Below are 115,343 nucleotides of genomic sequence, written 5' to 3'. Positions count from 1 at the left end.
CTGCCGGCTTATTCCCAGAAACAGGCAAGCCCTGACAATGGTCAGTCTCTCGACCTGCCGCTGCGAGAGGACTTATCGGGTCGCTTTTTTACGATGGAAACGCCTAGTCGTTCTTCAGCACATCGACGACTTGGGCCTTCAGGCTTATCAGCGCCAGCTGCTCGAGCTCTTTGATACATTGTTGGTGCGTCTGTTTGTCGGGGTCAGGCATGGTGATGCTATTGCCGGCGGGTACAGATACCTCAGGCTCCAATCTTGCCAACCATGTTTACGCAAACCACACCAGAATGGTCGAATTGCCCTGAATGCCATATCGGGCTTGTGCTTGCAGGCAGCTGAGCTCGCCTTTTTCAATCTGTTCGACCAACGCCAGTTTAAACGTCAGCGAGTCATCGCGCGGTGTCCGTTTCACACCTTATCCCATAGGACTGTTCATTTATTGGGGGGAAAGGTGTAAACCATATTCAGGAGAGGACAGGAAACACAAAAAAGGGCCCGCAGGCCCTTTATCGAATATGGTATTGGCATTTAGCCAAACAGATGGTGGCTGACGATGAACAGGCCACCGGAGAGCAACATGGTCAGCGGCAGGGTCAGCACCCAGGCCATCAGAATGGTCTTGATGGTCTGGCTCTGCAGGCCGGATTTGTTGGCTACCATGGTACCCGCCACCGCAGAAGAGAGGATGTGGGTGGTGGACACCGGCATACCGGTCAGACTGGCAACCCCGATGGAGGTAGCAGCAGTGATCTGGGCCGCAATGCCTTGGCTGTAGGTCATGCCGGTGGTGCCGATCTTCTCGCCCACGGTATGGACGATACGACGCCAGCCCACCATGGTGCCGCAACCCAGCGCCAGCGCGATGGAGACGATCACCCAGGTCGGTGCGTATTCAGCGGTCGCGGTCAGATCCTTGCGCCATTTGGCCAGATCGGTCAGCTCCTTGGCTGGCAGCGGCAGCTTGGCAGCCTTGCGGGCGGTGTCATCAATACAGAGCAGCAGACGACGCACTTCGCGGCGGTCAGTCAGGCTCATCTGATCATAAGTACGCACGGCACCCAGACGGGCATCCAGGGTGGCCATCGCCTGCAGCACGCCATCGGCGGAGCAGTGGGTCATCAGCTCTTCCTGAGCCGTTGCCGGTGCAGAGAAGTTGATGACACCAGAGAGGGCGGACTGGTTGCGCTGGTAGATCTCCATGATGCGCTGGTTGGCATCCTGGGTCCGATCCAGGTCATAAGAGCGGCTGTTCATGTCCAGCGCGAAATAGGCGGGCGCCATACAGATCAGCACCAGCATCACCAGACCGATGCCCTTCTGGCCATCGTTGGAGCCGTGAACGAAGCTGACGCCCATGGCCGAGGCCACCAGGGTCAGACGCGCCCAAAACGGCGGGTGCTTCTTGCCATCGACCAGCTGGCGCTCTTCCGGCGTTTTGTGGATCTTGTTGCTGGTCCAGATGCGCTTCATCGCCAGCAGCAGCAGTGCCGCGATGATGAAGCCGATGGTGGGAGAAATGATGAGGGAAAGCATGATGTCGATCGCTTTGCCCACGTTGATCCCTTCTGTCACCGGTTTATGGGTGATCCAGGCATAGGCGCCGCCTACCCCCAGAATGGAACCGATCAAGGTATGTGAACTGGAGGCCGGGATCCCGAAGAACCAGGTGCCCAGGTTCCACACGATGGCGGAAAACAGCAAGGAGAAGACCATGATCAACCCTTGGGTGGAGTCCATCCCAAGCAGCAAGTCGATGGGCAGCAGATGGACAATGGCATAGGCCACACCCAGACCGCCGAACATGACGCCAAAAAAGTTGAAGATCCCCGATGCAACGACCGCCAGGTGAGCTGGCATCGCCTTGGTATAGATAACCGTTGCTACCGCGTTGGCGGTATCGTGAAAGCCGTTGATAAATTCATAGGCAAGCACAAAAAAAACGGCCAATACCAAACCGATTGACCACCACAAACCCAAACCACTAAACATTTCAAACATAAAAAAAAGCCTGTTTATGAGTTGCGGCGGATTATGCCAGATGGCGGCCAACACCATAGCCACCATTGAAATATTTCAGCCATAAAAAAAAAGAGCTTTTTGGAAAAAAATATCCTAGAGCCAGTCATCATGCGGCTTGCCATCGATTAATTAAAGCCACCAATGATTGCGGGAAAGGGCAAAAATAGCTGACAATTAAGCCAATAATTTCATTTTTATGACGTTTTTATGACAGAAAAACGAGCGAAAGTGGTGATAAAACGTCCCTGCCCCACTAATCTCATCCGACCAGCACCATCAACCCCATATCCGTTTGATTCCAGATGCAAAAAGGGAGCACCTTGTGCTCCCTTGAATCGTTGCTATGCGGCCTGTCATCAGTCCTGATTGATACGGCTGGCAACAGCGCCCTGCTGGCTCTTGTACTTGGCATTTTCCCGCTTGTTGTAGGGACGGGCCGCGACACCGGAGAGCATCTCGAAGTTTAAGGCGCCGATCTTCATCTTCGGGCGCAGCGCCAGCGGCAGTTTGCCGCCGTTGTAGAACTCCAGCACGATGCGACCGGACCAACCCGGATCGATGCGGTGCGCGGTCACGTGCACCATCAGACCCAGGCGCGCCAATGAAGAACGGCCATCCAGCCAGCCGACGATATCGGCAGGCAAGGTGACGGATTCGTAGGTCACCGCCAGCGCCAGCTGACCCGGGTGAAGGTAGAAGGCTTCACCATCGGGGATGTGGATCTCGTCACTCATCACCCGATCGATGGCATCGGCCATCTCGCTGCTCGGGCCGCTCAGGTCGATATAGGGCGCGGTATGATCGCGAAACACCCGAAACTCGTTACCCAGCAGCACATCGACACTGACACCACTGATCCGCTCTACCCCGGGCCGTGGCTCAATGACGATCTTGCCTTCATCCAGATGGCGTTCAATATCGGTATCACACAGACGCATTGGGCGACTCTCCTGACAAATTGTGCTTTTAAAAAAGCCGGGCATCACCCGGCTTGTTTCATCTTAACCAATCAACATGTGGCGAATACGCGCCTTGAGCATGTCGATGGCGATGCGGTTCTTGCCACCACGGGGCACGATCACATCGGCATACTGTTTGGACGGCTCGATAAACTGCAGGAACATCGGACGCACCGTCTTCTGATACTGCTTGAGCACGGAGTCCATGGTACGGCCACGTTCCTGCACATCACGCACCAGACGGCGCAGCAGGCAGATGTCGAGCGGGGTGTCCATGAAGATGGAGGCATCCATCAGATCCCGCAGACGGCTGTCGGTCAGCAGCAGGATCCCTTCCAGAATGATCACCCGGCGCGGCGCAAACGGGGTCACTTCGCTCATCCGGGTGTGTTCGGTGTAGGAGTACTGGGGAATGGCTACCGCGTCACCTTTGACCAGCTGGCTCAGGTGCTGTACCAGCAAGTCGTGATCCAAGGCATTGGGGTGGTCATAGTTGGTCTTGACCCGCTCTTCCATGGTCAGGTGGGTCTGATCACGGTAGTAGCAATCTTCGGTGATCACACCAATCTGACCTGCGCCCAGTTCGGCCACCAGCTCTTCATAAATGGTCTGGGCTATAAGACTTTTGCCAGACGCAGATGCGCCCGCAATACCGATGATCACACACGAATGTTGAGTATCAGACATGACAAATACCTAAAAGAGAAGAGCAGTGGGGATGGTTTAAACCGATCCATTATATAAAAAAGGGTGGGTCATGCCCACCCTCAATTCCCTTTCAAGTGACCGACCGCCGATTATTCATCCAGCGCCATGGCATAGAGGGGGGTCGCAATCGGTTTTGCGCTGAAAAAGAGTTCAGCCCCTACCCTGCGCGCCAGCTTCAAATAGGCCTGAGCCAGGCTTCCTTCCGGTGCGCCGAACACCGTCGGACAGCCATCATCCATGTGTTGGCGGATATCGATGTGCAGCGGTAATTGACCAAGCAGTGCCACTTGATACTGCTCTGCCATCTTCTGGCCGCCACCGGTACCAAACAGCGGCTCATGATGACCACAGGCGCTGCAGACGTGGTAGCTCATGTTCTCGATAATACCGAGCACTGGCACATTGACCTTGTTGAACATGGCGATCCCCTTGCGGGCATCGGCCAGCGCCACATCCTGCGGGGTGGTGACGATCACTGCCGCCGAGGTAGGCACCTGCTGAGCCATAGTGAGCTGGATATCGCCAGTGCCCGGCGGCATGTCTACCACCAGATAATCCACCTCGCCCCAGCGGGTCTCATGGAGGATCTGCGCCAGCGCCTTGCTCGCCATCGGGCCACGCCAGATGGTGGCATCCTGCTCGGAGACCAGATAGCCGATGCTGTTGCTCTTGAGGCCGCAGGCCATCACCGGCTCCATCAGCTTGCCGTCATGGCTGACCGGGCGCTCCTTGAGGGTGCCCATCATTGTGGGAATGGAAGGGCCATAGATATCGGCATCGAGAATAGCGACCCGCGCCCCCTCTTTTTGCAGCGCCAGCGCCAGATTGACTGCGGTGGTGGACTTGCCTACCCCGCCCTTGCCGGAAGCAACCACGATGATGTTGCGAATGCCCTGCACGGCATTGAGGCCCTGCGCCCGCGGCATGCTGGCGACGTCAATCTCCAATGCCCAGTCGATACGGGCAGCGCCGGTGGCACTACGCAGCCTGGCATCGTAGTTCTCTTTGAGCTGATCGAGCAGCGAGAGACCGGCAAACGGCAAGACCAGCCGGATAGTAAGCCCCTGACCCTGATTGATGATCTCGCGAACGAATCCGGCATCCACCAGATCCTTGTGCCAGCCTGCTGGCTTAAATTCGGCGAGGATCTGTTTTACTGAATCAATCACCATTAACTCCTCATTATCTTGTCATTATCTTGAGGTGAACGGTTACCGCACACAAATCAGTGGCTTGCCTGCCATCATAACGGCAGGTGCTGCCAAGGTTGGCATAGCCACAACCCTAGGCAGGCTACCCCCAATTCGGGTAACATGCACGGCACTCTATCATCCCAACAAGCACATCAAGAACGTAATATGGCAACTGATCCTCGTAAAATGCTGGTAACCTGCGCCCTCCCCTATGCCAATGGCTCCATCCATCTTGGCCACATGCTGGAACATATCCAGGCCGATATCTGGGTTCGTTATCAGCGAATGCGCGGCCATCAGGTGCACTTCATCTGTGCCGATGATGCCCACGGCACCCCGATCATGCTCAAGGCACAGCAGATGGGGATCACCCCGGAAGAGATGATTGCCGCGGTCTCCAAGGAGCACCAGGCCGATTTCGCCGGGTTCAACATCAGCTTTGACAACTATCACTCTACCCACAGCGACGAGAACCGTGAGCTGGCGGAGCTGATCTATGGCCGCCTGAAAAATGGTGGTTTTATCAAGAGCCGCACCATCTCCCAGCTGTTCGATCCGGAAAAATCCATGTTCCTGCCGGATCGTTTCGTCAAGGGGACCTGCCCCAAGTGCAAATCTCCGGAGCAGTATGGCGACAACTGCGACAGCTGCGGCGCCACCTACAGCCCAACCGAGCTGATCGATCCGAAATCTGCCGTCTCCGGCGCGACTCCGGTAATGAAGGACTCCGAGCACTTCTTCTTCGACCTGCCACAGTTTGAAAAATGGCTCTCTGAGTGGGTGCGCGGCTCCGGCGCCATTCAGGAAGAGATGGCCAACAAGATGCAGGAGTGGTTCGAGAGCGGCCTGCAGCAGTGGGACATCACCCGCGACGCCCCCTACTTCGGTTTCGAAATTCCCGGCGCCCCGGGCAAGTACTTCTACGTCTGGCTGGATGCCCCCATCGGTTACATGGCTTCCTTCAAGAACCTGTGCAACAAGCGTGGCGACATCGACTTTGACAGCTACTGGAAAGCGGACTCCGACGCCGAGCTCTACCACTTCATCGGTAAAGATATCGCCTACTTCCACTGCCTGTTCTGGCCGTCCATGCTGGAAGGTGCCAACTTCCGCAAGCCGACCAAGGTCAACGTACACGGCTATGTGACCGTCAACGGCGCCAAGATGTCCAAGTCCAAGGGCACCTTTATCAAGGCATCCACCTACCTGAACCACCTGGATCCGGAGTGCCTGCGTTACTACTACGCCGCCAAGCTCAACAGCCGCATCGACGATCTGGACCTGAACCTCGAAGATTTCGTGCAGCGGGTCAACGCTGACGTGGTCAACAAGCTGGTTAACCTCGCCTCCCGCAACGCCGGCTTTATCGCCAAGCGTTTTGGCGGCAAGCTGGCGGCAACCTGCGCCGAACCCGAGCTCTACGCCGAGTTTGCCAATGCCCGCACCGCCATTGCCGAGGCTTATGAAAGCCGCGAGTTCAGCCGTGCCATCCGCGAAATCATGGCGCTGGCCGACAAGGCCAACCGCTATGTGGATGACAAGGCTCCTTGGGTCATCGCCAAGCAGGAAGGGGCTGACGCCGAGCTGCAAGCTGTTTGCTCCGTCGGTATCAACCTGTTCCGCGTACTGATGGCCTACCTCAAGCCCGTCATGCCGCTGCTGGCCGAGCGTGCCGAAGCCTTCCTGGCCGAAACCCTCAGCTGGGATGGCATCGAGATGCCGCTGGTCGATCACACCGTGGCACCGTTCAAAGCCCTCTTCTCACGCATCGAGCCGGCGAAGATTGAAGCCATGATCGAGGCCTCCAAGGAAGACCTGGCCAAAGAGCAGGCACCGAAAGTGACCGGCCCGCTGGCTGATGACCCCATCAGCGAAACCATCACCTATGACGATTTTGCCAAGATTGACCTGCGCGTCGCGCTGATCAAGAAGGCCGAAGCGGTACCGGAAGCCGAGAAGCTGCTCAAGCTGCAACTGGATATCGGCGGCGAAACCCGTCAGGTGTTTGCCGGTATCAAGTCCGCTTACAACCCGGAAGATCTGGAAGGCAAGCTGACCGTGATGGTGGCCAACCTGGCGCCGCGCAAGATGCGTTTCGGCATGTCCGAAGGCATGGTGCTGGCTGCAGGCCCGGGCGGCAAGGATCTCTGGATCCTGGAGCCGCAGGAAGGCGCCCAGCCGGGCATGCGCGTCAAGTAAGCGTATCGCTGACTGCGACCACAGCCAGATAGAGAAGAGAGGCCAAACGGCCTCTCTTTTTTTGTCTCACATATTTGGCTTGGATAGTTTCTGTAGATGCTGGTCGCGGATGACTTCCGCAGATTGCGGTCTCGGGGCTATCCACAACCGGGATTCGCGGTCGATACATTTTGTTCTGAATACCTGACCAGCCGACTTGGCATGTCATTCATGTTGTGGCCTGCCTGCATCGCCAGTTTGAGCGCCACCAGCTCCGCCTGCTGGCAGTCCAATTGACGCAAACGGGCAGTGATCTTTTGCTTCAACTGCTGCCGCAGTTTCGTCTGCTTGCGGGTGTTCCCCTGCTCTGCTCGCAACCTCCGCCGCCATTGACGCCAATCCTGCAACTGGCCGAGTCGTTCCTGCCAGTGAGTCAGGGTGCTCAACCAGCCGGGATCTCCACTCCCCAGATCCAGCAACAGTTCCACGCCATAACGGGCCTGCTTGATCTCGAGGCGCAGCCGATGCCAGCGGCGCAACTGTTGCTGACGGGAGCTGGCAGATTTCCCAACACAGGGAATAGGTTCATCGAGAGCGCTCTGTGCCTCATCAAGGCGCAGGGCCAGATGCTGCTGATAGAGGAACGCCAATGCCCGCGCATCCGGCACCTGCGCCACCACCGCGAGCCAGCGGGCCAGTCGCCTCGACAACAGGGGCACGCGACAGGCCGATTTGTGAGTATTGCCAGTGCTGGCAGGCGGCTTGCCAAAACGCTCGGCGTAGACCTGAGCATCCCGCAGCGCCGAGAGCCGCCCGACCGAGCGCAACAGACGCCGCTCCAGCTCGGGATGATAGGTGAGTGGCCGCCACAGGGCGAGCAGCGCCAGCAAGCGGCGCGCCGCGATACGGTAGCCATGCACGGCCGGTTCGCTGGCCTCTTCGCGCACCGCTCGCGCCGCCTCCTGATAACGGGCGACCCAGCTTGTTGCCTGAGTCAGCAACAGACCTTCCTTGTCAGCGTCCATCTCGTCTCCGCCCCTTCAGTTGGTATGAAAGCCCTGGCCGGTGGGCGGCAGCGCCTCCTCATACTCCATCCGGGTCACTCTGGCGGTGCGCGGGCCATGCTCCAGCCAACCCAGCATCATCTGCACCTCCTGCGCGGGGCCGCTGATGAGGATCTCCACCGAACCATCCTCCAGGTTGTAGGCATGGCCCCGCAAACCCAGTTGCAGCGCCCGCTCACGGGTGAAATAGCGAAATCCCACCCCCTGCACCTGCCCCCACACCCGAATGACAAACGATTGCTCTCCCATTTCTCACACCTTCCGCTTAAGAAAAAAATTCCCGAGACGATAATGTGCCCGACACTCTATCTCTGCAGGATGCAGCTCCATTATGAAAGAAGTTAAATTCCGGTGGGTTGACCGCTATCTCATTCACCTCACCATCAGTGAAAAATTCCATATCGCGTTCTGGTTACCTCTCTTCATCATCGCCTTTCTCAGCTGGTATATGCTGGCGGCCAGCCATCAGCAGGAGATCTCCCTGCGGGTAGCGCAGTTGCAGCAACGGGTCGAGACCACGGCGCAGCTGGTCAGCCAGCAACCCACTCTGGTGTTGCCTGCTGATCTGCGTCTGACCCGGCAAGGCAGCAGCGGGTTGCAGCAGCAAGGAGATCACTACCTCTTTACCGCGCCAGCGGGTCAGGCAGGCTACGTCACCGGTGATCTCAACACCGGCAACCTCTCCATGTGGGAAGGTCAGGGCTCGACCCTGCTTCTGATCGGCGCGCTGGCCGCCCTGATGGCGCTGGTGATCCACTACATGATGACCTTTGTCTCCGGAGCGCTTTACTCCACCAACAAGGCGCTGCAAACCGTGGCGGACGGCGATCTCACCTTCCGTCTCAACTTCTTCCCGGTACGCGACGAGTTCTCCACCCTGGCGGGCAGCATCGACCGCTTTACCGACCGCCAGCACCAGATCGTCAAACTGGTGGAAGAGTCTGCCGAAGCGTTGACCATGGCCGCCGACGAGTTTCGTGACCATGCCCGTGAAGGCGAGACCATGGCGCGTTCCCAGCGCCAGCATATGGATTCACTGGCCACCGCCATGGAGCAGATGTCGGCAGCGATCCGTGAAGTAGCGCGCAATGCCAACGACACCCTGCAGCAGACCCGTCAATCGAGCGAAGAGGCAGCCAATGGCGCCAACCGGGTGGCCCGCACCATCGAAGCGATCCGTACTCTGGCCGACGAGATTGGCAACGCCTCCGGTGCGGTCGAGCGGCTCACCCACAATGCCAACCGCATCAACGAGGTGGTCAACGTCATCAACGCCATCTCCCAGCAGACCAACTTGTTGGCCCTCAACGCCGCCATCGAGGCGGCCCGTGCCGGTGAGCAGGGTCGCGGCTTTGCGGTGGTGGCAGATGAAGTGCGTACCCTCGCCAGCCGTACCCAGCAGGCGACGGTGGAGATCCAGCAGATGATCGAAGAGCTGCAGACCGGTACTGGCGCGCTGAACGAGATCATGGAAAAGACTGTAGGGCGCGCCGCCAGCAGCCAGCAGCTCATCAGCGAAGTGGGGCTCGATATCGAAAAACTGAGCAACCACAGCGATGCGGTGCTGGAGATGAGCACCCAGATCGCTACCTCGAGCGAAGAGCAAAGCTCGGTCGCCGCCGAGATCACCCACAATCTGGATCAGGTGCGCCATGAAGCGGCGCAGGTGGAAGAATCCGCCAGCGCCTCGGTAGCTGGCACGCAGGGGCTGAAAGCCACCGCCAGCGAACTGACCCAGGCACTCAAGGGGATTAAGCTCTGACCATATGAGGTGTCAGATCAGGGCAACCCCATCCATTACACAGGGTTGTTTGAGTTTTACCTGCGGGCCACATAGAATGTGGCCCCTTTTCTTTCTACCATCGGCAAACATCCATGAGCGCTTCCATCTATCTCGTCAAAGGCCGCGAAAAATCCCTGCTGCGTCGCCACCCCTGGATCTTCTCCAAGGGGATTGAGCGGGTTCAGGGCAACCCCATTGACGGCGATACCGTCGAGATCTATGCCAACGATGGCAAGTGGCTCGCCCGTGGCGCCTGGTCAGGCAGTTCCCAAATCCGTGCCCGGGTCTGGACCTTCGACAAGGATGAGACCGTCGATCTCGACTTCTTTATCCGTCGTCTCAAATATGCGCAGGAGTCTCGCGATCCGCTGATCAAGCGTCAGGGTCTCACCGGTTATCGCCTCTGCGCCGCCGAATCCGACGGCCTGCCGGGTCTGACCATCGACCGTTATGCCGATTTTCTGGTGTGCCAGATCCTCTCTGCCGGTGCCGAGTTCCAGCGTGAGCTGATAACGCAAGCACTGCGTACCCTCTACCCAGAGTGCAGCATTTATGAGCGCTCCGACGTGGCGGTACGCAAGAAGGAAGGACTGAAAGAGCGCACCGGCGTTATCTATGGCGAGACCCCGAACGAGCCGGTGGTCATCGAAGAGAACGGTGGCGTCAAGATCCTGGTGGATATTCGCAACGGCCACAAAACCGGTTTCTATCTGGATCAGCGTGACAACCGTCAGGCTGCCGCCAAGTACACCGAAGGCAAGCGGGTGCTCAACTGCTTCTGCTACACCGGCGGTTTTGGCGTTTATGCCCTCAAGGGTGGCGCCAAGGAAGTGGTCAACGTCGATCTCTCCCAAAATGCGCTGGATATTGCCCGCCAGAATGCCGAGCTGAACGGGCTGGATACCAGCAACACCCAGTTTGTCCGTCACGACGTGTTCAAGCTGCTGCGTGAATACCGCGAGAAGGGCGAGAAGTTCGATGTCATCGTGCTGGATCCGCCCAAGTTTGCCGAGAGCAAGGCCCAGCTGCTGGGTGCCTGCCGCGGCTACAAGGACATCAACATGCTGGCGTTCCAGCTGCTGGCACCGGGTGGCGTGCTCTTGACCTACTCCTGCTCCGGCCTGATGGAGCAGAGTCTGTTCCAGAAGATCGTTGCCGATGCGGCGCTCGATGCCGGTCGCGATGCCCAGATCCTGGAGCTGCTCTCCCAGGCCTCCGATCACCCCATCGGTACCGCCTATCCGGAAGGCTTCTACCTCAAGGGTCTGGTGGTGCGCGCCCGCTGATCGGCCGTCATCTTCCCTTGTAATCAATCAGGCCCATTGCGGGCCTGATTGTTTTGCATCGCGCCGTATGGGCCTGAGCCTGACGCTCGCCCAGATGACAACCCTCTTTGCTTTATGGGTGTTCTCTCTCCTCCTCTTTTGCTGCCAGCGCCCCACGGCTTCTCTGTTTAAATTTTCTTGCACAATAACTGCACATTTATGATTTAAATCACATCCGTATGACTCTCTTTTCCGTAGTGTGATCCCGCCTGCGGCAGCCGAGCCGGGGCAACCGTCCCGTCAGGATTGATGGGCGGCACAACAACAAAATAGATGTCAGGCCAAGCTGAACATCACAAGGGATCCCGATATGAATCAATCATTGCCGCTGTTAACGCCGCTGCGGGGCATCGCTGCCCTGATGGTGGTGCTGTTCCATGCCCGATTATTGCTCTTTCCCCAGTGGATGGAGCCGATCGCAGGCCACACCCAACTCATCGAGAACGGCTACCTCTGGGTCGATCTGTTCTTTATTTTGAGCGGCGTGGTGCTGGCACATGTCTATGGCGAGGCCTTCACCCGCACGCCCCGCACCGTGGGCTATGGCCGCTTTCTCTGGCTGCGGCTGACCCGCGTCTACCCCCTCTACTTGGTAACCCTGCTGTTGCTGGTCGGCTGGGAACTTTACAAGGCGCAGCACGGAGTAGGCTTCTATGCCGGCCCCTTGTTCAAGATGTGGGAGTGGGAAGGGATGCCGCCTTTCGGTTCGCCCTTCACCCCGGCCGAGGCGCTGCCAAGCGCCTTCCTGCTGCTGCAGGTGGTAACCGATCACGGGCTGACCTGGAACTTCGCCGCCTGGTCGCTCAGCGTGGAGTGGATTAGCTACCTGCTGTTCCCGCTCCTTATTCCGCTGGCAGTGACCCGCAGTCGCTGGAGCCATCTCGCCCCCCTGCTGGCGCTGACGGTGCTGGCCTGTATCGTGCACAGTCGCGGCACCCTGGATGTCACCAGCGGGGCGCTGGCAGTGGGGCGCGGGGTAAGTGAATTTGTGCTCGGCCTCTGGCTGCTGCCAAGGGTCAAGGCCGCGAAAGGCTCGCCCATGATGAAGCATGATCTGCCGCTCTTGATCGCCTTTGTGCTGCCCTTCGCGCTGATGCAGTTCGCCATGACGCCGCAGCTGACCCTGCTGCTGATCAGCTCCTACGTGCTGCTGATCTGGATTGCCGCCGCCCAGGGGGAGCGCCAAAGCCCGCTGCTGCGCCTTTTGGATAGCCGCTTCACCAACTGGCTGGGGGATCTCTCCTACTCCATCTACCTGGTCCATGCGCTGGTACTGCTCACTGGCTGCGCGCTCATCCACTATCTGGCGCCGGGGCTCACCGAGTGGTGGTATGGCCAGACCAACCCGCTGTTGGGGGTAGTGGCAACCTTGCTGATGCTGGCAGTGCTGATCGGGCTCTCGGCGCTGAGCTACAACCTGCTGGAGCGGCCACTGCAACGGCGCCTGCGCCGGCTCGGCAAGGCTCGCCAGCCGGTGCTGGAGCAAGCCGGCTAATCTGCTTTCGCCAGCTGATTGCCCCGCAGAGGTTAAGCCAACCTCTGCGGGGCAAGTCCACGATTTCTCTTCACCCCTGCCGATAACTGAGCGGCTCATGCCAGCGCCCTCCTCCCTTACCTTTCACCCGCCAATCCCCTTCGCTTTGTGTGAATTCCTGTTCGAACCGGAGGGGGCATTTATGGCATAATGCCCTGTCCTGTGGCCCTTGGCGGGGCTGTGTTGGCGCATCTGTCGCCTCTTCTTCCCCGTCCTACCCGGCAGCCCTGCGTGACTGCCTGACATCACTGCTTCCAGAAGCAGCCAAGGCCACCTATTTTTGCGGCTCTTTACATGACGGTAGATGGCCGCGCATTGACCAAGATGGCTCCCGCAGAGCCTCTGCACACGGTGCACAAACAAGGGGTAAGTATGTCTTCCATTCGTCTGACCCAATACAGCCACGGCGCTGGCTGCGGCTGCAAAATCTCTCCCAAGGTACTCGACACCATCCTCAAGAGCCAGATCCCGGGCTTCAACGACCCGACCCTGATCGTTGGCAACAGCAGCAAGGATGACGCGGCCGTGGTCGATATCGGCAACGGTCAGGGCATTGTCTCCACCACCGACTTCTTCATGCCCATCGTCGATGACCCCTTCACCTTTGGCCGCATCGCCGCCACCAATGCCATCAGCGATATCTACGCCATGGGCGGCAAGCCTATCGTTGCCATCGCCATCCTCGGCTGGCCCATCAATACCCTGGCGCCGGAAGTGGCCCAGCAGGTGATCGACGGCGGCCGTCAGGTGTGCCACGAAGCGGGCATTTCGCTGGCCGGTGGCCACAGTATCGATGCCCCCGAGCCCATCTTCGGCCTCGCGGTAACCGGTATCGTGCCCCTTGATGCCATCAAGCAGAACGACACCGCCAAGGTAGGTGACACCCTCTATCTGACCAAGCCCCTCGGTATCGGTATCCTCACCACCGCCCAGAAGAAGGGCAAGCTCAAGCCTGAACACGAGCAACTGGCCCCCAACGCCATGTGCACTCTCAACAAGATTGGCCAGCGTTTTGCCGAGCTGCCGGGTGTGCACGCCATGACCGACGTCACCGGTTTTGGTCTGGCGGGCCATCTGCTGGAGATGTGTGAAGGATCTGGCGTCAGTGCCCGTCTCGACTTCAAGGCGCTGCCGCTGCTGGATGAGGTGGATTACTACCTCGCCGAGGGCTGCGTACCGGGCGGTACCCTGCGCAACCACGACTCCTACGGCCACAAGCTGGATGCCATGGACGATCGCACCCGCAACATCATGTGCGACCCGCAAACCAGCGGCGGCCTGCTGGTCGCAGTGGGTAAAGAGAGCGAAGCCGAGCTGCTCGCCATCGCGCGCGAAGCTGGGCTAGAACTCTCGCCCATCGGCCAGATCAAGCCCCTTGAGGGCTCCCGCTTTATCGAGATTGTCCAATGAATGAATTGCCACTGGCCACGGACTACGCCCAGATTTTTTTAGGCGATGTGCCGTTGATTGATGTGCGCGCCCCCATCGAGTTCAAGGAGGGGGCCTTCCCCTGCTCGACCAGCCTGCCCTTGATGACAGACGATGAGCGCGCCCAGGTGGGGACCTGCTTCAAGAAGCAGGGTCAGGCCGCCGCCATTGAGCTTGGACACAAGCTGGTGGGGGGAGCAGTGCGTGCCGAACGTATCGAAGGCTGGCTGGCGCAGTTGCGCAAGCAGCCCGATGCCCTGCTCTACTGCTTTCGCGGCGGCCTGCGCTCGCAAACCGTACAACAGTGGCTGGCTGATGCGGGGGTCACTAGCCCCCGCGTCGCCGGTGGCTACAAGGAGCTGCGCCGCTTCCTGATCGACACCCAGGACAAGGCCTCTGCCGAGTGCCACTGGACTGTGCTGACCGGCATGACCGGCTCCGGCAAGACCCATATGCTTGACCACGTGGCCCAGGCGCTCGATCTGGAAGGACACGCCCATCACAGGGGCTCGTCGTTTGGTCAGCTGCCCGGCGGCCAGCCCAGCAACATCAATTTTGAAAACAACCTCGCCATCGAGCTGCTCAAACGCCGCCATCAGGGCGAGCATGCCTTCGTGGTGGAAGATGAGAGTCGCCTGATCGGCCGCTGCTGCCTGCCCCTCTCCCTCCATGAGGCCATGAGTCAGGCACCGCTGGTGGTGGTAGATGTACCGCAGATCGATCGCGCCGAGCAGATCCGCGAAGATTACGTGCACGATCTCTGGCTGCGCTATCAAGCCATGTATGGCCAAGAAGAGGGATGGCCGCTGTTTGCCGCCTACCTCACCGATGCGTTGGCCCGCCTCAAGCGCCGCCTCGGCGATCAGGCCCACCGCGAGCTGGATGCCCTGATGCAGACCGCTCTCACCGAGCAGGAAAAGAGCGGTGATACCGAGCTGCATCTGGCCTGGATCACCTTGCTGCTGACCCGCTACTACGACCCCATGTATCTCTATCAGCTTGGCAACAAGCAGGAGCGCATCGTATTCCGCGGTGACAAACAGGCCTGTCTCGACTATTTCGCCGAGCAGCATGCCAGCGCGCTGCGCGGCTGACCCATCCCAAGAGAGGAACTCTATGTTGAAATTCGAGGTGATCCCGGTCACCCAGTTCGCCCAGAACTGCTCCCTCATCTGGTGTGACGAGACCCATCAGGCCGCCCTGATCGATCCGGGCGGCGAAGCGGACAAACTGCTGGCTGCTATCGCCAAGCGCGGCCTGACCCTGACTCATATCCTGCTGACCCACGGTCATCTGGATCACGTAGGTGCAGCCGCCGAGCTGCGGGAAAAGACCGGCGTCGCCATTACCGGCCCCCACAAGGAGGACGCCTTCTGGCTCGACATGCTGCCCCAGCAGAGCCAGATGTTCGGCTTCGCCCATACCCCCGCGTTCACGCCGGATCGCTGGCTGGAGCAGGGTGACAAGGTGCAGGTTGGCCAGTGCGAGCTGGATGTCTACTTCTGCCCCGGCCACACCCCGGGCCATATCGTGCTGCTGAACCAAGCCGAAAAACTCGCCTGGGTTGGCGATGTGCTCTTTGCCGGCAGCATCGGCCGCACCGACTTCCCCCGTGGCGATCACGGTGCGCTGATCAAGTCGATCACCGAGACCCTGCTGCCGCTGGGGGACGAGATCATCTTTATCCCAGGCCACGGCCCCAGCTCCACCTTCGGTCGCGAGAAGGCGAGCAACCCCTACCTGACCCAGCCTATCTGGTGATCAAAAAAGGCAGCGGTATTAGCCGCTGCCTTTTCAATTCGTTACGCTGCAATCCCCCGGTGCGTATCACTCACAATGTCTTTATCCGGACGACACCGAGAAGCCTCTGGTAATCACGATTTTCCTCAAGAAGCGGATCGCTTTGCACAATCGCTGTCAGACATAAACCCAACTCGTCTGATACCCACTGCGGCTCAGCGATAATAGCGTTCAGCAAAGACAATGCATGTGTAGGGAATTGTTTGCATAAGCCTGATTGATGCAAAAGGTGTATAACGTAATGAGTGTTTTGAATCGGCTGTAATCCAGCATGAACTGTCGCTAATGCATCCGGAAACTCACCGCGAGCGGCAATGACCAATCTGGCCAAAGTTTCAGCGATTGTACTCGTGAAGAATGCGTTAGATTTAGGCCAGATATTTTGCCAAAAAGGCTTGGCTCGGTTTATCCAGTACTCCTCACGCTGCTCACCCGCGCCATCAAGCGCTTGAACCAGTGCATGAAAAACACTTTGGAATCCCTCAGGTGGCATCACTTCAATCGCTGCACGGAACTCTTCTGGTTTATAACCATCAGCTTGTGCCAAGGCGACATACGTCATAAATGTTGCGAATTGCTGACTGTGTTCGCCCAGTTGATTGTAATGGCCAGCACAGGCGAGCAAATGAGGTTTAAAGGCCATTAATAAAGGAAGGTAACGACGGGGTGACCAGAGAAAACCCTGCCAATATGCATTGGCATCAGCTTGATTCTCCCAATCAAGCAGAGGCAACAGGATTTGAGTCGTCCATTCTTGATCCACACGGAAAAATGTAATCAATCGAGAACAGAGTACTATGCGACCATGACGAAATACCGCAACAGTGGTATCACATAACTCTGTAAATATTGGAGCCAAATCGGCAGGCAGTCCGTCATTATCGTTCAGCTGCTGTTTAAACCACTCGTTCAATAATGCTTGAGTAATATGCCCAACGGGATGGTTAATGGCAGAACCAAGTGGATCATCAACCTCAATTCCATTACGAATGGTACGACTCCCAGCATCGACCTCCATTGGAAGCACCAATATACGACGACAAATGGCAATGATGGATTTGTCGTTATGCTCTTGGGTGCTTGCCCTCTCTATCCACCAAGTTACTGCATGGATTATTTGTAGCAACACAGGCTCGGGCATTGTTAGCACTAATGGAGCAACGAATCGCCATGAACGAAGCAGCATTTTTTCATCAGACCAACATTGCAGAGCGACTCGCCATCGGTCGACAGGCCACTCCCCCTCTTGCGAAAGGTCATACAGGGCTAGCAGGGTGTGAAAGAAACGGGTACGGCACACATCACGCCATCCATCTCGATAAGAATCCATCCTTCCAGATGATTGTTGCTTCATCCAGTCGACCAATAACTTACGCTTTCGGGGAACAATATCATCATCTCCGCGATCACTAGCGAAGCCGTTACTTTCCTCTGCCCCCCATTCGGGATGAAGGTTGGATAGTATGGCGAAGTGTTCTGCTGCCTCTTTTCCCAACACAAGCCCTGAATCATTCAACTTTGCCAATAGCTGCCAAATGGAGTGTTCTATATATATTCGTGTTGATTCCAACTCAGATGGTGGCCCAGCCAAAATAGCCGCTTCCAGCTGTGCTTGAGCATTTCCTGTCAGTAACAGTCCTTGCGTTTCAAATAGGTTGAAGAGCTCGGGTTCAGTATCTCTGGCCCAAAGCCACCGTCCATTATCAGAGCGTAGCCATTCCGACCACAGTTCAGATGAGATGCAGTCATCCTGGCTGGCTGCAAATAAGGCAAAACGTTTAAAGAGGGGATAAGGTAAAGAGAACCAAGATTGCGCAATATTGATTGCTTGTACTCGATCACTTTTCAGTACCATTAACCAAGCTTCGCGCAGTAATTCAACAAGAACAAGCCAGTCATAATGACCACTATGGGAGTCATATAGAGCAATGGAAGGCAGTGCCAAATAAGAAAAGTCTCGATACTCGCTGGCATCATTCAGTTCACGCTGCAGATCCAGTGCATCGCAGAGCAGTTGTTGGAGTTCGTCCAGAAAATAAGGTAAGGCTGTTTTCCATTGTTGATTATTTACATCATGTGAAATCGCATACCTCACATTATCTGCGGCAAGCACGAGTTCCCAATCTACCCGCTCCCGAACATTTATTGGTTCTTGGTCCGTTTTGTTACTACTTAAATTATATGGTTTTCTCAACGCTATTTTAGGCGCAAGTAACTCCCGCAATTCCAAACGTAACATCACATTTGATGGTTCTCTTCCCAAGCGCGACATCCACTGAAAAATATTTCTATCACAATCTGAACACTTTATCCGACCAAGCAGCAACAGACGCCACAAGGTGCGCATCATAGGGTCTGGAATTGCATACTGTGACTGATCCTTGACTTCGTCAATTTCGATAAACTGACCGTCACACATCATTGAATCAAAGCGGGATAAGGCATTTTCCACTAACCTCCGCCATCGTCTATGCAATTGACCTCCATTTGAGACAACCCAAAGTAGTAATTTTGGGTTCCCCAAGTGGCGAGTAAGCCAATATGCCAAAGGTGGCATCACTTCATCCCAATCGCCTGACAAGCCATTTGTAACCACACTCATGGCTGGCGCAGACATATAGGAAGCAGGATGTTGTAGCAAGCTAAAGCTCAAGCTTTCATTTATTTTACCCTGCGGTTGCACACCAAAACATGTTAAATCATTGTGACCAAAACATTTGCTGGTAAATACATCAAGCCAGTCCAGTGATGGAGTCGGATTAAGCTGGGCAAAGCATTTGGCGGGCAAGCCTGATGGATCGGCTAAAGCCCATCGCATTCGACTAACAAAGTCGTTTTGTGACGAACTCTGATTGGGTTGCTTATATGCATACCGAGCAACTAATCGCTCCTTGCCCCTTACACCATCACGATATATAGATGCCCATACATGCAAAGTCTGATGTAACATGCGATGATAATTTACATCGTCATACATAATGGGGATGACATGTTTGTCTTGCCATTTCTGCTTCGTGATATCCAATTCATCACGTTTATAGGATGCAAAAGCAAAAATCTTCCGTGAACCATCCAATGCATGGGCGGCGGTCATATATCGCAATACAGGATCATCAATGCTGTAACCGACAAAACAGAGTGTGTAATCTCTGAATAGGCCAGCGACAAACCGAGCTGCCCAACCTTCAGTAAGATATGCCTGTCCAAAATCGCCATCAGACAAGATCAGCTGATCAAGGTCTTCTTCTGAGGCTGAATCTGGCATACGTCCGTGCAAATGCACCACTCCATTCCAACGGGATCGGGAGGGTGGGGCCTGATGAATGGTTATCGGTGATTTCCCCGCCTTTTCAAACAAGGTATCGAAGTTAGTGGTAACGAGTTTCAGGTTATCTTTTTTATCCTTGCCAAGAGTCAGCAAAGCAAGATGAGTAGTGAGAGCTCGTGGCTTTGATAAATCAGCAGTCAGGCAGGATGGTAAACCACGACGTACCGCAGCTCTCCCGCCTTGAATGCGCTTCTCATAATGTCCGATTGCGCGATCAAGTCCACCCTGTGTGACCATGTCTTGCTCAGACCTATCTAATAGCTCGCCTGCATGCTTTGACATCCTAATAACGAGCTCACCGAATCCAGGCAAACCCGCTGGATAGGAAATGCCCGCCCCACAAAAAAACAACACACGTCCCTCTTCATGGGCATGCAGCAGCTCATTGGGAATATCGGGGCCATTGGGGATAAATTGCATTTTCCTGTTTCCTATCCAGTAGATACGGTGGCTTGACTGGAATATGGTACCGCAATACCCCCCTCGATCGGCGAACCCATTTCTAGCTTTCGTCCAATAAAAAATCCCCACCCGAGGGTGAGGATTGATTTATAAGTGCAACCGTAAGGTGGCTTATTGTGCCAGCAGGTGACCGACCAGCTCATGACGCCACCCTTGCAGCAGCATCGGCTTGTCGCTGCGGGCCCGCTCTTCGTCGTTCATCCGCCAGCTCCAGGTGAAGTACTGGTGAATGATCTTCTTGCTGGCAATCAGCTCGGGCGGAATATTGCTCGCCTTGGCCTTCTCCTCCACCAGCGCCTTGATCCGCTTGAGCTCGCCCTTGTACTGGGGATAGTCCACCAGTCGGCGAATGGGCTCGGGCCAGCTGTCAGGATCGCTCTGCTGCGCCTTGGCGACAATATCGAGCATCCGCTTGCCGTGGATCTTGATCTCGATGGGCGAGAGGCCGAGCTCGTTGAGATCCCGCAGGGAGGCAGGACGACGCTCTGCCACCTTGAACAGGTGCAGCTCTTTGACCACGAAGTTCAGAGCCAAATCGCGGCGCACCGCCTCTTGCTGGCGCCAGGCGGCCAGCTCGCGCAGAATGGCGAGCTCGCGGCGACCCAGCTGCCAGGCGTTGACGATTTCAAGATAAGCCTGACGGGGATCACTACCCTGGGTCTTGCGGGCGGAGTGGTTCTGGCACTCCTGCTCGAACCAGGCAAACTTGCCGCTTTCCCGCAGTTTGGCCATCACCTTCTCGTAGAGAGGCATCAGGTAGAAGACATCCGCCGCAGCGTATTCGAGTTGACGCGGCGTAAGCGGGCGTGCCAGCCAGTCGGTGCGCGCCTGATCTTTTTCCAGCTCGACCCCAAGGAATTCATTCACCAGCGCACCAAAGCCGACCGAGACACCGTAACCGAGAAAGGCGGTTGCCAGCTGGGTGTCGTGCATCTGGTTGGGCAGGTGGCCCGCCTGATGCTGGATAAGCTCCAGATCTTCACCAGAGGCGTGCAGGATGGCGATCTGCCCTTCCCGGCCCAGTCGCTGCCAGAGGGCGGAGAGCTCCAGCGTTAGCGGATCCAGCAGCGCCAGATGCTCGCCGTCATAGATCTGGAACAGGCCAAGCTGGGGGTAGTAGGTACGGGTGCGAACGAATTCAGTATCGATAGCCAGGGGAACGTCGGCCAGAGAAGCGAGATACTGCTCAAGTTCGTCTTGCTGAGTGATAAGTTGATAGTGCATCTGTGCCTGCGCGGTTGATCAGGGCCAAAAAGAAAAAACCGTGGGATGACCCACGGTTTTGCATAACGACGGTGCTGGTTTGCAGAGGCTTCTGCAGCCACAGTCCGGTTATTGCTTGGCAATCTCCTCGTCGCGCAGTACGCGGCGCAGGATCTTGCCCACATTGGTCTTGGGAAGTTCGTCACGAAATTCTACCAGTTTCGGCACCTTATAGGCAGTCAGATGTTTGCGGCAGTGGGCAATAATCTCGTCATCCTGCAATTTTGCATCTTTCTTGACCACAAAGATCTTCACCAGCTCGCCGGAGACCTTGTGCGGCACGCCGACAGCGGCCACTTCCAGCACTTTCGGGTGCAGGGCGACGACATCTTCGATCTCGTTCGGATAGACGTTGAAACCTGAGACCAGGATCATGTCCTTCTTGCGGTCAACGATCTTGAAGAAGCCCTGCTCGTCGCACACGGCGATATCACCGGTACAGAGCCAGCCATCCTGCATCACTTCGGCAGTCGCCTCGGGGCGCTGCCAGTAGCCAACCATCACCTGCGGGCCGCGCACCTGCATTTCGCCCGGGGTGCCGAGGTCGTGGATCACCTGACCGTTGTCATCTACCAGACGGATCTCGGTAGAGCAGACCGGCAAACCGATAGAGCCATTGTAATCAGTGAGGTCGTAGGGACAGACGCTCACCAGTGGTGAGCACTCGGTCAGACCATAGCCTTCCAGCAGCGGGGTGCCGGTCAGTGTCTTCCACTTCTCCGCGACCGCGCGCTGCACCGCCATGCCGCCGCCGATGGTCAGCTTTAGCTTGTCAAAGGCGATCCCCTGAAACTCTTCATTGTTGACCAGCGCATTGAACAGGGTGTTGACCCCGGTAATGCAGGTGAAGGGGTACTTCTTGATCTCTTTGACAAAGCCTGGGATGTCGCGCGGGTTGCTGATCAGCAGGTTGTAACCGCCGATACGCATAAAGAGCAGGCAGTTCACGGTCAGGGCAAAGACGTGATAGAGGGGCAATGCGGTGACCACGAACTCCTTGCCGCGCTCCAGCATGGGGCCGTAGACGCCGAGACACTGCTCGACGTTGGCAATCATGTTGCGATGGGTCAGCATGGCCCCTTTGGAGAGGCCGGTGGTGCCACCGGTGTACTGCAGGAAGGCGAGATCGTCGTTGGTGATCTCCGGTTTGATGTACTGCAGGAAACGCCCCTTGGAGAGGGCCTGACGCATGGTGGTGGCGTGGGGCAGATTGTATTTCGGCACCAACTTCTTGACGTACTTGACCACGAAGTTGACCAGAGTGCCCTTGGCCAGCCCCAGATTGTCCCCCATCCGGGTCAGAATAACGTGCTTGATCGGGGTGTCGTAGACCACCTTTTCCAGGGTATGGGCGAAGTTGGAGACGATGACGATGGCCTTGGCACCCGAATCTTTGAGCTGATGCTCCAGCTCGCGCGGGGTATAGAGCGGGTTGACGTTGACCACGATCATGCCGGCGCGCAGGATGCCGAACACGGCGATGGGGTATTGCAGCAGGTTAGGCATCATCACCGCAACCCGATCCCCTTTCTCCAGCTTCAGCTCGTTTTGCAGGTAGGCAGCAAAGGCGCGGGACTGCTCTTCCAGCCGGCGGTAGGTGATGGTTTGGCCCATGTTGACGAAGGCGGGCTGATCGGCAAACTGGGTTACCGAGGATTCGAACATCTCGACCAGGGAGCTGTATTGGTCTGGATTGATCTCGGCGGGGACCCCTTCCGGATAACGTTTCAGCCAGACTTTTTCCACAAACTTCTCCTGCATAACTAGCACCTGTGCGCTCACTGTGTTGCCTCCGTCCCGGTTCACATCCATTTTAATCGGTTGTTTTAAGCTGATGCTCTAATGCCGCACATATTTACACAGCGCAACATCAATTAACAGCAAATTAACAACAGAAAAATGTGAGGGAGAAAACAAACCTGGAATTATTGAAAGCTGGCGATTCTACCGAACTTGACAAAACTTTACGATACAAACGGCCGTATCAACCGAATTTTCCATATGAAAATGGTGGTTTCCACCCAATATGACCCGCTCGATCTGCTGGAAGGCATCCTGACGGGCCTGCCATTGGGCTTCAAGCGCAGCAAAGCCCTGTTCCCCCTGAATCAACAGCACCGGACAACGGATAGCCGCCATCAGTGCACGAGCTTGTCCTTCGCTCATTCTCAGGGGCGACAGATCCCGCAAGCGGGGGTCGCTGCGCCAGTGCCAGCGGCCTGCCCTCATCTCAAGCTGCCGTTCACAGATAAGACGCGCCGCCTGCGGCGTGATATCCGCCACTTTGCAACGGGCGGCGACAGCCTCATCGATGGAGGCAAAGCCGTTGGCACTGCGCTCCCGGGTGCGGCTGCGGTTTAAAATTGCACGTCGCAGCTGGGCAGGTACCTCCTCATCGGGCTGGCTCAGCGGCCCCAGCCCCTCCAGCATGACCAACCGCTCCACCTGTTCGGGGAACACCCCGGCATAGGCGGAGGCGATCAGCGCCCCGAGGGAGTGACCGAGCAGAGTGAAGCGCGACCAGCCTGCCGCCTGCACGATCTGGTAGAGATCGTCCAGCCAGTCAACAAAGACATAAGGGGTGGTTTTGTGATCGGAGTGACCATGTCCCGGCAGATCGACACAGATGAGGTGAAAATCCCCCAGATGGGGCGCCAGCGGCAAGAAGCTGGCACTGTTGTCGAGCCAGCCATGCAAGGCGATCAACAGGGGTTTGCCCTGCTGATCATGCTCAGCGGATTGATTCTCCAGCAAGGCCACCTGCCGACCATCCGCCAGCGTAAGCAGCCGCTCGTGCATGGTGCTCATCATAGCGTTAATCATGGCAAGCCTTAGCGACGCAGCGGCCGTCTCGGCCAGAAGGGAGCATAGAAGGGGTCATAGAAGTAGGGGTCCATATAGCGCACCTCCACCTCCTTGACTGGCGGCCACAGCTTGCTGCCCGTCACATTGAGCACCGAGAAGCGGTACTTGTGCTCGCCAATCTGGCTATCAACCGGTTGGCCTATGGTGCCAAGCACCGTCAGGCTGCGCCCCTTGGCGTAGAGGGTCGGATCGACAAAACCCTTCATGATGGCCAGAAAACGCCCCGGGCTCTGCTCGGTCTGCTCCGGCACACCGTTGGATTTAAGCGGCAGATAGACCACTTCAATAACGCTCTGATCCGCCTTGTTGTGCACCGCCGAGATAACGCCGCTCCAGCGGGCCGGTTTGCCCTCCATTCCGCCAAGGGCGGGCTGATAGGCCACCAGCTGGTTTTCTGGTTCATAGGCCAGCTCCTTGGGAACCGAGCTACAGGCCCCGAGCAGCAGAGCCAGCGACCCGACCACCATAGTGCGTTTCATCATATCGCTTCTGGTATTACGCATCATGTCACTCTCCTGTTGCCAGCGTGGCCTGTCGGGGCCATCCGCTTTTGTTGCAGCTGATGAGCGGCAAGAGCGACATGCTATCAGTGCTCCTGCCCTTATTCGCGACCCGGCAGTTTTTTCCAGGTCACCTTGTCACGCAAATAAACCGGCGTCGCCTGCTCCACAGGCACCGCCTCCCCCGCCAGCCAGGCGGCGCGGGCCAGCGGCAGCATGTCCTCTGCCGCCGGGAAGCGCACCTGACTCTCCGCCAGCTCATCGGCCAGACCACTCAGGGTCTCGCCATAGGTTTCAAAACCGGTGCCGACGCAGGTCACAGGGCCCGCCAGCTTGCCACCGGCGTCAACCAACGCCACGGGATCGCTCACCACCTCGTCACCCACCAGCTGCATGCGGCCATCAATCAGCTCATAGCGGCCGAAATAGACCTCGTTCATCCGCGCATCGATGGCGGTCAGCACCTGCTGGGCGCCATCCAGTCGATAGGCTCCTTGCGCCATGGCAGCCAGGGTCGAGATGCCAATCAGCGGCACACCCGCACCAAACGCCAGACCTTGCGCCACACTGATGCCGATCCGCACGCCGGTAAAGGAGCCCGGGCCGCGACCAAACGCGATGGCATCAAGGTCACTCAAACTTATCCCGGCATCCTCTAACACAGCCTGAACCATGGGCAGGATTTTTCGGGTGTGATCCCGTGGCGCCTCCTCCCAGCGGGAGAACAGCTTGTCACCCACCAGCAAGGCGGCGGAGCAGGCTTCGGTGGCGGTATCAACGGCCAGGATCTTCAACTCGTTCATGCTTTCCAATCTCTATAAAATCAGTCAATTACATAACAGGCAAGCGAGATATGCTCACCCGTTGTTCAAATCTGTTAGCTGGCGGCACACTTATTCACCGCGTTCAGTGCGATCGAAAAAACTCCCCAACGTTCCCAACTCCCGGGTACGGGGGATGGCGGGCAGACTCTTGATAAAGGTGGCGCCATAAGGCTTGTTGACCATGCGTGGATCACAGATCACCAGTACCCCGTGATCACTGCGATCACGAATAAGCCGCCCCACCCCCTGCTTGAGGGCAATCACCGCCTTGGGCAACTGCAGCTCGGCGAAGGGATCACCCCCCTTGAGCTTGCAATCATCCACCCGCGCCTTGAGCAGCGGATCATCGGGGCTGGCAAACGGCAGCTTGTCGATGATAACACACGACAACGCCGCCCCTCGCACGTCGATCCCCTCCCAGAAACTGCTGGTCGCCACCAGCACGGCACGGCCATTCTCGACAAACTCCTTGAGCAGCCGCTGCTTGTTGTCCTCCCCCTGCAACAAGACGGTGCGGCCAATCTCCCGGCGCAGCACCTCGGCTACCTGACGCATCACCTGATGGCTGGTGCAGAGGAAGAAACAGCCCCCTGGCGTCTTGTTGATGAGGGGGATCATCAGATTGGCCAGCTGCTCTCCACGGCCAAAGGCGTTGGGCTCCGGTAGATAACGGGGCACACAGAGACGCGCCTGCTCGCCATAGTCGAACGGGCTGTCGAGAATAAGCTCGGCGCTATCCGCCAGCCCCAGCTCGGCCTTGAAGTGATCAAAACGCATATCCACCGTCAGGGTGGCGGAGGTGAAGACCCAGGCTACTTCCGGTCTTTGCACCTCGGCACTGAATCGCTCGGCCACCGACAGCGGCGTCAGATTGAGGGTGAAATGAAGCCGTGAGCAATCGTACCAGTAGGAGAAACCGGTCTGGTTAACCGCCAGCACCTCGCCAAGACGGGTGCGCAGTTCACTGATGCGCTCGAAGGCGTGATCCAGCTGCTCACCCCGGCCGAGAGCCAGTTTGAGCACTTCGTAGCAAAGCCCGATGGCGTCGTTGAGACGAGCCAAAGCCTGCCCCCAAAGCGGCTGGCGCAGCATGTCGCGGGTATTGCCGCGACCGCCATCCACTCCGAAGGCAAGACGCAAATCCTGACTGGCGATAGCGAGCCGGTCCGCCGCCTTGCCGAGCTGGGCCATGTCGTGCGCCTCTGCCCGATAGGCCAGCTGGATATCCTGCGCCAGATCCTGAATTGTTCGGCTGCCTACCGACTTGCCGAAGTAGTTGGTAGCGATCTCCGGCAACTGATGGGCTTCATCAAACACATAGACTTGCGCCTCCGGCACCAACTCACCAAATCCCGTGTCTTTCACCGCCATATCGGCGAAGAAGAGGTGATGGTTGATCACCACCACCTGGGCATCCATGGCGCGGCGTCGAGCCACCACCAGATGGCAGTCGTCGTAATAGGGGCAGTCGCGACCGAGACAATTGTCGTTGGTGCTGGTGACGTGGGCGAGGATCTCGGCGTTCTCCTGCAATCCCGGAATATCCCCCACATCGCCGTTATCGGTGGCGGTAGACCAGGATTTGACCTTCACCAGATCGTTCAGGATCTCAGGCTTTTGCAGATGGGATTCGCTCAAGAGCCGGTTCATCCGCTCGATGCAGAGATAGTTGCTGCGCCCCTTGAGCAAGGCCACCGGCGGGGTGTAGGAGAGCGCTCCTGTGATGGTCGGGAGATCCCGATAGAAGAGCTGCTCCTGCAGGTTCTTGGAGCCGGTGCTGATCACCACCCGTTTGCCGGATTCCAGCGCTGGCACCAGATAGGCGTAAGTCTTGCCGGTACCAGTCCCCGCCTCCACCAGCAGACGGCCACCACTTTTGATGGCGCGCGCGACCGCTTCGGCCATCTCCAGTTGGGGAGCGCGGGCTTTGAAACCGTCGATATGGCTGGCCAGAGGGCCATCTGGCTTGAACAGGGTCTGGATGGTCAAAAGGGCGTCCCGCAGCAAAAGCGGCCATTATGCCAAAAGCGCGGCAAAAGCGGGACAGATAATCTGCCTAGACGAACAGATCGATCTGATGCTCGGGATCCGGCTTGTGATCACCTTCCTCCGCCTTGGGCTGATCACGTTTGGCGGGCGTGTTATACGCCTGCTGGCGCTGCTGAGAATCACTGTTGTCAGTGCTGGTCTTGCGCAGCTGATGCTTCTTGCTGATCTGATTCACTTCCCGCTTGATCTCTTCGCTGCCGGGCGCGGCAGGTGCCCGGGGCAAAATGGGGAACAACAGGTCCTGGCTGGGCATGATGGCGACTCCTGCAGGGGTTATTGTCTAGTTATCGACCAGAAAACCGTTTTCGCCACTTTAATCGATCAAATCACAATTTCGGGTTGCATTTTCTGTCAAGGCAGGTAGTTTAAATCAGGCGTCAATTACGACATCTTATTTTGTAAAGGATTGATTACATGAAGTTCACCACCCTGAAGACTCATCACCACCATCATCATCCCGACTAGTCTTTCAGGAGGTTGACTGCTGGAAGACACTTAACTGGTGACTTCCAAAAGGACCGCAAGATTCATAAACCCTCGGAAGCACCCACTTCCGAGGGTTTTTTCGTTTTTGACTAGAAGGAAATCGAGCAATGGAAACACAACGTCTGCGTATCGCCATGCAAAAGTCCGGTCGTCTGAGCCAGGACTCCCAAGCCCTGTTCAAGAGCTGCGGCCTGAAAATCAACCTGCGCGAGCAGCGCCTTATCGCCCATGTCGAGAACATGCCCATCGATATCTTGCGGGTGCGCGATGACGACATCCCGGGTCTGGTGATGGAAGGGGTGGTTGACCTTGGCATCATCGGCGAGAACGTGCTGGAAGAGGTGCAGCTTATTCGCGCTTCACAGGGACTGCCCTTCGAGGTCAAAACCCTCAAGCAGCTGGACTTCGGTGGCTGCCGCCTCTCGCTGGCGGTGCCGGAAGATGTGACCTACACAGGGCCAGAGAGCCTTGCCGGCAAGCGCATCGCGACCTCCTACCCCGGGCTGCTCAAGCGCTTCTTTGATGAAAAGGGCCTTGGCTTCAAGAGCGTGATGCTGGGCGGCTCGGTGGAAGTGGCGCCCCGCGCGGGCCTGGCCGATGCCATCTGCGATCTGGTCTCCACCGGCGCGACCCTGGAAGCCAATGGCCTGAAAGAGGTGGAGGTGATCTACCGCTCCAAAGCGGTGCTGGTACAGGCCCCCAACCCCTTGTCCGATGCCAAGCAGAAGCTCATCGACAAACTGCTGCCCCGCATTCAGGGGATGCAGCAGGCCCGCGAGAGCAAGTACATCATGCTGCACGCCCCCAAAGACAAGCTCGATGCCATCACCGATCTGCTACCGGGTGCCGAGCGCCCCACCATCATGCAACTGGCCGGTGACACCAATCAGGTGGCGCTGCACGTCGTCTCCAGCGAGACCCTGTTCTGGGAGACCATGGAGCAGCTCAAGGCTCTGGGTGCCAGCTCCATTCTGGTGCTGCCCATCGAAAAAATGATGGAATAAGGAAGGGGTATCATGCAGACCCTGATCTGGAAAACCCTCTCCCCCGCCCAGCAGGCCGACGTGCTGACCCGACCGGCCTTGAGTGACGAGGCGGATATCGGCGCCGTGGTGCGAGATATCATCGCCGCTGTGCGCAGCCGTGGCGATGAGGCCCTGCGCGAGCTGAGCCAGCGCTTCGAGCGCGCCCCCCGTGAACAGCTGCGCGTTAGCGAGGCCGAGATTGAAGCCGCCTGCGCGCGGCTGGATGACGAGATAAAAAGCGCCATCGAAGCGGCCATTGCCAATATTCGCACCTTCCACGCCGCGCAAGTGCCGCCAGTGGTACGGGTAGAAACCCAGCCCGGGGTGGTGTGCGAGCTGCGCACCCAGCCCATCAACCGGGTCGGCCTCTATGTGCCTGGCGGCAGCGCGCCGCTCCCCTCCACCGTGATGATGCTGGCTATTCCGGCGGCTATCGCCGGTTGCCGTGAAGTGGTGCTCTGCACCCCGTCCCCCGCCAGCGACGAGATCCTGTTTGCCGCCCGCGCCTGCGGGGTCGAGAAGGTGTTCGCCATCGGCGGCGCCCAGGCCATCGCGGCGATGGCATACGGCACCGAGAGCATTCCCAAGGTGGACAAGATCTTCGGCCCGGGCAACGCCTATGTGACCGAAGCCAAGGGGCAGGTTTCCCGCGACTGGCGCGGCGCTGCCATCGACATGCCAGCTGGCCCCTCCGAGGTGCTGGTGATTGCCGACGAGAGCGCCAACCCCGCCTTCGTGGCGGCGGATCTGCTCTCCCAGGCCGAGCATGGCCCCGACAGCCAGGTGGTGCTGGTGACCACCTCACCGCTGCTGGCCGATGCCATCGCAGGGGAGATCAAGAGCCAGCTGGCCAAACTGAGCCGCCGCGATATCGCCGCGCAGGCGCTCGGCAGCAGTCTGGTGATCCTCTGTGACGATCTGGCCGAGGCGTGTGCCATCTCCAACGCCTACGCGCCGGAGCACCTGATTGTGCAGACCCGCGCACCCCGCGAGCTGCTGGACCAGCTTGAGAATGCCGGTTCCATCTTTCTGGGAGCATGGACACCAGAATCAGTCGGCGATTACGCCAGCGGCACCAACCACACTCTGCCTACCTATGGCTATGCCCGCACCTGCTCCAGCCTTGGCCTTGCCGATTATCAGCGCCGCTACACGGTGCAGGAGCTGAGCACCGAAGGTATTCGCGGCCTTGGCCCTATAGTCGAGCGCATCGCCCAGGCCGAGGGGCTCGATGGCCACAAGAATGCCGTCACCCTCAGGTTGAACGCCCTGGCCGCCGCGCCCCAACAAACAGCACAGCAGAAGGATTTGTTATGAGTATTGCCAATCTGGCGCGCCGCGTGGTGCGGGCCCTCACCCCTTATCAATCTGCCCGCCGCATCGGCGGCAAGGGCCACGTCTGGCTCAATGCCAACGAAGCACCGCTGGCCTATCCCTTCACCATCGAGGGGAGCCGCCTCAACCGCTACCCCGAGTGCCAACCGGCCGAGGTGGTGAACGGCTATGCCGCCTATGCCGGGGTCAATCCGGATCAGGTGCTGGTGAGCCGCGGCGCCGACGAGGCCATCGAGCTGCTTATTCGCACCTTCTGCGAAGCGGGTGAAGATCAGATCCTCATCTGCCCGCCCACCTACGGCATGTACGCCATCAGCGCCGAGACCTGTGGCGTGGGCATCGTCGAGCAGCCGCTGACCGCCAGCCGCCAGCCTGACTGGCCCGCCATCGCCGATCGCCTCAGTGACGTGAAACTGGTGTTCCTCTGCTCCCCCAACAACCCCACCGGGGATCTGGTGGGGCGCGACGGCCTTATCGCCCTGCTGGAAAAAGCGCGGGATCGCGCCATCGTGGTGGTAGACGAGGCCTATATCGAGTTCTGCCCCGAGGCATCCGTGGTGGATCTGCTTGCTCGCTTCCCCAATCTGGTGGTGACCCGCACCCTCTCCAAAGCCTTTGCTCTGGCGGGGATCCGCTGCGGCTTTACGCTGGCGAGCCCCGAGGTGATCGCCATGCTGGCCAAGGTGATCGCCCCCTATCCCATCCCCGAGCCCATCGCCCAGATCGCGGCGCAGGCCCTCTCCCCCATGGGGCTGGAGCTGATGCGCGAGCGAGTGGTGGAGCTCAACAAGCAAAAAGCCGCCTTCAAGGCAGAGCTGGCAACGCTTGCCTGCGTGAAGGAAGTGTTCGAAGACAAGGGCAACTTCGTGCTGGTGCGCTTTGTGGATGGCGCCACCGTCTTTGCCGCCATGAAGGCCGCCGGCATCATACTGCGGGATTTCTCCAGCAAGCCGGGTCTGGACAACAGCATTCGCGTCACCATCGGCTATCAGGGCGAGATGGATGCCGTACTGGCGGTACTGCGTGATCTGCCCTCTCCCTCTCTTTAAAACAAGGATGTAGCGATGAAGACCCCGTTTTTGTTTATCGACCGCGACGGCACCCTGATTGAAGAGCCGGTGACCGACAAGCAGGTGGATAGCCTCGCCAAGCTGCGCTTCGAGCCCATGGTCATTCCGGTGCTGCGCGAGTTGCAGGCCGCCGGTTACGTGCTGGTGATGGTGACCAATCAGGATGGACTGGGCACCGCCAGCCTGCCGCTGGAGAACTTCCAGCCACCCCACGACCTGATGATGCACCTGTTTGAATCGCAAGGGGTGAAGTGGGAACAGGTGCTGATCTGCCCGCACTTCCCCACCGACGGTTGCAGCTGTCGCAAGCCCCACCTCGGGTTGGTGAAGGAGTACCTCGCCTCGGGCCGCATCGACTTTGCCAACTCCTTCGTGATTGGTGACAGACAGACCGATCTGCAGCTGGCAGAGAACATGGGCATTAGCGGGATTCGCTACCACCCGCAGGATCACGACTGGCTCGCCATCCGTGATCAGCTGTTATCCAAGGGGCGCGTAGCCTCGGTGGAGCGCTACACCAAGGAGACGCGAATTCAAGTGGCGCTAGATTTGGACAAGAGTAGCGGCAACCAGATCGCCACCGGCATCGGCTTCTTTGATCACATGCTGGATCAAATTGCCACCCACGCCGGTTTCCAGCTCAAGCTGAACGTCAGCGGCGATCTGCATATCGACGATCACCACACGGTGGAAGACGTCGGGCTGGCGCTGGGTCAGGCACTGCGTCAGGCCCTTGGCAACAAGCGCGGGATCGGCCGTTTCGGCTTCGTGCTGGCAATGGACGAGGTGCAGGCGGTGATCGATGCACGCCCACTGACCGAGCAGGAGGTGAGCACCGCGCTGGACTTGAGCGGTCGCCCCTACTTCGTGTTTGACTGCCCGAGCGGTTTTGGCAGCGACAAGGTGGGTGAGATGGCCACCGAGATGGTGCCCCACTTCTTCCGCTCCCTCTCCGATGCCATGGCCATCACATTGCAGATGAAGGTGGGCAGCGGCAATACCCACCATCAGGTAGAGGCGCTGTTCAAAGGCTTTGGCCGCGCCCTGCGTCAGGCCATTCGGGTGGAAGGGAGCGAACTTCCCTCCAGCAAGGGAGTGCTGTGATGGATGTGAGCAAGCAGAAGCTGGTCATTATCGATACCGGCTGCGCCAATCTGGCCTCGGTCAGAATGGCGTTCGAGCGCCTCGGCGTGCAGCCGCTGGTCTCAAGCCAGGCCGCCGATATCGAGGAGGCGGACAAGCTGATCCTGCCCGGTGTCGGCACTGCGGTGGCCGCCATGAAGAACCTCAATGAACGGGGGCTGGTGCCCCTTATTCGCGCCGCCAAGCAGCCGCTGCTGGGCTTTTGCCTCGGCATGCAGATGCTGGCAGAGGCCTCCGAAGAGAGCATGGGTACGGATGACTCGTCAGAGCGGCTTATCGACTGCCTTGGCATAGTGCCGGGCAGGATCAAGCTGATGGAGGTGGGCACCTTACACCAGTCAAGCATGCGCCTGCCCCATATGGGCTGGAATCAGATTGAGCATGATGAGAGCCATCCTCTGCTCAAGGGGATCCCGAGCGGCAGCTACTTCTACTTCGTGCACTCCTATGCGCTGGAGGTGACAGAAGCAACGCTGGCGACCTGTGACTACGGCAACCCTTTTACCGCGATTGTGGCCCGTGACAACTTCTTTGGCGCCCAATTCCACCCGGAGCGCTCTGGCGCAGCCGGTGCCCGTTTGCTGCAAAATTTTCTGGAGCTATGAATGATCATTCCCGCAATTGACCTTATCAACGGTCAGGTAGTTCGCCTCTATCAGGGGGACTACGAGCAGAAGACCGAATACAGCAGCAGCCCGCAGGCCCGCTTCGATGAATATGTCTCCCAGGGGGCGGTGCAGCTCCATCTGGTGGATCTGGACGGTGCCAAGGATGCCAAGGCGCGCCAATTGCCCCTGCTGACCCAACTGCTGTCGGCCACCGAAGCGCCGGTGCAGGTCGGCGGCGGCGTGCGCACCGAACAGGATGTGGCGGATCTGCTGGCCGCCGGCGCCAGCCGGGTGGTGATTGGCTCCACCGCCGTCAAATCCCCGGATCTGGTTGCGAGCTGGATGGAGAAATATGGCCCCGAGCAAATCGTGCTGGCGCTGGACGTCAATATCGATGAGCAGGGCAATCGCCATATCGCGGTAGCAGGCTGGCAGGAGAACAGCGGTGTGACCATCGAGGCGCTGATCGAGCGCTTCCTCCCCGCCGGGCTCAAGCATGTGCTCTGCACCGATATCAGCCGTGACGGCACCCTGGCTGGCACCAACGTCGAGCTCTATCGGGATCTCTGCGCCCGCTACCCGATCGTCGCCTTTCAGGCCTCCGGCGGTATTGGCCGCATCGCGGATATCGAGGCGCTCAAGGGCTCCGGCGTCAAAGGGATCATCCTTGGCCGCGCCCTGCTGGAGGGCAAGTTCTCGGTGGGTGACGCCATCGCCTGCTGGCAAGCCCCCGCAGCCGATACCACAGGAGGCAACTGATGCTGGCAAGACGCATTATCCCCTGCCTCGACGTGAAAGATGGCGTGGTGGTCAAGGGGGTACAATTTCGCAACCACGAGGTGATGGGCGGCATTGTCGAACTCGCCCGCCGCTACGCCGAGGAGGGCGCTGACGAGCTGGTGTTCTATGACATCACCGCCTCCAGCGACGAGCGGGTGGTGGACAAGAGCTGGGTGAGCCGAGTGGCGGAGGTGATCGATATTCCCTTCTGCGTCGCCGGTGGCATCAAAAGCGTGGAGGATGCCCGCCAGATCCTCGAATTTGGTGCCGACAAGGTCTCCATCAACTCCCCGGCGCTGGCCGATCCGACCCTCATCAGCCGGTTGGCCGAGCGCTTTGGCGTACAGTGCGTGGTGGTGGGGATCGACTCCTACTTCGACGCCGAAACGGGCCACTATCAGGTCAAACAGTTTACCGGTGACGAGAGCCGCACCCGCACCACCGCCTGGCACACCCTCGACTGGGTGCAGGAGGTGCAAAAACGCGGCGCGGGCGAAATCGTGCTGAACGTGATGAATCAGGACGGCATGCGCCAAGGTTATGACCTTGAACAGCTCAAGCTGGTACGCAGCGTCTGCAAGGTACCGTTAATTGCCTCCGGCGGCGCCGGTGCCATGGAACACTTTCGCGATGCCTTTACCCTCGCCGATGTGGACGGAGCGCTGGCCGCCTCGGTGTTCCACAAGGGCCTTATTCCCATTCCCGAATTGAAACGCTGGCTGAAAAATGAAGGAGTCGCCATCCGTGAATAATCAAGAGATTGCAAACCCGATCCCGCTCGTGGAGCGGCTCGATTGGGAAAAGTGCAAATGCGCCATGATCCCCCGCCCTGAGTGCCGGTCTGATAATAGAGGAGCCGATTCCCGTGCATAATTCCAGCTTATTAATTGAACAGCTCGACTGGGCTAAGTGCGACGGCATGATCCCCGCCATCGTCCAGCACGCCGCCAGTGGCGAGGTGCTGATGCAGGGCTTTATGACCCGCGAGGCGCTGGAAAAGACCCAGACCACCGGTCAGGTCACCTTCTTTAGCCGCAGCAAACAGCGGCTCTGGACCAAGGGTGAAAGCTCGGGCAATGTGCTCCAACTCGTGGCCATCAGCACCGACTGCGATCAGGATTCCCTGCTGATTGCCGCCAACCCCGTCGGCCCCACCTGCCACAAAGGGACAACCTCCTGCTTTAACGGCCACCCGCTGCCGCCACTCGGTTTTCTGGCTGAGCTGGAACAGATCCTGGCGGCCCGCAAAGGGGCCGATCCGGCCACCAGCTACACCGCCAGCCTCTACGGCAAAGGCACCAAGCGGATCGCCCAGAAGGTCGGTGAAGAGGGTGTGGAAGTGGCGCTGGCCGCCATGGCCAAGGATCGGGAGGAGCTCATTAACGAATCCGCCGATCTGCTCTACCACCTCACCGTGCTGCTGCAAAACGAAGGGCTGGGATTACAGGATGTGGTGCAGCGGCTTTATGAGCGGCATAATAAATAAACTGATAATAAAGCCGGGATTTCTCGGCTTTATTTAGTCAAGATGCACGGCCAGCTCAACCAAATTTTTATATAGAGAAAGATCACACTCTAATGAAGATAGTTCCTTCTTGGCCAAGATAGAATTTTCTTGCACATTTAGACCGCTATTATTATCAAATTTTTCAGCAATAATTTTTAATTCATGATCATCTCTATGCCTATACGAATTATTCAACATGAACTGATACGAGTAACACATTATTTCACCAAGAGACACATTGTAAATTGTGTCATCAAATGGATTTTCTATATCACCCTTTCCGTATGTACCAGAGATAACACCGCCAAGTTCAGTGTTAGCTCTGATAAAAATCGCCATAGTTACATCTTTTTTAAGACTGATTTTATGTGCGAAAGCTTTCTCACGGGATTTATCTTGTGTGTATAACAGAGTTCCATCAGCAACACCTGAGTATAATTGATAGTCTTTTTCATGTAGTGCAAAAAGATACATAAGAAAAATCAGGTTAACCTTTTTCCTCCTAGGTTTGGATATAACAAAAAGCAAACGGTCTATTATTTGTTCTGTTTGCCTTAAACTTAACTCTAAGCTATCACTGACCGCAGTAACTACCTCCAGTAAGGCTCGCGGATTATTCAATTCAGGCCACATCATGGCTGAACCGTCTGGTAGTGACCTAACTTCTAATATATTCGAGATAAATTCACGCCTAGACTTTCTATTTAATGTGAATCTTCTCTGAAAAAAACGCCCAAGATAATTCTGGGCATCAAACCCTTCGCCATATATTACCTTTATGGCATGCTGCAACTGCTCGGTATCCGTTGCCAAGACAAAGACCACGCCGGGTATATCGAAAATATGCTTGATGGTTTCCAGCATTTCTACCGCATAGGAGGGGCGGCAGCGATCCAGCTCATCAATCAGGATAAATGCGGGTGCCTGTTTCTTTTTCTTGCCAATAATCGCCTCTACCCACTGCTTTATTTCATGCTTGAGCAACTGTACTGCTTCTGTCTTTTTACGAGTATCTTGAAAAAGTGATTCAACCAGTTTGCCCGCGTCATCCGCCGTAATAATATCCTGGACTTCATCGACATTGATGCCAGAAACTTTTTTAAACAATGCTTTGGTCACTATCGGCGCAGTTGCTTTTAACAATGATGCCAATTTGGTCGACAGATAGGGGGAAAGCTGAGGGCTACCCGCTTCTTCTTTCAGTTGTTCAATGATCGATGAAATAACCGTCAATAAGGGATCATCGGAAAAGTCCTGCTGCCAGGCATCGATATAGACGGTGGGATAGTGCGCTTTCAACTCCATATACCAGCGCTTGATAAACCAGGTTTTCCCCGCCCCCCACTCGGCATTGATGTTGAGCACATAGTTGCGCTGCTTGCCTTCGGCGGCGAGATAGTTGGTGAGAAATTCGGCATAGCGGACGCGATCCAGCCGATCACCGGCCAACTTTTCCACCACTCCGTCAATGGCTCCCGGCCCATCCCATGTAATCGGTTCCTGCCAGTCAAATACTGTTCGCTCTGCCACCCTGTCACTCCCCAAGCCAGATAGTGCGGCAATGATATCAGGGACACAGTGAAAACAGTTTGATTAAAGACCTGTTTGTTGCCCTTTGTACCGCTCGGACTGGTGCATTTGAGTGCCGGTCAACTTCTCTGCTGATGGCCCACGATGCCGGGCCGATATAGGGGGAACGGTGATCTAGTTAGCCACGGACTCAGCTGATTTCTTTTAACCTCGCCAGCGATAACAACCGTGTGACATGGCGCAGAAGCTGCGGAAATAATCGCGAAATATGTGAGGATCAGTGCTTAATTTAAAGCAGTTGATACAGATTGGCCCCGTATACAACCGACCCGGAACAATGACCAAGGATGGCCAGCCCCATGAAGGATGAACCCTTCTCTACCCGATTGCAGCATGAGCTGGATCACCTCAGGTCCGTCTTTAACGAGATGGGCGCTTACCTCTTTACCAAGGATCTGGATGGCCGTTACACCTATGCCAATCAGGCTGTGCTGGATCTCTTTGGCTGTACTCTCGATGAGCTGCAAGGCCAGGATGACACGTCTTTTTTTTCCTTTGAGGAATCCAACGCCATTCAGCAAAACGATCGACAGGTGCTGGATCAGCAGATCGCCATCGCCCGGGAAGAGGTCAACTATCTCAAACCCACAGGTGAGAAACGAGTCTACTGGACCGTAAAGAAGCCCATGTATGACAGGGATGGCACGCTGATCGGTCTGTGCGGCATCTCCACCGATATCACGGAACACAAGCTGATTGAGGCCCGTATGGCCGAGCAGCATCAGTTGCTGGAGATCATCCTGGCCAACGTGGATGCCCATATCTATATGAAGGACAGCCAGCACCGCTTTCTCTACGTCAATCAGAAGGTGTGTGCCCTGCTCGGTTTACCCGCCGAACAGATCATCAACCGCAGCGATAATGAGCTGTTCTCCCCACACGGAGCCAACCAGCTGTGGCAGCTGGACAACCGGGTGTTCGAAACGGGTGAGCTGCAAGCCGGTGAAGAGTCACTGACCGATACCGAAGGCAAGCAACATTACTACTGGTCTGTCAAAGTCCCCTTCAAGCTGGCTGATGGTACCCCCACCCTGATCGGTATCTCCTCCGATATCACCGAGCTGCACCAGCTCAAGGAACAACTGCAATATCAATCGGTTCGTGACAGCCTCTCCGGACTTTATAACCGCCGTTTCTTCTTCGAGGTGTGCGAAAAGAACCTGAGTATGAACATGCGCCACCAGCTCACCTCGGTGCTGATAGTGCTGGATGTGGATCAGTTCAAATGCATCAACGATCGCTACGGTCACCCGCTGGGCGATCAGGCGCTGATCCATCTGGGCAGGGTGATGCAATCGGTGCTGCGCAGCGAAGATGTGCTGGCCCGCATCGGCGGTGACGAGTTTGCCATCTTGCTGCCCAACACCACCCTCTCGGCCGCCGCATCACTGGCCGAACGGCTGCGCAAGCAGGTGATGCAAAGCCCGTTACCCCTTGCCGATGGGGATGAGCTGGTTATCACCATCAGCGCCGGGCTGGTGGAAAATAGCAAGGGGGAGCAGATGGAGAGCCTCTACGCGCGCGCCGATCAGATGCTCTATCAGGCCAAACAGAGCGGCCGCAACTGCGTCGCGTGCAAGGCACGATAGCTGGCTGGCCAGTCAGGCACTCCCACTTCCCTTGCTGCATTTATCCCGACAGCTTAGTCATCCTATTGCACGCTGCTTTCACTCACGCTCGATTAGCACCTAACCCAGTTGTTTGCGCAGCACAAATTTTTGCACCTTGCCGGTGGAGGTCTTCGGCAGCGGGGTGAAGATGATGCGTTTGGGGGCCTTGAAGTGGGCCATCTGCTCGCGGCAAAAGGCGATCAGCTCCGCCTGGGTAGTCTCTCGCCCCTCTTTCAGTTTCACGAAGGCGCAGGGCACCTCCCCCCACTTCTCGTCCGGCATGGCGATCACCGCCGCTTCGTCCACATCCGGATGGCGATAGAGCACATCTTCCACCTCCAGACTGGAGATGTTCTCCCCGCCCGAGATGATGATGTCCTTGGATCTGTCCTTGATCTCCACATAACCGTCCGGGTGCCACACCGCCAGATCCCCACTGCGAAACCAGCCGTCCGCCATCGCCTCGGCGCTGGCCGCCGGGTTCTTGAGATAGCCTTTCATCACCACATTGCCCCGCAGCACTATCTCCCCCATGGTTTTGCCATCTTTGGCCACCGGCTCGCCACTGACCGGATTGATGACCCGCATCTCCCCCTGCAGAGGCGACGCAACCCCCTGCCGCGCCTTGAGGCGGGAGAGCGCAGTGGCATCCTGACCTTGCCAGCTTCTTTGCGGCTCGCACAACACGCAGGGGCCATAGGTTTCGGTGAGGCCATAGACGTGGGTCACGGCGATCCCCATCGCCTCCATCCCAGCAATCACGGTGGCGGGGGGCGCAGCGCCAGCGGTCATCACCTTGATGGGGTGATCCAGCCCCCGCTTGAGCGCCTGATCGGCATTGTTGAGCATATTGAGCACGATGGGCGCCGCGCAGAAGTGGCTCACCTTGTGCTCGTGCAGCGCCTCATAAATGGCGGCGGCCTGCACATGGCGCAAGCAGACGCTCACCCCGGCGGTCGCAGCCAGCGTCCAGGGGAAGCACCAGCCGTTACAGTGAAACATCGGCAAGGTCCAGAGGTAGACGGGATGTTTGGGTAGCTCCCAAGAGAGCACGTTGTTGATGGCGTTGAGGTGGGCGCCGCGATGGTGATAGACCACCCCCTTGGGGTTGCCGGTAGTGCCGGAGGTGTAGTTAAGGGAGATGGCCTGCCACTCATCCTCTGGCAACCAGCCTGGCTCATCGCCGTTACCAGTGGCAATAAAAGCCTCATAGGTCAGTTCACTTACAAGCGCCCCCTCCCGGTAGAGGGGATCGTCGATGGCGATGACCAGCGGTTGGCTCTTCAGCAGATCCAGCGCCTTGCGCACCGCAGGGCCAAACTCCCTGTCCACCAGCACCACCTTGCTCTGGGCATGCTGGAAGATAAAGGCCATCGACTCGGCATCGAGCCGGGTATTGATGGTGTTGAGCACAGCACCGCTCATGGGCACGCCGAAGTGCGCTTCAAACATCGCCGGGATATTGGGCGCAACGATGGAGACGGTATCCCCCTCCCCGATGCCGCGAAGCCGCAGGGCCGAGGCAAGCTGGCGGCAACGGCGGGCGGTCTCGCCCCAGCTCTGGCGCAGCGAGCCGTGGATCAGCGCCGGATAGTCGGGATAGACCCGCTCCGCCCGCCCCAGAAAGCTGATGGGGGTCAGGGCCTCGAAATTGGCGGCGGTTTTGGCAAGGTCGCGCTCATAGATGTTCTGCACTGTCATCGGATTCCTTCCTCACAGGTGGCACAAAACGGGCTATTTCGGGATCAATCAGAGATCAGCAAGCGACATGGGCATCCTGCCCGTAACTGGTCTCTTATGGGGATGACAGCCTAACAGTGAGCCTGCGGCGGCAGGTATTAGCAAAACGTCTTAGACAGGGGCAGCCTGCTACCAACAGGGGTTCCCTGTTTTCGTTGCAAAAAATATTTCATTACGGGAAAGCGTGCTATTTTTTCACAGGCTGTTTTTGGCGAATAACGAAAAATGACGATAGTGGAATATTATTCCGCCAAAGCTGCTTTATATGTCATTCCATTCATCTCGGCGCACACTATTTTCATGGCATTTATTTAAGACAAGCCACGTTAAACGAAAGCTGAAATAGTTATTGCATAATGACTTTTATTTCATATCAGCTATTAGATCCATGACAAATAAATTCTGTGAGCCATCCCATAAAGCGAGCATGGCGCGATGTTCATCCAGCCGCGCACGGGTTACGGTTACAACGTGAAACAATCTACCGGATGTTCAATATCAGGCCAGATTTCTCGCCAATCACTACGCAATCCACAGTGAGTTTGCGTACCTTGGATGTATGACGCAGAAACCCTATCGACCCGATATTCCGCCGAGCCCAAACCTGCTTTATCAAGGAGCATTTTATGTGTGCCGTGCCGAATACCACACCACGCAGACAATTCCCTACTGCATTTACCATTCTGTTTCTTATTATGTTACTGGCCATTGCACTGACCTGGATAATTCCGGCGGGCGCCTATGCCAAGCTCTCTTATAATCCAGCCAGTGAAAGCCTGATGGTCAATAGCCCACAGGGGGAAATAAGCCGACTTCCCGCAACCCAGGATGCCCTGGCAAAACTTAATATCAATATTGCGGTGGAGCAATTTACCAACGGCACCATCCGCAAGCCCATTGCCATTCCCGGCACCTATGCCCGATTGGAGCAAGCGCCCAAGGGGTTCGGTGACGTGGCGGTCAGCATGGTCAAGGGCACCATAGAGGGGGCGGATATCATCGTCTTTATTCTGGTGCTCGGGGGGCTGATCGGCGTCATCAACAAGACAGGTGCCTTCAGTGCAGGGCTGGTGGCGTTGTCGCGCAAGACCCGGGGCAACGAGTTCCTGTTTGTGGCGCTGGTCTGCTTCGTAATGGCGCTGGGAGGCACCACCTGCGGACTGGAGGAAGAGGCGGTCGCCTTCTATCCCATACTGGTGCCCATCTTTCTGGCGCTCGGCTATGACTCCATCGTCTGCGTGGGAGCCATCTTCCTCGCCGCCTCCATGGGCACCACCTTCTCCACCATCAATCCCTTCTCGGTGGTGATCGCCTCCAATGCCGCCGGCATTCCCTTTACCGAGGGGCTGATCTTTCGCGCCATTGGCTGTCTGGTGGGCACCATGGTGGTGATCAGTTATCTCTACTGGTACTGCAAGAAGATCAAGGCCAACCCGGCCTTCTCCTACACCTATGAGGACAGAGAGAGTTTTCGCGCCCGTTTTCTCAAAGAGGGCTCTATGGACGAAGGGGTGCCCTTCACCCTGCGCCGCAAGATCATTCTGACCCTGTTTATCCTCGCCTTCCCGCTGATGGTGTGGGGCGTCTCCATGGCCGGTTGGTGGTTTCCGCAGATGGCAGCCTCCTTCCTGACCATCGCCATCATCATCATTTTTATCTCGGGTCTCAAAGAGAAAGAGGCAGTCGAGGCCTTCACTCAGGGGGCGTCGGAGCTGGTGGCGGTCTCCCTCATCATCGGGCTGGCACGGGGGGTCAATCTGGTGCTGGATCAGGGGATGATCTCGGACACCATCCTGGCCTACGCCTCCGATCTGGTCTCCGGCATGCACGGAGCCGTGTTCGCGGTGGCGCAGATGCTGGTGTTCACCCTGCTGGGGCTGGTGGTGCCCTCCTCCTCGGGGCTCGCAGTGCTCTCCATGCCCATCATGGCGCCGCTGGCAGATACCGTGATGATCCCCCGCTATATCGTGGTGTCGGCCTACAACTGGGGCCAATACGCCATGCTGTTCCTGGCCCCCACCGGACTGGTGCTGGTCACCCTGCAGATGCTCGGCATCCAGTTCAACAAGTGGGTCAAGTTCGTGCTGCCCATGGTGGGCTTTGTGCTGGGATTTGGCGCCCTGATGCTGGTGGCGCAAGTGATGTTGGCCTGATGGGCCTGTGATACATGAGTGACAACACCCCGAGCCTGGCGCGGGGTGTTCTTTTGTCAGCCTTAGTGGCGCACCCGCCCCTGCTGGCGGAAGCAGTAGAGTTTAAGGCTGATGTCGGCGATATCCGCGGGAAGCTCCTCTCCCTGCTCGGCCAAGGGTCGGTAGAGGGATGAGAGCAGGCGTTCGGCCTGCTGCACCGTGATGATGTTGGCCTGGATGGCCGGGGTGATCCAGCTGGGTAACATTGACATATCTCCCCCTCGTTGATCCGGTGATCTCGGGTGAACTTCTTCATATCAGGTCTTACGTGGTTGTCTGCCGACCCGTTCACCCTCTGCTTCACCCAATCAAAGCAAAATGCTTGCCGTGATCTCTTATCGGCTAACATCCGATGGGGCTGGAGCCATTTATCAACCACTTGCGTGGCCTATCCAACGGTAGAGGGCACTGGCACACGCTTACCCTTGACCTCCATTCGTCAACCCTTTGCCGCTTTTGCGTTCTGCTCACCGCCCGCCTTGCAAATTGCGACTCGAATTGCTCCTTATCACACTGACAGAGTCCACCATACGCCGGAAACTGGTCACTTTTAGTCCGTTGTCGCCAAAGTCAGACAGTTTTTCATAGTGGCTATTTTTTGACCTTGCCAGCGCCTGTCGCAGACCCATCCCCCTCGCCTTGTCCGGCCAACCGGTTATGACAAGATGGCGCCAGATTGGAACAGCCCGTATGGGTATGCAGGAGAACCATAAGATGAACAGATCCATGATGGCAGGTATCGGTATTGGCATCGCCTCGGCCCTGGCACTCTCGGCGGCGGCTAGCGGCTCCCTCTTTACACCACAACCCACCTTTGCCGAGGTGATCGCCAGCAAGCCGATCACCGAGACCATCAAGACTCCCCGACAGGAGTGTCGCAACGTCACCGTGACCCATCGCAAGCCGGTACAGGATGAGCACAAGATCCTCGGCACCGTGGTTGGCGCGGCGCTGGGGGGCGTGGTCGGCCACCAGTTTGGCGGTGGCAGCGGCAAGAAGGTGGCCACCGCAGCCGGGGCGGTCGCGGGTGGCTATGCCGGTAATCAGGTGCAGGGCAATATGCAGGCGGGCGATACCTACACCACCACCGAGCAGCGCTGCAAGACCGTGCAGGATGCGAGCGTCAACACCATAGGTTATGACGTGACCTATCGCCTCGCAGGTCAGGAGGGGGTGATCCGCATGAAGCAAGCCCCGGGCGCCACCATTCCGGTCAAGGAGGGCAAATTGGTGATCGACCAGCCAAAAGTGTGATGTCTCCTGACCCCACTCAGCAGCAGGCCCGCCTCTTTCGAGGCGGGCCTGTGTTTTTGGGAAGGCTTGTTTCCTTTTTCAAACAACAGCACTCAGGCTCATTGCGCCCAGTCAGTTACCCCTTGCAACACTTCTTGACCGCCCGCACCACGTTCTGATACCCGGTGCAGCGGCACAGATTCCCCGATAGCCCGCGGCGGATCTCCGCATCGGTCAGCGGACGGCGTTCGGTCTTGTCGAGCAGGGCGGCGCTCGCCATCACCAGACCAGGCGTGCAAAAACCGCACTGCACCGCCCCCTCGTCGATAAAGGCCTGCTGCACATCGGATAGCTCATTCCCTTTGCGCTCCCCCTCCACGGTACGAATGGATTTGCCATCGGCCCAGACCGCCAGATAGAGGCAGCTGTCGATGGCAGTGCCATCCACCCGCACGGTACAGGCGCCGCACTCACCGACACTGCACCCCTCTTTTACACTGATCAGCCCCTGCCCGCGCAGGAAGTGGAGCAGCGACATGGTGGGCGGCACTGCATAGGAGTAAGGCTTGCCGTTGATCTCGCACTGGATCTCCACGGCGGGACAGCTTTGCGGTTGCATCATAGGATCTTGCCTCCGGCACGTTCGACTGCGCAGGCGACCACCCGCTGCGCCAGGGTTTTGATAAGGTGCAGACGAAACTCCTTTTCCGCCCGCCAGGAGGATCGCGGCGCCACATCGGCCACTACCGCCTCGGCAATCGCTGCCAGTGTGGCGCGAGTCAGGGGTTGCCCTTCGGCCGCCGCTTCCGCGTGAGGCGTGCGCACCGGGGTCGGGGCCGCCACCCCATAGGCCAGCCGCAGGCGCTTGAAGTGGCCATCCTCAATCTGGCAGTAGGCGGCGCAGCCGATGGTGGCGATATCCATGGCATCGCGCATGGCGTATTTGAAGTAGTGGGAGCCCACCTGGGGGTGCGAGTCCGGGGCAAAGTGGAATGCCACCAGAATTTCCGCCGGTTGCAGCGCAACCTTGCCTGGGCCGGTATGAAAACCGGCGATGGGGATGCGGCGTGTGCCGTTAGGACCAGCAATCTCAAGCTCGGCCTCCAGCGCGACGGTAGGCGCCGCCGAGTCAGCACTGGTGGCGCCGTTGCAAATATTGCCGCCATAGGTGGCGACGTTGCGGATCTGCGGGCCGGCGATGGTAGCGGCCGCCTCGGCCAACATTGGCAGGCGGCGCTGCACCAGTTCGTTTTCAATCAGCTCGGTAAAGGTGGTGCCGGAGCCGATACGGATCGATCCGTCCGGCAACTCGCTCACCCCTTTGAGTTCGGGCAAGTCGTGAATATCGACGATATGGCGATAGACGGCGTTGAGGTGATGAAGCTGGATCATCACATCGGTGCCACCGGCCAAGAGGCGCGCCTCGGGGTCGGCCTGGCGCAGGGCGACGGCCTCGGCCACGCTGTGCGCCTTGTAGTAACGGGCAATATCAAACATGGTGTTGCTTCTCCCCTGATCCCTCGCCAATCAAACCCGCCGCGACAAACTCCCGGAACAGGGTTTTGGGGGTGATGGGCAACTCGTTGATGGCGACCCCGGTCGCCATTCGAATGGCGTTACGGATTGCGGGGCCCGGCGAGATGATGGGCGGTTCCCCCAGTGATTTGTGGCCATAGACCGACTGGGGCTCATAGGTCTGCACGAAGTCACATTCAAGCTCCGGCAAATCCAGCATGGTGGGGAACTTGTAGTCGAGCAGGTTGGGATTGCGCACCACGCCGCTCTTGGCATCGATGATCATCTCCTCGAACAGCGACCAGCCGATCCCCATCCCCATGCCGCCATGCACCTGTCCCTCCGCCAGTTGCGGGTTAAGGATCTTGCCCGCATCGTGCAGGTTAATGATGCGATTGATAGTCACCTTGCAGAGATCGATATCGACGCTGAGATCGACAAAGGTGCAGCCGAAACTGGGCGGGTTAGTGGTGGTCTTGTGGGAGACCTCGGAGGTGATCTGACCGCCGATAGTGAGGTGGTAGTAGGCGTTGACCGACACTTCGGCGACGCTGATCAGTACCTTGTCCGGTGCGCCAGCCAGCACCACGTAACCATCGATCAGGGTGAGCGATCCCACATCCTGATGGCAGAGTTGGGCCGCCAGCGACAAAATGCGGGCCCGCAGCTGCAGCGCCGCCTGATGGATGGCGGGCGCCGCCACATAGCTCTGGCGCGAAGCGAACGAGCCAGGATCATAGGCGGTGATGTCGGTATCCTGAGTCGAGATGACCCGGATCTGCTCAAACGGAATGCCCAACGTCTGGGCCGCCATCTGGGCAAAGACGGTATCCGACCCCTGCCCTATCTCGGTGGCACCGATCTGCAGATTGACGGTGCCATCCTGATTGAGCAGCATGCGGGCGCCAGCAATTTCGACCCCCACCGGATAGGTGTTGGAGCCGTAGCTAAAGCACGCTACCCCGATGCCGCGCCGCACCCGGCTGGCAGGATCCTGCCCCAGACACTCGGCCTTGAGCCGACCCCACTCGAACATCTCGCGACCACGCAGCAGGCAGTCCGGCAACCCGGCGCTGTAGATGGTCTTCTGGTTGACCTGATTGACATCCCCTTCCCGCGCCACGTTGGCGATCCGCACATCGAGCGGGTCTAACCCGAGTTCAGCGCAGGCATCGTCCAGCATGCACTCGAGGGCAAAAATCGCCTGCGGCGCGCCGTAACCGCGCATGGCACCGGCGGTGGGCAGGTTGCTGTAGAAGGTTTTGGCGTCATAGCCAAAGGCGCTGCGCGGATAGAGGTAGCTGATCTTGTTGCCACCGGCGCTGGCGATGGAGTGGCCGTGAGAGGCATAGCCACCGGTGTTGGAGAGCACGTCGAGCTGATAGCCCTTGAGGGTGCCGTCGCGATTGAGGCCCATCTTGCCGTCGATGGCAAAGCCGTGGCGGGTGCGGGAGGCAAAAAAGCACTCCTCCCGGCTCAAGGTCACCTTGACCGGCACGCCGCCGAGCTTGTAGCTCAGAAACGCCGCCATTGGCTCTTCCAGCACATCCTGCTTGTTGCCAAAACCGCCGCCCATATAGGGTTTGATCACCCGCACGCTGGACCAGGGCAGGCCGAGGGACTTGGCCACCCGACTGCGCACTATCTGGGGGATCTGGGTGCTGCTGACGACGATGATGTGGTCCGGTTGATCCATGTAGGCGTAGCAGGTCACCGTCTCCAGATGGCAGTGCTGCACCACAGGGGTCCGGTAGTGCCCCTGAAACTGCAGATCTGCCGCCGTAATGGCCTGCTCCGGGTCATTGGCGCGAAGCTGGCTTTGGCGCAGCAGATTGCCGCTCGGGTGAATGGGATAGGCATCGTCGGCCAGCGCGCTTTGGGCATCCGTCATCACCGGCAGCGGTTCGTAGGTCACCTTGACCAGCGCAGCCGCTTTTTCGGCGACCAGCGGATCGCGCGCCACAACTATGGCGACCCCATCACCAAAGTGGCGTACATGGTCGGTGAGCAGGCGGCGGTCTTTCACATCCCGTTTCGCCTCATCGAGAGACCAGGCGTGACCGGCGGTGCGAAAACAGGTGGTGGGGACATCTTCATGGGTAAACACGGCTTCGACCCCGTGCAGGGCCAGCGCTTCGGTCGCATCGATGGCGAGCACCTTGCCGTGGGCAATATTGCTACGCACGTACTTGGCGTGGCGCATCCCGAGCATGATGTTGTCATCGGTATAGCGGGCGCTGCCGGTCACCTTGGCCTCGGCATCCACCCGCTTGAGCGGTAATCCTATGGACATATGCAAGTCCTTTTTCGAATGGAAAAATCTGGAACCGGCATAAAAAACAGCAAGATATGCGCCTGTTTCAAGCCATCGTCAGGAGAATGGGGAGAAGTGTGAAGGGGATCCCATCTAGCCCGCTTTTGTTGGCCCGAAGCGACAAGCCAAGGGCAACCCCTGAGCAAACGGGGCACATCAGCGGTGAAAAAGCGGCAGAGCGAGGAGAGCAAGGGTGGAAGCCTATCAATCTGGTAGGGGGATTTATCAAAATGGTATCGCGATGGCACTAGCGGCTAAGGCATGGTAACCAGCGTTGACGGTCAGAGCGCCGCAGATATAAAAATGGGGCCGCCAGAGCGACCCCAAACGGGCGGGTTATCCCTAAATAGCCCACCCCCCAGCATAAAAGAGCACCAGCGCCAGGGCGATGACCACGGTGCCGACGTTGAGCTTGTGCCACTCCTTCGAGCAGATACGGCCGATCACCAGCGAGCTGAAGCCAAGCATGATGCCGGTCACGATATTGCAGGTGAGTACGATAAAGACGGCGCATACCAGCCCGGACATGGCCCCGACAAAGTCATCGAAATCGAGCTTGGTGACGTTGCTCAGCATCAAGAGCCCCACATACATCAGGGCCGGTGCCGTGGCATAGGCGGGCACCAGATAGGAGAGCGGCGAGAGGAACAGCATCAGCAGGAACAGGCCGCCAACCACAGTCGCGGTGAGGCCGGTTTTGCCTCCCGCCGCCGTGCCCGCCGCCGATTCGATATAGACGGCAGCGGGGGCCGCCCCCACCAGACTGGAGAAGATGCTGCTGACCGAGTCGGCACTGAGCGCCTTGCCGCTGTTGATGATGTGACCATCCTTATCGAGCAGGTTGGCCTGCCCCGCCACGGCGCGGATGGTACCGGTGGCATCGAATACCGCCGTCATTACCAGCGCCAGTACGCTGGGCAACACCAGCGGCGAGAGGGCCCCCATGATATCCAGACTGAAGATGAGGGACTTGCCTTGATCGTCCGAGAGGCTCGGTAGGGCGAACAGCCCCTGATACTTCACCGCCGGATCGAAAATCAGGCCGAAGATGGAGATGGCGATGATCACCAGCAGGATCCCCCCCGGTACTCTCAGCTTCTCCAGCCCGAAGATCACCGCAAGGCCGATCAGGGACATGATGACCGGCATGGAGGTGAAGGCCCCCAGCGCCACCGGCAGCCCCTCCAGCGGGTTCTTGATCACCAGCCCCACCCCGTTGGCGGCGATAAGCAGCAGGAAGAGACCGATCCCGATGCCGGTGCCGTGGGCAATCCCCATCGGCAGGTTGTCGAGGATCCAGCTACGCACCCCGGTCACCGAGATGGCGGTAAACAGCACCCCCATCAGGAAGACGGCCCCCAGCGCCACCGGAATGGGGATCTGCTGCCCCAGCACCAGACTGAAGGCAGTAAACGCCGTGAGGGAAATAGCGCAGCCGATGGCCATCGGCAACTTGGCCCAGAGCCCCATCAAGAGCGAACCGAACCCCGCCACCAGACAGGTGGCGACAAACACGGCGCCGGGAGGAAAGCCCGCCTTGCCGAGCATGCTTGGCACCACGATCACCGAGTAGACCATGGCAAGGAAGGTGGTGAGGCCCGCCAGCACCTCCTGTCTGACATTGCTGCCCCGCTCGCTGATCATAAAGTAGCGATCAAGAGCCGTGAGCGGCTGTTGCTTTGCTGCGCTCTGGCTGGCGTCATCATTGGCCAGCTGTTCCACGCTGTTTGTCCTGCTGTTTGCTTGGGTCATACCCAACTCCTTCACACGCGCCTGAATGTTCCATGACGAAATGGCGACAGGATCTGCGGGTCTGCCGAGCGCCAGTCTGATGAGAAACAGGCGATGGTGGCAGAAGATGCGACAGACAGACCAGGGCAGGCAGCCTTGACTCAAACGTTTGCCTTGCTGGTCAAAAAAACCGGGCCATTTCACGTTCTATGCGGGGAGATCCCCTGTGGTGCGGCAAGACTGGCCTCCTGTTGGGTACGCCAGCCGCCGTATTCGTTGGGGCTGCGCCGCGGCAGCCCACTCCAGCCCCTACCCCCGTTCATGCACCAGTTGGCCATCCACATAGGTGCGGTAGATGGATCTGTCATCCCCCAGGGTCAGCAACACAAAGAGCTTGTCCCGCAGGGTGGTGGAGTTGTCATAACGCAGCTGCTGCAGCGGGGTGGCGACCGGGTCGAGCACCACGAAGTCCGCCTCCTTGCCCACCGCAAAGCTGCCGATCTTCTCGTCCAGCCCCAGCGAATGGGCGCCGCCCAGGGTGGCCAGATAAAAGGCCTGATAGGCCGAGAGCCGCTCGCCCTGCAACTGCATCACCTTGTAAGCCTCGTTGAGGGTCTGCAGCATATTGAAGGTGGTACCCGCGCCGATGTCGGTGCCCATCCCCACCTTCACCTGCTTGCGCCACGCCTTGTGCAGCTTGAAGAGACCGCTGCCGAGATAAAGATTCGAGGTGGGACAAAACGCGATGGTGGAGCCGGTCTCCTTCAGGCAATCCCACTCCTGCTCTTCCAGATGGACGCAGTGGGCAAACACGCAGTTGTGGCCGGTGAGCCCATGCTGGTGATAGACATCGAGATAGCCCTTGTGCGCCGGGAAAAGAGATTTGACCCAAGCGATCTCGTCCTTGTTCTCGCACAGATGGGTGTGCAGATAGGTGGTGGGAAACTCTTCGCGCAGTCGCCGCGCCATCGCCAGCTGCTCGGGTGTCGACGTGGGTGCAAATCGTGGTGTGATGGCATAGAGCAGTCGACCGTTGCCGTGCCAGCGCTCGATAAGCTGCTTGCTCTGCACATAGCTGCTCTCGGCGGTATCGAGCAGATAATCGGGCGCATTGCGATCCATCATCACCTTGCCCGCGATCATCCGCATATTGATACGGCTGGCCGCCTCGAACAGGGCGTCTACCGACTCGGGGTGCACTGTGCCGAACACCAGCGCCGTGGTGGTGCCGTTGCGCAGCAGCTGCTTGATAAAGAAGGTGGACATCTCGCGGGCATACTCGAGATCGTTGTAACGCCGCTCGGCGGGGAAGGTGTGGCGGTTGAGCCACTCCAGCAGCTGCTCGCCATAGGCTCCCACCATTTCACTTTGGGGATAGTGAATGTGGGTATCGACAAAACCCGGCACTATCATCTTGCCGCGATAATCCCGCACCCGCACCTCGGTCGGAATGCGATCCTTCCCCTCCTCCCACTCACCGAACCAGTCGATGCAGCCGTTGCGAATGATCAGCAGACCATCCTCGATAAGACGGGCGTTGGACTCAATCTCCTCGGGCTGATCCACCACCCGGGTGATATCGAAGAAGCTGCCGCGTACCGCTTTGACAGAGTTGTCATTTTTCATAACCGTTTCCCTGTTTTTCTTGTTCTGTTGACGTTTTTTGCCGGTTTAACCGTCAGATCCGTTCCACTTGTGGCGCCACCGCCTGCCCGGGCACTGGTGACCCCTCACCCTTGCTGGCCGATGGCTGGCCCGCACTGCGGGCGGTAAAGATCACATCCGGCTTGTCGCTCAGCTGGATCACTTCAACCGCCTCTGCATCCCTGACGGCCGCCTTGCGCTTGCGGCTTTGCGGCAACACCAGATTCATGATGATGGCGGTGATGCCGCCGGCGCAGATGGGGTTCTCCACCAGCATGTAGATACCCGCCGGCAGCACCTTGAAGACGTTCGGGTCATAGGAGACGCCGAGCCCAAGACCCAGCGAGGTGGCGACAATCAGGGTCTCCCGCCGCTCGAAACCGTGGCTGATGATGATGCGACCACCGGCGATGGCGATCATCGAGAACATGATGACCATGGCGCCCCCCATCACAGGTGACGGTATGGTGGTAAAGAAGCGCCCCACCACCGGGAAGAGCCCCAGCAGCACCAGAATGACGGCGATAAACTTGCCCACATGGCGTGAGGCCACCCCGGTCATCTGGATGACGCCGTTGTTCTGGGCAAAGGTGGTGAGTGGCAAAGAGCCGAGGGCAGAGGCGATCACCGAGACCAACCCGTCCGCCAGCACGCCGCCGGAGAGCCGTTTTTGAAACTCGGGGCCCTGAATATCCCGGTGGGAGACCATGGCGGTGGCGGTGATGTCCCCCACCGCCTCCAGCACGCTCAACAGATAGATGGTGCCCGCCAACATAAAGGCGTGAAAGTCGAAGGAGAAACCGTACTTGAACGGGATCGGCACCGTAATAAGCGGCAGGTTCTCAAGGGCGGAGAAATCCACCATGCCAAGCATCAGGGCCACCGCATAGCCCACCATCAGGCCGATGGCGATCCCGCTCATCCGCAGCAGCGGGCTTCGGCTGCAGTTGAAAGCGACGATGACGCAGAGCACCAAGAGCCCCAGCCCGATGTTCTCATATTTGCCAAAGGTGCCGCTGCTCATGGCGGAGAAACCGCCGCCAAAGTCGATGATCCCCACCTTGATAAGGCTCAGGCCAATCATCAGCACCACCACACCGCTCACGGTCGGGGTGATCACCCGCTTGAGGTAGGGCAGCACGAAGGAGGAGCCCATCACCAGAAAGGCGCCGACGAAGGAGACCCCGAGCAGGGTCGAGACGATCAGCTCCTCGTGGATGCCATCTTTTTTCATGGCGCCGCCGAGGGCGATCATCACGGTGACGAAGGAGAAGTTGACCGACTGAATGGAGAGCAGCCCCGAACCGATGGGGCCATAACGGTTCACCTGCAGCCAGGTGCCGATACCGGAGGCGATCATCGCCATGGAGACCAGATAGGCGGTGGTCTCGGTGGAGAGGCCCAGGGCGCCGCCGACGATCAGCGCCGGGGTCACCATGGGAACAAAAATAGCCAGCAGATGGGTCACTGCGCCCATCAGGGTTTGATAAAACGGGGGTTTGTCTTCCAGCTCGTAAATGAGATCCGAGTGCTTGCGTGTTGTTTTAGACATCGTGTTTGTCCCATCACACAGAATGTAGGCGGAGTACTCATTCCGCCGTCAGGCGCTGGGGGCGAGCTGGCGCCCGCCCCTCACCTTTTCTTTTGTTATGCCGACACTTTTTGCTCCAGCTTGCCCAGTTCGCGCAGGATCTGCTCCGGCGTGAAGTGCCACTTGCGCAGCCAGACACCGCAGGCGTCGTGGATGGCGGTAGCGATGGCGGGCGCCGCGCCGTTCACCCCGATCTCCGAGATGGACTTGGCGCCGTAAGGGCCGACCTTGTCGTCACTCGGTACCAGGAAGGCCCGGAAGTCGCGGGGAATGTCGCCAATCTTGGGCGCGCCATAGCTCTTGAGATCCCGGGTGAGCGGGATACCCTTGCTGTCGTAGCAGATCTCCTCGGTCATGGTGTGGCCGATGGCCCGCATGGTCGCCCCGTAGATCTGGCCGAGGGCCAGTTCCGGGTTGATGGGGGTGCCGCAGTCGAGCAGGGCGTAGAACTTGTCGAGACGGATCTCGCCGGTTCTGAGGTTGACCGCCACCTCGGCGAAGTTGGCACCATACGGGAAGGCAAGCTCCGAAGTGATGTAGCTGGCAGTGCCCACCAGAATACCGAAGCCGGTGCCTGTCTCGGCCTTGTGGGCCAGCTTGGCGAGGCTCACCTCCCCCTGCTTGCCGCGCACTATACCCGGGTGAACCAGCTCCACATCCTCCACCGGCTCGCCCAGCATGGCGGCGCCGTGGAACAGGATCTTCGCCTTGAGGTTCTCGGCCGCCATCTTGGCCGCGTTGCCGGAGAAGCAGGTGCCTGACGAGGCGTAGGCTCCCTTGTCGAATAGCGCATGGTCGGTGTCGCCAGAGATCACATGCACATCGCTGAGCGGGCAACCGAGCACTTCGGCGGTCAACTTGGCCACCACGGTATCGAGGCCGGTGCCGATATCGGCGCCACCGGAGTGGACGATAAAGGTACCGTCAGACTCCAGCTTGACCATGCAGTTGGCCTGATCGATATCGGGGATCCCCGATTTTTGCATGATGATGGCGACGCCACGACCGATGCGCCAATCCCCGTCGGCGGGTTTCGGGCTATCCCAGGCAATCAGTTCGCGACCCTGTTTGAGGATGGGCTCGAGGGCACAGCTGGCAGCGTGGGGCACCGAAGTCGGCATCTTGCCCTCGCCAATGGCACCCAGCACCTTGAGGATGTCCCCTTCGTGCACCCGGTTGTGCTCCACCATGTCGAGCTGATCGATGCCCAGTTTCTCGGCAAGTTCCGCAATGGCCATGGTCAGCGCGAAGTTGCCCTTGGGCGCGCCATAACCCTGATAGGCGCCGGTCGGGCAGATGTTGCTGTAGTAGGTGTTGACGGTAAAGCGCACGTTGTCGCACGGATAGAGCGGCAGGGAGAGCGCCGGGCCGTTGCTCGGCACCGTCAGAGAGTGGTTGCCATAAGGGCCGGTGTTGGCACGAAAATCCATCTCGATAGCGGTAATGGTGCCATCTTTTTTGGCCCCCACTTTCACCTTCACCTTGGCCACGTGGCGGGAGGTGTTGCTGATGAACTCCTCTTCACGGGTGTAGCGGAAGGTGACCGGACGACCGGTGACCCTGGTCGCCCAGGCGCACACATCTTCCAGCAGGATATCCTGCTTGGAGCCAAAGCCGCCCCCTACCCGCTCCTTGATCACATGCACCTGATGCTGCTTCATGCCGACGATGCGCGCCACCTGGCGGCGCACGTGCCAGGGCACCTGGGTGGAGGCGTGAATAACCAGACGCTCCCCATCCATGTAGGTGAAACAGATGTGCGGCTCGGTCGGGCACTGCTGGGCCTGGGTCGATTCGTAGGTGCGCTCGACAATCTCGTCCGCCTCGGCAAAGCCTTTGGCCACATCGCCGATCTGGCCATGGACGCTGGCAGCCAGGTTCTCGTGCGGGCGGGAACCGATGGGGAAGTTGATGATCATGTGCTCGTCACCGCGACGCACCGAGCAAGCGTTCTGCTGCTCGAGATCCGCCGGTGCCCCAGCCATGTAGACGATGGGCTCGTCGTGGACCAGCGGTGCATTGGGGGCCATCGCCTCGTCAATGCTCATGACCGCCGGCAGCACCTGATACTCGACCTCGATGAGTTTGAGCGCGGCCAATGCGATGGCTTCGCTCTCGGCCACCACGGCGGCCACCCGGTCACCGACGTGACGCAGCTTGCGGCCAAACATGCGGCGATCGAGCGGTGACGGCTCGGGCGCGCTCTGGCCACCCGGGGTGTAGTAGATATCCGGGCAGTTGAGGTGGGTGATGACATGCACAACGCCCGGCATGGCTTCGGCGCGGCTCACGTCGAGTTTGGTGATCACCGCATGGGGATGGGGGCTGCGCAGCATCTTGATGACCAGCGCATCCTCGGTGACCCGATCCTCCACGTAGCAGGGCTTGGCCTGCACCATCTTGGCGGCGTCCACTTTCGGACAGCTCTTGCCGATATGGCGCAGATCGTCGCGAAATTCCGGGGCGATCTGGCACAGATAATCCGGGTCCTTCATCCGTGAGCAGGCGAGCTCGATGGCCTGATAGAACTGCTGATAACCGCCATCGCGGTGAAACAGGCCCGAGAGGGCATCGTCGATTTGATCACGGGTGGGCTCGGGGTGGCGATCAAGCAGGTCGGTGACAATCAGCGCGGCGGCCGGATCGTTGTAGCCGGACTGCACCACACCCACATCCACCATTGCCTGCTGCACCAGACTGAGCTGGTTCCAGCTGCCCAGCGACTCGGCGGTGCGCACGTCGGCTCCATCCAGCTGGGCGGCGATCAGCAGGGAGGCGTTGATCACCTTGCCGTTGAAGAGAATGGCGTCGGAGCCGGCAAAGCCAAAACCGTCGTCGCTGTTGCGCACCGAGTGCATCCGGCACTGGTTGAACAGCACCCGCTGGGCATTCTCGCCAGCCGGGGTGATGACGGTGCGCAGGGCACCGTTCAGTGTGAAGTTGAGTTCCATCATGCCTGTACCTCCTGCTGCTGGCACTCGACCAGCAGATCCGCCACCACTACCCCGCTGATATAGCGCTTGTAGGTCACGCTGCCGCCGAGATCCTCGCGCGGTGCAACCAGCTCGCTCACGGCCGCCTCCAGCGCGGCATCGTGCAGATCGCGGCGCTCCACATCACGCAGGCGCATCGGCTGCGGCGTAACGCCAGCAACGGCGACCCGCATCTCGCCAAGGGCATCGAGGGCGACGGCGGCAGTCATCACCGCCAAGCCATCGGCGTTGCGGCTGATGCGGCGAGTGGCGCAGCGCAGTTCAGGCTCCGGCAGCACAACCCCCAGCACCAGGGCATTGCGCTGACCCGCCAGATAGGCGTCGATGGGTTGCAGCAGGTTGTTCTCCAGCACCACCACCGCTTCGAGCACCAGCAGCACCGGCAGCAAGGGGGAGTCCTGCTGCTGGCAGGCAATTTCGCCGCCAATGGTGGCCTGATTGCGCAGATGGCGGGAGTAGACAAACCCCAGCGCCTCGCACAGGGCGGCCGGGGTACGGGGGTCATCTTTGAGGGCTTGCAGGGTGACGGTGGCGCCGATGTGGAGTTGACCGTGCTGTTGCTCAATCTGGCCAAGTCCGAGCTTGTCCAGCGAGATGGCGACCTTCTTGTCGGTGCGGGTCGGGGCTGCGTTGAGCTTGCTGCCGCCCCCCATGTAGACGGCGTCGTTGCCAAAGCGGGCCTTGAGTTCCAAAGCCTGACCCAGTTGTTCGGGTCGGAAGAATTGCTCAATCATGTGTCGTCCTTACTCTTGCAGCCCGCCGCCGGGGAGATCCACAGGGCGGGCAATCCGGTCCAAAACTGTGGAGGGTGGCCCTAGGCCAGCTGATCCATCCGTTGCCACAGGCGGCTCGCCACCTTGCTGGCCTGCTGATAAATGGGCTCGACGTCAAAGGCGAACTCGCGATCCTGATAGACCATGCGTCCCTCGACCATCACGCTGTTGACCGAGGATGAGCCCATACCGAAGGCGAGATGGCCGCCGAGGTTGCGCGGCGCCAGCGGGGTCGGTGCGGCGTAGTCGCAGATGGTGAGGTCGGCCTTGTAACCCGGCTCCAGGCGGCCAAATTTGGCGCCGAAGTTGCGCTCCAGCAGGGTATTGCCGTTCCAGAGGAACCGGGCAAAGCTGTCGGGCCAGAGCGCTCCGCCGGCATCCTTGTGTTTGAAGTAGGCGAACTTGAGCTCTTCGAGCATGTCGGAGCCGATACCATCGGTGCCAAGCGCCAGATTGCGATACTCCGGCAGGTGCATGTTGTAGCCCACATGGTTGTTCATGTTGGAGCGGGCGTTGTGCACCAGGAAGGCATCGCGGCTGTTGAGCAGCTCGATGTCAGCCGGGCTCAGGTAGATGCCGTGGGCGATCAGGGTCTTGCTGTCGACAAGGCCAAACTCGTCCAGCCGGGCGATGGGCTCCTTGCCATAGTGGTGGTGACCGTGGGCCATATCGTAGCGGTCTTCCGCCACATGGATATGCAGACCACGACCGGTGACCTGTACCGCTTCGCGCAGCATGGCCAGCCCCTCGTCGGGTACGGTGAAGGGGGCGTGAGCGCCGATATGGGCCTCCACCAGATAGGGTTCGCTCCCCTTGGCCTTGGCGGCATCAATGGCCTGCGCAAATAGGATGTTCTCCTCCACCCCAGCCTGCAGCTCGGCGAGGCCGCCGTTGCGATCCGTGGTCTCGAAGCAGGTCATGCCGCGCAGGCCCGCCTCCATAAACCCTTTGCGCAGCACATTCAGGGAGCCCTTGATGAAGTTGGGCGAAGCGTGGTGGTCGATCACCGCGCTGCAACCGCTCTTGATCGCCTCCAGCGAGCAGATGAGACCGCTGTAGTAGAGGGACTCCTCATCGAGCGCCCGATCGAGCCGCCACCAGAGGTTTTTCAGGGTGGAGATAAAGTCCGGGCAGGGGGCAATGTTGGCCATGATCCCCCGCGACAGGCCTGAGTAGAAGTGGTTGTGGGCACAGACGATGCCCGGCATCACCAGCTTGCCGCCCATCTCCCGATAGTTGGCCTCCGGGTAGAGGGCCCGCAGATTGGGCCCCACCGCTTTGATAAGGGTGCCTTCGATGGCGATATCCACCCCTTCCAGCACCCGGGTCGGCTCCAGCTGGACAGCGGTGACGTTTTTCAGAATAAACATGGTGTGCTCCTTCGCTTATTCGTGGTTCGCTCAGGCCTCGACGGCCCCCAGCAGGTAGTGGTGATGAGCATGGACATGGCTGATGATCCGGCACATATCGCCAAGGGCCGCTGGCGCATCCTTGATCCGGCTCTGGGCGTCTATGGTCAGGCGATAGGTCTCGCCACCCTGACGCACCCGCAGTTCGCCACCATCCGCCAGATAGAAACCGGGGTTGCGGCTGTTGTCGAAGTCCTCGGGCAGGCTGAAGATGGTGACCTTGTCCTGATAGGGCTTGCCCTGCCACGGGCAGAACTGGGCGCAGTTGCCACATTCGTTGCAGTAGGCATCCAGGTGCAGGGTCTGGAACTGATCCTTGAAGCCCGGCACCGCAATGGCGACGTTGGCCCGGTTGGGGCAGACATCCACGCACTTGCTGCAGAGGTAGTTGCACTCGAGGCAACGGTGCGCCTCTTGCGCCACGAAGGCATCCCGCTCATTCTTGTCGACCATAGTGACGGCGATGCTCCCCTTGCGACGGTAGATCTCATCCTTGCCCGACGGCTGGATGGTCACTTCACTCTGCTGGCTGGCGATATGCTCGCGAGAGAGCACCAGATCCGCGGCGCGGCGGGCACCACCGATGGCACCGACGATGGAGGACGGGCCGCTCTGCACGTCACCGATAAGGAAGACGTTGCGACGGCTGGTTTCGCCGGTCTGGCTGTCCACCTCGGGCCAGCCATCGCTGCCCAAGGGAATGCCCATCGCTTTGAGCACCTCGCAGTCAGGCTGCTCGCCGATGGCGGTGATCAGCGCATCCATCTGCATCACTTCGGTCTGCTCGGTGGGCACCGGACGGCGGCGGCCCTGCTCGTCAGGTTCCCCCAACGCCATCATCCGCACGGTGAGCTTGCCATCTTTGTCAAAGCGCTCCGGATTGGTGAGGAAGCAGAAACGCACCCCATCCTCCACCGCTTCCAGATACTCCTCGCGATAGGCGGGCATCTCTTTCTCGCTGCGACGGTAGATAACGGTCACATCGCTGACACCCGGCACCTTGAGGGCAGCGCGGGCGCAGTCCATGGCGGTGTTACCGGCGCCGATCACCGCCACATGGCGGCCGAGCGGCAGCGGTTTGCCCTGATTGAAGCTGCGCAGGAAGTGGAAGGATTTGTAAATCCGCTCGTGTCCCCCTTCGAGACGCATGCCGCCATTCTTGTCGGCGCCGATGCCGACGAAGACATAGGTAAAGCCCTGGGCGTGCAGCTTGTCGACGGTGAGTGCCGGATCGCAGCCAAACTCGAACTTGACCCCGTGGGCGGCGACAAAGTCGATGTCATGCTGGATAAGCTCGGCCGGAATGCGGAACTCGGGGATGATGTGCTTGACCACGCCACCGGCATCGGCTTCACGCTCGAACACGGTGACCGGGTGACCGGCGCGGGCCAGGAAGTAACCAGCGGAGAGACCGGCGGGGCCGGCGCCAATGACCGCTACCGGGTGCTTGTCACCACTGCCTGCCGGTTTGTGCCAGCGAGCCTTGTACCCTTCCCAGCCGCGCTCCAGCGCCACCTTTTTCAGCTCGCGGATGTTGAGCGCGCTGTCGTAGTCGAGACGGGTGCAGTTGTACTGGCACTGGTGATCGCAGATATGGCCGGTGATGGCGGGCAAGGCGTTGCGCTGATAAATCAGCTCAAGGGCTGCCACATACTGCCCCTCGCCCATCAGGCGAATGTACTCGGGGATATCCTGATGCACGGCGCAGGCGGTGACGCAGGGCGCTACGTAGCAGTCGGTCAGCGGCAGGCCGCCACCCACTTCGATGCGATCGTCGGACTTCCACTCCTTCTGGGTGTAATCCATGGTGAGGGCCTTAGCGGCAAGCGCTTCCAGCTTGGCCACATCCACCTGACTCATGCCCCAGCTGTCGGAGGCGTCGATCTCTTTGAGACACTCGATCTGGCGCAGGTAACCACCCGGTTTCAGCAGATCAGTGGCCATGGTGATGGGACGAATACCGGTCTCGAAGATCTCGGCGATATTGAACTTGCTGGCACCACCGGAGTAGGAGATGGGCAGCTTGCCATCGAAGGCGCGGGACAGCACAGCGGCCACGTTGATGGAGAGGGGGAACAACGCACGGCCGGACATATACATCTCATCCCCCGGCAGCGCCCCTTTGCGGTTGATGGTGCCGAGGGTGTTGGTCAGCTTGACCCCGAAGGTGAGCCCCTTCTCGGCCCCCAGCGCCATCAATCGGGTCAGCATTGCCTTGGCCTGATCCAGCTTGAGGTCGTGATCGAACGACGCTTCGCTCAGACCAATGTAATCAAAGCCGCAGGTATCGAGGATCTCGCGCACCCGCGGGTAGCCTAGCAGGGTCGGGTTCAGTTTGACGAAGGTGTTGAGCCCCTTCTCTTCCAGCATGTAGCGGCAGATGGCCTCAATTTCGTTGGGCGGGCAGCCGTGCATGGTAGAGAGGGTAACGCCGTGCACCAGATTGGCCGGGATACGATCTACCAGCTGTTGCAGGCGATCGCGGCGCGCCCCCAGTCCCAGCTCGGCGATAAACTGCTCATCGGCCACCAGCTCACGTACCACCTGCTGGTATTCGGCAAATTTCGGATTGCTGCTGGCATCCATCAGGCTGTGGATGAACTGCTGCATCGGTGGCTGTTTGATGCCATCGAGGTTGTAACCCACGCTCATGTTGAAAATGAAAGACTTGGCCTCCCCCTCAAGACGCGGATCGAACACCTCCTCCAGCAGATAGAGGGCAAACCAGGCCTTCAGATACTCGTCAAACGCCTTGGGCAAGGTGAACTCGGTAGACCACTCGGTGTTGAAGCACTCGTCTTCGGCATCGATGCAGGGCTTTTCCAGTTCGAGACGGTCCAGGATCTGCACCGTCTTGAGCTCGATAAAGCGCCCGCCGGTCAGCCAGGAGGTGACGATGTTCTGGGCCAACTGGGTATGGGGGCCGGCTGCCGGGCCAATGGGGGTCTCGCAGGTTTCACCGAACACCTTGATCTTGCGCTCGTCCTGCTTGCGATAGAATTGCGCGGCGGGAATACCGAAAATGCTCTGACTCTCTTTATATTCCGCAAAAATACGGGTCAGAAGGTTCTTGAAGGGAACGGGTCGCATAATATCGCCCATGGCTATCTCCTTGCAGCTGTTCTGCCCATTGGCAGCATGAATAAATGGGGTATCCCGCACGGGTGTTCCCCCTTGGCAAGGAGAGGAGCAACTATCAGGCCACTACAGTTATAAAACGAGCTACAAAACTATTTTTTAGGGTGAAAGCGTGAGGCAGCTCCAATTAATGATGAGAAATTACGATATCACCATTATGGGTATTGCGAGTAGTTATCAATCACTCTGAAATTTACTTGATGAGCAGTTCAAAAAGAACTCGCCCTATCAGATCAAGTGCGAGAAATATCACTTTGATACGCCATTTATCTCCCCGTTATCTTTTTAAACTGGGTTATTTCGTGGGCTCGCTCTCATTTTCAAGAATGCCACCCAGCAGCGCCTGATAGCGCTCCGGGGTATCCACATCAAACAGGATAGCGGGGCTGTCAACTGGCACCATACGGTGTGGATGCCCTTGCAACCAGCGCCGTACCGACGACTGCACCGGGGCCGCAGCCAACTCGCGGGCAAGGGATTTTGGCAGCAACACCGGATGGCCAGCCTCCCCCTGCCAGGTGGGAAAGAGTGTCTCACAGCCCTGTGCCTGCCAGAGCTGTTGATAGACCTCGCGCGGGATACAGGGGAGATCCCCGTGGCTGATAAAGAGGTAGTCAGCGTCACTGGCCGCCAGGGCGCAGCGGATGGAGCTGCCCAGCCCCTGCCGATAGTCGGGATTGTGGACGACAACAATATCTGGCCGTGATCCGTAGCGGGCTTGAAGCTCCTCGCCACGATGGCCCACCACCAGAATAACCCGCTGACAAAAAGCCAGGGCATTTTTGAGACTTGCATCAAGCATTGTCCCCTGGCAATAAGGTAGCATCATTTTCCAGGTACCCATTCGGGAAGATAAACCCGCCGCCGTTATTATACAGTCACACTGCACTTGTTCCTGGCAACGTTGTTTTCCACTCCCTTCGATATTTATTTTGGTCGTCATTATGTCGCTACCACACGTTGTTGCTGTCGCATTTCCAGATATAGATCCGCTATTAAACCCGCTCACCAAAAATATTGATAGCCATACCACCTTAATTAGCCTCTGCGGGGCCGGTGGAAAAACCAGCACCCTGTTCTGGCTGGCGGAATATTTTTATCAACAGGGTAAAAGGGTGCTAATTACCACCACCACCAGGATGTTTCTGCCTGCCCCGTCACACTATCGGGAATTGATCCTGGAAGCCGATCCCGTCCGCCAACTGACCCGCTGTCAGCAACTGCCCGATGAGCCGACTCTGGTCGCCCTGTTCAGCCATATCGATCAGGCCAGCGGCAAGGTGGCGGGCCCCACACCCCAGCAGATTGATCTCATCAAGGGGCAGCAGCGCTTCGATCTGATCCTGGTCGAAGCGGATGGCGCCAATCACAAGTTATTGAAAGTGCCCGCTTTGCACGAACCTTGCATTCCACACCAGAGTGACTGGGTGATCGCCCTGCTGGGCGGCGCCATGGTGGGAGCCAATGCCGACCCGCAGCAGATCCACCGCTGGGCAGAGCTTCAGGCCCTGTGCGGGATAGAGGACGGTGACCCCCTCGACTGGGCCCTGTTTCACCAGCTGCTCTCCCACCCCGAGGGACTGTTCAAGGGCACCCCGGCCAGGGCGCGCCGGATCTGGTTTATCAATGGGGATTATCAAAATGAGGCGTCGTGGCTCGATGAATTGATAAAGCTGCATAGCCGCCACCCCGAGATCTATGCCGTCTGGCAGGGGGCGGTTCGCGAGCCACAGCCCATTCGCCACGCACTCGGTTACTTCGCTCAGGATGAGGCTCAGCCGCCTCGCCCATGATGGTTTAAGGATAAGAAGAGGTACCTTATGAATCTGTTTGCACACGCAGCCCGACTGGAACAGGAGAACATTCCCTTTGCCATTGCCCAGATCATCGAGAGCCGGGGCTCCACCCCCCGCCATCAGGCCCAGATGCTGGTGATGGCCGATGGCCAGATCCTCGGCACCATCGGCGGCGGCATGATCGAGCGGCTGGTGATCGAGGAAGCGATGGCCGCCATTGCCGAGCGCAAGCCGCGCATCTTCCACGGCCGGATGGCCCGCAACGGCGAACATGCGGTCGGGTCGGACTGTGGTGGCGCCATGTCGGTCTATATCGATGTCTATGGCCTGCGGCCACGGCTGGTGCTCATTGGTGCCGGTCACGTCAACCGGGCGCTGGCCCATGCTGCGGCGCCACTGGGTTTTGATATCCATGTGGGCGACTGTTTTGAAGGGAGCCTCAACCCCGATCACTTCCCCGTCGGCACTCACCTCAAACAGGCTGATACCATCAGCGCGGTGATCGAAGCACTGGCCATCGAGCCCGCCAACTTCGTTATCATCGCCACCAACCATCAGGACAAGGAGGCGCTGGAGCGGCTCATCAATCGCCCCCTCGCCTATCTGGGACTGCTCGCCAGCAAGCGTAAGGTGCAGACCTTCACCCAGGCGCTGCGCCAGCAAGGGATCAACCAGACCCAACTGCAGCAGCTGCACGCCCCCATCGGTTACAACATAGGTGCCGAAACCCCCGAGGAGATCGCCATCAGCATCCTCGCAGAGCTGCTGCAGGTGAAAAACGGCAAAGCGGGTGGGCTAATGCAGGATGATGTGCGGCTCAAGCGGGATAAGCTGGTGGTGATGCGTGGCTCCGGCGATATCGCCACCGGGGTGGCGCTGCGCCTGCACAATGCAGGCTTCAAGGTGGTGATGCTGGATCTCGACAAACCCACGGTGATCCGCCGCACTGTCGCCTTCGCTCAGGGGATGTTCGACGGTGAAACCAGTGTCGAGGGTGTGCGCGCCAAGCGGGTCGAGAGCGTTGATCAGGCGTTCGAGCAGCTGGATCGGGGCGTCATTCCGCTGCTGGTTGACCCCGACTGTGCCACCCTAGCCGAGCTCAAACCCCGCTATCTGGTGGATGCCATCCTCGCCAAGCAGAACCTCGGCACCCACAGGGAGATGGCCCCCATTACGGTGGCCCTTGGCCCAGGCTTTGAGGCGGGACGCGACTGCGATGCGGTGATCGAGACCAACCGCGGTCATCATCTGGGGCGGGTCATCTATCAGGGCCCTGCCCAACCCAATACCGGCATTCCCGGGGTGATCGAGGGGCACTCCGCCCGCCGGGTGGTGCGCGCCCCTGTCGCCGGGGTGATGAAGAGCATTATCAAGCTCGGTGATCTGGTGCAGGAGGGGGATGTGATCGCCCATGTGGGGGACGCCCCCATTATCGCGCCGCTCTCCGGCATGGTGCGGGGGCTGCTCAGCGATGGCATCGAGGTGACCGTCGGCTTCAAGATCGGTGACATCGACCCCAGAGGCGAGCGGGCCGACGCCACTACGGTATCGGACAAGGCTCGCGCCATCGGCGGCGCCGTGCTGGAGGCCATGATGCATCTGGCCCAGCGCCGATAACGGCTCTTCGCGTCCCTCTTCAGCACCAAGTTCAGCACCAAGCAAAAGCCCCACCATGATGGTGGGGCTTTTTTCGGCCTGTCTGTTGATGCAGCTCCTTTACATCAGGAGAACCTGCATCACGACCGGGTTCGTTGCAACCGCCAGGCTCGCACCGCCAGCACAACCAGAGTGATGGCGGTGAGCGGCAACACAAAACCGGTTAGCGCTGCACTGAACTGACCTTGCAGCGGACTGGATGTGGCGTGGAGGATCAGCCAGCAGGTGTAGCCGATGTAGTAGGCCAGAAACAGGGCCCCTTCCCAGCGGGCGATGGTGTAACCGGTAAAGAAGATGGGCAGGCAGGCAAGCGCCACCGCAATCATTACCGGAATATCGAACTGAAGGGCGGTGGCCGACACTTCAAGCCCACCGGGAGTGACAATGGAGGTGAGCCCCAGCACGCAGAGGATATTGAAGATATTGCTGCCCACCACGTTCCCCACAGCGATATCCCGCTCCCCGCGCAGGGCTGCGACGATGGAGGTCACCACTTCGGGCAAGGAGGTACCGGCCGCCACTATGGTCAAGCCGATGATCAGATCGCTCACCCCGAAGTAGTGGGCAATCTCAACCGCACTGCCAACCAGCAGACGGGAGCCGAGGATCAGCAGACCCAGACCTGCGGCAATAAAGAGTAGATTGCGCAACCAGTTGCCCGCCGTACTCGCTTCACGGGTCCCAAACTCCTGCTCGTACTCCGCCTGCACCGCTTTGTTTTCCCGTCGACTCTGGACAAAGAGAAACACGGTGTAGGCGATGATGCCGGCAAACAGCAGCGCCCCTTCCAGTGGGGCAATACGGCCATCGTAGCCCAGCAACAACACCAGAAAAGAGACCACTATCATCAAGGGAACGTCGAGACGTACCAGTTGCTGTGAGACGGTCAACGGTACGATCAGTGCCGAAATACCTAAAATAAACAGCACGTTGAAGATATTGCTGCCGACCACGTTCCCCACCGCTATCCCTGCCTGCCCCTCGAGGCCAGACTGGATGCTCACCGCCAGCTCGGGAGCACTGGTCCCAAAGGCCACTATGGTCAATCCCACCACCAGTGGCGATATCCCCATCATGGTGGCGAGGCGAGATGCGCCCCGCACCAGAGATTCGGCCCCCACCACCAGACACACCAGGCCTACAGCCAACCACACCAGCGTCATCATACGGTCTCATCCTTGCCGTTAGGTTCGTTGAAATAATCACAATAAATCAGATACCTGTGCTCCAGCACAGTCAAACCACGCCATTGTAACGAGGGGTTGGTCCCCTGTCGCGGGCTCTTTTGAGTGCCGTTTATCGTGCCACTGGCAGCCCAGTCACCACTCAACCATGCTTGATGCGAGTCTCCCCCGCCACCGACACCACAGAGCGCTTGCCCTTGCGGCTGATGACGAGAAGCGCCAGCACGATAAGGGCGATACCGCTCCCCTCCACCGGCCCCGGATTTTCACCAAGCAGCCACCATGAGAGCAGCACGCCGCTCACCGGCACCGCCAGGGTGCTGAGGCTGGCGATCCCTGCCGGCAGCTTTTTCAGTACGAACAGCCAGAGGCTCCAGGCCAGCGCCGTGGCGAAGATGGCGCTGTAGGCGAGCGCGCCAAACACATAGGGCTGCCAGTCGATGGGTCGCTCCGGCACCAGCGCCGCCACCACGGCCATCACCATGGTGGCGTAGATCATCTGCCAGGTGGTGAGGGACATCAGATCCACCGCGGGATGGCGGGCATACATCCGCTTGGCGATGATGGCGCTAATCCCCCAGCAAATGCCGGAAGCAATCCCCAGCAGCGCACTCTTCATGGAATCCAGATGCAATTGCCAGGGCTCGATCACCAGCAGCAGCCCGCAGGCAGCCACCCCGACTGCCAGATAGTGGAGCTTGCGCATCCGCTCGCCGAGAAAGAGCGCCGCGAAGATCACCACCCAGAACGGCATGGTGTAGCTCAGAATGGCCACCTTGCCCGCACCGCCGCTGATCAGCGCCCACTGGGCCAACCCCACCATGCCGCAGGTCTGGAACAGGGCGATGGCGAAGGTATAGCGAAACGGGGTGGGTTTGAGATAACGGCGACCGCGCAGGGCCAACACCAGCAGCAGAACCAGAGATCCGCACAGGCAGCGCAGGGCGGTGAACTCGAAGGCCCCCGCGTAGAGCATCACCTGCTTCATCACGATCCAGCTGTAACTCCAGATGGCGGTGAGCAGGATCAATCCCACCAGCGCCGCCATATTGATCTTTCCGCTCATTTGCTTGCTACTCACCTCTTGTCACTCATTGCGCCGGGTCTGCTCTCGGCGTCTTGCCCGCGCTTGAAGGCGGCCATCTTACGCCGCTCATCCTCCGCTGACCATGGTCGCCCCCGAAATGAACAAGGGGGCCGACGGCCCCCGCAATCACACTCAACCCGAGCTGGAACGTCTAGCGGCTGATAAGGGTTCCCGTCTTGCCGGCAATGCCGTCGGCTGCCTTCTCCAGCAAGGTGATCAGGGATTTACGCCCCGGCATGGAGGTCGCGAACGAGAGCGCCGCCTCTACCTTGGGCAGCATGGAACCCTTGGCAAACTGCCCCTGGGCGATAAAGCTGTTGGCATCGGCCACGCTCAGCTGATCGAGCCACTGCACATCGGGTTTGCCGAAGTTGATGGCCACTTTCTCTACCGCGGTAAGGATGATCAGCATGTCGGCGTCAATCAGTTCCGCCAGCTTGGCACTGGCCCAATCCTTGTCGATCACCGCACTGGCACCGCGCAGGTGATTGCCCTCGCGCAGCACCGGAATGCCGCCGCCACCGACGGTGATCACCACCTGACTGGCGGCCAGCATGGCAGAGACGGTCTCTTTCTCGATGATATCGACGGGTTTGGGGGATGCCACTACCCGGCGATAGCCGCGACCGGCATCCTCTTTGAGCCGCTCCCCCTTGGCCATCAATGCTTCGGCCTCCTCCTTGCTGAAGAAACCGCCGATGGGTTTGCTAGGGTCGAGGAAGGCGGGATCGTTTTTATCCACCTCCACCTGGGTCACCAGAGTGGCGACCGGCTTGTGGATGCCGCGTTCCAGCAGGGCTTCACGCAGGGCATTTTGCAGGTCATAGCCGATATAACCCTGACTCAGGGCCACGCAGACCGACATGGGCAGATGGGGGGATTTTGGCTCGTGGCGGGCCGCCACTTCGAACGCCTGCTGGATCATCCCCACCTGCGGCCCGTTGCCGTGGGTCACCACCACTTCATGCCCCTGAGCGATCAGGTCGGCAATGGTGCCCGCCGTGCTCTGCACCGCCTTCATCTGCTCGGGCAGGTTGTTGCCCAGCGCATTGCCACCAAGGGCCAGTACGATTCTCTGTTTCATCTTGTTATCTCCAGTGATGGGACAAGCCGGCGCAATACCGGCCCACCTTTCGTTGTTCACATAAGCTTGCTGATTTGCGTGTTTCGAACGAATTGTCAGCCTGCCACCAAGGGGCAAGGCGAGCGCAGATCCGGCGCCAAGGCCGGATCAAAGGGCGATCTGGCCAAAAACCGGCCATGACCACGCCGCCCGAGGAACTCGCCATCGCGAGCGACTATCTCGCCACGACTGAGGGTCATCCTGATCCGGCCCGGGCAGTGCATCCCCTCGTAGGGGCTGTAGTCGCCGTTGTCATGCAGCAGTGGGTGAGAAATCAGGGTGTCACCGTGGGGATCCATCAGCACCAGATCAGCGTCAGACCCCGGTTGCAGGTTGCCCTTGCGCGGCCAGAGGCCAAACAGGCGCGCCGGGTTGGCGCTGGTGAGGGCCACGAAGCGGGACGGCGAGATGCGCCCCCCCAGCACCCCGTGGGAAAACAGCAGCAGCATCCGGTTCTCGACCCCGGGCAAGCCGTTGGGGCAGCGGCTGAAATCGCCCCCCGAGAGGGTCATGCGCTGGGCATGGGAGAAGTTGCAGTGATCGGTCGCCACCGTGTCGATGTCACCCGCAGCGATGCCGACCCACAGCTTGTCCTGCTCGCGGCGCGAGCGCAGCGGCGGGCTCAGCAGATAGTCGACCCCGTTCTCCTTGTAATAACACTGCTCATCGAGCAGCAGATATTGCGGGCAGGTCTCCACCCAGACCGGCTGCCCCTGACGGCGCGCCAGTTTCAGATACTCCAGCCCCAACCCGTTTGAAAGGTGGACGATATAGAGCGGCGCATTGCCCGCGAGCCCCGCCAGATTGATCATCCGGGCGATAGCCTCCGCCTCGCACTCCAGCGGGCGGCTTTGCGGGTGATACCAGGGCTCGCAGTGGCCGGCGGCCAATAGGGCCTCACGGCGCGCCGCGATGGCGGCATCGTTTTCGGGATGGACGGTGGCGAGCGCCCCCACCTCTTTGAGGCGGGCCAGGGCACGCAGCACGTCATGATCCCCCAGCTTGTACTGGTAGGTAAGATAGAGCTTGAAGCTGCTGATCCCCTCCTCCTGCACCATGGCGGCCATCTCGTGGAGGATGGCGTCATCCACATGCTGGACAACGCCGTGAAAGCTGTAATCGACCACCGCCTGATCGGTGGCATAGTCGTGATAGCGGGCCAGCTGGTGATGCAGATTGCACCCCGCCGGGCCAAATCCCATGTGATCGATGATGGTGGTGGTGCCACCACAGGCGGCGGCACGGGTACCACTGAAAAAATCATCGCAACTGCGGGCAATGCCCACGTCGATGTTGAAGTGGGTGTGGACATCGATGCCACCCGGCATCACATAACAGCCGCAGGCATCGATCACCTCGGTTTCGCCATCGGGCTGGATAGCGGCGGCTCGCGCGCGGATCACCCCGTTTTCGATCAGCAGATCCTGACGATATTCACCCTGCGCATCGACCAGCACACCGTTTTTGATCAGCCGTTTCATCCCTACCACCTCGAACATCACTTCAAACAGCAAAGCCCCGCCTCAATGGAGACGGGGCACTTGCAACAGCCGGACAGCGATGGCAGCCACCACCCGGCAGACCCCTTACTTGTCCAGCTCGGCCAGATAGAGCATGGGGATCACGGCGTACATGGCGGCGCACTTGACCAGATGCTCTTTCCAGGTCTTCTCGTTCGGGGCGTGGGCCTCCGGCTCTTTACCCGGGCCAAAACCGATCACCGGAATACCGTGGCGACCCATGATGGAGACCCCGTTGGTCGAGAAGGTCCACTTGTCCACCACCGGCTCCTTGTTGAACAGCTCGCGATAAGCCTTGGAGAGGGTTTTGACGGTGATGTGATCCTCTTCCACCTTCCAGGTCGGGAAGTAGCACTCGGTCGGGTAGACCAGACCGGTATAGGCCGGACGGTCGTACTGGTACATGGAGACCTCGGCACCGGCGGCTTGCACCGCAGGCAGGGCACGGATCTCGTCGAGCGCACCTTGCCAGGTCTCGCCCCAGGTGAGGCGGCGGTCGATGGAGACGGCGCAGCTGTCCGCCACGGCGCAGCGGCTCGGTGAGGTGAAGAAGATCTCGGAGACGGTCAGGGTGCCCTTGCCGAGGAAGTCGTCGTTGCCGAGGTTGTGGCTCAGCTCCTGCAGCTCACCAAGGATGGGGCCCATCTTGAAGATGGCGTTGTCACCGCGCTCCGGTGCGGAGCCGTGGCAGCTGACCCCCTGCACATCGATGCGGATCTCCATGCGGCCACGCTGGCCACGGTAGATCTGGCAGTCGGTGGGTTCGGTACTGACCACGAACTCGGGTCGGATCTTGCTCTGTTCGATGATGTACTGCCAGCAGAGGCCGTCGCAATCCTCCTCCTGTACGGTACCGGTCACCAGCAGGGTGTACTGATCTTCCAGCCCGAGATCCTTGATGATCTTGCCCGCATAGACCATGGATGCCATGCCACCTTCTTGGTCAGATGCGCCACGGCCGCCGATGATCTCGTGATCTTCCATCCCCTCATAGGGATCGAACTTCCAGTTGGCCATGTTGCCGACGCCCACGGTATCGATATGGGCATCCATGGCGATCAGGTGCGGGCCGTGACCGATATAGCCCAGCACGTTACCCATGGGGTCGATCTCGACCTTGTCAAAACCAACCTTCTCCATCTCCTGCTTGATGCGCAGCACCACCCGCTCTTCATCGCAGCTCTCGCTCGGGATGGCGATCATGTCGCGCAGGAACTGACTCATCTCGGCCTTGTACTGGTAGGCCTTCTCCAACACCATTTCAAACGGAATTTGCTTGCTCATTGTGATTCTCCATAACAACTGAGAGTGCGCGGCCTGTTCGTCGGCTGCGCCCTGTGCCCGTTACCGCGCCACGTTGGCGAGGCGCGATCAATGCTTCAATTCGTCTCTCTGCTCTCGCAGGGATTAGTCACAGCCGGGGTTAATCGCAGGCAGGATGTTTGCCTTCCCACACCACTTCCCGGTAGTGCTTCACATCGGTGTCCCCTTCGGTGTTGATGATGAGTACGACCGAGTTGCTATCCAGCCCAAGGCGAGCCATCAGCGCCGCGCGATCCGGGTGGTGACGCACCGCCGCCAGCACGCCGGTACCGACCGAGCCGGATTCACCGGAGATGATGCGAGGGTCATTGCCAAGGGGGTTGCCGAGCACTCTCATCCCTAATGCCGACACCTTGTCGTGGCAGGAGATGAACTGGGTGGTGCAGCCCCTGAGCAGCGGCCAGCCAAGCGGGTTGGGTTCACCGCAGGCGAGACCGGCCATGATGGTGCGCATGTCGCCCCCCACGTTGACCATCTCCCCTGCCACGCCGGAGCGGTAGATGCAGTCGGCCTGATCCGGCTCGACCACGATGCTGTGCAGGTTTTTCGCCCCGAAGCAGTCCACCAGATAACCGAGCACGCCGCCCGCCAGCGCCCCTACCCCGGCCTGCAGCAGCACGTGGGTCGGCTGCTTGATGCCCATATCCTGCATCTGCTCGACCGCTTCGTCGGCCAGGGTGGAGTAACCCTGCATGATCCAGGTCGGGATCTTGGTGTAGCCCTCCCAGGCGGTGTCCTGCACTATGTGCCAGCCGCGCTCTTCGGCCATCTTCATGGTCAGGCGCACGGTGTCGTCATAGTTCATATCGGTGACAATGCACTCGGCACCGAGATTGAGAATGTGGTCAACCCGCTCCTGGGCAGAGCCCTTGGGCATGTAGACCACCGCATGCTGACCCACCTGCTTGGCGGCCCAGGCGACGCCACGACCGTGGTTGCCATCAGTGGTGGTGGCGAAGGTCATCGGCTCCTTGATGGTGCGCTTGATGAGATCGAAGGAGAAATCCTCGACTGCCACTCCGTATTTTTCGCAGAGCAGGTTGGCAATGGCGTAGACGCCACCCAGCATCTTGAAGGCATTGAGACCAAAGCGTTTTGACTCATCCTTGACCAGAATATTTTTTACCCCGATATAGGCGGCCAGATCTTTCAGGTCGCACAAGGGGGTCGGCTCATAACCGGCCAGTTTTTTATGAAAAGCGCGAGCCTTTTGTGCTTCGGCGCGAGAAAACAGCGGAGATGGCTCGGCGGTAAAAAAGCGGTTATCGGCAATATCCATCTTCAGCGAAAATTGGGACATGCTTACCTCACTAGGCGTTACCTGATAAAGAGCTGCCTCGCCGGGAGATCCGTTATTCAGATACCACGGGGAGAAAACTCGAAATAATGAATTCGACAGTATGGGCAGGATGAATATTCACCCTGCCCTGCCGTTATTTATTTCACCCGCTTTTGCGCCTCTTTAATCAGATTTTCCAGGGTTTCTGCCGGGGCGGAGAATTTACGGGCCATGATCATGGCGGCGATAATATAGGGCTTCCAGCTCGCCTCTTTGTAAGTGGCGATACGGTATTTCTCGAATACCCCTTCGGTCACTTCGCCCTCTTTGCAGGAGACACCGGAAATATCGGCCGGCAGGCAGTGCATATAGAGCGCCTCGCCCCCCTTGGTGAGCTTCATCATCTCCTCAGTGCAGTGCCAATCCTTGTGCTTGGCGTTCTGCTCAAGGCAGTGTTTCTCCAGCTCTTTGAGGCCGGCGTGATCATTGGCGCGCAGCAACTCGGTGCGCTGCTCCATCACCTTGTAGGGGGCCCAGGACTTGGGATAGACGATATCCGCATCCTTGAAAGCCTCTTCCATGGAGGTGACCTGACGGAAGCTGCCGCCGGAGGCCTTGGCGTTCTCTTTGGCCACTTCGATCACATCCGGGATCAGGTCATACCCTTCCGGGTGGGCCAGGGTCACGTCCATACCGAAACGGGTCATCAGACCAATGATGCCCTGGGGCACGGAGAGTGGCTTGCCGTAGCTGGGGGAGTAGGCCCAGGTCATCGCAATCTTCTTGCCCTTGAGGCTCTCCAGGCTGCCGAAGTGCTCCTGCAACCAGGCGAGATCAGCCATCGACTGGGTCGGGTGATCAATGTCACACTGCAGGTTGACCAGTGCCGGACGCTGGGGCAGCACCCCCTTCTCGAACCCTTCATCCAGCGCGGCGCCCACCTCGCGCATATAGGCGTTACCGGCACCGAGGAACATGTCGTCACGGATCCCGATGGCATCGGCGCAAAACGAGATCATGTTGGCGGTTTCACGGACGGTCTCGCCGTGGGCGATCTGGGATTTGCCCTCATCCAGATCCTGCTGGGCCAGACCGAGCAGGTTCAGGGCAGAGGCGTAAGAGAAGCGGGTTCGGGTGGAGTTATCGCGGAAAACCGAGATACCGAGCCCGCTGTTAAACAGTTTGGTGCAGATATTTTCGGCGCGCAGGGTCTTGAGTGATTCGGCCAGTTTCAATACCAGCTCCAGTTCCTGAGGGGTTTGCTCCCAGGTCAGCAGAAAATCTTTTTCATGCAGGTTGGATTTGAGTACTCTGATCTCTTTGATTAATTCGTTAACTGCTTTCATCGTTCGCCCCAATCATTGGATGAGATATGGATAGCTCCCCTTTCACTCACGATGTCACCAGCATCCCGGTTGTGGGTGAGCGCGTCGGTTAGCGTCGATATGAGGCAATCAATAACCGTGCCAAACCAATAAGATGCAGGCAGATATTAATAAATGGAAAAAGTGTGTGATGCCACCCACAAAATCAGCGGCTATTTCAGCGGTTTACTCCATAAAAGGATGGATAGGGTGGCCAAGCGATAAAATAGCAAGGTGATAATAATCAGAGGCAATATCCCTGCGCCGGTGAGAATTATCATCAAAGGTCAGTTTCAGGGGCTGAAATGATATCAGCGGGGTTGCCGTTATCATTATGATAATGCCGTGCAGTGACTTGCTCTTTTGTTACCACCTCTTCTGCAGAAGTGTCACTGCCATTTAACCTCCCTTGCACTCCCCGCCCGTATCGCCTCTCGCCTTATCTTCCGGCCACATTGCTGGGCGCGGTTGGCCCAAGGTGCTAACGTGAATACGCCAGCTGCGCATCTGTCTCGGATGCTCAGAAGAGGCCGACGTTCACTGCCGCAACTGCGCGGAAGAACCTGCATGACTTACATCTTTGAGGGATTATCTATGTCCAGGAATGCTGCTCTGCTCATCACCCTGACCCTGCTCGGTATCACCCCTGCCCACGCCATCAGTGCCAAATATGCCGAGCAACTGGAGCGATCCGGCTGCACCCAGGTCACCGAGGCGCAGGGCTGTGACATTCACAAAACCAAAGCGGAAAATGCCAAGGCGGGATTTGGCGCGGCCGCCCCTGCGGCGGAGGGCGGTCTGAATCTGAGCTATGAGCAGAAGCTGGAGCGCTCGGGCTGCACTCAGGTGAGCGAGCTCAATGGCTGCGATATCAACAAAACCAAGGCTGAGAACGCTGCTGCCGGTGTTGGCAATGCTCCGGCCGCGGCAACCAGCGGCAGCCCCTATGCGGGCAACTGGATCGCCACCTTCCCTCAAACCGGCGCCACCGTGGCCAATATCCGCATCGATGGCAAGGATCAGGTGTGGGTCAACGACAAGAAGGTCAATGCCAAGAAATCCGATGGCGCGCTGGTGTTCAAGGATGGCATGGTCATCTACACAATTCAGGGGGATCGCCGCATCAAGGGTGAAGATGGCTGGGTCGATAATGATGCCGGCACCAAGGGGCCCATCAACGCCAAGTAAACAGCTGACCACGAAATAACGGGGAGCACAGGCTCCCCGTTTCACCCCTGATTGCCCATCTCTTCCAATGACCAGCTCCGCCAGTGAGGGGCCAGAATCAAAACCTCCTGCTCCAGCCAAGTCCCGTCTGTGATCAGTTTATCGAGCCAGGGAACACCTGCCGGCGTGCCATGACCATCAACCTGATCAGCCTGCGTCGTCACACGCCAGGGCACCTTGCCACTGTCCGTTGCAAAGGTGCGAACAGGGCGGGCATAGTGCTCCAGATAAGGTTGCAACTCACAGGGAAGCCAGAGCATGGCCGGTCGATTTAGCTCGCGCGCCAACTCGACGGCAATATCGATACCCCGTTGATCGAGATCGCCAAAATGTGCCCACTGCACGCCCGCAGGCAGCAGCGGAATCAGCTGTTTGGCCAGGGAGGTATTGCGACCGGGAGCAAAGAGCAGCAGTTGCCCGGGTTGCAGCTGGTAGTCGACAAAGGCCCCCTTGTTCTCCACCGTAATGACCCGCTCCCCCTGCCAGCCGATGGCCGCCAGCGTGCCCAGAGTCCGCTCCGGCAACGCCAACTCTCCCAGTAGTGCCATCATTACCGTCATATCGTGCTGCTGGCCTTGCCGATCGACCAGTGAGAGCGGCTCGAGGGTGCGGATGCGGATCACCTCATCTTGCGTGAGCGTCAAGTCCGCAAGCTGTGGCGCTGCAAAGGATGCTGACCGCGAATGCTTGCTGTCCCCATGCCAGAGGGCATAAAAGCAGGCCTGATTGAGCCGTGCAGGCAAACTCACTCCCAAACGTTGCAGCAGCTCACCCTTGTTCGGTTCGGGGGGATCGACCTGCGCCAGCTGTCTGATCAGATAAGCCCGTCCCGCCTCGGTTAATACATGACGAGCGCTTCGCCCAAAAGGTCTTAACCCACAATTCGTCTGCAACAACTCTTTCAACTTGCGGCCATGCCTGCTCTCAAGGGTGCACCCCTTCTCGTTCTGGCTATCGAGCAACCGTGCACACAAATCCTGTACCCGCACCTCATCAAACAGCGACATCCTCACCTCTCCATGTGGCTTCATATGACGAAGTAGAGGTGATTTTCCCTGTCATTACCGTGACCGGCTTCGCAAGCGGTTCTTATCAGCCCCGCCATGCATGGCCCGTTACTGGTAAACCTGCCACAAAGGGCGCAAGCTGGTTTGATATAGAGACACACTGCGCTCTTCGCGGCACGACAACGCGATACCCGCTTTCACAAGGGCTTGCCATGACCGACGCCACAGACCCATCGCCATCCTCTTCCTGGCATCTTTCGGATATCCGCGAGCTGGCGCACCTGCTGACTCTGGCGCTGCCCGCCGCGGTAGAGATCACCGAAGCGGTACATCAGGCGGTACTGAGCGGTATGGGGCTCAAGGGACGAGATGAGGGAAAAACAGCCGGGATCACCGGGCTGGTCTACAAGGGGGTACATGGCACCGCCAACACCCTGGGCAGCGGCATCAACCAACTGCTCAGCCGCCTGCCAGCCACTCCGCCGCCCCACCAGATCCCCGAAACCCCGAAACGTGCAGCCCTGATCGCCACGCTCAACGGCGTATTGGGGGACAAGCTGGTCGATCACCACAATGCCCTCGCCACCCCCATGACACTGCGCTATCAGGGCAAGCCCCTCGATTGGCAGGCGATGCCAAAGGATCTACCCCGCGAGGGACGGGTGCTGCTGATGATCCATGGCCTCTGCATGAACGATCTGCAGTGGCAGACCGAGCATCAAGGCAAACCGGTCAATCACGGGGAGCAACTTGCCAACGCGCTTGGCTATCAGCCTCTTTACCTGCGCTACAACTCGGGCCTGCCCATCGCACAAAACGGGCAGCAACTGGCCATGTTGTTGGAGCAACTGCTCGCCCACTGGCCGGGAGAGCTTAAAGAGATAACGATAATGGGCTACAGCATGGGGGGACTGGTTGCCCGCAGCGCCTGCCGCCATGCCGGCGTGGCCGGGCTCACCTGGCCTGCGCACCTTGCCAATCTGATCTTTCTAGGCACACCACACCACGGCGCGCCGCTCGAACATGCCGGTCACTGGCTGGAACAGTTGTTGCCCGCTACCGCCTACAGCGAACCCTTCGTCAGACTGGCGCGGCAGCGCAGTGCAGGCATCAAGGATCTGCGCCACGGCAAGGTGATCGATGAAGTGGCACAGCCCGATCCCGCCGCGCCCTTGCGCGATCCCCGCGTCCCACTCCCCTTGCCCGGCAGCGTCAACTGCTATGCCATTGCCGCGACCACTACCGCCAAGCGCAGCCTGCTGGCCGACCGGCTGATTGGCGATGGACTGGTGCCGCTACGCAGCGCCCTCGGTCAGCACAACGAAGCGCGCCATCAGCTGGCTTTTCTTCCTGCCCATACCCTGATTGTCTATCGCACCAGCCATATGGCCCTGCTCGCCAACCCGCATGTTGGCCAGCAACTTCTGCGCTGGCTCAGCCCCTTGCAGTTATAGCGAACTGGCTATTAAAGCAACAGAATGCTGGTTCACAAAGGAGCCCTGTGGCACTCTGGGACGTCAAAGGGAAGACCCACACTGACACCTCATGTGTCCCCACTGCAAAGGAGCTCCACCGATGGCCAAAGCAAGCAAGAAAGAGATCAAGAAGAAGATCGCCGCTCGTCTTGAGAAAATTGCCAAGCATGAAGGCAAGATCAAGAAGCTGAAGAAGGCCCTGAAGTAGGGCCCATCGCATAAAAAAAACCGCCAATAGGCGGTTTTTCATCCCCCTTTCACCCCTTTACCATCGTTTTGATACCGATGGCCTTGATGTAAACGCCTCAAGCGCACCTCAGCAGAACAACCCGACTGAAGCCATACGCGTTCTCATCACCGCTATTTGGTCTAACAGCGCCAATCGGGCGCCGCGCGCCCCCTTGCCAGCAACTACCTTCAACGGAGTGTTTGATATGAGCCAGCAGTGGAGCGCCATATGTACTCTTACACCCTCACCTTCAAGGAAGATGTCGATCGCCTGACCGCCCCCGAGCAGGAGATCACCTTGCAAAGCCCCGCTCAGGCGGGGGATTTTATTATCCTCTCCGACGGCAGCCGCCATCAGGTGATGTTTGTCACCCACCGAGCCCACTTCAGCAGCCTCTATCTCGATAAAGGGGTCAGGGTGCCACAAACCTAGCGCAGCTCATCTCTCTATTTTCGAAAGCAAAAGAGCGGCACCTGGCCGCTCTTTGATCTCTCTTTATGTGGATTTGCTGTCACAGCACCTTGATCACCGGTTGATGCACTATCTCGACGTCGTCTTTATAGACCACCAGCTCACCCGATGGCACACCTCGCTCACCCAGTATGGTGACGACGCACTCGTAGCGATAGGGGCCGCTCGTGAAGAGATAGGTATGATTGCCCCCCGTCCCCTCCACCCTGACGGTGCCATTTTTCAGCACCAGATCCGGCTTGTCGGCGAGCTTCTTGCCCTTGGCCCAGGAGGCGTAGCGATAATGGCCATCGTCCAACTCGTCGATGCGGATGGTAAATTTCTCGGTCTGCCACATCAAAGCGGGGTTCTTGTACTCCCGCACACTGGGATGCAGATCGCTCTTCTGCCTGGCGATAAGCTCAGCTTTCAATTTGGCGGCCTGCGCCGTCTGATGATTGATACCGATCACCTTGCCATCAAAATCCATCCAGACCTCGCCACTGCCCAGCATAATGCCGCGCCAGCCCATGGTCTGCCAATCCTGCCCGACCCGGGATGTAGCGATGCTTGTTAAAATGACGTCATCAAATACCTCGTCAAAACGGGTCAGCATCTCCGCCGGGGTTTTGATGGCAGGAATGGGATACTCCTGCTTGAAGGGATACTTCATCTGGTTGGCAAGGGCCTGATGATCCCGGGCTTCTGCCGCATCGACCAACTGCTGCACAAAGGGGCGATATTCGGCCGGCAACTGCTCTTCATCGGCTGATGCGGGAAGTGCGACCCACAATGTTCCCAGCAACAGCAGGTCCTTCACCCCATAACGTCCCCGCACCTCATTGCTCTTGCGGCTAAACAGCGCCCTGACATTCCATCTTGCCACTTTCATTCTGCCTGCTCCCCATATACATAGTCCTGCCAACCATTTTCAGTTAATGCTTGTCACTCATGCGTCCACTGCTCCAGCCGTTCTGGTTAAACGGTTCAGAGGGCGACACGGTAATTCGTTCAGAGTATCATCAGTTACATTTATACATACAAATGTTTTATAAACATCGTGTTGATCAAGTTTTTATTATTTATGTAAGTATACAATGTATCTACATAATATTATCTTTCACTTACCGTGCTCACAGGTGAATACTTGAACTCAAGGATAGAATGTCTACTTGACAAAGTACACTCAACAATTGTTGAACATGAAAAGGCCAGCGTTCATAATGGTGTAAACTTCAATCTATTTTCCATCCTTAATATTGAAAAAGATGAGGTCGGTACACATTCAAGGTTTATATATGAGCTATTAAATCCTAGAGGTGCACACAATCTTGGTTATTTTCCTGTAAAGACCCTTCTTGAAATAATCAACTTGGATGTCGATGCTCATAGCATAGAGGTTCGACGAGAGGATTTAACTAGATCAGGAAGAAGGATAGATTTTACCATCAGCACCAAGAGTCATCTGATCGGCATTGAAATGAAAATTGATGCTGGAGATCAATGTAATCAACTTAATGACTATTATGATGAGTTATTTTTTCGTGCAAAAAATAATGAAAGGGTATCAATATTTTATCTCACTTTAAATGGTAAAGAACCATCACTATATAGTTTAGGAAAACTACCAATAGAACATATCAATTGTATTTCTTTTGATATACACATTTTAACATGGCTTCAGAAATGCGTAGCACAGGCGCCTAACGAGTCAGTAGTAAAACAAACCCTTAATCAATATCTATCATTGGTGGAAAAATTGACTCATAAAAGTAGCCTTATCCCTGCTCTCTCTACCGAAATTGCTGGTTCTACTGAGAAAATGCTCGCTGCCTTATCGATATCTGAAGCGGTCGTTTATGCACAAGAACGTATTATGAGATTGTTTTGGAACGAACTGAATGCAAAACTAATCTCTGTAGGGAAGAAACCTGAAATATATGGCGGAAGTAATATAGATGACATTTGTCATGCATATTTTTTCAAAAGCAAAAACCATCGTAACATTGGAATACGCTACTGTATATATGAAGATAGTTTCAAGAGTATATGGACCTACATAAATGTGTATTCATGGCTACATTATGGCCTGCGCTGTCATGACAAAAATAACCAACTGTGTGTTAACCAAGAGCTAAAGTTGTCAGTCAACAACAATGTTGGGGTGGGTAACGCAGTTTCAGCCAAGGACCCTAATTGGTTATCTTGCTATTACTTTGATCCAGAACAAGGATGCCCACATCCAATAGCATTCGAAGAATATGAAAAAAATGAAAACTGCACCTATGTTTATTTTACTCAAGTTGAAAATAGAACTCTTCGTATCGAGCAACTAATACAACACATTTTTAGAATGGAAAGTAGTTTCCAATCTCTTTTCACATAATACATGCAAGCCGTTTACAACAATGTCCTTCTAATAAAATTATCTAAGGACTTCAACCTTTACTTTGATAATCCCGTCACGAATATTGCCGATGGCGCTAAAGGCTGATTTGGAGAGATCGATAATACGCCCCCTTTTAAAGGCGCCGCGGTCATTGACCTTGACCACTACACTCTTGCCGTTGGCGAGGTTGGTAACCCGCACCATGGAGCCAAAGGGCAATTCCATATGGGCGGCGCTATTGAGGTTGTTGCGATAGATCTCGCCGCTGGCGGTCTTTTTACCGTGATAGCGGTCGGCATAATAGCTGGCGTAACCGGTCTCGCTATAGCCGCGCCAGCTACCGCCGTGACGCTCGTCATAACGGCTGCTACAGGCTACAAGTAGCAAACAGAGTGATATTACTAGAATTTCGCCCACTCTATTATGCATAACATTATCCTTGTTAAATAAAGCATCTAACATGAAAATTATTTATCTATACTTTCATGTATGAAATCATTCAATGTTTTATCAATATTCCTACAAAAAACCTGATACTCATCATAAACACAACCAGATAGAGGAAGCTCTGGATTTATTTTATTATCTATGTGATGTCTGATATGCCAACGAGCCATGCAAATGTTCGTATAAATCGTTCTATATCTATCCATCCAGATATTAAGCTTGCTTCGCTCTATTCCCCCGTTACTAAAAACCTCATCTCTAAAAACTCTAGTTTCACCAACCAAATATGACAACTCATTATTAATATCATCCAAATACCCATGAATGATTTGATATGATACTCGTTGGGAGCGATTAAGATGGATGGCGACATCAACAAAAAAACCATTAAAAACACAAGCTCTTATCTTGCTTGGAAATGCACCACTAAACTCTTTATTACAGATATGCTTTATATTTCCCTCTAGAGTTAATTGTGCATTTTCTAACTGAGCATCAATATCGGAAAGCTCAAGAAACATATTATTTTTAATTCTATTTCTATTGATGCGAGCCTGTATAAATGCATAGAACTGAGCGGACAGAAATCCGACTAGGGCTGTGACAATTGGCAGAACAACATCTTTGTCTATCACCATAATAGCCCTCTTCAATCTTTTGAAAACGGGAGGCCTGCCTCCCGTTTTCATACGTTACCTATCAGGCAATCAGCTTATCATCGCTAAAGCCGAAGCCGCGCAGGCCTACCACATGCACATGCTCGTGCTTGCCTTGCACTTTACGGATGAGCTTGTAGGTGGTGCCCTTCTCGGGGCTGATGTTCTCCGGCGCCGCGATAAGCAGCTGCATATCCTGCCGCTCGCACAGCTCGAACAGGGTGGCGATGGATTTGCCATCCAGACGGGCCGCTTCGTCGAGGAACAACAGACGGCACGGGGCTATATCCTTGCCGCGCAGACGGCGGGACTCCTCCTCCCAGCTGATCAGCACCATCAAGAGGATGGCCTGACCGGTACCGATCGCCTCGCCGGTAGAGAGCGCGCCGCTCTCGGCACGCAGCCAGCCATCGGCGCCACGCTGCACCTCGATTTCCAGCTCCAGATAGTTGCGATAGTCGAGCAGCACGTCGCCCATCACCTGATAGCTGCGATCCCCCTGCTCGATCTGCGGGTTCAGGCGCTGGAACAGCTTGGCCATCGCCTCGGAGAAGCTCAGCTCCTTGTCGGCGAACAGATCGTTGTGCATGGCGGTTTGATCGGCCAGCGCCGTCAGCAGACGGGTGTGAGCCTCGCGGATATTGACGTTGAGGCGCACTCCGCGCACCAGACCGAAGGCGATGTTCTGCAAGCCCTGGTTGAGCACCCGGATGCGGTTCTGCTCGCGGCGGATGATGTTGGTGATCTTGGCCGCCACCTCGTGGGAGGAGAGCGACAGATGGGTTTCCCGCTGCTTGAGCTCGTCAGCGAGACGGGCCAGCTCGATCTCCATCTCCTCGATCGCTTCCACCGGATCATCGGAGCGGATGATGTCGTTGCGGATGCGATCCTTGAGGTAACGGTAAACCTGCACGTAGAAGGCGACCTTCTGCTCGGTGCTGCGGTTGCCCTCGGAGAGACGCAGCGCATCGCGCAGGGCCTCGTCGTGGGCCACCGCTACCCGCAAGGCGCCGAGGGCCTTGTCCGACATGGAGCGCAGCTCGTCGCTGTCAAGGTACGCCAGCTCGCGCTTGTTGAGGCGCTTCTCGACGTCGGTCTCCCGCGCCAGCCGCACCACCCGCGACCAGCTCGCCTTGTGACCCACCAGAGATTTACGGGCGCTGTAGTAATCCTTGCCTTCCAGCTTGAGACGGCCGCCAAGGGATTCGATCTCTCGCTTGGTGACCTGCAACTGGGCCTCGGCGCTGGTGCGACGGGAACGGGTGCGGATCAGCAGCTCTTCAATCTCTTTCTTGTGGGCGCGCGCCTTCTCTTCCATATCGTCAGAGAGGGTCAGCCCCATGGCCGCCAGCTCCTGCTCGAACTCGGTCAGGGTCTGGCGCTTGGCCTCGACGCTGGAGTTCAGCGCAGTGCGCAGTTGCAACGCCTCGGTGTGGCGCTGGGCAATCTGCTTGTGCTGCTCGCCAGCGGTGCGGGCGGCAAGCTCAGCCGCTTTCAGCTTCTCTTTGAGTCGCTCGCTCATTTCAGACGCCTTGCCCAGCAGATCTTGCGCATCCTGATAGGCAAAGTGCGGCAGACGGGCCACCAGCTGATCGAGGGCGTAGCAACGGCGCTTCTGCTCGGCCAGCAGGTCGCTCACCTCATCATAGGCAGCCTGCAGCGCGGCCAGATCCTGCGGATCCTGACGCAGCACCTGCACCATAGTTTCCAGTTTTTCCAGCGACTTGCCGTGCTTGGCGATAAAGGCTTCGGCTGTTTTAAGGGCCTCAACGTCGGCATGAGCCGCCTCGAGGCGGGCCGCCAGATCAGTCTCTGCAAACAGGTGGGCAAAGGGCAGCATCCCCTGCACCAGCTGGATATGGCGAGTCAGCTGGGCAGCGGCCGCTTTGGCATCGGCCAGCTGCTTGTCACACTCACCGATGGCTCCTTGCAGCGCGCGCAGCTCGGCCTGTTTGGCCTGCACCTCGGCTTCCGGGTCGGGGCGGAAGGCGATATCCAGATGCTGGCCAATAAAGTCGCGGAAGTGGCCGTAGAGGCGGTGGTACTTCTGCTGCTCGAAGGCTGCCTTGGCGTAGCCCTCAATGAGCCCTTCGCGTTCAAGGTCGAGCTGCTCGATCCGCTTTTCACGAGCGGCGCGGCCAAACAGCGGCAGCTCGGGGTAGCGGGAGAAGCGCACCTGACGCTTGCTGGTGCGCACCAGCACGGCGTCTCCCAGCTCGTCCGCTTCCACCAGATCCTCGTCAAAGGAGTCGGGGTTGCCCTGAATCAGGTAGATATCTTCCGGGCAATCTTCCAGCTTTTTCAGCCGCTCGATGGCACCTTCAAGATCAAGCACCACCAAAGCGCTGCGAGCCGGGCCATAGAGCGCGGAGTAGTAAGGGGCATCGTCGATGGAGATGTCGTCATAGACATCGGAGAGCAGCACGCCCCCCACCTGCTCGGCGATGCGGGCAAGACGGGGATCCGCCTCGCCGGCTCCCAACTGCAGGTTGCGAATTTGCAGCTCCAGCGCCTGTTTCTGCGCCGCGATGCGGTTGCTCTCCTGCTCGAACTCCCGCTCCTTGTCGAGCACTGTCTGCATACCGGCCGAAAGCTCTTCGGCGGTGGCGAGCGGCAAACCGCTCTGCTCGCGCAGCTGCTCGAGTTTTTCAAAGGATTTCAGCCAGCGCGGCGCAAGCTTGGTGAGCTCCGCAATATCGCGGCCCAGCTGGGTGCCCTGATGCTCGAGGCTGGCGCGGCGCTGATTCACCTCGGCCTGCTGCTCGGAAAGCTCCTCCTGACGAGTGCGTTGGGCTTCGAGGAAGATCTCCAGCTCATCGCTGCTGGCAATCAGCTGGCCAGAGGCCTGCTGCAGCTCGTCACGCAACTTGAAGAGACTCTTCTGGCTTTCGCTCTCTTTCTCGAGGCGAGCCAGCGCAGCGCGCAGCCCCTGCCCCTGGGCAATGCGAGCCTTGTCTTCGATGTGACGCTTGAGCAGCGCTTGGGCTGTGGGCCAGGCGGCCTCGCGCACTGTTTCCGGAGCGATGCTGAGCAGCAGCGCCAGCGCCGCTTCGTGCTCGGCCACTGCCGCCTTGGCCAGTGCCAGCTGTTGCTCGGCCCCCAGCACCCGGCTGGTGAGGCTCTGCTCGGCGGCGCGGAACTGGTGCAGGGTGTCACTCGCCTGTTCGGCGGTCAGCCCCGGCAGCTCGCACTGCTCGCGGGCAGCATCGAGGGCCTGCACCGCCTGACGGTACTGGATTGCGCGAGTCTGCTGGATATCGAGCGCCTGCTGGTAGTCAGCCAGCTGGGTCTTGAGGCTGTCAACTTCTGCCTGCGCCAGCTCCTTGCGCTCTTCTACCTCCAGCAGCTGGCCGTGGATCTCTTCCACTACTGCCTGCTGCTGTTCGAGTTTGTCGGAGAGATCCGCCAGATCGGCGCGGTACATCTCGATCTTCTTCTGCAAGCTGACAGCCGCCATCACCTTGGCCAGATGCTCGGAGGCAGACTCCAGCTCGTCGGTCAGCAATTTTTCGCGGTTGGTGAGCTGCTCCACCTCGTCGGCCAGATAGATGGCGCGCTGCTTCTCTTCGGCCAGAATGCGGCGCTTGTCGGCCAGCTCCTGGCGCGCCTTGAGAGCCAGCTCGGAGAGACGGCTCTTCTCGGCGGCGTTGCGCACATAGTCAGCGGCCACATAGTGGGTGGTCTCGGTGATCAGGTTCTTGAACAGATCCCGCTGACCCTGGGTCTCCTTGATGGCCTCCAGCGTGCGGCGGTTTTCATAGATAGCCGCCTCCATGTCTGCAAACGCCTTGCGCACCCCGGAGTTCTCCGGCAGCAGGTATTCGCGCAGGGAACGGCTGATGGACGAGGAGATGCCGCCGTAGAGGGAGGCTTCGATCAGGCGGTAGAACTTGCCGCGATCCTTCTGGTCACGCAGCTTCTTCGGGGTGATGCCGAACTCGAACATGAAGTTGTGATAGTCGGTCACCGTATTGAATTTGGCGACTTTCAGCGCCCCCAGCTCGGCGGCCGCCCCTTTCAGATCGGTAAAGGCGCGTACCCGCCCCTTGCCGCCATCGAGCTTCTCCAGCAGCAGATCGGTCGGCGCCAGATTCTCCGGCACATCCACCAGTGCAAACGGGGTGATGTTGACCTTGTTGTCGCGGTTGGCCACCTGCTCGAGGTGCACGCCGACCCAGATCCGCTGTTCGCGGCTGTTCATCACTTCCAGCAGGGAATAGCAGTGACCGCGCTGCAGCTTGCCGTAGAGCCCCTTGTCACGGGAGGTGCTGCTCGATCCCGCTTCCGTGGTATTGCGGAAATGGAGCAGTGACTGGTCGGGGATGAGCGCCGCGATAAAGGCCGCCATGGTGGTGGACTTGCCCGCGCCGTTGCCGCCGGAAAGGGTAGTGACCAGCTGGTCGAGATCGAAGGTTCGGGCAAAGAAGCCGTTCCAGTTGACCATGGTCAGGGATTTGAACTTGCCTCGCACCGGTTATACCTCCAGATCCAGTTGTTCTTCATCGAGATCCGCCTCGATGTCATCAAAGAGCGAGTCGCTGCTCGGCATTTCGTCGTCGTGGAAGATGGCTTCACCCTCCTGGATCATCCGCAGCTGAACGGCGCGCGGATCTTCATCGGAGCGCACGTCAGCGGCGAAACGGAACACCGATTCGTTGACCCGGAATTTATCCCCGTTGCCAAGGGCGGTGATCATGCCAAGGCGGCGCAGACGGCGCATGGAGGTACGGATCTTTTCGAGCAGCTTCTTCTTGTCGAGATCGGTACCGCCGGAGCGGCTGTTGACCATCCGCAGCAGCTGCTTCTCGTCGGCGAGGCTCAGCACCTCTTCTTGCAGCTCGGCCATGGCGAATACCCCTTCGGAAGCCAGACGATCCGGGCTCAGGTAGAGGTAGCAGAGCACCTTGCCCACCAGCATATCGAGCTCGGAGAGCACAGTGGTGCCGATGTCCGAGCTCGGGCGCGGGCGCAGGTAAAAGAAGCCTTCCGGCGCCTTGATCAGCTCCACCTGATAGCGGCCGTAGAAGATCTCCAGCTCGCTGTGATACTCGACCAGCGCCGAATGCTGCTCGAACTCGTCGGCACTGATGTGACGGCCGGAGCGCAAGGCGGTGTCGATGCGCGGAAACAAGGGGTTGGCAATCGCCTCTGCAAGGCGCAGCGGCAAGGGAAACTCAGAATTGATCAATGACATAGGCCTGAACCTTGGATCCAGCTTGGTTAATGGGTTTCCATGCGGGTTGGCGATGCAGTTCGCGCTCGCCGCTGGCATGGCCCAGGCGCACGGCCTGGTCGATCAGAAGACGCGCCACATCGAAGTGGGCATGGGCCGGGTAGTCCAGCAGGTATTCCCGCAGCACATCGGCCAAGTCCAGCTGCTGGCCCTGCTCGGGGTAGCGGGCCAGATAACGCTCGATGCGCTCGGCCAGCTCCTGGTTGATGTCCACCATCTCGACGTACTCCATCTCGAGTGGCACCTCACCGGTCACCTCCTCGTCGTGGATGGCGATGGTTTCGTCGCGCAGCTCCAGCAGGCGGGGCTCTTCGGCCACCCGCAGCTGCCAGTTGTGCTGCTCGAAGTTGCGGATGGACTCGCGCAGCCGCTGGCTGAAGGCGCGGTTCTTGTCCATATCGATGGCGTTGCGGATAAATTTGTGGACGTGTCTATCGTAGCGGGACCAGAGCTCGATGCACTGCTGACCCCAGCTGGTGATGACATCAAGACGACCTTGCAAGGCGTGAGTCAGCTCCTCGACGTGGAACAGATCGTCGCGCCCCTGCGCAGCCTCCTGAATATTGAGCAGCCCCGCCTGCAGGCGGTGGCCGGCAGCATCCAGGGTATCCTGCAGCTCGCGCAGGGTCTGGCCGGTCTCGTGCAGCAGCTTTTCGCAGCTGTGAATGGCATCGACCCAGTTCTGGGTCAGCAGGGCCGCAATCTCGCTTTTGACCTGATTCTGCTGCTCATCCATGGCGCGCTGGGTGAGATCGATCCGCCCCAGGGTCTCTTCCAGCGAGAAAGTGAGGCGCGGCAGCACCTCGGCATCCCACTGCTCGCGAGTGTTGGTCTCGAGCGCCGCCTTACGGGCGGTGTCGAGCTCGGAGGCCAGGTGTTCAAGCAGGATGGAGAGCTTGATGGAGTCGACCTGACGCTGATCCATAAAGAAGTCGACGATGCTCACACCCAGACGCGACAGGCGGTAGAGGCTCTCCCCCGCCACCATGTCGGTGTTGAAACGCGACAGCAGCTGCTGGCGAATGAGATCGTTGATGGCGTTGTTGGCGCGACCGGTGAGGGTCTCGTCCATCTGGCCAAAAGCGCTGCTGACATAGCCAAAAGCGTCGTGCAGCGCCGCTTCCGACAAATCCGACTCATCTTCGGACAGGGTCTTGATTGCAATCAGAAAGGCCAGCCGGTCGGTTGGCAGGCTCAACGCCAACCCCTCCTGCCTGACCCACCCTACTAGCTCCGGCAAAGAACGCTCTGGCAGGGTACGGGATGTACTCATCATGATGTTGTCATCTCGTTGTTGTATTGGGCGCAAAATCGTGCGCGCGGCTACATCCGGTAGCATCGAAAACATGGTTCACATTATTGACGTGAACCGCAAGCAGTCAGCTGGCCGGCTTCTGGGCCATCACATGGATATAGCGGCCGAGGGCGACAAAAGGCTCCTGACGGCAATATTGCTGCTCCATGGCCAGCAGATCGTCGAACTTCTCCACCTGATCCTGCTTGTGACGCATATAGTCGTGGATGACCCGCACCCCCGTCTTGCCGATGATGCGCAGCCCCCCGCGACCAATCCAGTCATAGACCTGCTCCGGCAACTGGGGGTTGGTGGGCGTAAGCGCTGTCTGGCGCTTCTTGCGAAGGCCAAGGCGCACATAGTCAAAATTGCCCACCACCAGGCTCTGGAACAGCAAACCATGACGGTTGTAGAAAAGCAGCGACAGTATGCCCCCGGCATTGACGAAAGGGAACAGACCCAGCAAGGTCTGGCGCGGCTCGGCAAGCCACTCCAGCACCGCATGGCAGAGCACCAGATCAAAGGTACCGGTCACGTGTTGCTTCAGATCCTGAATGGGGCAATGGATGAGACGGATTTTGTCTTCCAGCCCCTTCTCGGCGATCTGGCTGCGGGCCAGTTCCAGCATTTCTGCTGACAGATCGCACAGCTCCACCTGATGGCCCATGGCCGCCAGCTTCTGGGCGAAATAGCCAAAACCGCCCCCCGCATCAAGGATGCGCAGCGGACGGTTGCCAAGGCGGGCCAGGCAGGCTTCGATGTCGCTCCAGACAATGGTGGTGCGGATGCGCCCCTTGGTGGAGTCGTAAATGTTGCGGGCGAACTTGTCGGCGCGCCCGTCAAAACTCTGATCGTGCTTCAAGGAGAAACTCAACATTAGCGCCACAGGGTTGTGGCCATCCCAAAAAAGAGAGGTATTCTGTCACATCCCGAATTTGCTGAAAACTCAAGGAAGTGTCTGCCGTGTTTGTGCTCAAAAAGTGGCTGGGTCAGCTGCTGATGCCGCTCCCCTTCTCCCTCTCCCTGCTGCTGGTCGCCCTGCTGCTGCTCTGGTTCACCCGTTTTCAGAAAACCGGCAAGCTGCTGGCCACCCTCTCGCTGCTCATTGTGGCGCTGATGGGAATGCGACCGATGAGCTATGAACTGGCCCGCGGGCTGGAGCAGACCTACCCACCGTTCGAGGTGAGCCAGCATCCCAACGTCGAGGCGATCGTGGTGCTCGGCAACGGTCATGTCAGCGATCCGGCGGTACCGATGCGCAGTTGGCAGAACAATATCGCCCTGGCCCGCACTCTCGAAGGGGTGCGCCTCGCCCAGGCCTATCCCGAAGCCGAACTGGTTTTCTCCGGCTATGTGTCGGGGGATCCCCTCTCCAATGCCGAGGTCAATGCCCGGATGGCCGAGAGCCTCAGCATTCCCCGTTCGCGGATGACGTTGTTTGAAAACAACAAAGACACTCATGATGAGGCGGTCAGTATCAGCCGACATCTGAAAGGAAAAGAGGTGGCGCTGGTCAGTTCAGCAACCCACCTGCCGCGCGCCATGGCCCTCTATCAAGGTCAGGGACTCAATGCCGTGCCGGCCCCCACCGACTACACCGCCAAGCAGAGCCAGGTACCCCAGCCCCTCTACAGTTATTTACCCAAAGGGCGTTATTTGATGTATTCCGAAGCTGCCATCCACGAATGGATTGGGGTATGGTGGGCTCGCTTGCGGGGGCAGGTTAACGAATGAGCGATCAAGCGTTTCATTCCTGATTTGGATCAGGAAAGCGAAAAAAAATTACGTCATTTGCCGCCGGGTCAGCTATCTTGGGCTCGGTTCAATTCATATAATGTCGCGCAATCAAATGCCTAGGAGATATACAAGATGAGACAGCACCTGGTAATGGGTAACTGGAAACTGAACGGCACCAAAGCTTCTGTTGAAGCTCTGATCAAAGGACTGACCCCGGCTGCTGCCGCTCATCCTTCTGTGCAAGTCGCCGTCTGCCCGCCGGTTATCTTTTTGGGTCTGGTTGAGCAACTGACCGCTGGCAGCAAGATTGCCTACGGTGCCCAGAACGCTGACGTTCACGAGTCTGGCGCCTTCACCGGTGAAAACGCTCCGTCCATGCTGAAAGCCTTCGGTTGCACCTACTCTCTGGTCGGCCACAGCGAGCGTCGTACCCTGCATGCAGAGAGTGACGACGTGGTTGCTGCCAAGTACGAAGCGATCCAGAAAGGCGGCCTGGTGCCGGTTCTGTGCATCGGTGAAACTCTGGAGCAGTTCGAAGCCGGCGTGACCAAGAACGTGGTTGAGACCCAGCTGAAAGCCGTTATCGACCGTTGCGGCATCGCCTCCTTCAACAACGCCGTTATCGCTTACGAGCCGGTATGGGCCATCGGTACTGGCAAGACTGCCACTCCGGAGATCGCTCAGTCCGTTCACGCTCACATCCGTCAGTACCTGGCCGGTTTTGATGCCGCCGTTGCTGCCAAAGTACAGATCCTGTACGGCGGTTCCGTCACTGGCGCCACTGCAGCCGACCTGTTCGGTCAGCCGGACATCGACGGTGGCCTGGTCGGTGGTGCGTCCCTGAAAGTGGACGACTTCTCCCAGATCATCGCTGGCGCTGCCAAGTAATCGCTGATTACGGCAAAGAGAGGGGCTCGTCCCCTCTCTTGTATCGCTTTTCCTATGGTGGCCCCCGCATCCCATATGAAAGCCGATATAGTAAAAGTGGCTTGTCTATTTAAACATTCGTATTTGACAACTCAGATCCAGAGGCACTCATGACCAAACAAATCAAACGTATTGGTGTTTTGACCAGTGGTGGCGACGCACCCGGTATGAACGCAGCCATTCGCGCCGTGGTTCGCGCCGGTTTGCATCATGGCCTGGAAGTTTACGGTATTTATGATGGCTACCTCGGCCTGCACCAGGATCGCATCGTCAAGCTGGAGCGTCACAGCGTCTCCGACGTGGTGAACCGTGGTGGTACTTTCCTCGGCTCCGCCCGTTTCCCTGCCTTCAAAGACCCCGCAGTGCGCGCCGAAGCGATCGAAAATCTGAAAAAGCACGGTATCGATGCGCTGGTCGTCATCGGTGGTGACGGCTCCTACATGGGCGCCAAGAAGCTGACCGAAGAGGGTTTCCCCTGCATCGGCCTGCCGGGCACCATCGACAACGATATCGCCGGTACCGACTTCACCATCGGTTTTGATACCGCTCTGAACGTGGTGGTTGACGCCATCGACCGTCTGCGTGACACCTGCAGCTCCCACCACCGTATCTCAGTGGTCGAGATCATGGGTCGCCACTGTGGCGATCTGGCCATGTCTGCCGCCGTTGCCGGTGGTGCCGAATATGTGATCGTGCCGGAAGTAGCCTTCGACAAAGAGAAGCTGCTCAAGCAGATCAAGGAAGGCGAAGCCAAGGGCAAGAAGCACGCCATCATCACCATCTGTGAGCACGTGACCGACGTGAACGCGCTGGCCAAGGACATCGAAGCCCTGACCGGTCGTGAAACCCGAGCCACTATCCTGGGCCATATCCAGCGTGGCGGTGCCCCGACTGCCCGTGACCGCATCATGTCCAGCCGTATGGGTGCTTACGCCGTTGAGCAGCTGCTGGCTGGTCACGGTGGTCGCTGCGTCGGTATCCAGCGCAACGAGCTGGTACACCACGATATCATCGACTGCATCGAGAACATGAAGCGTCCGTTCGATCAGGAGCTTTACAACCTCTCCACCACCCTGTTCTAAGCCTCGCGGCTTTTTACCGGCTGTTGATGACAAAAACCCTCCATCGGAGGGTTTTTTAATATCTTGCAAAAACGGGGGCATCGGCACGCTGTATGCCCCTCACCATACGGGTTGCCTGATTACCAACCCTTGCGCCATCTGACTGATCACCAGCCTTCCTCTCCTCACAGCAACCGGCTTCAGCCTACGAACAGAGTTCCGGTATCGTCGTGGATGTGTTTTATTACTGCGAACCGGATTGCGTTGATCTGCACTCTGTCGACCCTGAAACGAGCTTGTTCAGCCTCCTCGTCATACGCCGTTTTTTATATATCAATCTTGTAGAAGGGATTCAGATATCTTACCCAACCATGCTCCGGCGCTGCTCTCGTATTGCAATCACATGACTCACGCAGGTGCATCGCCCACGCAGATCGCTGCTCGCGCCCAGCCCAGCCCAGCCCAGCCCAGCCCAGCCCAGCCCAGCCAGAGAATACGCCTCTGGCCTATTGCCCACCTCACTCTTGCTGCGGCCATGTCTATTCCGAGGCTGACGGGAAAATTGGCGGTGATAAAACAGCCAGTTACCACTCTGAATCCCCCCGATGCACCGCTCTACTCCCTATCAACCCAATGTATTGCTGTAAAAATGCGGAGCCTCCAGACTGATAAAGTGATGGTGTGACAAGGGTTGGCAACCAGACTCTCTCCATAGACTTCTTTTGGATGGGCTATCTACGTCAGGAATCGTCAAATCATTGCCTTGCGCACTTTTTATGGCCTCAATGACACTATTACGAGGGTGAAAACTTACAAAACGCCACTTAAGCTCCATACAAAACCCTTCACAAAACCAACCAACAGCTCACCAACTAATTGAATTTAAATGAAATAACCATAAAAACAGAATCTTGAATGCCTAACATGCCATAGAAGGTGATAAAATCAGCTCAATATGACAAAAATAGCTATCTCAGCCAACCAAGCACATAAAACAGCTATTTTATCAACTTACACCTTGTTTTACCCCCTTGTTATGGTATCTTGACTACATCAACCAACAACTTAGGGAGAGAAAAATGAAAGAGTTTGTCGTTACTGCCGTTTTCACGGTGTTTTTCACCCTGGTTGCTGTCTCTCTGCCCTCACTGTCACAGTTCTGAGCCGGATAGAGAGGCATCAATCCGGACCGACCCTCTTTGCCATGTCTGTTTAATCGCCATCAACTGGCGCTTTTCAGTAATAATGCCGAGATGGTCAACATAGATATGATTTCATCACGTTGACGCTGTTTCTTTCGCCACAAGGGTGTAACCAGGATGGTTTAACCATATGGCCTGATGGAGTAGAACCAGCAGCAAATCATATCCGAGGGGAGCAAGGCTCCCCTTTTTGTTACCCGCCGTTTGACAATCCCCTACCCCGGCATCTATAACAGGCCGGTTGACGCCACACGGCCCATGCCCACAACTGATGCTTTCCCCTCCTGTGCTCTCCATTCAACACAGCTAAATCCGTCAGCAATCTCTTGTGCACACCGTTGCTCTGATACTTGTCCGGCAGATATAAAAAAGCCCCCGCCATCATGGCAGGGGCTCGCGTTACTCAGTGTCAGCTTAGGGCTGTTATATCTCAGTCCAGCTCAAAGCAATTATGCCTTGTTCCAGCGCTCTGGGTCATATTCCGGGCTGAAGCGGTCAACAATGACAGCACAGGCCGCATCGCCGGTGATATTGAGGGAGGTGCGGATCATGTCGAACAGACGATCCAGCGCGAACAGCAGCGGCAACCCTTCGATGGGGATCCCGGCCGCCAGCAGCACGGCAACCACCAGGAAGCTTGGGCCCGGCACACCGGCCTGACCGATCGCGCCCAGAGTGGAGGTCACAATGATGGCCGCCCAGGCACCGACACTCAGATCGATGTTGTAAACCTGCGCGAAGAAGATGGCGACCAGACCGTAATAGATGGCGTTGCCGCTCATGTTGATGGTGGCACCCAGCGGCAACACGAAGGAGGCTGTCGCGTTGGTCACTTTCAGATCATGCTCGCAGGTCTCCATATTGACCGGCAGGGTCGCCATGGAAGAGGCGGTGGAGAAGGCCACGATCTGCGGCTTCTTCATGGCAGAGAGGTACTTCATTACCGGCGTGTTGGAGAACATCATCACCAGCAGCGGATAGACCACAAAGCCGAAGATGAGGATGGCTGCCACATAGACCACGAACAGCTTGAGTACCAGGGTCAGCACGTCGAAGCCATAGGTACCGATGGCTTCCGCCATCAGACCGAACACCCCGAGCGGCGCGATGATCATCACCTTGTTGATCATCCAGACGAAGGCATCCACCAGAGTATTGAGCCCATCGACCAGTGGCTTGGCCCGCTCGCGCGGCTGTTTGGCCAGCGCAATGCCGAGGAACATGCAGAACACCAGGATCTGCAGGATGTTAGCCTCGTTGAGGGAGTTGAAGACGTTGGTGGGGATCATGCCAAGCAGGGTGGCGACTGCATCCGGCAGCGCCCCTTTATCGGCGTAGTCACCGCCAAACATGGAGGCAACGGAAGCGAAATCGACCCCGACACCCGGTTTGAAGATCTGCCCCATCACCAGCGCCAGCAACACGGCCAACGCTGAGGTCACGAGGAAGAAGGCCAGCGTAGCCGCACCGATCTTGCCCGCAGCCGGGCTGGCGCCCAGATTGGCGGCGCCGGAGAGGATGGCTACCGCCACCAGCGGGATCACCAGCATCTTGATCAGCTGGATAAACAGGGTACCGAGCGGTGCAAACACGGTGGCTTGTTCACCCATGAACGCGCCGACCACTGCGCCCAGCACCATGGCGACCACAACCTGGAAGCCGATGTTTTTAATGAGTCCTTTAGTTAACACAATATGTTCCTTTATGTAGCAAAATTCACACTTTTCCCAGTGCAATTAACCAAACAGGGGAATGAGCGGCTGCCCATTCCCCTGTTTGCGCGTGTTATCTCACATTTAATTGCTGTTTTAAATCAGCAAATCATTAACCTTGGCTATTAATAAGTTTGCGAAAAAGTGAAGATTCAAAGCGGTCTCGGCGATTTTTACCTCATCCCCCATGACAACTGGCAAAAGATTGTGCTAGTTTGGCTGCACAAACGTACACACAAGGATGTAAAGATGCTGAAAGTTAACGAGTATTTCGACGGAAATGTAAAATCCATCGGTTTCGAACAAAAAGGCGAGAAATCAACCGTTGGGGTGATGAACGCCGGTGACTATCTGTTCAACACTGCCGCCCCCGAACGGATGACAGTGATCAAGGGCGCCCTCACCATCCAGCTGGCTGATGAAGATGAGTGGCACACCTACAGCCAGGGTGAATCCTTCCTGGTGGCCGGTCACTCCTCCTTCAAACTGGAAGTGAAAACCCCCACCGCCTACCTGTGCGAATTTCTCGACTGATCAGGCAGGTTGAAGGGGATCAGCCCCTTCAACCTTCTTGGTTCCCCCCAGCCCCATTATCTGTGTCCATGTCACAGCACCGCACATCCCCGCTTTCCATCCACGGCAAAAATCCTAGAATAAACAGACATAAACCATCACCGGATTGATGTCATGATCAGCGTGTTTGACCTGTTTTCCATCGGAATTGGCCCCTCCTCTTCCCATACCGTTGGCCCCATGCGTGCCTCTTATGCCTTCGTCCAGCAGCTCAAGCTGCAAGGCCATCTGCCACTTGTCACGCGGGTCGAAGTGGAGTGTTACGGCTCGCTGGGCCAGACCGGCAAAGGGCACGGCACCGGCAAGGCAATCATTCTGGGGTTATCGGGTTTTGAACCGGAATCGGTCGATATCGATGCGATTCCTGCCATTCTGGCTCGAGTGGAAAAGGAACAGAGCCTGCCGCTGGCAGGCGAGCAACCAAGCCATTTTCCCCGCACCGGTGCCATCATCTTCAACCGCCGCAAGACCCTGCCGGCCCACACCAACGGCATGACTCTGCGGGCCTTTGATAAAGAGGAAAACCTGCGCTTCAGCCAGACCTACTACTCCATCGGGGGCGGCTTCATCATTGAAGAGAGCCACTTTGCCACCGCCAAGGAGGAGGCCGCCAAGTCCGATGCCGAACACCCTGTCCCCTATCCGTTCGACAGCGGCGCCCAACTGCTGGCCCACTGTCAGGAGAGCGGCCTCTCCATCTCGGGGCTGATCCTGGCCAACGAGCGGGTCTTTCGCAGCGATGAGCAGATAAAAGCGGGGCTGCGCAAGATCTGGCAGGCGATGCAGGGCTGCGTCGAGCGAGGCTGCAAAAGCGAAGGGGTGCTGCCGGGCGGCCTCAAGGTTCGGCGCCGCGCCCCGGGGCTGTTCCGCCAGCTAAGCTGCGAGACCAACTTCAACAAGGACCCGCTGATGGTGATGGAGTGGGTCGACCTGTTTGCGCTGGCCGTCAATGAAGAGAACGCCGCCGGTGGCCGGGTGGTGACCGCCCCCACCAATGGCGCTGCGGGCATCATCCCCGCCGTGCTGCACTACTACGATCGCTTCGTGCACAAGGTGGATGACGAGACGCTGATCCGCTACTTCCTCACCGCGGCTGCCATCGGCATCTTATATAAGAAGAACGCCTCCCTCTCCGGCGCCGAAGTGGGCTGTCAGGGGGAAGTGGGTGTCGCCTGCTCCATGGCGGCTGGCGCGCTGACCGAACTGCTGGGGGGCAGCCCGGCCATGGTGGAGAACGCCGCCGAAATAGGCATGGAGCACAATCTCGGCCTCACCTGCGATCCCATCGGCGGACTGGTGCAGGTGCCCTGCATCGAGCGCAACGCCATGGGGGCGGTCAAGGCGATCAATGCCGCCCGCCTCGCCCTGCGCGGCACCGGTGAGCACAAGGTGTCGCTCGACAAAGTGATCAAGACCATGTGGGAGACCGGCAACGACATGAAGACCAAATACAAGGAGACGGCCCGTGGCGGCCTCGCCGTTAACATTACCGAATGTTAAAAAACGGCAAATGACTCCATTTGGTTCCTAAATGCCCGGCATCGCCGGGTATTTTTATGGGCAAACGCTTAACAAAATGGATAAGCACAAAAATAAATTTTATACTCGCGCCTCAGATTCAACAAAAATAGATCTATTTCAACTTTTTTTAGGTCTGGAGCCGTTACACTACGGTTATCTGGTTCTGTGACCTGCGCTGACAAGCGCGTTCCATGGATCTCCCAAATTTCTGTGAGTGGGCATGCCGCCCCCTTCTACCCTGAGGTAATAGTGACATGATCAGCGTTTTTGATATCTTCAAAATCGGTGTAGGCCCCTCTTCTTCCCACACTGTTGGCCCGATGAAAGCGGCCAAACAGTTTGTTGACGAGCTGCGCGCGGGCGGCAAGATCCGCGATGTAACCCGGATCAATGTCGACGTCTACGGCTCCCTCTCCTGGACTGGCAAAGGCCACCATACCGACACCGCCATCATCATGGGCCTGGCTGGCAACCTGCCGGAAAATGTCGATATCGATGCCATCCCCGAGTTTATCTCCCGTGTTGAGCAGACCGAGCGCCTGCCGATCGGCCTGCACTGCCACACCGTCAGCTTCCCGCGTGACGCCATGGTATTCCACGACGAAGCCCTGCCGCTGCACGAAAACGGCATGAAGCTGACTGCCCTGATTGAAGATGAAGTGGTTTACAGCAAGACCTACTACTCCATCGGTGGCGGTTTCATCGTTGACGAAGAGAACTTCGGCAAGGCTGACAGCGGCGACATGTCCGTACGCTATCCGTTCAAGAGCGCCGCTGAGCTGGTTGCCCACTGCAGCCAGACCGGTCTCTCCATCTCTGCCCTGATGATGGAAAACGAGAAGTGCTTCAACACTCCGGAAGAGATCTACAAGAAGTTCGGCAAGATCTGGAACACTATGCGCGAAGGTATCGAGCGCGGTTGCCGTACCGAAGGCGTTCTCTCCGGCCCGCTGCGCGTACCCCGTCGTGCCGCGCCGCTCTACCGTCAGCTCAACACCAACGAGAACCTCTCGAGCGATCCGATGAACATCGTTGACTGGGTCAACATGTTCGCTCTGGCCGTGAGTGAAGAGAACGCTGCCGGTGGCCGCGTGGTCACCGCCCCGACCAACGGCGCTGCCGGTATCATCCCGGCCGTACTGGCCTACTACGACAAGTTCATCCAGCCGGTTGGCCGCGACGAGTACACCCGCTTCTATCTGGCTGCCGGTGCCGTCGGCATCCTCTACAAGATGAACGCCTCCATCTCCGGCGCCGAAGTGGGCTGTCAGGGTGAAGTGGGTGTCTCATGCTCCATGGCCGCTGCCGGTCTGACCGAGCTGATGGGCGGTAGCCCGGAGCACGTCTGCGAAGCTGCCGAGATCGGCATGGAACACAACCTGGGTCTGACCTGTGATCCGGTTGCCGGTCAGGTACAGGTGCCTTGCATCGAGCGTAACGCCATCGCAGCCATGAAGGCTGTCAACGCCTCCCGTATGGCCCTGCGTCGTACCTCCAAGCCGCGCGTCTCCCTGGACAAGGTGATCGAGACCATGTACATCACCGGCAAGGACATGGACTCCAAGTACCGTGAAACCTCCCGTGGTGGTCTGGCTATCAAGGTGATGCAGGTTGCTTGCGAATAAATAAGGGTTACGACCCTCATCTGAACAAAGGCGGGATATCCCGCCTTTTTTATTGCCCGAATGGGATGCTGAGCACTTATACCGGCATACCGACCATTTCACTGTTGGGCGTCGCTGATATACCCTGCTACGCCACCGCAATGCGGATTGCCTTGTCTGCATACCTCTCTAATTACATGCCTTGATTAACTCTTCTCAATGCATTGAGAGAGACATTACGCCCCGACATGAAACCTTTACCTGCTATCTTGCCCCAGCCACGCTTTCACACCTAATCGATATCGAGATGGTCCCTCATCTCAATATCCCCCTTTGGTCATACCCTTGTTTGGCAAGACGTGGTTACCGCTCACCCTGCGGATTATCACGCCGCCACATTGATTGCCTCCTATGTGGCACTTTCGTGATCAGGGCAAATAATCAAGTACACAAACAGGGGGTTAGCTCATCATTTTGGCCACAGCGCATCGTTCAAACTGGTTTTAGCACAGTTATCACCGCCCTCTTTACGCCCTATTTGATGTAAAACGCATCGAGCAGTGGAGGCCAAAAGCGCCCAAGGAAGAGACTGAAAATAATCGATGAATGGGCCAATAGCCGTTGAAATGGAGGATATGAGTACGCGCCACTCGCTATTTTTGTGAGCGCCAGCAAAGGTTGAGGATATGGTGTCGGGAGCAGATTGACTTTCTATTTAAACAGCGAAAAGTGAATATCACCAAAGGGGGGAGTTAATTTGGCCAGATCCTGTCACGGGATTATCGCAGGCCACCTCTCCGGGGCCGGAATGCGTCATGCAGAGTCACAAAGAATTAGCCCCGCTGGGCAGAACATACAACGGGGCTGGATATTCAGGATAGTTTTTTCAGGCTGGCCTTGTGCTGCTCCAGCAAATTCTCAGGGGGCGGCGGCACCTGCAGGTAGAACCCCTGGTTGGTCAGCGCGGCCATCACCTTGCCTACCTCGGCCAGCCCGAGGGGTTTGGCCGGGTCCAGTTTGGTCATCAGCACCAGCTCGGGACGACCAAAAACAGCCATCAAGGGGGCCGGTACGCGGGAAAAGTCCTCTCTTCTTTCAACAAAAAGGTAGGTCTCGGCTTTTTTGCGACTTTTATAGACTGCACACAACATGGAAATTGATATAATCCGACGAGTTTATTGCCTCTGATGGGGGCAAACTATAACATCAGGAATTGAATAACAATAACGGATTAGCATCTCTGCCTCGGGGAAGATTCATGGTTGAGCGCGATAACGAATTGAAAGGGACCACCTTCACTATTTCTGTGTTGCATATCAGCGATGGCGAGCCAGAGCGGATCCGTCAGTTGTTGGCGGAAAAAGTGGCTCAGGCGCCCTACTTCTTTAATTGCGCACCGCTGGTGATCAATGTTTCCCGACTGGAACAGATCCCCGACTTCGAACAGCTCAAGGAGCTGGTGGAGTCGGAAGAGTTCGTGCTGGTCGGCATCACGGGCGCGCGAAGTGAAGAGATGAAGACGGCGGCCAAGGCGGTGGGCCTTGCCGTAATGGCCTCGGGCAAGAGTCGCAAGAGCGATCCCCAACCTGAGCCAGAGCCAGTGGTGGCACCTGCCGCCCCCGTTACGCCCCCAGAGCCGGAGCCGGCGCCCCTCATCCCGACCCGGGTGCATGTGGGCCCGGTGCGTTCCGGCCAGCAGATTTATGCTGCCGGCACCTCGCTTGTGGTGCTGGGCTCAGTCAGTCCGGGGGCCGAAGTGCTCGCCGATGACAGCATTCATATATATGGCACCCTGCGTGGCAGAGCCATAGCCGGAGCCCGCGGCAATACCCGGGCCCGGATCTATTGCCAGCAATTACAGGCCGAGCTGCTCTCCATCGCTGGCACATTCCAGCTCAGCGATGCATTGCCGGCAGGCCTCATCCAGCAACCGGTCCATATCCGGCTGGATAATGAACAACTCCGTATAGACCGTATCAAATAGAGTTACAAGGAAGCGAGAATGGCGCGAATCATAGTCGTTACATCGGGTAAAGGTGGCGTTGGCAAGACCACAACCAGCGCGGCCCTGAGTACCGGTTTAGCCCAGCGTGGCCACAAAACTGTGGTCATCGATTTTGACATCGGTCTGCGAAACCTAGACCTCATCATGGGCTGCGAGCGTCGCGTGGTGTATGACTTCGTCAACGTCATCAACGGTGAGGCCAACCTCAATCAGGCCCTCATCAAGGACAAGCGCAGCGAGAATCTCTATATCCTGCCGGCGTCCCAGACCCGTGACAAGGATGCCCTGACCAAAGAGGGTGTCGAGAAGGTGCTGGAACAACTGGCCGAGATGAAGTTTGACTACATCGTCTGCGACTCTCCGGCGGGGATCGAAGCGGGCGCCCTGATGGCCCTCTACTTTGCCGACGAGGCGATCGTCACCACCAACCCGGAAGTCTCTTCCGTCCGTGACTCCGACCGCATCCTCGGCATCCTCTCCTCCAAATCCCGTCGTGCCGAGCGCGGTGAAGACCCCATCAAGGAGCACCTGCTGCTGACTCGCTACTGCCCGACCCGCGTCAATCGCGGCGACATGCTGAGCGTGCAGGACGTGCAGGAGATCCTGGCCATCCCGCTGCTCGGGGTGATCCCGGAGTCACAGGCCGTGCTGCGTGCCTCCAACTCGGGCGAGCCAGTCATTCTGGACAAGGAGTCCGATGCCGGTCAGGCCTATGATGATGCGGTTTCCCGTCTGCTCGGTGATACCAAGGAATTTCGTTTTCTGGAAGAAGAAAAGAAGGGCTTCTTTAGCCGACTGTTCGGGAGTTAAACATGTCATTATTGGATTATTTTCGTTCCAACAAGAAACAGAACACCGCACAACTGGCCAAGGAGCGGTTGCAGATCATCGTTGCTCACGAGCGTTCATCCAGAGGGGGGCCGGATTACCTGCCCCAGCTCAAGCAGGATATCCTCGACGTGATCCGTAAATACGTCAACATCGATCCGGACAAGATCACCGTCCAGATGGATCAGAAGAGTGACGAGCTCTCCGTTCTCGAGCTCAACATCACCTTCGCCGATGACAACAAGAAGGGATGAGCTGACGCCATATGCGTGACCCCTTCCCTCAATGAAGACCGGATCCCCTGGCTGGATCCGGTTTTTTATTGGCACAAAAACAGGTCACAGCGGCTCGCCTCATCTCGCCAAGGGGTCTGCCGACAGCTAGAATAGCGCCGCCCCGCAGACAGTGTCTGTGCTGGTACCTTTTTCTCTTTTCTGGAACAGACCGCTTATGTCTATGAATGACGAAATGCACAGCGTCGAGGAACTGCTCGATACCGCCCTCGAACTCTTTATGGAGCTGGCCTCTGACAACCTGCCGGAGCAGGAGATCGCCCGTTTCAATCAGGAGTTCAACGACCGCGGCCTGCTGGCCGAAACCGACCCGGCCGATGACTGGGAAGCGGACGTGGGTTTTGCGGTGAGCGACACCGACTATGCCGAGATCTGGGTAGGCCTTGGCAATGAAGAACAAGAGTATGAGCACCTGTTTGCCCGCATGCTGCTCTCCCGCCGTGTTGACGAGAAGTTCTGCCACATCGAATGGCTGCCCCAATAATTCCGGATCCCGATGATCCCAGCCACTATCAGTGGGAGTCAGCCCCTGCTGCCGTGGCCCCCGTGCGCCCATCTGCATCCCTTGGGCGCCGGGTGTTGAGGTGGGCAGGCAAGATCGCGCTGGCCGGGCTGCTCTGCTCGGTCGGCTCGGTCGCCTTGCTGCGTTTTATCGATCCGCCGATGTGGAGCTGGCGTATCGAGCGGGCCCTCTTCCCGCCCGCCAAGATCACCCAAGTACGCCATCAATGGGTAGATCTGGAGTCCATCTCCAAGGAGCTGCAACTGGCGGTGATCGCCGCCGAGGATCAGCGCTTTGCCGATCACAACGGCTTTGACATGGATGCCATCAACGCCGCACTCAAGCACAACCAGCACAGCGAACGGGTGCGCGGTGCCAGCACCCTCAGCCAGCAGACCGCCAAGAACCTCTTTATGTGGAGTGATCGCAGCTTCCTGCGCAAGGGGCTGGAGGCCTGGTTTACCCTGCTGATGGAGCTGGGTTGGGACAAGGCCCGCATTCTCGAGGTCTATCTCAATATCGTGGAGTTCGGCCCCGGCATCTATGGCGCCGAAGCCGCGGCCCGTACCTACTTCGGCAAACCGGCCAGCCGCTTGACCCGCTACGAGTCATCCCTGCTGGCTGCTGCCCTGCCCAATCCGTGGCGCTATCGGGTCAAGCCCCCTTCACCCTATGTGCAGAAGCGTTCGGTCTGGATCCGCCGCCAGATGGGACAACTGGGCCAGATCACCCTCAATCGGGTGCATCAGGCTGACTGATCCTCAGGGCTCATCGGGTTTCTCCGGTGGGCCCAGATGGCCGCCCGCCGTCTCGCGGTGAAGCGGCAGATAGTGCCACCACCAGGCCTCGCGCCGTCGCTTGATCTGTTGCCGCCGTCCCCTCTGCTTCATCCCCTCACTCCCTGCCAGATGATCCGCGCCTTAACCATACTCCCCCAACGGCAACTTGGACAGGCCAGCCACGCCCGGCGCACTGGTCTGGCCGCCACAGCCAATAATTGTTACAGTAGCGAACCTCGATGTATCTGGAGTGATTTCATGGAACAGCGTACCCCGGATCAGCTGGTCGAATGGGCCTATGATCAGTTTCTTGAGCAGGCCGCCGATATGCTGGCCCCCGAACAAATAGTCGACATCACCCTGGAGTTTGAGCAGCGTGGCGCCGTGGAGGCGACCCTGCCCAATGCCGACTGGTCGACCGAGCTGGGTGAGCCGGTCGATATGGAGCGCTGGGTCGAAGTGTGGGTAGGTTTGCTGGATCATCAGGATGAGTTTGAGGTGATCTTCGCCACCTTCCTGCTGCCCCGTCTGTTGACCGAAGATCAAGTCCATGTGCGCTGGCATCGCCAGCAGCAGGCATAAAAAAGGCGCCATCGGCGCCTTTCTTGTTTCTGTGCACTCTTATTGCTGTTCTCTGCTAATCCTGAGCCGCGATGGCCTTGGCCAGACAGCGGCGGCACCAGCAAGCGCTGGCCTCCTGCATCGGCAGTACCGGTAACTGGCTGCACCAGCACTGCGCAATGGTCTGACCGGCAGAGACGGCGCAATAGGCCGGTTCGCCACACCCCGGACAGAGGTGAGTACTTTTCGAGCCATTCAGCTCGGCCATCACCGCCAGCTGGGCCTTGCTATCCATCGCCGACCAGTGGCCGATCTCGCTCAGGGTGCGGCCACAACCAAGGCAAAGCCCGTCTTTCGCCTTGCAGAGGCCAACACAGGGGCTCGGCATCTTATTCGCTATCCTGCGCCTGCTCACCTGCTTGTACCTGCGCGGCACCGGCGTCGGTCAGGGTAATGGCGTTATCTTCGATGACAATCTTGCCCTGCTTGTAGAGGCCGCCGATCGCCTTCTTGAAGGTGCCCTTGCTCATGCTGAACAGCTTGTAGATGAGCTCGGGTTCGCTCTTGTCACCCACCGCCAGACTGCCGCCCTGCTTTTTCATCCGGCTCAGAATGCGCTCACCGGCATCATCGACCCGCGCCAGACCCGGCTTTTGCAGGGTCAGATCGAGCTTGCCATCTTCGCGCACCTGCTTGACCCAGGCGGTTTGCGGCCGACCGGTCATCACTCGGCCAAACACTTCGTTCTTGAACAGCATGCCGGGATACTGACCGTTGACGATCACCTTGATACCTAGAGGAGAATGCTCCCCCGGCAGCGCGGTCACTTCGTCACCGACCTTGAAGTTGCTGCCGGCCGGGGTCAGGAAACGCTCGATGCGGCTGGTGCCGACCATGCGCCCTTCGTTATCCAGTTGCAGACGCACCAGATAAACGTGGCCCACCTGCATCGGCTTGTTCTGCTCGCGGCTCGGCACAAACAGATCCTTTTTCATGCCCCAGTCGAGGAAAGCACCAATCTTGTTGGCATTGACCACTTTCAGACCGGCAAATTCGTCCACCATGGCAAACGGCTTGTCGGTGGTGATCACCGGTTCGCAATCGGCATCCAGATAGAGGAAGACCTGCACGCTATCCCCCTCTTTCACCCCTTCCGGCAGTTGACGTTTGGGCAGCAGCAGTTCACCGTACTCATCGGCCGCAAGCCAGGCGCCGCGATCTTCGAGTTCAACAACGGTGAGGGTGTTCATCTTGCCAATCTGTATCATGGTGCTCTCTTTTCTCATTACCCGGATGGGCCAATTGATCATGGCCCCTATGGGCGCGCATGTTACCTCAAGAGCGGTGATCCGGCCTAGTCCCCAAGCCACCACTGGCCGCCCTTTCGCCCTTATCTTATCCGCCAATGGTGATTAAATCGCCAAACAGGCGGCCATTTGCTGTAAATAACCCCACTTTTAGGTAGACTTCGCGGCTGTTCAAATCCAGAGGAACTGTCGATGAACCCATCCACTCGTACCCGCCATCTTAATCAATGGATCCAGAGCCACAGTAATCAGGACATGACCTACCCAGCCCTGCACGGTTTTCTCTGTGCCCGTCTGGTAGGGCCAGAGACCCCTGACTGGCAACGCCCGCTGGCTGGATTGCTGGAACAGGATGCCGAGTTGGATGAAAAAAGCGCAGAAGCCCTCAACCATCTGATCGCAGAGCTGGAAGCCCGGGCCGACGACGCCCAGCTAGCCCTGCCGAGCCAATGCCGCCTGCCCAGCGATAACCCGGAGCAGGTGTTCGAGCAGAGCCATCCCCTCGGTCAGTGGTGCTACGGTTTCAGCCAGGGCTTTGCCACCTGGCCCAAACCGAAGGATTTGAACGACCCGACCACCCAGTACCGCTTCAGTCTGGCCGCCGAGTTGAGCCTGTTTCGCGACAAGCAGATGGCCCAGATGCTCTATAGCGCCGCCGCCAGCGAACTCCCCTTTGTCGAGTTCTGCAAACGCCAGCGCCAGAACATGAAAACCGCCCTCAACCAGCTGCTCAACCTCGACCAGTATCAGGCAGCCCCCAGCGCTGATGTCGCCCTCAATGGTGAACAGGCCCAACAGTGGCAGACCTGGTTCGAACTGGCCGACAGCTGCCGCGATCATCAGGCCCGCCTCGGCTGGTTCGAGAAGATCATCGCCGATGCCACTCCGCTCTTTGATGAAGCCTTTTGGCAGCAAATCGCTGGCCACGGCTGGAGTGCCCCCGAACTGCGCCCCCTGCTGGCCGCCAGAGCCGGCCGCGCCGACTGCCTGTTGCGGCTTGGCAAGCTGGGTGAAGCCAAAGCGGAGTATCTGGATCTGCTGACGATCTGCGTGGCCGATGAGCTGGGTTGCCGCTACAACCTCTCCACTCTCTATGCACTGCAAGGGGATTGGCAGGCGCTGGCCGCCCTGCTGGTGCGCTTTGATGAAGCTTCCAGCTGGTTGCTATACAACAAGGCGCTGATGGTCTTTGCCACCGAGGGTGCCGAGGCAGCCAAGCCCCATCTGCTGGTCGCCATCGAGGCCAACCCGCACATTCCGGCCTGCCTGCTGGGTCAGCGCAAGCTGCCCAAACAGGAGCCGCAAAGCTGGCAAGCGGGCAGCCGTGACGAGGCCGCGCTCTACGCCATCCACACTCGCGAGGCTTGGCTCAAGCAGAACGCCCTCATCTGGTTGCGTAAAGGCTGAACAGCGTTGGCTTAAAATCCCGTCGGTCAGACCCGGTTTTTCCTTGAGGGCGTGCGCCACCGCACATTTCATCGCAACCGGGTCAGACAAATCAGCTTGAGTTTCGTATCATCAATGTCAAAGTATCAAAAGAAACTGCATCTGATGCAGCCGTCACAGCAGGGTGTAATATGTCAAAAATCATAGCGTTACTCGCTCACTACCCGCCCTATCAGTTGGTACATGCCGCCGAGATGCTACGGGATACCTTCGAACAGTTTTATGAACAGCGTTACCAGCTGACCGTGCCGCAATGGCGCCTGATGATGGTGCTCGGCCCCAACTACCCCATCAGCCAGAAAGAGCTGGTCGAGGCGAGCGGCATGGACAAGGTGCGCATCTCCCGCGAGATCCGCCGTCTGGTCGAAAAAGGGATCATCTTCACCGAGAGCAGCGAGCAGGACAAACGCATCAGCCTGGTCTCCCTCACCAATGCCGGCCAAGCGCTCTTCCTGCAGCTCAAGAGCGAAGCTGGCAGCTGGCAACATACCCTGACCGACTATCTGCCGAGCGAATCCCGCGAGGCGATCCGCCAGCATCTGCACAGCGTCAGCGCCGCCATCGAGCAGCTGCAGTCACTGGATCGGGAGAAATAATCATGGATTTGAAAAAGTTCGCCACCATGGATATCAACATGCTGTTGAGCGTCGTCAATATGCAGCTGCGTGATCACTATGACGACCTGGATGATCTCTGCAAGGCGCAGGAGATCGATCAAGCAGCACTGGAAGCGCGGCTCGCCAGCGGCGATTTTCACTACCAGCCGGCGCAGAAACAGTTCAGATAAAGAGAGCTAGCGGGATCGGGATCACAGCGCCAGTGATGGCGCTGGCTCTGCGGTAAAAACCTGATATGGTCTGAAGAGCCCCAACAGGGTGATGCACGGATACATCACCCTGTCACAAGAGGGCATTAAAATCGTTTCAGGTGAGCAAACCAAGGATGACCCCATGATACTGATGACCCGACAGAGCCTGTTGATCACGCTCTGCACCCTGTTGATGATCAGTCTGTTCACGCCCCACTTGCCACAAAGTACCGAACAGTGGCTGACCACCCTCTTGCTTGGCCTGCTGGTCACGGTGGCATTGCTGCTGGTGCGTGGTTGTCGCCGCTTTATGATGGAGTAGTAACTCCGCCGTAACGTCTATACCGACCGCTTGCCGCGATACTCTCTGTAGCAGCAACGTCTGTCGCAATCATATCGAGCCAAAAAACAAACGCAGCCTGATGGCTGCGTTCTTGTATCTAGTGGGGCAACCCCTTGAAGAGATAACCCCTGACGGGATAGAGAGCCCTTAAATAGCCAGAGCCTCAAGCTGCGCTTTAGCCGCTTCCATCCCCTTGCTCTGGGCATCCGGGCCCATCCCCATCCCTTCGGCGTAGATGAAATCCACCTCTTTGATACCGATGAAACCTAGCACGGTACGCATGTAGGGAGTGACCAGATCGGTGGCGCTACCAACGTGCATGCCGCCGCGAGGGCTGATCACCAGCGCACGGGTATTTTCAACCAGACCGACCGGACCGGTCTCGGTATAGCGGAAGGTGACGCCGGCACGGGCAACCAGATCGATCCAGTTCTTCAGCTGGGTCGGGATGTTGAAGTTGTACATGGGGGCCGCAATCACCACCAAGTCGCTCGCTTTGAGTTCGGCGATCAGCTCGTCAGACTGGGCGATCACCGCCAGTTGACGCTCGTTCAGGTTATCACCACCGCGCAGGCCGGAGGCCAGCTCGCCATCCAGCACCGGCAGGTTGAGTGCTGCCAGGTCACGCACGGTGACGACATCATCCTGATGGTCAGCCAGGAAGCCGTCGATCAGGGCGTTGGATTGGGAATATTGACCCAGGATGCTGGATTTGAGTACGAGGATATTGGCCATGGTGAAACTCCATTTGGTTGTCGGTTGAACAGCGTTGCTGTCGATGGAGGTCACTCTAAACATTGTGCTTATTTGCTGATAGCGAAAATAGATGCTCAACTTGTTCAAATTTTTTGATGCAAGGCCACTTCCTCACCAGCCAGCCTTGCGGCCGCGCTTCAACCCTTGGCAGAACAAACGATTGCCGTTATGATCCGCCGCACTTTTTTCCAGCGACCCGGATCCCATGATACCCTCGCGCAGGCACTCTCCTTTGGCCGGTGCAGTCTGGATGATGGTGGCAGGACTCTGCTTCGCCGCCGTCAACAGCCTGAGCCAGTATGTCAGCTTCAAGCTTGGCCTCCCATCGACTCAGGTCGCTTTTCATCAATACCTGATCGCCCTGATCTGCCTGCTGCCCTGGCTAGTTCGCCATGGCTTGCGCCAATCCCTGATGACCAATCAGTTCCGGTTACACCTGTTGCGGGTATTGCTGGCAGTGATCGGCATCCAGCTCTGGCTCTGGGGACTGGCGTACCCCGTCCCCATCTGGCAGGGGATCGCCCTGCTGATGACCTCGCCGCTGTTTGCCACCCTGGGCTCCGCGCTGCTGCTCAAGGAGCAGGTGAGCCGCACCCGCATTCTGGCCACCCTGGCGGGCTTTGCCGGCGCCATGCTGATCCTCGCCCCCTGGACTGACGAATTCAACTGGGCCTCCCTACTGCCGGTGGCGGCGGCGCTGTTCTGGGCCGGCTACTCCCTGATGGTGCGCTATCAGGCAGCCAACGAATCATCCCACACCATAGTGGTGTATCTGCTTATCTTCAGTACCCCGTTCAACGTCATGCTGGCCCTGCCGGAGTGGCAGTGGCCGAGCGAGAGCCAATGGCTGCTGGTAGCCGCCTCCGGCGTGTTGACGGCACTGGCCCAGATGTCCATCGCTCGCGCCTACAGCGTGGCGGAGGCCTCCTTCGTACAGCCTTTCGATTTTGCCAAGCTGCCGATGAACGTGCTGGCGGGCTGGCTGGTATTTGGCTGGGCGCCCCCAGGCCGTCTGTGGCTTGGCGCCGCCATCATCATTGGCGCCATTACCTTGCTGACCCATCTGGAGCAGCGCGCTCACAAACCCGTTTCCTGAGGTACGCCATGCGTGCCTCTTTTTTTGTCCGCTATTTGTGAAATAGCGATCATCAACAATGACCATCGACATCAGGAGAGATCGTATGTTTGGAACCGCAACCCGCCCCGGCGCCACCCGTGCCCTGCTGCTAGGCTCCGGCGAACTTGGCAAGGAGGTCGCCATCGAGTTGCAACGGTTCGGGATCGAAGTGATCGCCGCCGACCGCTATGCCAACGCCCCCGCCATGCAGGTGGCCCACGCTGCCCACGTGCTGGACATGCTCGATGGCAACGCACTGCGTGCTCTGGTCGCCGAGGTCAAACCCGACCTCATCATCCCCGAGATTGAAGCGATTGCCACCGATACCCTGGCTGCCCTTGAGCAGGAGGGGGTCAATGTTGTGCCCAATGCCCGCGCCACCCAGCTCACCATGAACAGGGAAGGGATCCGCCGTCTCGCCGCCGAGACCCTGGGTCTGCCCACCTCCCCCTACCGCTTTGCCCAGAGCAAGGAAGAGTTTGTTGCCGCTGTCGAGGCTATCAGCCTGCCCTGCGTGGTGAAACCGGTAATGAGCTCGTCCGGCAAGGGGCAGAGCGTACTGCGCGATCTCGCCAAGCTAGATGAGAGCTGGACCTACGCCCAGGAGGGTGGCCGCGCCGGTCGTGGCAAGGTGATCGTCGAGGGCTTCGTTCCCTTTGAGTACGAGATCACCCTGCTCACGGTACGCGCCGTCGATGGCATTCACTTCTGCGAGCCGATCGGCCACCGTCAGGAAGATGGCGACTACCGCGAATCCTGGCAGCCGCAGGTGATGAGCGAGCTGGCGCTGGCCCGCTCCAAAGAAGTCGCCGCCAAGGTGGTCGAGGCCCTTGGTGGCTACGGCCTGTTCGGGGTCGAGCTCTTTATAAAAGGCGATGAAGTGTGGTTCAGCGAAGTCTCGCCGCGTCCCCACGATACAGGCATGGTGACCCTGATCTCTCAAGATCTCTCCGAGTTCGCCCTGCATGTACGCGCCATTCTGGGGCTGCCGGTCGGCACCATCACCCAGTACGGGCCGAGTGCCTCTGCCGTGGTACTGCGCGAAGGGCACAGCCAGGATATTCGCTATCAGGGAATTGGTGAGGCATTGGCGCTGGTGCCGGGCGCCCAGCTGCGGCTGTTTGGCAAGCCGGAGATCGCCGGTCGCCGCCGTCTTGGCGTGGCGCTGGCCCGCGCAGCGGATTACCAGGATGCGGTAGAAAAAGCCAAAGCCGTGGCCGCCAAGGTCGAGGTGCTGTTCTAAGGGCTTTTTTGCCATAGCAAAACAAACGTTTGCCGATGTGATCGGGCGCAAGGGGCATGGCAATGCCCCTTTTGCATTTTCCCGTCAGGCTTATAATCCCCTCTTCAAATTTGTCAGGAGTACAAGATGTTAGCTGCCGTGATCTTCGATATGGATGGTGTTCTGATCGACTCGGAACCCTTTTGGCAACGGGCCCAAATCGCCGTTTTCTCCGAACTGGGTCACCCCCACACGGTAGAGGATTGCGAATCGACCATCGGCGTGCGCATCGATCAGCTGGTTGCCCACTGGTATCGCCTGCGCCCGTGGAGCGGCCCGAGCCAGGAAGAAGTGGTGCAGCGCATTCTGGATCAGGTCAACGCCCTGATCCTCTCCGAAGGTCAGGCCAAAGCCGGTGTGCTGGAAGCGCTCGACCTTATCGAGGCCCGCGGGCTGAAAGTGGGTCTGGCTACCTCCTCACCCTTTGCGATGGTAGAAGCGGTGCTCGGCAAACTCGGCATTCGCGATCGCTTTATGGCGGTCCACTCCGCTGAAATCGAGCGTTTCGGCAAACCGCACCCGGATGTCTATATCCACGCCGCCGAGAAACTGGGGGTAGAGCCAGTTCATTGTCTGGCCATCGAAGACAGCTTTACAGGCCTGCTGGCGGCCAAGGCGGCCTCCATGACAGCGCTGATCGTGCCGGACCCCGCTTTAGTGGGTGACCCACGCTTGGCCATCGCCAACTACCAGCTCGGCTCGCTGGCCGAGCTGAATGCCGACATGTTGGCCAGCTGGGTCAAGTAGCGCCTATCGGCGCCTTGCTGCGCTCGCGTTCTCATATCCGCAGGGGGCTCCAGCCCCCTGTGATTGCCAAACAACCGTTGGCAATTTCCCTCTTTTCACCTGTCATTCTCAACCAGATTGTTCCTCTCGCACACGACCACTCCAACCGGTTGCACCTTGCCATCCATCAGGCTTGATCTCTGTCATAAACGTGCGTTTGCTCGCGGTTAACCCCCTGCAGCCCGACTAGAATCAGGGTAGATAGGCGGCCCCAGGGCCCGAGGAGGTTATCATGATCGAGTACACCAGCAAGCGCATCGTCTGCCCTCACTGTGGCCACCATACCCGGGTCGAGCTGGATGCCAGTCAGGGTGATCAGGAGTTTTACGAAGATTGCATGGCCTGTTGCAATCCGATCCACCTGCGGCTTCACCGCGACGAAGCCCGCGACTGTTTGCAGTTGTTTGTGGATGCAGACGACGAGCAACTGTTTTGATTGCGAGTCACAAAAGGCCGAGCAGCTGCTGTGCCTGCAAGTCGCAAAGAGCTGAGCAGATGTTGTGACTGCGAGTCATAAAAAGTTGAGTAGATATTTTCACCATATGAATAACAAGGGCCTGCACACTGCAGGCCCTTGCTTATGAGGCGATTAACACCGAGCCGTTTCCTTTCAGTTACCCCCGCGCGCCGCCAGTACCCGCTCCACCGTATCGACGATGGCCTGGGTCTGGGGATCGATCTCGATATTGGTCTGCCAGCCAGCCTTGACCCAACCCAGGTTGGTGCGGGCCAGGGTCTCGGGGATCAGGTGGACGCAGAACTCCCGCTCGCGCACCTCACCTATGGTCAGACTGATGCCGTCGATGCCGATGTATCCCTTGGTCAGCACATATTTCATCAGCTCGGGAGCAATGCGATACCACACCTGACGGTTGTTGGGCGTATCGATCACCGAGGTAACCTCTGCCATGCCGATGATATGGCCAGACATGGCATGACCGCCGATCTCGTCGCCAAAGCGGGCAGCCCGCTCCACATTGACCTTGTCCCCTACCTGCAGCTTGCCGAGGTTAGTCAGGCGCAGGGTCTCCTGCATCAGATCGAAGCTGACCAGCTCACCCTCTACCCGGGTAACGGTCAAGCAGCAGCCGTTGTGGGCGACCGAAGCGCCGAGGGCCAGCCCTTCCCCCCACGCCGAGCTTGGCATGCGGATCACGTGGGTACGAAATGAAGCTCTCTCTTCGATGGCGACCAGCTCGGCCACACCTTGCACAATTCCGGTAAACATCATCACCTCTTTGTTTCTGGTAACACGCTCTGTTTTTTATCGCGGCCTGTGGCCGCTTCTTTTACATAATCCGTTTTTACACAATTCGTTTCGTACAAACTGTCACACCTGCTCCGCCGCCTCAGACCGCGCCAGCACTCGAGCCCGGCGCTGGGAATGGATGACCACTATGCCAGCCAGCACGATGAGTAGACACCCCGCCATACTACTGAGGGTCGGCATTTCACCAAACATCAGATAGCCGCAGAGGGTAGAAAAAAAGATCTGGAAATAGAAGAAGGGTGCCAGAGTAGAGGCCTGCGCATACTGCATCGCCTTGATAAGGCAATATTGGGAGAGCAGGGTCACCACTGGTAGCGCCAGCAGATAGGGCAAGTCAGCAAGCCCAGGGAAGCGCCACAGTGCAGGCTGCCAGCAGAGTGCGACCATTGCCACCATCCCCAACATGAAGCAGGTGACGATCAGGATATCGAGGGTGGTCAGACGTGGGTCCACCAGCTTGGTGATGAGGTTGTAGCCGGTGTTGGCCAGTACAATGACCAGTGGCAGCAGATAGTAGAGGTTCGCGTCGCCCCCGTCAGGATGGGTCACCACCAGCACGCCAAACAACCCCAGCAGCACGGCCGCCACCTTAGCCCGGGTCAGACGCTCCCTGAAAAAGATCACACCCGCCACCACGAAGGCCAGCGAACCAAGCTGGCAGATGATGGTGTAGACGTTGAGCGGTACATGGGCCAGCGCAATCACCGAGACCAGCGCACAGACCAGAAACAGCAGTGAGCGCAACAATAGCCAGCGATCCACCGCCAGCAGCGCCGACATGGTGCGCCTTGGCAATAACAGCAGCAGACCGAGGAAAGGAACAAAGAAGCGAAACCAGACCATCTCCATCACGGAGTAGCCATGGAGTACCAGATATTTGTCCGCGCCATCCTTAAGCGTCAGGGCGAGAAGTGCAAACAGCGTCAGAAAGATCGCCAGTGAGTTGCGCGAAGAGAACAGCATCAAAGAGACCGAAACAGAAAAAGGGGGTAGCCAAACTAACGGGCTTGCCGCAAATTACAACCGCGATACTGACAAAATGGGAGCAAAACCGCTATATTTGCTCGCCTTTTTACTTTCAAGGAAGCAAATCATGATGGTTTATGAGTGCTGTGAAGCGATCCGTATCGCCTATAACCAGATTGGATCCGGTGAGCAGGGCTATGTGCCGAAGGCCATCGCCGCCACTATCCGCGCCCTCAACGCGGTCGCCGCCGATGAGCGGGTACCCGCCGAACTGCGCGAGCAGGCTGCCTATGCCGCTGCCAACCTGCTGATCAGCGATCACGAAGACGCCTGATCCTGCCCCCCGGGGTGGCAACTATTTCGTCCTGGCTGAATTTCAGGCTAGAATGCCTCCCCCACCCTTTGCACTTTCGTCCGAAAGTGCAAAGGCTCTTCCCGATTTCCGCTCTTTTTTACTCTTATCTGATCCACTCGGAGGTGTCAGTGCAACGTTATTGGTCCGAGGCGAAGCAGCTCGTCCGTCTAGCCAGCCCCATTCTGGTCGCCCAGGTGGCCCAGGTCGCCATGAACTTCGTCGATACCGTGATGGCGGGTCAGGTGAGTGCGGTCGATCTGGCTGCCGTGTCGGTGGCGTCCAGCTTCTGGCTACCGGTGATCCTGCTGGTGCAAGGGATCATCATGGCGCTCACCCCCATCGTCTCCCAGCTCAATGGTGCCCGTAAACGCGAAGCCATTCGCTCGGCCGTTCATCAGGGCTTCTGGCTGGCACTGATCGTCACCCCGCTGGCGATGATCGCGCTTTATTACAGCCCGCTGGCGTTGCAGTTCATGGATGTGGAGCCAGTGATGGCGGCCAAGACCACTGGTTATCTGCACGCAATTCTGTGGGGCCTGCCCGCTTTCGTGCTGTTTCAGGTGCTGCGCAACTTCAGTGAGGGACTCTCCCACACCATGCCCACCATGGTGATCGGCTTTGTCGGGCTGGCGGTCAATATTCCTGCCAACTACATCTTCATTCACGGCCACTTCGGCATGCCGAAACTGGGCGGGGTGGGTTGTGGCGTGGCCACGGCCATCGTGCTGTGGGCCATGCTGCTGGCGATGATCCTCTATGTGAAGCTCTCCCGTCACTTCACCGAGATCCGGCTTTTCTCCCAGCTGGCTCGCCCCAACGGCAGCCGGATCTGGCGACTGATTCGCTTGGGCTTCCCCATCGCCATGGCGATCTTCTGCGAAGTGACCCTGTTTACCGTGGTAGCCCTGATGCTGGCTCCTTTCGGTGCCGAGACGGTGGCGAGCCACCAGATTGCGCTCAACTTCTCCAGCCTGGTCTTTATGCTACCCCTCTCCATCGGGGTGGGTGTCACCATCCGGGTCGGCCACAGTATCGGTGAAGGGCAGCCCCATCACGCTCGGGTAGCGGCTCGCACCGGCTTGATGCTGGGGATGGCCATCGCTGCTGCCACTGCCGCCATGACGGTACTGCTGCGCGAGCAGATCGCCTCCATCTATACCGACGATCAGCAGGTGATCGTCCTGGCGGCCATTTTGCTGTTCTTCGCTGCCATCTATCAAATCTCCGACTCGGTGCAGGTGGTCGCGGCCGCCGCACTGCGCGGTTACAAGGATACCCAAGCAATCTTCTACGTCACCATCGTCGCCTACTGGGGACTGGGGCTGCCCACCGGCATGATCCTGGGTCTGACCGATTGGCTGGTGCCGCGGATGGGGCCGCAGGGCTTCTGGATCGGCTTTATCGTCGGCCTCACCAGTGCGGCCCTGATGCTGGGGGCGAGATTACGCTACATCTATGGCCGTTTTGCCACTCCGGAGGCCTGCACTACCCTGTCGCGAGCCCAGTAACAGGGCTTGGCAAGCGACAACTCGCCTGCAAAATCAACAGGCTGCGCAAGAACTGGGCAAACAGTCTCCTTTGTGCATATGGCCTGTTGACAGCCTTGGGGGGCATGGGTAGTATGCCGACCACGTCAGCAGCGCTGGCGTAGTGAAGTAAGAGAAAGTGGGTTTATAGCTCAGTTGGTTAGAGCACTACCTTGACATGGTAGGGGTCGTTGGTTCGAATCCAATTAAACCCACCACTTTTTCTGTGATGCGTCCTTAGCTCAGCTGGTTAGAGCACCACCTTGACATGGTGGGGGTCGGTGGTTCGAATCCACTAGGACGCACCATTACAGAACACTGATTATGCGTCCTTAGCTCAGCTGGTTAGAGCATCACCTTGACATGGTGGGGGTCGGTGGTTCGAATCCACTAGGACGCACCATTCAGTTTCAAAACTTTGCAGATATTCCAGATGTGGGTTTATAGCTCAGTTGGTTAGAGCACTACCTTGACATGGTAGGGGTCGTTGGTTCGAATCCAATTAAACCCACCACTTCTGCATAAAGAAATAAAAGTCGCATTGCGCACCCTGCGTCCTTAGCTCAGCTGGTTAGAGCATCACCTTGACATGGTGGGGGTCGGTGGTTCGAATCCACTAGGACGCACC

The 115,343-nt window shown here is 58.2% G+C and carries 97 protein-coding genes, 5 tRNA genes, 1 pseudogene and 1 other annotated feature (1 of these 104 running past the window's edge); of the genes and pseudogenes, 51 read left to right on the top strand and 52 right to left on the bottom strand.

Translation table 11 applies throughout. From position 1 onward, the window contains the following. From G5315_RS00515 to apbC, 5 genes and pseudogenes are all read right to left on the bottom strand, one after another. Window positions 1-412 (bottom strand): annotated as a pseudogene (locus G5315_RS00515) (IS3 family transposase) (its annotated part extends 211 nt beyond the left edge of the window); the annotation flags it as partial. Window positions 413-528: 116 nt separating this feature from the next. Continuing rightward, the gene (locus G5315_RS00510) at window positions 529-1,998 is read right to left on the bottom strand and encodes an inorganic phosphate transporter (protein WP_181224080.1); all 1,470 of its coding nucleotides are present in this window, start codon (window positions 1,996-1,998) and stop codon (window positions 529-531) included. A 377-nt stretch (window positions 1,999-2,375) separates the two neighbouring features. After that, complete coding sequence (dcd, locus tag G5315_RS00505; protein ID WP_005336719.1) at window positions 2,376-2,957, bottom strand: dCTP deaminase; 582 nt, start codon at window positions 2,955-2,957, stop codon at window positions 2,376-2,378. Window positions 2,958-3,020: 63 nt separating this feature from the next. Next, window positions 3,021-3,665, bottom strand: coding sequence for a uridine kinase (gene udk, locus G5315_RS00500; RefSeq protein ID WP_005345570.1), 645 nt, complete (start codon window positions 3,663-3,665; stop codon window positions 3,021-3,023). 110 nt (window positions 3,666-3,775) lie between these two features. Continuing rightward, entirely contained in the window at window positions 3,776-4,858 is a 1,083-nt protein-coding gene (gene apbC / locus G5315_RS00495) for an iron-sulfur cluster carrier protein ApbC (RefSeq protein ID WP_005345574.1), read from the bottom strand. A gap of 186 nt (window positions 4,859-5,044) precedes the next feature. Here apbC and metG point away from each other — a divergent pair, with 186 nt between their 5' ends. Beyond that, entirely contained in the window at window positions 5,045-7,078 is a 2,034-nt protein-coding gene (metG, locus tag G5315_RS00490) for a methionine--tRNA ligase (protein WP_026034905.1), read from the top strand. A 137-nt stretch (window positions 7,079-7,215) separates the two neighbouring features. Here metG and G5315_RS00485 read toward each other — a convergent pair whose 3' ends face one another. Both G5315_RS00485 and G5315_RS00480 read right to left on the bottom strand, forming a co-directional pair. Next, window positions 7,216-8,082 carry a CHAD domain-containing protein gene (locus G5315_RS00485; protein ID WP_421332081.1) on the bottom strand — a complete coding sequence of 289 codons (867 nt, stop codon included), beginning with the start codon at window positions 8,080-8,082 and terminating at the stop codon, window positions 7,216-7,218. Between the two features lie 15 nt (window positions 8,083-8,097). Continuing rightward, window positions 8,098-8,370: an acylphosphatase gene (locus G5315_RS00480; RefSeq protein WP_005336733.1), complete on the bottom strand. Its 273-nt coding sequence runs from the start codon at window positions 8,368-8,370 to the stop codon at window positions 8,098-8,100. A gap of 82 nt (window positions 8,371-8,452) precedes the next feature. Between G5315_RS00480 and G5315_RS00475 the strand changes: the two genes are divergently transcribed. The 6 genes from G5315_RS00475 (at window position 8,453) to G5315_RS00450 (ending at window position 15,952) form a co-directional block, all read left to right on the top strand. Continuing rightward, complete coding sequence (locus tag G5315_RS00475) at window positions 8,453-9,883, top strand: methyl-accepting chemotaxis protein (protein WP_421332079.1); 1,431 nt, start codon at window positions 8,453-8,455, stop codon at window positions 9,881-9,883. Window positions 9,884-9,996: 113 nt separating this feature from the next. Beyond that, a complete protein-coding gene (locus G5315_RS00470) occupies window positions 9,997-11,190 on the top strand; it encodes a class I SAM-dependent methyltransferase (protein ID WP_005336736.1) in 1,194 nt (397 codons plus the stop codon). A 349-nt stretch (window positions 11,191-11,539) separates the two neighbouring features. Continuing rightward, window positions 11,540-12,724 carry an acyltransferase family protein gene (locus G5315_RS00465; RefSeq protein WP_421332078.1) on the top strand — a complete coding sequence of 395 codons (1,185 nt, stop codon included), beginning with the start codon at window positions 11,540-11,542 and terminating at the stop codon, window positions 12,722-12,724. A gap of 411 nt (window positions 12,725-13,135) precedes the next feature. Continuing rightward, entirely contained in the window at window positions 13,136-14,173 is a 1,038-nt protein-coding gene (gene selD, locus G5315_RS00460) for a selenide, water dikinase SelD (RefSeq protein ID WP_421332076.1), read from the top strand. Further along, complete coding sequence (gene mnmH, locus G5315_RS00455) at window positions 14,170-15,285, top strand: tRNA 2-selenouridine(34) synthase MnmH (RefSeq protein ID WP_421332075.1); 1,116 nt, start codon at window positions 14,170-14,172, stop codon at window positions 15,283-15,285. The genes selD and mnmH overlap by 4 nt, the downstream gene beginning before the upstream one ends. Window positions 15,286-15,307: 22 nt before the next feature. Then, window positions 15,308-15,952 (top strand): MBL fold metallo-hydrolase, encoded by a 645-nt coding sequence (locus G5315_RS00450; RefSeq protein ID WP_236319695.1) that lies wholly within the window; start codon window positions 15,308-15,310, stop codon window positions 15,950-15,952. A 70-nt stretch (window positions 15,953-16,022) separates the two neighbouring features. Here the strand turns inward: G5315_RS00450 and dsr1 are convergent, their stop codons facing one another. From dsr1 to G5315_RS00410, 8 genes are all read right to left on the bottom strand, one after another. Further along, a complete protein-coding gene (dsr1, locus tag G5315_RS00445; protein WP_421332073.1) occupies window positions 16,023-19,739 on the bottom strand; it encodes an anti-phage defense-associated sirtuin Dsr1 in 3,717 nt (1,238 codons plus the stop codon). A gap of 153 nt (window positions 19,740-19,892) precedes the next feature. Next, a complete protein-coding gene (rnd, locus tag G5315_RS00440; protein ID WP_421332072.1) occupies window positions 19,893-21,005 on the bottom strand; it encodes a ribonuclease D in 1,113 nt (370 codons plus the stop codon). A 108-nt stretch (window positions 21,006-21,113) separates the two neighbouring features. Continuing rightward, window positions 21,114-22,790 carry a long-chain-fatty-acid--CoA ligase FadD gene (gene fadD, locus G5315_RS00435; protein WP_421204992.1) on the bottom strand — a complete coding sequence of 559 codons (1,677 nt, stop codon included), beginning with the start codon at window positions 22,788-22,790 and terminating at the stop codon, window positions 21,114-21,116. A 198-nt stretch (window positions 22,791-22,988) separates the two neighbouring features. Next, window positions 22,989-23,855, bottom strand: a complete 867-nt coding sequence (locus tag G5315_RS00430) for an alpha/beta fold hydrolase (RefSeq protein WP_421255151.1) — start codon at window positions 23,853-23,855, stop codon at window positions 22,989-22,991. A 20-nt stretch (window positions 23,856-23,875) separates the two neighbouring features. Further along, window positions 23,876-24,391, bottom strand: coding sequence for a Slp family lipoprotein (locus G5315_RS00425; protein WP_421332374.1), 516 nt, complete (start codon window positions 24,389-24,391; stop codon window positions 23,876-23,878). Window positions 24,392-24,510: 119 nt separating this feature from the next. Beyond that, the gene (gene tsaB, locus G5315_RS00420; protein ID WP_219594273.1) at window positions 24,511-25,212 is read right to left on the bottom strand and encodes a tRNA (adenosine(37)-N6)-threonylcarbamoyltransferase complex dimerization subunit type 1 TsaB; all 702 of its coding nucleotides are present in this window, start codon (window positions 25,210-25,212) and stop codon (window positions 24,511-24,513) included. Window positions 25,213-25,302: 90 nt separating this feature from the next. Beyond that, the gene (locus G5315_RS00415) at window positions 25,303-27,222 is read right to left on the bottom strand and encodes an ATP-dependent DNA helicase (RefSeq protein WP_219594274.1); all 1,920 of its coding nucleotides are present in this window, start codon (window positions 27,220-27,222) and stop codon (window positions 25,303-25,305) included. Window positions 27,223-27,289: 67 nt separating this feature from the next. Then, window positions 27,290-27,535, bottom strand: coding sequence for a hypothetical protein (locus tag G5315_RS00410; protein WP_047440092.1), 246 nt, complete (start codon window positions 27,533-27,535; stop codon window positions 27,290-27,292). 187 nt (window positions 27,536-27,722) lie between these two features. Continuing rightward, window positions 27,723-27,847: a sequence feature (His leader region), on the top strand. Window positions 27,848-27,875: 28 nt separating this feature from the next. Here G5315_RS00410 and hisG point away from each other — a divergent pair. The 8 genes from hisG to hisIE all read left to right on the top strand — a co-directional run bounded on the left by hisG (window position 27,876) and on the right by hisIE (window position 35,215). After that, window positions 27,876-28,772 (top strand): ATP phosphoribosyltransferase, encoded by an 897-nt coding sequence (gene hisG, locus G5315_RS00405; RefSeq protein ID WP_071910208.1) that lies wholly within the window; start codon window positions 27,876-27,878, stop codon window positions 28,770-28,772. Window positions 28,773-28,784: 12 nt separating this feature from the next. Further along, window positions 28,785-30,110, top strand: a complete 1,326-nt coding sequence (gene hisD, locus G5315_RS00400) for a histidinol dehydrogenase (RefSeq protein ID WP_421204935.1) — start codon at window positions 28,785-28,787, stop codon at window positions 30,108-30,110. After that, a complete protein-coding gene (gene hisC, locus G5315_RS00395) occupies window positions 30,107-31,177 on the top strand; it encodes a histidinol-phosphate transaminase (RefSeq protein ID WP_421254129.1) in 1,071 nt (356 codons plus the stop codon). Before hisD ends, hisC begins: the two co-directional genes overlap by 4 nt. A gap of 15 nt (window positions 31,178-31,192) precedes the next feature. Further along, entirely contained in the window at window positions 31,193-32,302 is a 1,110-nt protein-coding gene (gene hisB, locus G5315_RS00390; protein WP_421254128.1) for a bifunctional histidinol-phosphatase/imidazoleglycerol-phosphate dehydratase HisB, read from the top strand. Next, window positions 32,302-32,946, top strand: a complete 645-nt coding sequence (gene hisH / locus G5315_RS00385; RefSeq protein WP_421332071.1) for an imidazole glycerol phosphate synthase subunit HisH — start codon at window positions 32,302-32,304, stop codon at window positions 32,944-32,946. Before hisB ends, hisH begins: the two co-directional genes overlap by 1 nt. Further along, entirely contained in the window at window positions 32,947-33,708 is a 762-nt protein-coding gene (gene hisA, locus G5315_RS00380) for a 1-(5-phosphoribosyl)-5-[(5-phosphoribosylamino)methylideneamino]imidazole-4-carboxamide isomerase (RefSeq protein WP_421332070.1), read from the top strand. Continuing rightward, window positions 33,708-34,481, top strand: coding sequence for an imidazole glycerol phosphate synthase subunit HisF (gene hisF, locus G5315_RS00375; RefSeq protein WP_421332069.1), 774 nt, complete (start codon window positions 33,708-33,710; stop codon window positions 34,479-34,481). The genes hisA and hisF overlap by 1 nt, the downstream gene beginning before the upstream one ends. A 113-nt stretch (window positions 34,482-34,594) precedes the next feature. Beyond that, a complete protein-coding gene (hisIE, locus tag G5315_RS00370; RefSeq protein WP_362800323.1) occupies window positions 34,595-35,215 on the top strand; it encodes a bifunctional phosphoribosyl-AMP cyclohydrolase/phosphoribosyl-ATP diphosphatase HisIE in 621 nt (206 codons plus the stop codon). Between the two features lie 33 nt (window positions 35,216-35,248). Here the strand turns inward: hisIE and G5315_RS00365 are convergent, their stop codons facing one another. Continuing rightward, window positions 35,249-36,766, bottom strand: coding sequence for a KAP family P-loop NTPase fold protein (locus G5315_RS00365; RefSeq protein ID WP_421332068.1), 1,518 nt, complete (start codon window positions 36,764-36,766; stop codon window positions 35,249-35,251). A gap of 359 nt (window positions 36,767-37,125) precedes the next feature. On the opposite strand from G5315_RS00365, the gene G5315_RS00360 reads away from it, so the two are divergent. Next, window positions 37,126-38,415 carry a sensor domain-containing diguanylate cyclase gene (locus tag G5315_RS00360; RefSeq protein WP_421332067.1) on the top strand — a complete coding sequence of 430 codons (1,290 nt, stop codon included), beginning with the start codon at window positions 37,126-37,128 and terminating at the stop codon, window positions 38,413-38,415. A 99-nt stretch (window positions 38,416-38,514) separates the two neighbouring features. Here G5315_RS00360 and G5315_RS00355 read toward each other — a convergent pair whose 3' ends face one another. Then, window positions 38,515-40,137 carry an acyl-CoA synthetase gene (locus G5315_RS00355; RefSeq protein ID WP_337072268.1) on the bottom strand — a complete coding sequence of 541 codons (1,623 nt, stop codon included), beginning with the start codon at window positions 40,135-40,137 and terminating at the stop codon, window positions 38,515-38,517. A gap of 665 nt (window positions 40,138-40,802) precedes the next feature. On the opposite strand from G5315_RS00355, the gene G5315_RS00350 reads away from it, so the two are divergent. Beyond that, window positions 40,803-42,329 carry a YfcC family protein gene (locus G5315_RS00350; RefSeq protein WP_421332065.1) on the top strand — a complete coding sequence of 509 codons (1,527 nt, stop codon included), beginning with the start codon at window positions 40,803-40,805 and terminating at the stop codon, window positions 42,327-42,329. A gap of 62 nt (window positions 42,330-42,391) precedes the next feature. Here the strand turns inward: G5315_RS00350 and G5315_RS00345 are convergent, their stop codons facing one another. Further along, window positions 42,392-42,580: a hypothetical protein gene (locus G5315_RS00345; protein WP_005345660.1), complete on the bottom strand. Its 189-nt coding sequence runs from the start codon at window positions 42,578-42,580 to the stop codon at window positions 42,392-42,394. A gap of 502 nt (window positions 42,581-43,082) precedes the next feature. Here G5315_RS00345 and G5315_RS00340 point away from each other — a divergent pair. Further along, window positions 43,083-43,622 (top strand): glycine zipper 2TM domain-containing protein, encoded by a 540-nt coding sequence (locus G5315_RS00340; RefSeq protein WP_421332064.1) that lies wholly within the window; start codon window positions 43,083-43,085, stop codon window positions 43,620-43,622. A gap of 115 nt (window positions 43,623-43,737) precedes the next feature. Here the strand turns inward: G5315_RS00340 and xdhC are convergent, their stop codons facing one another. From xdhC to mocA, 11 genes are all read right to left on the bottom strand, one after another. Continuing rightward, complete coding sequence (gene xdhC / locus G5315_RS00335; RefSeq protein WP_005336775.1) at window positions 43,738-44,223, bottom strand: xanthine dehydrogenase iron sulfur-binding subunit XdhC; 486 nt, start codon at window positions 44,221-44,223, stop codon at window positions 43,738-43,740. Beyond that, window positions 44,220-45,098 carry a xanthine dehydrogenase FAD-binding subunit XdhB gene (xdhB, locus tag G5315_RS00330; protein ID WP_216978827.1) on the bottom strand — a complete coding sequence of 293 codons (879 nt, stop codon included), beginning with the start codon at window positions 45,096-45,098 and terminating at the stop codon, window positions 44,220-44,222. The genes xdhC and xdhB overlap by 4 nt, the downstream gene beginning before the upstream one ends. Then, window positions 45,091-47,409: a xanthine dehydrogenase molybdenum-binding subunit XdhA gene (xdhA, locus tag G5315_RS00325; protein ID WP_421332062.1), complete on the bottom strand. Its 2,319-nt coding sequence runs from the start codon at window positions 47,407-47,409 to the stop codon at window positions 45,091-45,093. The genes xdhB and xdhA overlap by 8 nt, the downstream gene beginning before the upstream one ends. A gap of 363 nt (window positions 47,410-47,772) precedes the next feature. Next, window positions 47,773-49,074, bottom strand: coding sequence for an NCS2 family permease (locus tag G5315_RS00320; RefSeq protein WP_180343373.1), 1,302 nt, complete (start codon window positions 49,072-49,074; stop codon window positions 47,773-47,775). 396 nt (window positions 49,075-49,470) lie between these two features. Then, a complete protein-coding gene (gene guaD / locus G5315_RS00315) occupies window positions 49,471-50,787 on the bottom strand; it encodes a guanine deaminase (protein ID WP_005360769.1) in 1,317 nt (438 codons plus the stop codon). 52 nt (window positions 50,788-50,839) lie between these two features. Next, entirely contained in the window at window positions 50,840-52,357 is a 1,518-nt protein-coding gene (locus G5315_RS00310) for a nucleobase:cation symporter-2 family protein (RefSeq protein ID WP_421332061.1), read from the bottom strand. Between the two features lie 95 nt (window positions 52,358-52,452). Further along, window positions 52,453-55,350 (bottom strand): molybdopterin-dependent oxidoreductase Mo/Fe-S-binding subunit, encoded by a 2,898-nt coding sequence (locus G5315_RS00305; protein WP_421332060.1) that lies wholly within the window; start codon window positions 55,348-55,350, stop codon window positions 52,453-52,455. Further along, complete coding sequence (ygfM, locus tag G5315_RS00300) at window positions 55,347-56,123, bottom strand: molybdopterin-dependent oxidoreductase FAD-binding subunit (RefSeq protein ID WP_216953628.1); 777 nt, start codon at window positions 56,121-56,123, stop codon at window positions 55,347-55,349. The genes G5315_RS00305 and ygfM overlap by 4 nt, the downstream gene beginning before the upstream one ends. An 80-nt stretch (window positions 56,124-56,203) precedes the next feature. Then, window positions 56,204-57,532 (bottom strand): putative aminohydrolase SsnA, encoded by a 1,329-nt coding sequence (gene ssnA / locus G5315_RS00295; protein WP_216953629.1) that lies wholly within the window; start codon window positions 57,530-57,532, stop codon window positions 56,204-56,206. 30 nt (window positions 57,533-57,562) lie between these two features. Then, complete coding sequence (gene ygfK, locus G5315_RS00290) at window positions 57,563-60,673, bottom strand: putative selenate reductase subunit YgfK (RefSeq protein WP_216953630.1); 3,111 nt, start codon at window positions 60,671-60,673, stop codon at window positions 57,563-57,565. Between the two features lie 331 nt (window positions 60,674-61,004). Beyond that, window positions 61,005-61,652: a molybdenum cofactor cytidylyltransferase gene (gene mocA / locus G5315_RS00285; RefSeq protein WP_421265544.1), complete on the bottom strand. Its 648-nt coding sequence runs from the start codon at window positions 61,650-61,652 to the stop codon at window positions 61,005-61,007. Window position 61,653: 1 nt separating this feature from the next. On the opposite strand from mocA, the gene yqeC reads away from it, so the two are divergent. Together yqeC and yqeB are read left to right on the top strand one after the other, a co-directional pair. Further along, complete coding sequence (yqeC, locus tag G5315_RS00280) at window positions 61,654-62,502, top strand: selenium cofactor biosynthesis protein YqeC (RefSeq protein ID WP_421332058.1); 849 nt, start codon at window positions 61,654-61,656, stop codon at window positions 62,500-62,502. A gap of 27 nt (window positions 62,503-62,529) precedes the next feature. After that, the gene (gene yqeB / locus G5315_RS00275) at window positions 62,530-64,122 is read left to right on the top strand and encodes a selenium-dependent molybdenum cofactor biosynthesis protein YqeB (RefSeq protein WP_421265546.1); all 1,593 of its coding nucleotides are present in this window, start codon (window positions 62,530-62,532) and stop codon (window positions 64,120-64,122) included. A gap of 119 nt (window positions 64,123-64,241) precedes the next feature. Here yqeB and G5315_RS00270 read toward each other — a convergent pair whose 3' ends face one another. From G5315_RS00270 to ygeW, 7 genes are all read right to left on the bottom strand, one after another. After that, entirely contained in the window at window positions 64,242-65,327 is a 1,086-nt protein-coding gene (locus tag G5315_RS00270; protein ID WP_151285962.1) for a calcium/sodium antiporter, read from the bottom strand. A gap of 160 nt (window positions 65,328-65,487) precedes the next feature. Then, window positions 65,488-66,411, bottom strand: a complete 924-nt coding sequence (locus G5315_RS00265) for a DMT family transporter (RefSeq protein WP_245096859.1) — start codon at window positions 66,409-66,411, stop codon at window positions 65,488-65,490. Between the two features lie 172 nt (window positions 66,412-66,583). Next, on the bottom strand, window positions 66,584-67,516 hold the full coding sequence (arcC, locus tag G5315_RS00260) for a carbamate kinase (RefSeq protein WP_421332057.1): 933 nt from the start codon (window positions 67,514-67,516) through the stop codon (window positions 66,584-66,586). Between the two features lie 95 nt (window positions 67,517-67,611). After that, window positions 67,612-69,036, bottom strand: a complete 1,425-nt coding sequence (gene hydA, locus G5315_RS00255; RefSeq protein ID WP_421332056.1) for a dihydropyrimidinase — start codon at window positions 69,034-69,036, stop codon at window positions 67,612-67,614. A gap of 105 nt (window positions 69,037-69,141) precedes the next feature. Next, entirely contained in the window at window positions 69,142-70,359 is a 1,218-nt protein-coding gene (locus tag G5315_RS00250; protein ID WP_040070003.1) for a YgeY family selenium metabolism-linked hydrolase, read from the bottom strand. A gap of 139 nt (window positions 70,360-70,498) precedes the next feature. Continuing rightward, window positions 70,499-71,698 (bottom strand): diaminopropionate ammonia-lyase, encoded by a 1,200-nt coding sequence (gene dpaL / locus G5315_RS00245; RefSeq protein ID WP_374835229.1) that lies wholly within the window; start codon window positions 71,696-71,698, stop codon window positions 70,499-70,501. Window positions 71,699-71,835: 137 nt separating this feature from the next. Then, entirely contained in the window at window positions 71,836-73,023 is a 1,188-nt protein-coding gene (gene ygeW / locus G5315_RS00240) for a knotted carbamoyltransferase YgeW (protein ID WP_421332055.1), read from the bottom strand. 612 nt (window positions 73,024-73,635) lie between these two features. On the opposite strand from ygeW, the gene G5315_RS00235 reads away from it, so the two are divergent. Then, complete coding sequence (locus G5315_RS00235) at window positions 73,636-74,229, top strand: hypothetical protein (RefSeq protein ID WP_005336813.1); 594 nt, start codon at window positions 73,636-73,638, stop codon at window positions 74,227-74,229. 41 nt (window positions 74,230-74,270) lie between these two features. On the opposite strand, the gene G5315_RS00230 is transcribed toward G5315_RS00235, so the two are convergent. Continuing rightward, the gene (locus G5315_RS00230) at window positions 74,271-75,275 is read right to left on the bottom strand and encodes a Wadjet anti-phage system protein JetD domain-containing protein (protein ID WP_421332054.1); all 1,005 of its coding nucleotides are present in this window, start codon (window positions 75,273-75,275) and stop codon (window positions 74,271-74,273) included. Between the two features lie 212 nt (window positions 75,276-75,487). Here G5315_RS00230 and G5315_RS00225 point away from each other — a divergent pair, with 212 nt between their 5' ends. Then, window positions 75,488-76,729, top strand: coding sequence for a lipase family alpha/beta hydrolase (locus G5315_RS00225; RefSeq protein ID WP_421332053.1), 1,242 nt, complete (start codon window positions 75,488-75,490; stop codon window positions 76,727-76,729). Window positions 76,730-77,207: 478 nt separating this feature from the next. Then, entirely contained in the window at window positions 77,208-77,411 is a 204-nt protein-coding gene (locus G5315_RS00220; protein WP_416034981.1) for a hypothetical protein, read from the top strand. Window positions 77,412-77,490: 79 nt separating this feature from the next. Here G5315_RS00220 and G5315_RS00215 read toward each other — a convergent pair whose 3' ends face one another. Beyond that, window positions 77,491-78,321: a hypothetical protein gene (locus G5315_RS00215; RefSeq protein ID WP_216977738.1), complete on the bottom strand. Its 831-nt coding sequence runs from the start codon at window positions 78,319-78,321 to the stop codon at window positions 77,491-77,493. A 255-nt stretch (window positions 78,322-78,576) separates the two neighbouring features. Here G5315_RS00215 and G5315_RS00210 point away from each other — a divergent pair, with 255 nt between their 5' ends. Then, window positions 78,577-79,815: a PD-(D/E)XK nuclease family protein gene (locus tag G5315_RS00210; RefSeq protein ID WP_421332052.1), complete on the top strand. Its 1,239-nt coding sequence runs from the start codon at window positions 78,577-78,579 to the stop codon at window positions 79,813-79,815. 39 nt (window positions 79,816-79,854) lie between these two features. Here G5315_RS00210 and G5315_RS00205 read toward each other — a convergent pair whose 3' ends face one another. From G5315_RS00205 to cmoM, 6 genes are all read right to left on the bottom strand, one after another. Beyond that, a complete protein-coding gene (locus tag G5315_RS00205; protein WP_216977740.1) occupies window positions 79,855-80,247 on the bottom strand; it encodes a septal ring lytic transglycosylase RlpA family protein in 393 nt (130 codons plus the stop codon). A gap of 38 nt (window positions 80,248-80,285) precedes the next feature. Next, window positions 80,286-80,903 carry a hypothetical protein gene (locus G5315_RS00200; RefSeq protein ID WP_216977741.1) on the bottom strand — a complete coding sequence of 206 codons (618 nt, stop codon included), beginning with the start codon at window positions 80,901-80,903 and terminating at the stop codon, window positions 80,286-80,288. Window positions 80,904-80,964: 61 nt separating this feature from the next. Continuing rightward, window positions 80,965-85,392: a chromosome partition protein MukB gene (gene mukB, locus G5315_RS00195; protein WP_421332051.1), complete on the bottom strand. Its 4,428-nt coding sequence runs from the start codon at window positions 85,390-85,392 to the stop codon at window positions 80,965-80,967. A gap of 3 nt (window positions 85,393-85,395) precedes the next feature. Next, window positions 85,396-86,115, bottom strand: coding sequence for a chromosome partition protein MukE (mukE, locus tag G5315_RS00190; protein WP_005336835.1), 720 nt, complete (start codon window positions 86,113-86,115; stop codon window positions 85,396-85,398). Next, window positions 86,096-87,430: a chromosome partition protein MukF gene (gene mukF, locus G5315_RS00185; RefSeq protein ID WP_111901131.1), complete on the bottom strand. Its 1,335-nt coding sequence runs from the start codon at window positions 87,428-87,430 to the stop codon at window positions 86,096-86,098. Before mukF ends, mukE begins: the two co-directional genes overlap by 20 nt. Before the next feature lie 103 nt (window positions 87,431-87,533). Continuing rightward, the gene (gene cmoM / locus G5315_RS00180) at window positions 87,534-88,310 is read right to left on the bottom strand and encodes a tRNA uridine 5-oxyacetic acid(34) methyltransferase CmoM (RefSeq protein WP_031227571.1); all 777 of its coding nucleotides are present in this window, start codon (window positions 88,308-88,310) and stop codon (window positions 87,534-87,536) included. A 101-nt stretch (window positions 88,311-88,411) separates the two neighbouring features. On the opposite strand from cmoM, the gene elyC reads away from it, so the two are divergent. The 3 genes from elyC (at window position 88,412) to pfkA (ending at window position 91,194) form a co-directional block, all read left to right on the top strand. Continuing rightward, window positions 88,412-89,182, top strand: coding sequence for an envelope biogenesis factor ElyC (gene elyC, locus G5315_RS00175; protein WP_421332050.1), 771 nt, complete (start codon window positions 88,412-88,414; stop codon window positions 89,180-89,182). Between the two features lie 135 nt (window positions 89,183-89,317). Beyond that, on the top strand, window positions 89,318-90,073 hold the full coding sequence (gene tpiA, locus G5315_RS00170; RefSeq protein WP_040069280.1) for a triose-phosphate isomerase: 756 nt from the start codon (window positions 89,318-89,320) through the stop codon (window positions 90,071-90,073). Between the two features lie 149 nt (window positions 90,074-90,222). After that, complete coding sequence (pfkA, locus tag G5315_RS00165; protein WP_005336840.1) at window positions 90,223-91,194, top strand: 6-phosphofructokinase; 972 nt, start codon at window positions 90,223-90,225, stop codon at window positions 91,192-91,194. A 1,630-nt stretch (window positions 91,195-92,824) separates the two neighbouring features. Here pfkA and G5315_RS00160 read toward each other — a convergent pair. Then, complete coding sequence (locus G5315_RS00160) at window positions 92,825-94,066, bottom strand: dicarboxylate/amino acid:cation symporter (RefSeq protein WP_005360943.1); 1,242 nt, start codon at window positions 94,064-94,066, stop codon at window positions 92,825-92,827. Window positions 94,067-94,336: 270 nt separating this feature from the next. On the opposite strand from G5315_RS00160, the gene G5315_RS00155 reads away from it, so the two are divergent. The 3 genes from G5315_RS00155 to G5315_RS00145 all read left to right on the top strand — a co-directional run bounded on the left by G5315_RS00155 (window position 94,337) and on the right by G5315_RS00145 (window position 97,806). Beyond that, window positions 94,337-94,621, top strand: a complete 285-nt coding sequence (locus G5315_RS00155; RefSeq protein ID WP_005336842.1) for a pyrimidine/purine nucleoside phosphorylase — start codon at window positions 94,337-94,339, stop codon at window positions 94,619-94,621. Window positions 94,622-94,774: 153 nt separating this feature from the next. Further along, window positions 94,775-96,160, top strand: coding sequence for an L-serine ammonia-lyase (locus tag G5315_RS00150; protein WP_201905246.1), 1,386 nt, complete (start codon window positions 94,775-94,777; stop codon window positions 96,158-96,160). A gap of 275 nt (window positions 96,161-96,435) precedes the next feature. Continuing rightward, window positions 96,436-97,806 carry an L-serine ammonia-lyase gene (locus G5315_RS00145; RefSeq protein WP_005336844.1) on the top strand — a complete coding sequence of 457 codons (1,371 nt, stop codon included), beginning with the start codon at window positions 96,436-96,438 and terminating at the stop codon, window positions 97,804-97,806. Between the two features lie 851 nt (window positions 97,807-98,657). Here G5315_RS00145 and G5315_RS00140 read toward each other — a convergent pair. After that, on the bottom strand, window positions 98,658-98,936 hold the full coding sequence (locus G5315_RS00140) for a YcgL domain-containing protein (protein WP_421332049.1): 279 nt from the start codon (window positions 98,934-98,936) through the stop codon (window positions 98,658-98,660). 107 nt (window positions 98,937-99,043) lie between these two features. Here G5315_RS00140 and minC point away from each other — a divergent pair, with 107 nt between their 5' ends. The 5 genes from minC to mtgA all read left to right on the top strand — a co-directional run bounded on the left by minC (window position 99,044) and on the right by mtgA (window position 102,171). Continuing rightward, complete coding sequence (gene minC, locus G5315_RS00135) at window positions 99,044-99,769, top strand: septum site-determining protein MinC (protein WP_033112498.1); 726 nt, start codon at window positions 99,044-99,046, stop codon at window positions 99,767-99,769. A gap of 18 nt (window positions 99,770-99,787) precedes the next feature. After that, window positions 99,788-100,600 (top strand): septum site-determining protein MinD, encoded by an 813-nt coding sequence (minD, locus tag G5315_RS00130; RefSeq protein ID WP_033112499.1) that lies wholly within the window; start codon window positions 99,788-99,790, stop codon window positions 100,598-100,600. A 2-nt stretch (window positions 100,601-100,602) separates the two neighbouring features. Continuing rightward, window positions 100,603-100,872 carry a cell division topological specificity factor MinE gene (minE, locus tag G5315_RS00125; protein WP_033112500.1) on the top strand — a complete coding sequence of 90 codons (270 nt, stop codon included), beginning with the start codon at window positions 100,603-100,605 and terminating at the stop codon, window positions 100,870-100,872. A gap of 196 nt (window positions 100,873-101,068) precedes the next feature. Beyond that, window positions 101,069-101,395, top strand: coding sequence for an HI1450 family dsDNA-mimic protein (locus tag G5315_RS00120; protein WP_005352317.1), 327 nt, complete (start codon window positions 101,069-101,071; stop codon window positions 101,393-101,395). Continuing rightward, entirely contained in the window at window positions 101,380-102,171 is a 792-nt protein-coding gene (mtgA, locus tag G5315_RS00115; RefSeq protein ID WP_419772922.1) for a monofunctional biosynthetic peptidoglycan transglycosylase, read from the top strand. Before G5315_RS00120 ends, mtgA begins: the two co-directional genes overlap by 16 nt. 3 nt (window positions 102,172-102,174) lie before the next feature. Here mtgA and G5315_RS00110 read toward each other — a convergent pair whose 3' ends face one another. Then, entirely contained in the window at window positions 102,175-102,303 is a 129-nt protein-coding gene (locus tag G5315_RS00110) for a hypothetical protein (protein ID WP_421236401.1), read from the bottom strand. 147 nt (window positions 102,304-102,450) lie between these two features. Here G5315_RS00110 and G5315_RS00105 point away from each other — a divergent pair, with 147 nt between their 5' ends. After that, a complete protein-coding gene (locus G5315_RS00105) occupies window positions 102,451-102,774 on the top strand; it encodes an HI1450 family dsDNA-mimic protein (protein WP_005336851.1) in 324 nt (107 codons plus the stop codon). A 55-nt stretch (window positions 102,775-102,829) separates the two neighbouring features. Here the strand turns inward: G5315_RS00105 and G5315_RS00100 are convergent, their stop codons facing one another. After that, on the bottom strand, window positions 102,830-103,141 hold the full coding sequence (locus G5315_RS00100; protein WP_005345788.1) for a DUF1289 domain-containing protein: 312 nt from the start codon (window positions 103,139-103,141) through the stop codon (window positions 102,830-102,832). A gap of 1 nt (window position 103,142) precedes the next feature. Further along, on the bottom strand, window positions 103,143-104,021 hold the full coding sequence (locus G5315_RS00095; RefSeq protein WP_005345791.1) for a CvfB family protein: 879 nt from the start codon (window positions 104,019-104,021) through the stop codon (window positions 103,143-103,145). 231 nt (window positions 104,022-104,252) lie between these two features. Between G5315_RS00095 and G5315_RS00090 the strand changes: the two genes are divergently transcribed. The 4 genes from G5315_RS00090 (at window position 104,253) to G5315_RS00075 (ending at window position 106,636) form a co-directional block, all read left to right on the top strand. Beyond that, on the top strand, window positions 104,253-105,467 hold the full coding sequence (locus tag G5315_RS00090) for a UPF0149 family protein (protein WP_421332048.1): 1,215 nt from the start codon (window positions 104,253-104,255) through the stop codon (window positions 105,465-105,467). Window positions 105,468-105,637: 170 nt separating this feature from the next. Next, a complete protein-coding gene (locus G5315_RS00085; RefSeq protein ID WP_005345795.1) occupies window positions 105,638-106,102 on the top strand; it encodes a MarR family winged helix-turn-helix transcriptional regulator in 465 nt (154 codons plus the stop codon). 2 nt (window positions 106,103-106,104) lie between these two features. Next, window positions 106,105-106,293, top strand: coding sequence for a DUF4250 domain-containing protein (locus tag G5315_RS00080; protein WP_204383253.1), 189 nt, complete (start codon window positions 106,105-106,107; stop codon window positions 106,291-106,293). A 163-nt stretch (window positions 106,294-106,456) separates the two neighbouring features. After that, window positions 106,457-106,636: a hypothetical protein gene (locus G5315_RS00075; RefSeq protein ID WP_005345799.1), complete on the top strand. Its 180-nt coding sequence runs from the start codon at window positions 106,457-106,459 to the stop codon at window positions 106,634-106,636. 168 nt (window positions 106,637-106,804) lie between these two features. Here G5315_RS00075 and G5315_RS00070 read toward each other — a convergent pair whose 3' ends face one another. Next, complete coding sequence (locus G5315_RS00070) at window positions 106,805-107,392, bottom strand: FMN-dependent NADH-azoreductase (protein WP_162506373.1); 588 nt, start codon at window positions 107,390-107,392, stop codon at window positions 106,805-106,807. A 226-nt stretch (window positions 107,393-107,618) separates the two neighbouring features. Here G5315_RS00070 and G5315_RS00065 point away from each other — a divergent pair, with 226 nt between their 5' ends. From G5315_RS00065 to G5315_RS00050, 4 genes are all read left to right on the top strand, one after another. Beyond that, entirely contained in the window at window positions 107,619-108,509 is an 891-nt protein-coding gene (locus G5315_RS00065) for a DMT family transporter (RefSeq protein ID WP_421332047.1), read from the top strand. A gap of 85 nt (window positions 108,510-108,594) precedes the next feature. Next, complete coding sequence (gene purT, locus G5315_RS00060; protein ID WP_421332046.1) at window positions 108,595-109,773, top strand: formate-dependent phosphoribosylglycinamide formyltransferase; 1,179 nt, start codon at window positions 108,595-108,597, stop codon at window positions 109,771-109,773. Window positions 109,774-109,899: 126 nt separating this feature from the next. Next, window positions 109,900-110,559: a hexitol phosphatase HxpB gene (hxpB, locus tag G5315_RS00055; protein WP_088868865.1), complete on the top strand. Its 660-nt coding sequence runs from the start codon at window positions 109,900-109,902 to the stop codon at window positions 110,557-110,559. A gap of 271 nt (window positions 110,560-110,830) precedes the next feature. Further along, window positions 110,831-111,034 carry a CPXCG motif-containing cysteine-rich protein gene (locus G5315_RS00050; protein WP_005336871.1) on the top strand — a complete coding sequence of 68 codons (204 nt, stop codon included), beginning with the start codon at window positions 110,831-110,833 and terminating at the stop codon, window positions 111,032-111,034. A 174-nt stretch (window positions 111,035-111,208) separates the two neighbouring features. On the opposite strand, the gene G5315_RS00045 is transcribed toward G5315_RS00050, so the two are convergent. Continuing rightward, window positions 111,209-111,826: a riboflavin synthase subunit alpha gene (locus G5315_RS00045; RefSeq protein ID WP_421332045.1), complete on the bottom strand. Its 618-nt coding sequence runs from the start codon at window positions 111,824-111,826 to the stop codon at window positions 111,209-111,211. 102 nt (window positions 111,827-111,928) lie between these two features. Next, entirely contained in the window at window positions 111,929-112,831 is a 903-nt protein-coding gene (locus tag G5315_RS00040) for a DMT family transporter (RefSeq protein WP_139462786.1), read from the bottom strand. A 130-nt stretch (window positions 112,832-112,961) separates the two neighbouring features. On the opposite strand from G5315_RS00040, the gene G5315_RS00035 reads away from it, so the two are divergent. The 7 genes from G5315_RS00035 (at window position 112,962) to G5315_RS00005 (ending at window position 115,341) form a co-directional block, all read left to right on the top strand. Beyond that, a complete protein-coding gene (locus G5315_RS00035) occupies window positions 112,962-113,168 on the top strand; it encodes a YaeP family protein (protein ID WP_005352334.1) in 207 nt (68 codons plus the stop codon). A gap of 149 nt (window positions 113,169-113,317) precedes the next feature. Next, window positions 113,318-114,697: an MATE family efflux transporter gene (locus G5315_RS00030; RefSeq protein WP_421332044.1), complete on the top strand. Its 1,380-nt coding sequence runs from the start codon at window positions 113,318-113,320 to the stop codon at window positions 114,695-114,697. A gap of 159 nt (window positions 114,698-114,856) precedes the next feature. Continuing rightward, a tRNA-Val gene (locus G5315_RS00025) sits at window positions 114,857-114,933 on the top strand. Between the two features lie 13 nt (window positions 114,934-114,946). Next, a tRNA-Val gene (locus tag G5315_RS00020) sits at window positions 114,947-115,023 on the top strand. 18 nt (window positions 115,024-115,041) lie between these two features. After that, window positions 115,042-115,118, top strand: a tRNA-Val gene (locus tag G5315_RS00015). Between the two features lie 34 nt (window positions 115,119-115,152). Then, window positions 115,153-115,229: transfer RNA gene (locus G5315_RS00010), tRNA-Val, on the top strand. A gap of 38 nt (window positions 115,230-115,267) precedes the next feature. Further along, window positions 115,268-115,341, top strand: a tRNA-Val gene (locus G5315_RS00005). Window positions 115,342-115,343: the final 2 nt, after the last annotated feature.

This window comes from Aeromonas sp. 603607, from assembly GCF_049171595.1.
GTDB classification, from domain to species: Bacteria; Pseudomonadota; Gammaproteobacteria; order Enterobacterales; family Aeromonadaceae; genus Aeromonas; species Aeromonas veronii.
Note: the sequence above shows the minus strand (reverse complement) of the source record. Positions and strands in the feature narration are given on the sequence as shown.

Bases quoted from the DNA above. Each gene is read 5' to 3' on its own strand.
- mnmH (WP_421332075.1), top strand. From the start codon at position 14,170: ATGAATGAATTGCCACTGGCCACGGACTACGCCCAGATTTTTTTAGGC.
- metG (WP_026034905.1), top strand. From the start codon at position 5,045: ATGGCAACTGATCCTCGTAAAATGCTGGTAACCTGCGCCCTCCCCTAT.
- G5315_RS00200 (WP_216977741.1), bottom strand. From the start codon at position 80,903: ATGGTGATAGACAAAGATGTTGTTCTGCCAATTGTCACAGCCCTAGTC.
- G5315_RS00045 (WP_421332045.1), bottom strand. From the start codon at position 111,826: ATGTTTACCGGAATTGTGCAAGGTGTGGCCGAGCTGGTCGCCATCGAA.
- G5315_RS00100 (WP_005345788.1), bottom strand. From the start codon at position 103,141: ATGCCGAGCCCCTGTGTTGGCCTCTGCAAGGCGAAAGACGGGCTTTGC.
- G5315_RS00040 (WP_139462786.1), bottom strand. From the start codon at position 112,831: ATGCTGTTCTCTTCGCGCAACTCACTGGCGATCTTTCTGACGCTGTTT.
- G5315_RS00465 (WP_421332078.1), top strand. From the start codon at position 11,540: ATGAATCAATCATTGCCGCTGTTAACGCCGCTGCGGGGCATCGCTGCC.
- selD (WP_421332076.1), top strand. From the start codon at position 13,136: ATGTCTTCCATTCGTCTGACCCAATACAGCCACGGCGCTGGCTGCGGC.
- G5315_RS00320 (WP_180343373.1), bottom strand. From the start codon at position 49,074: ATGATCAGCGAGCGGGGCAGCAATGTCAGACAGGAGGTGCTGGCGGGC.
- G5315_RS00350 (WP_421332065.1), top strand. From the start codon at position 40,803: ATGTGTGCCGTGCCGAATACCACACCACGCAGACAATTCCCTACTGCA.
- G5315_RS00090 (WP_421332048.1), top strand. From the start codon at position 104,253: ATGAACCCATCCACTCGTACCCGCCATCTTAATCAATGGATCCAGAGC.
- xdhC (WP_005336775.1), bottom strand. From the start codon at position 44,223: ATGATGCAACCGCAAAGCTGTCCCGCCGTGGAGATCCAGTGCGAGATC.
- G5315_RS00410 (WP_047440092.1), bottom strand. From the start codon at position 27,535: ATGCCCAGCCAGGACCTGTTGTTCCCCATTTTGCCCCGGGCACCTGCC.
- G5315_RS00120 (WP_005352317.1), top strand. From the start codon at position 101,069: ATGTCTATGAATGACGAAATGCACAGCGTCGAGGAACTGCTCGATACC.
- G5315_RS00065 (WP_421332047.1), top strand. From the start codon at position 107,619: ATGATACCCTCGCGCAGGCACTCTCCTTTGGCCGGTGCAGTCTGGATG.
- hisC (WP_421254129.1), top strand. From the start codon at position 30,107: ATGAGTATTGCCAATCTGGCGCGCCGCGTGGTGCGGGCCCTCACCCCT.
- G5315_RS00080 (WP_204383253.1), top strand. From the start codon at position 106,105: ATGGATTTGAAAAAGTTCGCCACCATGGATATCAACATGCTGTTGAGC.
- minC (WP_033112498.1), top strand. From the start codon at position 99,044: ATGGTTGAGCGCGATAACGAATTGAAAGGGACCACCTTCACTATTTCT.
- mukE (WP_005336835.1), bottom strand. From the start codon at position 86,115: ATGTCATTGATCAATTCTGAGTTTCCCTTGCCGCTGCGCCTTGCAGAG.
- purT (WP_421332046.1), top strand. From the start codon at position 108,595: ATGTTTGGAACCGCAACCCGCCCCGGCGCCACCCGTGCCCTGCTGCTA.
- G5315_RS00155 (WP_005336842.1), top strand. From the start codon at position 94,337: ATGCTGAAAGTTAACGAGTATTTCGACGGAAATGTAAAATCCATCGGT.
- G5315_RS00230 (WP_421332054.1), bottom strand. From the start codon at position 75,275: ATGTCGCTGTTTGATGAGGTGCGGGTACAGGATTTGTGTGCACGGTTG.
- G5315_RS00215 (WP_216977738.1), bottom strand. From the start codon at position 78,321: ATGAAAGTGGCAAGATGGAATGTCAGGGCGCTGTTTAGCCGCAAGAGC.
- G5315_RS00470 (WP_005336736.1), top strand. From the start codon at position 9,997: ATGAGCGCTTCCATCTATCTCGTCAAAGGCCGCGAAAAATCCCTGCTG.
- G5315_RS00095 (WP_005345791.1), bottom strand. From the start codon at position 104,021: ATGATACAGATTGGCAAGATGAACACCCTCACCGTTGTTGAACTCGAA.
- G5315_RS00070 (WP_162506373.1), bottom strand. From the start codon at position 107,392: ATGGCCAATATCCTCGTACTCAAATCCAGCATCCTGGGTCAATATTCC.
- mukF (WP_111901131.1), bottom strand. From the start codon at position 87,430: ATGATGAGTACATCCCGTACCCTGCCAGAGCGTTCTTTGCCGGAGCTA.
- minE (WP_033112500.1), top strand. From the start codon at position 100,603: ATGTCATTATTGGATTATTTTCGTTCCAACAAGAAACAGAACACCGCA.
- ygfM (WP_216953628.1), bottom strand. From the start codon at position 56,123: ATGATTGAGCAATTCTTCCGACCCGAACAACTGGGTCAGGCTTTGGAA.
- G5315_RS00085 (WP_005345795.1), top strand. From the start codon at position 105,638: ATGTCAAAAATCATAGCGTTACTCGCTCACTACCCGCCCTATCAGTTG.
- apbC (WP_005345574.1), bottom strand. From the start codon at position 4,858: ATGGTGATTGATTCAGTAAAACAGATCCTCGCCGAATTTAAGCCAGCA.
- G5315_RS00425 (WP_421332374.1), bottom strand. From the start codon at position 24,391: ATGATGAAACGCACTATGGTGGTCGGGTCGCTGGCTCTGCTGCTCGGG.
- hisG (WP_071910208.1), top strand. From the start codon at position 27,876: ATGGAAACACAACGTCTGCGTATCGCCATGCAAAAGTCCGGTCGTCTG.
- hydA (WP_421332056.1), bottom strand. From the start codon at position 69,036: ATGAAACGGCTGATCAAAAACGGTGTGCTGGTCGATGCGCAGGGTGAA.
- G5315_RS00250 (WP_040070003.1), bottom strand. From the start codon at position 70,359: ATGAGCAAGCAAATTCCGTTTGAAATGGTGTTGGAGAAGGCCTACCAG.
- G5315_RS00485 (WP_421332081.1), bottom strand. From the start codon at position 8,082: ATGGACGCTGACAAGGAAGGTCTGTTGCTGACTCAGGCAACAAGCTGG.
- G5315_RS00140 (WP_421332049.1), bottom strand. From the start codon at position 98,936: ATGTTGTGTGCAGTCTATAAAAGTCGCAAAAAAGCCGAGACCTACCTT.
- mocA (WP_421265544.1), bottom strand. From the start codon at position 61,652: ATGACGACCAAAATAAATATCGAAGGGAGTGGAAAACAACGTTGCCAG.
- G5315_RS00305 (WP_421332060.1), bottom strand. From the start codon at position 55,350: ATGATGGAACTCAACTTCACACTGAACGGTGCCCTGCGCACCGTCATC.
- G5315_RS00430 (WP_421255151.1), bottom strand. From the start codon at position 23,855: ATGATGAGCACCATGCACGAGCGGCTGCTTACGCTGGCGGATGGTCGG.
- hisD (WP_421204935.1), top strand. From the start codon at position 28,785: ATGCAGACCCTGATCTGGAAAACCCTCTCCCCCGCCCAGCAGGCCGAC.
- guaD (WP_005360769.1), bottom strand. From the start codon at position 50,787: ATGAAAAATGACAACTCTGTCAAAGCGGTACGCGGCAGCTTCTTCGAT.
- ygfK (WP_216953630.1), bottom strand. From the start codon at position 60,673: ATGGGCGATATTATGCGACCCGTTCCCTTCAAGAACCTTCTGACCCGT.
- G5315_RS00510 (WP_181224080.1), bottom strand. From the start codon at position 1,998: ATGTTTGAAATGTTTAGTGGTTTGGGTTTGTGGTGGTCAATCGGTTTG.
- minD (WP_033112499.1), top strand. From the start codon at position 99,788: ATGGCGCGAATCATAGTCGTTACATCGGGTAAAGGTGGCGTTGGCAAG.
- G5315_RS00110 (WP_421236401.1), bottom strand. From the start codon at position 102,303: ATGAAGCAGAGGGGACGGCGGCAACAGATCAAGCGACGGCGCGAGGCC.
- yqeB (WP_421265546.1), top strand. From the start codon at position 62,530: ATGAATCTGTTTGCACACGCAGCCCGACTGGAACAGGAGAACATTCCC.
- tsaB (WP_219594273.1), bottom strand. From the start codon at position 25,212: ATGAACGAGTTGAAGATCCTGGCCGTTGATACCGCCACCGAAGCCTGC.
- mtgA (WP_419772922.1), top strand. From the start codon at position 101,380: ATGGCTGCCCCAATAATTCCGGATCCCGATGATCCCAGCCACTATCAG.
- pfkA (WP_005336840.1), top strand. From the start codon at position 90,223: ATGACCAAACAAATCAAACGTATTGGTGTTTTGACCAGTGGTGGCGAC.
- hisF (WP_421332069.1), top strand. From the start codon at position 33,708: ATGCTGGCAAGACGCATTATCCCCTGCCTCGACGTGAAAGATGGCGTG.
- G5315_RS00265 (WP_245096859.1), bottom strand. From the start codon at position 66,411: ATGAGCGGAAAGATCAATATGGCGGCGCTGGTGGGATTGATCCTGCTC.
- G5315_RS00345 (WP_005345660.1), bottom strand. From the start codon at position 42,580: ATGTCAATGTTACCCAGCTGGATCACCCCGGCCATCCAGGCCAACATC.
- rnd (WP_421332072.1), bottom strand. From the start codon at position 21,005: ATGCACTATCAACTTATCACTCAGCAAGACGAACTTGAGCAGTATCTC.
- tpiA (WP_040069280.1), top strand. From the start codon at position 89,318: ATGAGACAGCACCTGGTAATGGGTAACTGGAAACTGAACGGCACCAAA.
- G5315_RS00220 (WP_416034981.1), top strand. From the start codon at position 77,208: ATGTACTCTTACACCCTCACCTTCAAGGAAGATGTCGATCGCCTGACC.
- ygeW (WP_421332055.1), bottom strand. From the start codon at position 73,023: ATGAAAGCAGTTAACGAATTAATCAAAGAGATCAGAGTACTCAAATCC.
- xdhB (WP_216978827.1), bottom strand. From the start codon at position 45,098: ATGTTTGATATTGCCCGTTACTACAAGGCGCACAGCGTGGCCGAGGCC.
- yqeC (WP_421332058.1), top strand. From the start codon at position 61,654: ATGTCGCTACCACACGTTGTTGCTGTCGCATTTCCAGATATAGATCCG.
- hisB (WP_421254128.1), top strand. From the start codon at position 31,193: ATGAAGACCCCGTTTTTGTTTATCGACCGCGACGGCACCCTGATTGAA.
- G5315_RS00105 (WP_005336851.1), top strand. From the start codon at position 102,451: ATGGAACAGCGTACCCCGGATCAGCTGGTCGAATGGGCCTATGATCAG.
- arcC (WP_421332057.1), bottom strand. From the start codon at position 67,516: ATGAAACAGAGAATCGTACTGGCCCTTGGTGGCAATGCGCTGGGCAAC.
- G5315_RS00450 (WP_236319695.1), top strand. From the start codon at position 15,308: ATGTTGAAATTCGAGGTGATCCCGGTCACCCAGTTCGCCCAGAACTGC.
- G5315_RS00480 (WP_005336733.1), bottom strand. From the start codon at position 8,370: ATGGGAGAGCAATCGTTTGTCATTCGGGTGTGGGGGCAGGTGCAGGGG.
- G5315_RS00035 (WP_005352334.1), top strand. From the start codon at position 112,962: ATGATGGTTTATGAGTGCTGTGAAGCGATCCGTATCGCCTATAACCAG.
- G5315_RS00225 (WP_421332053.1), top strand. From the start codon at position 75,488: ATGACCGACGCCACAGACCCATCGCCATCCTCTTCCTGGCATCTTTCG.
- hisA (WP_421332070.1), top strand. From the start codon at position 32,947: ATGATCATTCCCGCAATTGACCTTATCAACGGTCAGGTAGTTCGCCTC.
- hxpB (WP_088868865.1), top strand. From the start codon at position 109,900: ATGTTAGCTGCCGTGATCTTCGATATGGATGGTGTTCTGATCGACTCG.
- hisH (WP_421332071.1), top strand. From the start codon at position 32,302: ATGGATGTGAGCAAGCAGAAGCTGGTCATTATCGATACCGGCTGCGCC.
- dcd (WP_005336719.1), bottom strand. From the start codon at position 2,957: ATGCGTCTGTGTGATACCGATATTGAACGCCATCTGGATGAAGGCAAG.
- G5315_RS00270 (WP_151285962.1), bottom strand. From the start codon at position 65,327: ATGATGACGCTGGTGTGGTTGGCTGTAGGCCTGGTGTGTCTGGTGGTG.
- udk (WP_005345570.1), bottom strand. From the start codon at position 3,665: ATGTCTGATACTCAACATTCGTGTGTGATCATCGGTATTGCGGGCGCA.
- G5315_RS00360 (WP_421332067.1), top strand. From the start codon at position 37,126: ATGAAGGATGAACCCTTCTCTACCCGATTGCAGCATGAGCTGGATCAC.
- G5315_RS00340 (WP_421332064.1), top strand. From the start codon at position 43,083: ATGAACAGATCCATGATGGCAGGTATCGGTATTGGCATCGCCTCGGCC.
- G5315_RS00145 (WP_005336844.1), top strand. From the start codon at position 96,436: ATGATCAGCGTTTTTGATATCTTCAAAATCGGTGTAGGCCCCTCTTCT.
- G5315_RS00075 (WP_005345799.1), top strand. From the start codon at position 106,457: ATGATACTGATGACCCGACAGAGCCTGTTGATCACGCTCTGCACCCTG.
- G5315_RS00150 (WP_201905246.1), top strand. From the start codon at position 94,775: ATGATCAGCGTGTTTGACCTGTTTTCCATCGGAATTGGCCCCTCCTCT.
- G5315_RS00355 (WP_337072268.1), bottom strand. From the start codon at position 40,137: ATGACAGTGCAGAACATCTATGAGCGCGACCTTGCCAAAACCGCCGCC.
- G5315_RS00475 (WP_421332079.1), top strand. From the start codon at position 8,453: ATGAAAGAAGTTAAATTCCGGTGGGTTGACCGCTATCTCATTCACCTC.
- G5315_RS00310 (WP_421332061.1), bottom strand. From the start codon at position 52,357: ATGTCTAAAACAACACGCAAGCACTCGGATCTCATTTACGAGCTGGAA.
- dpaL (WP_374835229.1), bottom strand. From the start codon at position 71,698: ATGTCCCAATTTTCGCTGAAGATGGATATTGCCGATAACCGCTTTTTT.
- G5315_RS00205 (WP_216977740.1), bottom strand. From the start codon at position 80,247: ATGCATAATAGAGTGGGCGAAATTCTAGTAATATCACTCTGTTTGCTA.
- xdhA (WP_421332062.1), bottom strand. From the start codon at position 47,409: ATGTCCATAGGATTACCGCTCAAGCGGGTGGATGCCGAGGCCAAGGTG.
- dsr1 (WP_421332073.1), bottom strand. From the start codon at position 19,739: ATGCAATTTATCCCCAATGGCCCCGATATTCCCAATGAGCTGCTGCAT.
- G5315_RS00050 (WP_005336871.1), top strand. From the start codon at position 110,831: ATGATCGAGTACACCAGCAAGCGCATCGTCTGCCCTCACTGTGGCCAC.
- ssnA (WP_216953629.1), bottom strand. From the start codon at position 57,532: ATGTTTATTCTGAAAAACGTCACCGCTGTCCAGCTGGAGCCGACCCGG.
- G5315_RS00235 (WP_005336813.1), top strand. From the start codon at position 73,636: ATGTCCAGGAATGCTGCTCTGCTCATCACCCTGACCCTGCTCGGTATC.